The sequence below is a fragment of the Gottfriedia acidiceleris genome, assembly GCF_036421055.1.
GTDB lineage: Bacteria > Bacillota > Bacilli > Bacillales > Bacillaceae_G > Gottfriedia > Gottfriedia acidiceleris_C.
In genome coordinates, this window is record NZ_JAZGQS010000001.1 from 230,686 (window position 1) to 346,028 (window position 115,343).

The window sequence follows — 115,343 nt, forward strand, 5'->3', positions numbered from 1 at the left end:
TAAAACATTATTTCATTATCAACTTTCCACAACGATCTGGCGCATTACGTGAATTTCTTGATAAAGTATTAGGACCAAACGATGACATAACGAGGTTTGAATACACAAAGAAAAACAATAAGGACAATGGACCAGCACTAGTCGGAATAGAATTGGCCAATAAATCTGATTACAAAGCATTGATTGAGCGAATGAATTGTCATGAAATTCAATTCATGGAAATAAACAATAACCCAACATTGTTTAATTTATTGATTTAGAATTGATGGATTAATCACATTATGTATTCTAGTGAAAAAACCTACAAGGGTATTTATATCTTGTAGGTTTTTGATTTTATTATCAAAAGTGATTTAAAGTTCAAAAAAAATTCGTTTCTCTCCGAAGGATATAGTTTGGCCGGTTTTCTTTCAAAAGTAAATACTGGAAAAATTCAACACTCTAAAATTAACAAATATTTTTGAAAATAAGTCACTTGACAATATAAATGACATAAAATACAATATTTCTAGAAATACTGAAATAAGTGATGTCTTTGAGAGGAGGTTAAAGTGGTGAACGATGATATTGCAGTAAAGATATACAAGGCATTAGGAGAATCCACTCGTTTACAAATTGTTAAAGTACTTGCTAAGCAATCTGAATTAGCTTGTTCAGAAATGAAAAATCAAATAAAAGTTTCGGCCAATTCGACATTGACACATCATTTAAAACCATTACTTGATTGCGGTTTGTTAACAGTCCGCAAAGAAGGAACCTTCAGATACTATAGTTTACAACGAGAAGTTTTGGAAAAATATGCACCCGCTTTACTTTAAAAATAAAGCGGTATAATTTTACTTTTTATTTCAGTATTTATAGAAATACCGAATAATATAAGGGGGAAATGAATATGAGTTTAGTAAGCAAAGATGAAATTAGTTGGGGAAAATTAGAAAAGGGTAGAGAAAGTAAACTTTTTGAACCAGTAAAAATAGGTGCTTGGAATTTACGTAGTCGTACTGCAATGGCTCCTTTAACAAGAAGTTTTGCTAATGATCAAACAGGTGTAGTTGGAGAAGATATAGTTGAATATTATCGTAAACGAGCTGCAGATGGCGTAGGTTTGATTATTTCTGAAGGAACAGTTATTAGTCCGCGTGGAAAAGGTTACCCAGGTATTCCAGGAATTTATTCTGAGGATCAAATAAAAGCTTGGAAAAAGGTAACTGATGCTGTTCATAAAGAAGGTGGCACAATGATTTCGCAAATTTGGCATGTAGGACGCTTATCTCATCATGAGCTTGCTGGAAATATGCCACCACAAGCACCATCAGCGATTCCTGCAGAAGGATTAGTTTCTCGTTTCCGTAAGCCATATGATATACCTGAAGAAATGACTATCCAGGATATAAAAGAAGTAATCAATCAATATGCTCAAGCAGCGAAAAATGCTATTGAAGCTGGTTTTGATGGAGTCGAAATTCATGCTGCACATGGATACTTAATCGATCAATTTAATTCAGATGTTACAAATCATCGTACAGATCAATACGGTGGTGATCTTCCACAAAGATTAACTTTCATGAAAGAAGTAATAAAAGCGGTTATCGAAGCAATTGGTACTGAAAGAACGATGATTCGATTTTCTGCTCATAAAGCTGATATTCCGGGTTATATGTGGGAAGACCCAGAATACGCAATACGTACATTTATTGAAGCATTCAAAGAAGTTGGTGCAACCTTATTACACCCTTCGATTATGCAATTTGATCGCATACTTGCAGATGGTAAAACGATGCATCAGCTTGTTAGAAAATACTGGGATGGAATTATTGTTGGAGTTGGAACATTAAATCCTGAAATGGCAGAAAAAGCTATCATTGAAGGAACAATTGATGTTGCTGCGTTTGGTCGTCCTCTAATTTCTAATCCAGATCTATTACACCGTTTGAAAAATGGTGAACCAATTGAAGAATATGATGTTAAAAAGCATCTAAATGTTCTAATCTAAGCTTTAATATGAATAGATAGAAAGAAGGAAGCTATTAAAAGGCTTCCTTCTCTTAAGTTTTATATTTCAATATTTATAGAAATATATAATTATGCTGAAAGGAATTAGTTTATGACAATTAAAGGAAAAATTTATATTTTAGCAATGATTAGTTTTTTAATTGGAACTTCACAATATGTTATTTCCGGAATCTTAGATAAAATGGCCGATGAATACGGTATTTCGATTGAAGCTGCAGGGCAACTAATTACTGTATATTCATTGATCTATGCGATTGGTACACCAATTTTAATGGCTGTATTAGCGAAAGTGGAACGTCGAAAATTACTACTATTTTCTTTAAGTGTATTTATTTTTGGTAACTTAATAGCTGTAGTTGCTCCTAATTACGGTTTGTTTATGGTTGCGCGTATTATTATGGCGTTAAGTGCGGGAGTTACTGTTGTAACAGTACTTAGCTTAGCTGCAAAAATAGCTCCAGTCGATCAAAAGGCAAGTTCAATTGCCACTGTTGTCATGGGGTTTACAGCGTCACTGATTATAGGGGTCCCAATTGGCAGATTTATAGCGGCTGTCTATGATTGGAGATTAGTCTTTCTCGGAGTTGCCATATTCGTTTTATTCTCTTTAGCAATTATCGTTAAAACAATTCCACAAACACATGGTGATCAACCGATTCCATTATTGCAACAAATCGCATTGATTAAACAACCAAAAATTGCATTAGCTTTATCTATTACTTTTTTCTTAATGAGCGGATATGGGATTATATTTACGTATTTATCACCTTACCTTATTCAAACTACTAATATGAGCGATCACGTTTTAAGTTTTGCTCTTCTAATACTTGGTATAGCAAGTTTAGTTGGCTCTAAATTCGGTGGATTCAGTGCGGATAAGTGGGGAATTACGCTTACTTTAAAACGAGGATTAGTACTAAATATTTTATCGATTTTATTATTAACATTCATCTCTAGTTCAATCAATACAGTGATCATTATCCTTACAATATGGTCATTTTCTGGATGGTCATCTGGTGCAACACAACAATTTAACTTAGCAACAATTTCTCCTAAATCATCTGATGTTTTATTAGGTTTGAATCAGTCAATGATGCAATTAGGCTTTGCATTTGGGGCAGCAATTGGAGGTCTTGTAGTTAGTCAATTGTCCATTCGCTCAATTACATGGATGGGTTCAATTCCTGTTTTGGTTTCTTTAATCGTGACTGTTGGATTAGCCCGTTATTTAATGAATGAAAAGAAAGTTAGACAAGGCGCAGGCACACAAATAAGAGCCTAAAGGAGTAATTTATAATCGGAAAAAAATTTTATTACTTAGTTTTGTGAAAAATAATTTATATTATTAGGGGCTGTCTTATTTGTCTGATTAGATGACAAATAGGCGGTCCCTTTTTAAATGTTCGAGTGGTTTGGTCAATCTTTTTTAGAGAGACTAAGAAATTTTTTATTGGATTTAATAAGAAAGAGAGGAGATTTGCTTATTTTAAGATCTGAATATATTCGAACTCCACGGATCAAACACATATTTAAAGCTTAGAATTAAAATCGACATGCTCCTTTTTATAAAACTTTTTCAATCCTAGATGTTTTACTAAAAAAACAAATTGAATAATATTCGAATTTATATGAATCTTTATAATAATTTAATTTCAACCTTTTTCGAATAAATTTGAATAAAAGTATTCCTAATGCAATGTAACCGATTTATAATTGAATTCGGAAAGCCTCAAAGAAGTATATAGTTTGGTCATTACATAAAAAATTTTCTCTTACAAAAATGGAAAATAATAAAACGATAATTTTTTATATTTATTTAATAATAAATAATAGATATAAAATGGGGGCTTACTCCTTTTAGATAAATAAACATAATTAAGGAGCTGGTATTTATGTCAAGCAAGACATTAGAAGCATTTTTAACTCCACAATTAGCTGAGTTAAAAGAGAAAGGGCTCTATAATGAGATTAACTCTTTAGAAGGTTCTAACGAAGCTACTATTCAAATTAGTGGTAAACAATTTATAAATTTATCTTCAAATAACTATCTTGGTTTTGCGACTCATCCTCGTTTAAAACAAGCTGCTATTGAAGCGACTGAAAAATATGGAGTTGGTGCAGGAGCGGTACGTACGATTAATGGTACGATGGATATCCACGATCAACTTGAAAAAGCAATTGCTGAATTTAAACATACAGAGGCTGCTATTGCATTCCAATCTGGTTTTAATTGTAATATGGGTGCTATTTCAGCAGTAATGACAAAAAAAGATGCAATTCTATCTGATGAATTAAACCATGCTTCAATTATTGATGGTTGCAGACTTTCTGGAGCGAAAATTATTCGTGTAAAACACCAAGATATGGATGATTTACGTGAAAAAGCAAAAGAAGCTACAACTTGTGGTTTATATGAAAAAGTTATGTACATTGCAGATGGTGTATTCTCTATGGATGGAGACGTAGCAAATATTCCTGAAATCGTAAAAATTGCTGAAGAATTTGGCTTAATTACATATATCGATGATGCTCATGGTTCTGGCGTTATGGGTAAAGGAGCTGGAACAGTTAAACATTTCGGGTTATCAGATAAAATTGATTTCCAAATTGGTACACTTTCTAAAGCAGTTGGCGTTGTAGGTGGATATGTAGCTGGTTCACAACAATTAATCGATTGGTTAAAAGTTCGTGCACGTCCATTCTTATTCTCTACTTCTTTAACACCAGCAAATGCTGCTGCATGTATTGAAGCGATTCGTATTATGTCTGAAGAACCAGAAAAAATCGAAAAGCTTTGGGAAAATGGTGATTACTTAAAAGCTGGTTTATCAAAACTTGGATTTAATATTGGTGAGTCCGAAACACCAATTACACCATGTATTATCGGTGACGAAAATCTAACACAAGAATTTTCTAAACGTTTATACGAAGAAGGCGTTTATGCGAAGTCAATCGTATTCCCAACAGTACCACTAGGAACTGGTCGTATTCGTAATATGCCAACAGCTGCGCATACTAAAGAAATGCTAGATGAAGTTTTAGCTATTTATGAAAAAGTTGGTCGCGAATTAAACGTTATTAAATAATTTTAAAAATTAATTTGATATTTATTACTATAAGGTGGACTAAGGAATGAAGAAAATATTAATTACTGGTTGTTTTGGACAAATCGGTTCAGAATTAACTATGCGTCTTAGAAAAGAATACGGTATTGAAAATGTTGTTGCGACAGATATTCGCCGTCTTGAAGGAAGTCCAATTTTAGAAACTGGTCATTTTGAGATTTTGGATGTAATGGATAAAGAAAAAATGTTAGAGATTGCTAAAAAGTATGAAGTTGATACGTTCATTCACTTAGCTGCTCTATTATCAGCAGTTGCAGAAGCAAAACCTACATTAGCTTGGGACTTAAATATGGGTGGATTAGTAAATGCTCTTGAAGTAGCAAGAGAATTAAGCTTAAAATTCTTTACTCCAAGTTCAATCGGTGCATTTGGACCATCAACACCAAAGGATAACACACCACAAGATACAATCCAACGTCCTACTACAATGTATGGTGTTACAAAAGTAGCTGGTGAATTATTATGTGATTATTATTTTGAAAAATTTGGCGTAGATACTCGTGGCGTACGTTTCCCAGGCTTAATCTCTTATGATACAGTGCCAGGTGGAGGAACTACTGATTATGCTGTTGATATCTACTACGAAGCATTAAAAAATAAAAAATATACTTCATTTATTGGTGAAGGAACATACATGGATATGATGTATATGCCTGACGCAATTGATGCTATTATTAAGTTAATGGAAGCAGATCCATCAAAACTTAAACATCGTAATGCATTTAATATTTCAGCGATGTCATTTGAACCAACTCAAATAGCGGCATCAATTCGTAAATTCATCCCTGAATTTACATTAGATTTCGACATTGATCCTATTCGCCAAGGAATTGCAAATTCATGGCCAAATTCAATTGACAGTTCTGCTGCAAAAGAAGAGTGGGGCTTCGATCCAAAATTTGATTTAGATCGTATGTCTGAAGATATGTTAAATAAATTAGCTGCTAAGTTAAACGTAACTCAAGCTTAAGACAAAAGAAGGAGACAATGTCTCCTTCTTTTTTTCTCTTCCTTTCCTAATTCCTATCATTGGTATTTTGTTTAGTACTTTGACGCAAACTTATCATGTATCAAGAATGTAAATAAAAATGTTAATTAAAAAGGAAGTTAGAAGATGAATAATTTAGATCATAAGGGATTACCATTATCCATTAAAGAGATTAAAACTGCTTATGAACTTTTAGAAGGAAAAGTTCGAAAAACACCATTAGTAAAATCATTTTATTTAACTTCAAAGTCTGGCGGAGAAATTTATTTAAAGCTGGAAAATATGCAATTAACTGGCTCTTTTAAATTTCGAGGTGCATTTAATAAAATTTCACATTTAACTGAGGAAGAAAGAAGTAAAGGCATTATTGCCTGTTCAGCTGGGAATCATGCACAAGGTGTCGCTTTATCATCAAAGCTATTACATATTAAGAGTAAAATTATCATGCCCTCATCTGCTCCAAAAGCAAAGGTCGAAGCAACAGAAGGCTACGGATCAAATATCATTTTACACGGTGAAACATTTGATGATGCGAAAGACTATTGCGCTAAAGTACGTGACGAAACAGGTGAAACATTCATCCATCCTTACGATGATCTTTACATTATGGCTGGTCAAGGGACAATTGGTATTGAAATTTTAGATGATCTTTGGGATGTTGATACAATCATTGTTCCAATTGGTGGTGGTGGACTCATTTCAGGAATTGCAGTCGCTATGAAATCATTTAACCCTTCAATCGATATTATTGGTGTTCAAGCAGAGAATGTACACGGCATGAAAGCATCAATAGACGCAGGCGAAGTAGTGAGTAATTATACCGCTCCTACTATAGCCGATGGCTGTACTGTTAAAGTTCCAGGGAAATTAACATATGAAATTGTAAAAGAATTAGTAACTGAAATCATTCTTGTAAGTGAGGATGAAATTGAAGTGGCAATGAAGGATTTACTACAGCGGGGTAAAGCAGTAGTGGAAGGTTCAGGTGCTCTAGCGACAGCAGCAATTTTATCAGGTAAAGCTTCAAAATATATAGAAGATAAAAAAGTAGTAGCAATCATATCGGGTGGTAATGTTGACCTAGAGAGAATCTCAAGTGTTTGTGAACATTTCTTTGGAAATGAAGTAAAGTAATCTTTTTAAGAATGGGTGATTCGATTGTCGGAAAATAGACTAAAAAGAGAAATGGGGTTTATTGCAGCTTTAACTACTGTAATTGGAACTGTAATTGGTGGTGGAGTTTTCTTTAAAGCTACAGCTGTATACGGCGCAACTGGATCTGCAAGCTTGGGTTTATTAGCATGGATAATTGGAGGAATCATTACAATTTGTGCTGGTTTATCTGGAGCTGAACTTGCCGCAGCAATACCAAAAACAGGGGGGATGGTTGCTTATTTAAAGCACACATATGGAGATTTAACAGCTTATTTACTTGGATGGGCTCAAACGATCATCTATTTTCCAGCTAATATTGCGGCACTTTCGATTATATTTGGTACGCAAGTAGTTTCCATTTTTGGAGTGTCAGCTAATTCTAATCAATTCACTGTAACGCTTATTGCCGTAGTTACTGCAAGTTTTATCACATTAATGAATTTCCTAGGAGCAAAAACGGCTGGTAGTATTCAATCATTTTTTACATTTTGTAAACTTATACCTCTGGCAATTTTAATCATTTTTGGATTATTACATGAAGGAAATGTGACATTTCAACTTTTCCCAGTTGAGGTAGGTAGTGATCGAAGCTTTTTGCCAGCACTAGGTTCAGCTTTACTTGCTACGATGTTTGCATATGATGGATGGATACTCGTAGGAAATATAGCCGGAGAAATGAAAAATCCTAAAAATGATTTGCCAAAAGCTATCCTATTTGGTTTAGCAGCTGTAATGACAGTCTATCTTTTAATTAACCTATCCTTTTTATTTGTATTAACTGCAGTGCAATTAGCGAGTACATCAACACCAGCCACTGAAGTATCGAAAGTTTTATTCGGTAATTTTGGAGGGAAACTCGTCTCGATCGGAATTTTGATTTCAGTATTTGGTACAATTAATGGCTATACAATGACAGGAATGAGGGTCCCATATGTGATGGCTAGAGAACAAAAACTTCCTTTTAGTAGTTGGTTTGGTAAATTATCTAAAACTGGAGTTCCATATAATGCCGGTTTATTTATCCTAATAGTTGCCATATTTATGATGTTTATAGGTGGATTTGACTTATTAACCGACATGTTAGTATTTGTCATCTGGATTTTCTATACTTTAACATTTATTGCAGTTTATATTTTACGAAAACGGGAACCGGATTTAAAAAGACCATATAAAGTACCTTTTTTACCTTTCGTTCTCTCAATCGCAATAATTGGGGGAATCTTTATCGTGGTTAACACACTAATGACGCAAACAATTTTAGCATTTTGGGGAATTGGTTTAACGTTAATTGGACTTCCTGTTTATTACATGTTAGGGAAAAATCATGTTGTAGTAGATGATTAATGAAAGGTAGGATATTTCCTACCTTTTACACTAATTGAATTTATATCTATTTGTTTATTTTTAGAAAAATTGCTTTCGTTCAAGTGATTATCCTTAGGAAAGCCGAACCATTTTTCATAAGGAGGGAATATGCTAGTTCATTAAGTATCCTCCAAAGCCTTCAAGGTTTTATCCCTAATCTGGAGACGATTCATATAGTCTTTTGCCACAAGTTCGGTGTATATTAAATCAAAAAGTAGAAAAAACGGCAGGGTGGGTGAAATGTTCTGTCCCATATGCATATTGCTTTTACTCATGACTAGAAGGGGGACATCTGCTAACTGGTAGAGTTCAGAAGATTTATCACTTGTAATTGCGAGAATCGCTGCTCCCTGTTTTTTGGCAATTTTAATCGCATTGATGACTTCTTTCGTTTTCCCTGAAACAGAAATGCCAATGACTAGACTCTTGTCTGTACTTAATGCTGCATCCATCACTGCTTGATGTGGATCTGTAATTGACTCAACATGAATTCCAATCCGAAAAAACTTCCATTTAAACTCTTGAGCTGCAATTCCTGAGTTGCCAATCCCGTAAACATGAACCTTTTGAGCATTATTTAAAAGAATAACGGCTTGCTGAATATCAAAATAATTCATTTTCTGAAAGGTCGTTTCGATGATTTCTAAATGATTTTGATAGAGATTAGAAAAATAATCAATCTTCTTAATGTCACTAGCTTTTGATGGTTTGTCTTTTAAATCGATATAGCGTTTTAGTTCATGTTTAAATTGATTAAATCCTGTAAAAGAAATCTTTTGACAAAAACGGGTAATTGTAGCCGGTGAAATATGAATTTTTCTCGCAATTTGACTAATTGATAATTGACTGATTTCTTCAGGATTTTTGATAATATATTTTGCTAATTCGGCTTCAGATGTTGTGAATTTATCCATCGTGCAGGTTATACCATGAAGAAGGTTCTCACCTAGATACTCCATATGCTTTCTCCTCTTTATCATTCATCCGTTCATAAAAACAATTATAACCTTATTTTAAGTGAAATACTTAAAGAGGATGAAAAATTCTTAAAAACTAACCTCTAATAAAAACTAATGCTAAAAATAACCCAGGGAAAGCGGCTGAGTTATTTTTAGCTTATCTTATTTTTGCATAGCATTCACAAATCGTTGCGTGATAATTTGTGGTCTTGTAATTGCACCGCCTACAACGACCGAGTGAACATTTAGATCAAGCACAATGCGGGCAATTTCTGGTGTTGATACATTACCTTCTGCTATAACCTTTGCATTTTTCACTTCTTTGACGATTTGTTTAATGACAGCATATTCATGATCATCAATTTTCAAGTCATTTGTCTCTTCGGTATATCCGTATAATGTCGGAGCTACAATATCAAAGCCTAACTCATCGGCAAAAATAGCTTCTTCAACTGAAGAAACGTCAGCCATCAGGAGAATGTGAGGATACTTTGTTCTTATTTCTTGATAAAATGATTTTAAATCACTGCCATCAGGACGAAGTCGATTTGTTGCATCTGTCGCTATAATTTCGACACCCGTCTGAGCTAAGGCATCAATCTCATTCATCGTTGGCGTAATAAAGACAGGAAAATTACTGTATACTTGTTTTATGATGCCAATAACAGGAAGATCTACTTGTTTTTTTATTTCTATAATATCTGATACGGAGTTGGCCCGAATGCCAACGGCGCCACCCTCCTTTGCAGCTAAAGCCATACGCCCCATAATAAATGAACTATGCAGCGGTTCCCCATCTAAAGCTTGGCAGGAAACGATTAATCCGTTTTTGATTTGTTCTAACACTTTATGCATTCAAAACACGTCCTTATTATTTATTAATGACCTAGAAATTCTTCTACTTCATTTTTTACAATGGTGACTTGAGGTCCGTAAATAATTTGTACACCCGTTCCCTTTTTCACAATCCCTTTTGATCCAGTTTTTTTAATGATATCGTCATTTACCAAGGAATCATCCTTAATGGTTATGCGCAGTCGAGTCGCACAACAATCGACAACATCAATATTACTCGTACCTCCTAATCCTACTACAATCGTTTTAGCACGCTCTGTAGCTGAAACTTGCTCTGTAGCTTGTTCCTCGTCTTCTCGTCCAATAACTTTGAAGTTCTTTTTTCTAATTAAAAATTTAAAAGTATAGTAGTATAAGAAGAACCATGGTATCCCAATAATCGGAACCATTATCCAATTTGTTTTGTCGTTACCTTGTAAAATACCAAATAGAACAAAATCAATAAATCCGCCTGAAAAGGTTTGTCCTACTGTGATATTGAATAGATCTGCCATCATAAAAGCTAAACCATCGAAAATGGCATGTACTAAATAAAGAAGCGGTGCCACGAATAAGAAACTAAATTCAAGTGGCTCAGTGATTCCTGTTAAGAAAGACGTTAACGCTGCTGATAACAAAATACCCGCTACTACTTTTCTATTTTTCTTTTTAGAGCAATGATAGATAGCCAGTGCGGCACCTGGTAAACCAAACATCATTGTAATAAAACGGCCAGACATGAATCTTGATACCCCTTCGTAATAGTGTTTCGTAGAAGGATCACCTAACTGGGCGAAAAAGATATTTTGTGTACCGCTGACTATTTTTCCTCCAATCTCAAGCGTACCGCCAAGAGCAGTTTACCAGAATGGAAGATAGAAAATATGGTGCAAGCCAAGCGGTCCAAGCATACGTAAAATAAATCCATAGAAAAAAGTTCCGATAAACCCAGTGCTTGTAACAATCGACCCGAGCTGATTGATTAAATCTTGGAAGTAAGGCCAAATTACAAATAGAATGCCTCCAACAAACATCGAAACAAACGAAACTACGATCGGAATAAAGCGTGAGCCACCAAAGAATCCTAAAACTTGAGGCAACTGAATTTTATTGTATTTATTGTGCAGCGCGGCTGCCACAATCCCAATGATAATACCGCCAAATACACCGGTTTCTAATGTCTGAATTCCGACGGCCATCCCTTGCCCAGCTCCTGCCAAATTATCTTTCGCCAGGTCTCCGGTTATAGAAAGTAACGCATGGATAGTATTATTCATAACAAAGTATCCAATCATAGCAGCTAATCCCGCAGTTCCTTTATCTGAACGGGCTAAACCAACAGCTACCCCAACGGCAAATATAATGGGTAAGTTAGCAAACACAATAGTGCCGGCTGCACTCATGATAGTAAAGATATTCTGCAACCATGTGATATCTAAAAACGGATAGGCAAAAACCGTATTTGGGTTTGAAAGAGCCCCTCCGATTCCCAGTAACAAGCCAGCAGCAGGTAAAACGGCAATAGGAAGCATGAACGATTTACCGAATTGCTGAGCTTTTTCAAAAGCTTTTTTCATTTATGTAGACCCCCTTAAGTTGTAATGTATGAGTAAGTTAAACTTATATGGGTATCATATAGACATAATGAATGCTATTCAATAGATTTGAATACGTTTTCATAGATTTTCAATAATCAGCTCTCTTTTATGAAAATGTTTTCATTCGTGGTATTTCAAAAAGATTAATAGAATGCAGACTTTATCCCATCTTCAAAGTCTTTTATAAATTTAACCATTAATAGGCGAAATCACTAAGGCATCTTCTAAAACATTGTTAAATACGCTACCCATCATTTTTTAAGAAAATACAAAATCCTCAACTTCCTAATTCGATATGAAAATTAAACTTTAATTGGCATAGTAAAACTATGCTGTAGTTTCAACTATTCAGTCTTTAATCAACAAAATCAAAAAGCTACGATTCAATCAATTTAAATTTATCAAAACTCCCAATTATTCTAATTTATTTTGAAAGTTTATTAACTGTTTGTTCAAAGCTGAATGAAGTCTCTTGAAACTTTAGAAGGTAGCTTTGAGAGCATTGGTTAAAAATAGTATGATAAGACCAATCAGGCAAAGTATTACCTCATTTTTTTTTAGATTACGATAGTTTACTTCCACAAATATAAAATGAAAACACTTCCTTTTAAAATTGTGAAATGATTCACAAAATGTTGGAATTTTTGTATAAATATGGTATAAATAAAAAGAGATATCTACTTTCAAAATTAGTAAGACAAGTAAGGAAAAGGTTGTATAGAAAGGCGTATATGTGATTACAATGGTAAATATGCAAAAAGTGATAGTCATCGTAGGTCCTACAGCAGTAGGGAAAACAAAACTAAGTATTGAACTTGCAAAAGCTCTTAATGGTGAAATCATTAATGGCGATGCGACACAAGTTTATAAAGAATTAAATATTGGAGCAGCTAAAGTTACTGAAGAAGAAAAAGAAGGGATTCCTCATCATTTAATTGATTTCCTTGATCCAAAAGATTCTTTTACGGTTGCTGATTTTCAAGAATTAGCAAGAGAAAAAATTAAAGAAATTGCTAACCGAGGTAAAGTTCCAATAATTGTTGGTGGCACTGGATTATATATCCAAAGTGTATTAACTAAATATGAATTTGCTGAGCAAGAAGGTGATGAGCTTTTAAGAAACCAATTAGAGGGCTTTGCGATGGCCTTTGGGAATAAAGCATTACATGATCAATTAAAAGAAATTGATCCAGAAAGTGCAAAGCAAATACATATGAATAATGTCAGAAGAGTAATCCGTGCAATTGAAGTTTTCAAGCTAACTGGACAAAAATTTTCAGATACCGCATTTAAAAAAGAGCCAGAGTATTTATATGATGCAGAAATAATCGGGTTATCAATGGATCGAGAGCTACTATACAATCGAATTAATTTACGAGTTGATCTAATGTTGGAAGAAGGACTATTAGATGAAGCAAAAATGCTCTACGACAAAGGTATTCGAAATTGTCAATCTGTGCAAGCGATTGGCTATAAAGAGCTTTACGATTATTTTGATGGAATCTTAACGAAAGAAGAAGCAATCGATTTAATTAAACAAAGCTCAAGAAGATATGCAAAAAGGCAAATGACGTGGTTTAGAAATAAAATGAACATCCATTGGTTTGATATGGATGGACATAATTTTGATATAAAAAAACTGGAAATTTTAGCTACGCTTGAAGGAAAGGGCTATTTCATCTCGAATAAATATATGTAGAGGTAGAAGAGGAGGAAAAGGACATGAAAACATCAATCAACATTCAAGATCAGTTCTTAAACCAATTACGTAAAGACAATCTAGCGGTTACAGTATTTTTACTAAATGGATTTCAAATCAAAGGTAAAGTAAAAAGCTTTGATAACTTTACGGTATTGTTAGATGTTGAAGGTAAACAACAATTAATATATAAACATGCGATTTCAACGTTTGTACCATCTAAAAATGTACAAATTGAAATGTAAAATAAATTGAAAAAAGGACATTGATCTTATGGTCAATGTTCTTTTTAATTATTCTAAACAAATTAATGAAAATAATTATATTATGTAAACTAATGGGAGGGAATTAAATGTATGTCCCAAAAGAATTTAAAGAAACAGATTTAAATCAATTAATAGCTGAAATGAAGAAAAATAGCTTCGGTATATTATTATCGAATAATGAAGATGCAAAAATAGAAGCAACTCATTTACCGTTTATCATTCAAGCAGACAATGAGAATTTAATGCTCATTACACATTTAGCTAAGCCAAATCCTCAATGGAAAACAATGAATGGAAAAGAATGTTTGATTATCTTTCCAGGGCCACATACATATGTTTCTGCTTCATGGTATGAAGAAAAAAATACAGTTTCAACTTGGAACTATACAGCAATACATGCTTATGGAAAAGTAACAACAATTGAAAATAAAGATGAAATGAGACAAATCGTGTTAAAAACGACTGACTATTTTGAAAAAGGACAATCAAAACCTTGGAAATACGAAGATCACACAGATTATGTTGAAAAATTACTTTCAGGAATTGTGTGTTTAAAAATTGAAGTAACAGAGTTAATCGGTAAAAAGAAATTAAGTCAAAATCATTCAATTGAAAGAAGAGAAAAAGTGATTGCAGCTTTACAAAATGAAGAAAAATATTCTTCGCATGAAATCGCGGAACTTATGAAAGCAAAACTAAATACAAGTTCTTAAAAAGAAGTTTCTACATAAATAAGAAGGGAGTTATGAAAATCATAACTCCTTTTTATTTGCGCTTTCATTTTCCCTGAAAATATTGAAAGTATCGTTTTAAAGAAACGGAGGTTTTCAATCCAACTAAATGCTGAATATCTTCCACTAATAATCCCTCTTTTATTTTCCGTAGAATAAAAGTGTTTCTTAAATGTTGTGAGCAAAGTCCTTTTCTAAGCCCAGCCCTTTTAACTTCCAACCTAAGCATTTTTTGAAATGCTATTTCAGTTAGTGCTTTCGGTGAATCTGTATCGTAAACCCAATGGAATGTCATGCGGTTATAATCAAATGCAACAAAGAGTGGATGAGTTGAATGATAATGAGGTCTTACGGGCTCTGGTATCGTGACAAAATAATTATATAATAACACTCGATCTTCTTTTGTGAGAATAATTGTTCTTTTAGTACCTTCCTTGCTATGGACAACAAGTTCATTTAAAGCGAAGTTAATATCACGCATCTGTAAATCAATTAATTCCTTTAAAGTTAAACCATACAACAGCATAAAACGAATCATAATTTCGTTACGATCCATTAAAAAAGATCTTGCTTTTAATTGTTTTTCTGATAAATCTGTCGTGGATTGAACGATTGATAGTAATTTTTTTTCTTCTTCTTCAGAGATAAAATCGTCCGATGAAAGAGCTCGCGAAGGTCGAGCTAAATAGTTAGTAAATGGAATGATATTTTCGATTGAAGAATTATTAGAATGTAAAAATTTATAAAATTGATTTAGTACAACATAAATTCGATGCATTGTTTTCTCATTATAACCACGTTCAGACGTTAAAAAATAGAAATAATCATTAAAATTTTGTACTTGTAATGAACTAAAACTTTTATTAACTTTTTTAAAATAACGGAAACATTCTTCTAAATCATAACAATAACGCTTAATAGTAGACTCTTTTCTTCCTTTACTATTTAAGTGAGAGGCAAATTGCAAGATGACATCAGGTAAAGTAGCAGTCGTTAAGTTTGGGATCGTCAAATTTATCAACTCTTCTCTTTTTCTCTCATTATATCAAATAAGTTAATAGAATTTAGTAAAATTTAGCAATCTTATCCATTTAACAGTTAGTCTGGAGAATAAAAGTTTTGAAATTAATCGTTCATACATATATTAGTAAAAAACTTATTTCGTAAAATACGTTCAAAAGCGCATAAAACGAACTTACATGTGATTTCTAAGAGGAGTGCTTTCTATAGATACACAAAAAAATGTTCGATAGAATAAGAGAGGTGTCATGTTTGGAGCAGCCAATTCGTTTAAAAGATAACGGCCAAATAAATGTTGTACTTAATACAGTGAAAAGAGGAGAGGTTTCTCCTATTCCAAGTATCGAAACAGTGAAACAGCCTAAACATGAGTTATTAATAGAAATAGAGGATCAGTTAAGGCATTTAATCGGTATGGAAGAAATAAAAAAAATGATTCATGAAATTTATGCTTGGATATTTATTAATAAAAAACGAGAAGAATTAAACTTAAAAGCCGAAAAACAAGTATTACATATGTTGTTTAAAGGGAATCCAGGAACTGGAAAAACGACTGTTGCAAGGATTATTGGTCAATTATTTTTAAAAATGGGTGTATTGTCAAAAGGTCACCTAATTGAAGCAGAAAGAGCTGATTTAGTCGGGGAATACATTGGTCACACTGCTCAAAAAACTAGAGATTTAGTAAAAAAAGCAAATGGTGGGATTCTTTTTATTGATGAGGCTTACTCGCTTGGCCGAGGTGGGGAGAAAGATTTTGGAAAAGAAGCGATTGATACGCTTGTTAAACATATGGAAGATAAACATGGTGACTTTGTATTAATTTTAGCCGGCTATTCATCCGAAATGGATTATTTCTTAAGTTTAAATCCTGGACTTAAATCAAGGTTTCCATTCATTTTAGAATTCCAGGATTATTCTGTAAAGGAGCTTCTAGATATATCAAAAAAAATGTTTGTTGACCGGGAATATATTCTATCTCGTGAAGCGGAATTCCGTTTAAGAGATTTTATCCAAAAGGCTAAACTTGAAAATCGTGCTCATTTTAGTAATGGGCGATTTGTACGTAATATTGTTGAAAAATCGATTAGGACACAAGCAACAAGATTAGTATCTGAGACTGAATTTAATCGAGAAATATTAATGAGAATTGAAGAAAAAGATTTGTTTACTACTGACAAAATCGATTCAATTAATTGAATCGATTCCTATTTAATCTGGTGCTTTCTACCCCACCAGCCTTTAATGTAAAAATAAATTGAAATAATAACACCAATTAAAATATTGAGGAAGATACAATAAAAATAACCATATTTCCATTTTAACTCAGGCATATTTATAAAATTCATGCCATAAAATCCTGCGATAAAAGACATAGGTAGGAAAATGGCACTTATGAGTGTTAAAGTTTTCATGATATCATTTGTCCGGTCAGATTTTAAGGACATTTGAAGTTCGATAATGCCTCCCATACTTTCTTTGAAATTATCTAGGGCATTAATAATCCGTTCATAATTCTCTTTCAACTCGTTAAAATAAAAACCTGCATCCTGACTTAAGAAAGGAAAGTCTGCTTCAACAATTTGGTTAATGACATTTACTTGCGGTTCTACAAGTTGTCTTAAATCTTGAAGTTGAACTTTCCAATTGAAGATTTTCTTATCTAAATCTTTTCGAAATGGGTCATTAAATAAGTTTCGTTCAATTTCTTCAATCTCATTTGCAAACCGATCAATTGAGATAAGGAATTTCTCTATAACCTCATGGAAAATTTGATATAAAACATGACCAGCATGGTCTACTTTAATATAATTTTGGTTGAATTCCTGAGTTACATACTTGAACAAATCTATTTCATGATCTTCTATATATGAAATAATTAAATTACTACAAACAAGAATATTTATTTTTGTTGGTTTAAATAACTTAGTTAAAGCATATAAGGAAAGTATTGCCTCGTTTTTAAAAACATTTATTCTTGGTTTATAATCACTATGTAGAAGTTTCTTTTTTGCTAAAGGATGAATCGTTAAACTTTCAATAATAGTAGTTAACTCATCTAAGGATTTATTATTGAAGTGATACCAAAGAATTTCATCATTAGTTGGAAGTAAAAATTCATCAACAGTCTCGACTGAATGGTTTGTTAGATTATATCTCTTCAAATGAAATTCCACCTTTAAATAAATTTCTAAAATAGTGTTGGCAAGAATAGGTAAATTATGTGATAAAAACAAAGGTTGGTTGCAAAGAAGCAAGGAGCAAAAGGGGAAAAATAAAAAAAACAAACCTATCTTATTAAAGGGTTTGTTTTTATTGGACTTATTTAATTTAATTTAATTTTTGAGTGCTTGATTCGTTTAAACTAACTGTAGAGCTAGAGTCTTTAAATGATCTTTTAGGTAGACTCCAATTATAATGTACAGATAATAGTCTAAGAAGAACAATAACAATGAATAATAATAATAGTTCAAAATTTGTATCAACAAATTTATTTCCAATTAAAACGCCTACAAGTATTGCCCAAAAAGCATATACTTCTGAATGTAATACCATTGGTTTTCTTTTTGCAAGTAGATCTCGTACGATTCCTCCACCGATTCCAGTTAAGACAGATGCAACAATAACAGCGCTAACAGGTAATTTTAATTCCATGGCATAATTTGCACCAAGAATTGCAAAAGCGGATAAACCGATTGAATCGAATAAAATATCTAATTTTTTAAAAGGTTTATTTGATAATTGCGGAAAGAAAAAGATAATTGTCATCGCAGCTAAAGCAATTGTAAAATTTGTTGTTTGATTCCATAAATAGTTAATTGGATAACCTATTAATAGATTACGTAATGCACCGCCACCAAAGGCTGTAGCAAAGCCTAGAATATAGACCCCAAATAAATCATAGTCTTCTTCCATCGCGACTACTGCACCACTTAATGCAAAGGAAATAGTACCAATAATGCTAAATAACTCCCATGTTTCCAAAAAGCAATTCCCCTGCCCCTCCAATAAAAAGATGAAAAATAGTCCAGATATCATTATAATAAAGAGACAGTTAAGAGTAAAGAATATTTATTGCTTAGAATTGGTTAAAGAAAAGGTGGAATTTTGTGACGAATGAATTGAGAGAAAAAGCCATTTTAGTTGGATGTCAGCTTCAAAATGTAGATGATGATCGTTTTAATTATTCATTGGATGAATTAGCATCACTTACGAAGACGGCAAATGGGGAAGTAGTTTTAATCACTTCACAAAAAAGAACTAAATATCATCCAGCATTATACATAGGGACAGGTAAAGTAGAAGAGTTAGAGGCAGCAATTGCAGAGTTAGAACCTGATGTTATTATTTTTAATAATGAACTGACTCCATCTCAAATACGTAATTTATCTGCGAGATTAGAAAAAAGGGTAATTGACAGAACGCAATTAATTTTAGACATATTTGCACAGCGTGCGAAAACAAAAGAAGGTAAATTACAGGTTGAATTAGCTCAATTACAATATTTAATGCCAAGATTAGTTGGTCAAGGAACAGAGTTATCAAGACTTGGTGGAGGTATTGGTACAAGAGGACCTGGTGAAACAAAACTAGAATCTGATCGTCGACACATTCGAAAACGTATAGATGATATTAAACAGCAATTAAACATAATCGTTGAACATCGAAAACGTTATCGTGAGCGACGTAAGAAAAATGAAATGTTTCATATTTCGTTAGTAGGTTATACAAATGCAGGAAAATCAACATTATTTAACCGACTAACTAAATCAGATGTGTATGAACAAGATTTACTGTTTGCGACATTAGATCCTACAACTAGAAAATTTGTTTTATCAAATGGTATGACAACTTTACTAACAGATACAGTAGGTTTTATTCAAGATTTACCAACTTCACTTATTGCAGCATTCCGTTCAACACTTGAAGAAGCAACAGAAGCAGATTTCATTCTTCATGTTGTCGATGCATCTCATGAAAATTATAAAAGTCATGAAGTAACAGTTTCTAAATTATTGAATGATTTAGATGTTGAAAATATTCCAATTTTGACTGTTTATAATAAAATTGATCAAGTTCATGAGGACTTTATACCTTCACCATCTGAAGGTTTTATTGAGATGAGTGCTTTAAATGAAGATGACTTAAGTAAATTACGACAAAGAATTGAATATGAATGTAAGCAGTATATGGAATATTTTGAGGCATTTGTACCAGCATATGAGGGCAAATTAATTCATGAAATCAAAAAATTAACGATGATTGAATCAATCAACTTTAATGAAGAAGCAGAAATCTATCAAATTACTGGTTATGTTTTCAAGGAACATTCAATTTATGATACAGTTAAAAGATATAGAATACATAAGGAGCAATAATCAATGCTAGAATTTTTATCAAACGGGGAAAAAATTGCACCATTAGTTGCAGATGTTGAAAAATTAATTTCAGAAGCCCATAAAGAAATTGACGAAGTGATTGAATATAACCAATTCAAAGTTTTACAAAGCTTTCGAAAGCATAAAGTAAGTGATAGTCATTTTATCCCAACAACTGGTTATGGTTATGATGATATCGGAAGAGATACATTAGAGGATATTTTTGCAGATGTCTTTGGTGGAGAAGCTGGTCTAGTGAGACCGCAAATCATTTCAGGAACCCATGCAATTTCAACTGCTTTATTTGGCGTACTAAGACCAGGCGATGAGCTTTTATATATTACTGGGAAGCCATATGATACATTAGAGGAAATTGTAGGGATTCGTGGGGAAAGTGGAAATGGCTCATTAAAAGACTTTGGGATTGGATATGAATCAATCGAATTAGTAAATGATGAACGAATCAATTATGAAAAAGTCGCAAATAAAATGACAAGTAATACAAAAGTGATTGGTATTCAGCGTTCAAAAGGTTACGGAACAAGACCTTCATATACAATTGAACAAATTAAAGAGATGATTGATTTTGTAAAAGAAATTGATCCAAATGTCATAGTATTTGTAGATAATTGTTATGGTGAGTTTGTTGAAAAACAAGAGCCATGCCATGTGGGAGCAGATTTAATGGCAGGTTCATTAATTAAAAATCCTGGTGGAGGACTTGCAAAAACGGGTGGTTATATTGTAGGACGTAAAGATTTAGTTGAAAAATGCGGCTATCGTTTAACATCTCCAGGGATTGGACGTGAAGCAGGTGCTTCTCTTTATGCGTTACAAGATATGTATCATGGATTTTTTATGGCGCCACATATTACTGGTCAAGCATTAAAAGGAGCTTTATTTACTGCAGCGTTCTTAGAAAAGCTTGGAATGAACACAAATCCTTCATGGGATGCTGTAAGAACAGATTTAATTCAATCTGTTCAATTTGATGATAAAGAAAAAATGATTGCATTTTGTCAAGCAATTCAAGCAGCCTCACCGATCAATGCTCATTTTACGCCAACAGCAAACTATATGCCTGGATATGAAGACGATGTAATTATGGCAGCGGGGACATTTATCCAAGGTGCAAGTATTGAATTAACGGCAGATGGTCCAATAAGAGCTCCATATGTTGCATACGTTCAAGGTGGCTTAACTTATGCTCACGTGAAAATTGCAATTTGTTCGGCAGTTAATTCTTTAATTGAAAAAAATCTATTAGAAATTTAAAACAAAATAGCTCATGACCTGTAATCATGAGCTATTTTATCTATGAAAATAAATGGGGACTTACTTTCATAATGAAGAAGGTTCTATCTATATTTATATCTTACAGGTCAAACCTTAAATTAACCTTAACATTATCATTAAAATTCGATAATAATAATGTAATCTTATATTAAGGTTAGGGGTATGCGACTACATAGAAGTAGGGTGAAAAGTATAGATTAAGTAATGAGCGGAGGAAAAACAATGGAAAATCTACCTAATTGTCCTAAGTGTAATTCATCATATACATATGAAGATGGAATTCTTTTAATTTGTCCGGAATGTGGTTATGAATGGACAATGGAAACAGAACATACGAATAACGAAACAAAAGTAGTAAAAGATGCAAACGGAAATATTTTAAATGATGGGGATTCAGTTACAGTTATAAAAGATTTAAAAGTAAAGGGCACATCACTTGTCGTTAAAATTGGTACAAAAGTGAAAAGTATTCGATTAGTTGAAGGTGATCACGATATCGATTGTAAAATTGAAGGTTTTGGTGCCATGAAGTTAAAGTCTGAGTTTGTTAAAAAAGCGTAGTAACGTTATTTATAAATTTTATTAAAAGAACAAAAGCATCAAGTCAAATGGCTCGATGCTTTTGTTTTATATGTTAAATTTACGAAAGAAAATAAAAATAATAGTTTGATATAAATTGATATTTGTTAAAATAAAAGAGATGTAATTAACCGTTTACATTCATTGATATTATTGCAATTATTGTTTTAAAAATCGCACGACTAAAAGAAGGTGTATAAATGAAGAATCGAGCGCATAATTTTGCAATGGATTATGTGAATTCAGAGGAAAAACAAAAGATGCTATATAAACGGACACTATTGATGGTTAGCATTTCGCAAATTTTTGGCGGAGCAGGATTAGCTGCCGGAGTGACAGTTGGTGCGCTTTTAGCTCAACAAATGCTTGGGACAGATGCTTTTACTGGTTTGCCAGCATCTCTTTTTACACTAGGTTCAGCAGGAGCGGCATTAATTGTTGGTAGGCTTTCGCAAAGATTTGGTCGACGAATCGGGCTTGCTGCAGGATTTTTTACCGGTGGACTTGGGGCAATCGGTGTTGTAATTGCAGCAATGACAAACAGTATTATTCTTTTATTCGCATCACTCTTGATTTATGGTGCCGGAACAGCAACCAATTTGCAAGCTCGATATGCAGGAACTGATTTGGCAAATAATAAACAACGTGCAAAAGCAATTAGTATAGCAATGGTTTCCACTACGTTTGGTGCAGTCGCAGGTCCTAACTTAGTAGGCCCAATGGGAAAATTTGCAGTCTCCATTGGCGTGCCAGCACTTGCAGGTCCATTCATTTTATCCGCAACTGCTTTTATTTTGGCTGGCCTTTTTCTTTTCTTAATGCTTAATCCAGACCCATTGATTTTAGCGAAAATAATCGAGTCAAATAAAACACAAAAAGTAGATGTAGTTCCTTCCACACAAATTGAAAGTATGAAAGCAAATAGAGGGATTGCTGTAGGAGCTACGACAATGGTACTAACGCAAATTGTTATGGTTGCTATTATGACAATGACACCTATTCATATGAAACATCACGGGCATGGACTAAACGAAGTAGGTATAGTCATTGCGTTCCATATTGGCTCAATGTATCTTCCTTCACTCATTACAGGTATTCTTGTAGATAAAATGGGGCGAACAACTATGTCAATTGCGTCTGGAGCCACTTTATTACTAGCAGGAGTAATAGCCGCATCAGCACCAAGTGACTCAATGATTCTACTAGTAGTTGCTCTTTCTTTACTAGGATTAGGGTGGAATTTTGGACTAATCAGTGGGACTGCTCAAATCGTTGATTCAACAGATTCTACTACACGCGCCAAAACTCAAGGAACTGTGGATGTATTTATCGCACTAGCAGGAGCATCAGGTGGCGCATTGTCTGGAATGATTGTTGCCAATTCAAGTTATGCAGCATTATCATTAGCTGGGGGAATTTTATCCCTACTCCTTATTCCAGTCGTGATTTGGTCACGTGGAGGAAAAAAAGAACGCGAACAAGGTCTTCATCTGTAAAATAAATAAGATAAAATAGGAGCTGAATAATCAGCTCCTATTTCACAATTTGCGCTTGTTAAGAAGCTTAATCAAATTTCTAGTAAAATCGTAACTTTTTTCGAAAACGAATTGAATTTTTTTATTATTTTTAGCCGTTATGAAAGGGATTGATATTTTTGATAGGCTAATAGATTAAGAAATCGTAGTATACGGATATAAAGGGGTAAATGAATGTCTATTTTATCTAATCAATCTGAATTTAAGTTTCTAATTGAAAATGAATTAATTCCGAATGTAAGCCTCAAGAGTGTACGTCCAAATGACCCAATTGTAGTTAAGAATATTCCAGACGGTTGGACATGCATTGGATCAGGAAATTATGCTTCGGTTTTTATACATCATTCTGAACCAAATGTAGTGGTTAAAGTGTATGGAAAAGAGCTAGATGGTTTAAAAAAAGAAGTTCAAGTATATAAACAATTGGGAGATCATCCGGCTTATTCGAAATTAATACAATTTGGTGAAAAATATTTAGTATTAAAAAGATTACAAGGAATTACATTATACAACGCCCTTGCAAATGGTGATCGAATACATGAGAGCGTGATTAAAGATGTAAATATTGCGCTTAAGTATGCGATAAGTAGAGGGCTAAATCCATACGATGTTCACGGGAAAAATGTGATGATGAAAGATGGTAGGGGATACGTTGTAGATGTATCTGACTTTTATAAAAAAGGAAAGGATGAAAAGTGGGAAGATTTAGTCAAAGCTTATTATAAATTATATAAAAAAACTTTGTATAAAGTACCTATTAAAATTCCGTTAAAATTCTTGGATTTTACTAGGCATTCATACAGATTTTACAAAAAAATGAGAGACAGATTTAAATAGATTACGTTGGAAAAGGTTAAGACAAGTGTAATAGGTTAATAATTGAAAGTAGTAACTGCAATGAATAGTAAAAGAGATAGCGGTTTACAGTTCAAGAAGACTAGCATACGGGCTAGTCTTCTTGAGTTTGCTGTTATTCATTTAGTTTTTTTAGTTTATATACGTATATAATACCTATATAGAAATATCTTGGTCATCTTCAAAATTTAACAATTGTTTATGAGTATAAAACTTCTCAAAAACGATTCCCGCTAAATAGTAAAATACTAAGCCAAAACATAAATGAATAAGTGTAAATTTAATACCAAATGAAGAGATTTCATATATAACTATAGGTAGTTTCGCCGTTGTCCAAACTCCTAAAAAAAATACAACATAACGAATACTTGCTCCTTTTTTCAATAAAAGTACCGCGATTGGAAAAGCTAGATATAGAGGACCAGCTGCTATACCTCCTAGTAAGAGAGCAAACAGAACACCATAAATGCCAGATTGATCTCCCATATATTTTATAAGCGTTTCTTTTTCAACCCATTTGTCGAGTAAGCCAACAAAAACTAAAACAGGTGGGAGGAGAAACAACATATTTAATATACTACTTCCAGTTAACTGAAATGCTTTCATTCCAACTGAGTGATTTATTAATGTTAGAACGATGAACACTACTAATAAAATAAAAAAGAAACGATATTTTTTTAAATGAATCATACCATCACCAACCAAATAATATATGCAAATAAAAGAGACATTAAAAGTCCAGTAGCATTACGTGCATATGCAAAACTTCTTCCAAATAATTTTTGTTCCATAGGTAAAGTAATAATTCCGACTGACATTAACGTTGACATTAACACTGCTACTTGTGGGAGTCCAGCACCATTTTGGACTAATGTTTCCCCAAGAGGAAAAACGATAAAACTAGGAATTAAGCCAACAGAACCAATTATTGTAGATAGTATAATTCCTTTCACTCCAGAATGTGCACCAATTATTGATGAAACGAGTGTAGGCGTGAATAAAGATAAGGATAGTCCTACAAATAACATAATAGTTAAAATTTCAGGAAAAATATTACAAAACATTCTCCATGATTTTAATAATGCATCTTTTGTTTTCTGTCGATCCTTTATAAAAGAGATACAAGTAAGAATTATTGCTAAACTGTATAAGATCGATGCATTAATCATGATTCTTCTCATCCTTCCATTCATTGTATTTGTTGATGAAAAATGTTAAATTTTTAAGCTTTTCTTCAATGTTTTTTTGAAATTCTTCTAATTTTTCTTTCCCACTTTCAGTAATTTTGTACATCTTGATCGGTTTATCTTGCTCGGATTTACCTAAATAAGACTCAACAGCACCATCAGTCTCTAATTGCTTTAGAGTTCGATATAATATTGAACTGTCAATTGGATTAATTGGTAGTTCTTCCTCACATTTTTGCAATAGCTTCCCACCATAGCTATCCCCTGCAGTTAAAAACAACAAAAGAAATGCACCTGTATGTCTACCTGTATGTTTCATAAATAGTTAGCCTCCAAAAAATCATATATGTCTTCACAAAGAAAAATTTATACTGTTAATAACAATATACTGTTATTAACAGTAATATGTTACTAACAGTATATTTAATTTCTTAATTTAATTCAACTCAAAATTTTTTTCTTTGAGAGGTTTAATAATTACGTTTTAAAAAGAGCATTTCACTTTGGTTCGAAATGCTTTTTACTATTTCTAAAATAAACGGATAATTTTAGAACGATAATAATATAATAAAAAACAACAATAATTTATTGTAAAACAATAAATTATATGGTAAATTCAAATTGAAAATAATCTAGTGAGGTGCTTTTATGAAACGTGGGTCAACTCTCTTTTTAAAAATAGTAGTCATTTTTATTGGGCTCCCAGTGCTTGCATTGTGTATATTGGTGGTTCCGAAGATTGCAGAATTTGCTGCTGAGTTATATCCGAATATTACTTTAATGAAATACTTTATTTTTATAGATCTTTATTTAGCAGCAATTCCTTTCTATTTTGCTCTTTATCAAGCTTTTAAACTTTTAAGCTACATTGATAAAAATAAAGCTTTCTCGCAATTATCGGTTAACGCTTTAAAGAAAATAAAGTTTAGTGCAATCGCAATTAGTGTTTTGTATGTACTAGGGTTGCCACTTTTTTATTTAATTGCTGATATGGATGATGCTCCAGGAATTATCGTTATTGGCATGGTCTTGATTTTTGCTTCAATGGTAATTGCAGTTTTTGCAGCCGTTCTCGAAAGGCTTTTGAAAGAAGCAATTGATATAAAATCAGAAAATGATTTAACGGTCTGAGGTGAAGAATATGGCAATTATTATTAATATTGACGTGATGTTGGCAAAAAGGAAAATGAGTGTAACCGAACTTTCAGAAAAAGTTGGGATTACGATGGCGAATCTTTCTATATTGAAAAACGGTAAAGCAAAAGCGATACGTTTTTCAACTTTAGAAGCAATTTGTAAGGCCTTAGAGTGTCAACCTGGTGATATTTTAGAGTATCAAAATGATGATGACAACAAGTAGATCGTTATGATTGATATCAAGTTATGAAGGAGGGCTAATTGTGAATTTAACACTACAAAAGGCTGAGTCACATTTTCTAAGAGCGGCCAAACAACTTGTTCGATTTGGTTGGGAGCAAGCTCTATCATGTATATTTCCTGTTGTGATTTTTGCTTCTTTAGCTTTTACTAAAATTATGCCACTGCCACTACTACCACGATATGATTGGTTACTTTTAATTTGTATTTTGATGCAATGGTTAATGGTGCGTACTGGGCTTGAAACATTGGATGAATTAAAGGTCATCACACTATTTCACCTAATTGGACTTGCTCTTGAACTTTTTAAGGTACATATGGGCTCTTGGACTTATCCAGGGGAAGGATACTCCAAACTATTTGGAGTACCACTATATAGTGGTTTTATGTACGCAAGTGTTGCAAGTTATTTATGTCAAGCGTGGAGAAGGTTGAATGTTGAACTAGTTAATTGGCCACCATTTTTGGTAGTTGCTTCACTTGCAACAGCAATTTATTTGAATTTCTTTACTCACCATTTTTTGATTGACGTTCGTTGGTGGTTATCAGGTCTTGTCATAATTGTTTTTTGGAAATCTTGGGTCACTTATATGGTTCATGGGACCAAATACCGTATGCCAATTGCACTTTCTTTCGTGTTAATCGGATTTTTTATATGGATTGCTGAAAATATTGCAACGTTTTTTGGTGCATGGCAATATCCAAATCAGTCGGTTGCATGGAGTTTAGTTCATCTAGGTAAAGTAAGTTCATGGCTACTATTAGTAATTGTAAGCTTTCTGATCGTAGCTACGTTAAAGAGAGTTAAAGGAAAAAACACTAAAAAAGCAAAAATATAGAAGTTTTTCATTACATCATAAAAAATAACCTGTACCATAGATTAACTAGTAATCTGATACAGGTTTATTTAATATTTTGTATCGTTAGTATATTTTAATAAGATGCCTAAACATAATATACACTACTTACCGATAAGATTCATAAACCCTTTGTATATTAGGAAAAGCGAGAAAATTAAAATAGCTAAAATACCAATTAAATCTGTTAATGGCTCTACACTTGATAAGAATGTGCCTGCTAAAGGCATTTTAATTAAAGCAAAACCAGCAATAATACTAGCTAACATTAAGAAAATTCTTTCCATTCATTCATCCCTCCATTCTAATATATTTTATGTGTAATTAAAATGTAAGTGCTTTCAAAGTCAAGCTTTTATAAAAAATGTGCGTTTATCACGGAAAATCAAAGAGCGTTTCTATGTATTCACTTAGAGAAATTAAGAAGAGTGTGGCGATTAAGTTTCTATTTAATCTTTTAATAGATTTAGTTTTCTAGCACTTTTTAGTTAGTGTGTAGTTGGTCCTATTTCTTTCCTATCATTTAAACACTTTTTAATAAGTAATGACGCAAATTTCCACTACGCGGTCATAGCTGAAATTTAAGAAGGGCATTTCATTTAAGTGGTTGAATACTATGTAAAATAAACTATTTTTAAGGAGGTTTTAATGAAAAGAGTTAATTTGTTTAAGCTATCGTTTATCATATTGCCCTTATTACTAGTCGCTTGTCGTTTTATCCCTTCAGAAAGTCAATCAATTATAGATTGGGTAGACTTTGTTAGATGGAATGGGGTTGAGTACAATGGCATACAATCAGGAATTTTATCGAATGAAAAATTTATTGATGAAAAAGTAGGGGAAGTAAAATTCAGGGTAGCAGATCATGTTACTAATCCAAGTTATAAAATAAAAGATGGAGATGCAGCATTCCATGAGAAGGGAACAGACATTTATTCAATCAAGGGGAATCCTGAATTAATTGCCTTAAAAGACAAAACTGCAATTAATGGTTATAGAATTTATTATGCAAAAGGAACAATTGATTATAAGTGGTATTTTAAAGATGTACCAATTGAAAAAGTAGATCTGATTGAAATCTACCAATCTTATTCAACTAGCATGAAAAAGATATCTGAGATTAAAAACAAAGAAAAAATAGTTTACTTTCTAGCTATCTTAAAGAACAGTAAGGAAGATTCAAATTTTCAACCTAACAATGATCATACTGATTCTATTCACTATGAAATTGTATTGTATACAGAACAACCAATTGCTTATAAGTATACTATTGAATTTGACGGTGCTAACTACTACTGGTATCCGTGGGATACTTCTATTTTGTCCAATGAGATCAAAAAATTTTTATCACATTAATGTCTAATAAATATACACCTATATTTATATACAAAAATTAACTTGCTAAATAGTATAGCGAGTTTTTGCTTTACATAATAAACCCACAAAAAAGGAGAAAACTTAAATTAATTATGTGCAAGCCGGGAAAATCTAGTCACCAAAAAACAACTACTAAAATATGTAATAGATACATGAAACTTGAAATGTTTTTTTATATTAAACTACTTATAAAAATGGTAAAATATGGTTATATTGTATTGTTTTTTACGGAGGGGCCTTAATTGAGAAAGCCATATATATTTTTGATATGCGTAGTAATCCTAGCTTTATGCTTAGGTGGATTTTATTTTGAAAAAATGAAGTATACCAAAACAAAAAATGAATTATGGATTGGTTATAACTACACAAAGTTCGGGAAAAATGTAACCAAATTTATACCGGTAAATGTTGAAAAACGGGAGAAATTAAATCAATTAGAAAAAATCTATCTATTTAGTAAAAAAATTGAAAAACCAATTGTTGATTTAGCTAAATATGATGTTCAGTTATCATTCAGAAGTCCATTAGATAAAACAGTTGAAAATAGTTCATTTCTTTGGTTCACAAAAGTGGTGCCATCATAAAAATTAATGGATTTAATGGATATCGGAGCGTTGGGATTGAGAATGCCAAATCAATAAAAACTATAATAAATTACATAGATTTGTAATGATTAAATAAAGTTTTAGTAAATGAGTTGTCATGGCAACTTATTTTAATACTCATTACATCAATATGAAATATAAAATTGTAATATTTTATTAAAATAATATTAAAAGCCTAACTTTTCTTTAAAGAGAAAGTTAGGCTTTTAATTTATTGTTTTATTTATGCATTTTGTTTAGTGTGATTTCGCTGAGCTCCCATATAGCTTCCAATTATATTTTGATAACCTGGAAGATTACTAGCAAGCAAATTGCCAAACCCTTCTACATCGTTTCGCCAATCGCGTTGTAATTCGCACGCTACGCTAAACCAGTTCAAAAGTTGCACACCACTTTGTGCCATACGCGTATTAGCGGCATCTGCAACTTGTTTACTGAAAGTTCCTGAAGCATCAGTGACTGCAAATACTTCATAACCAGCATTTATAGCTGAAAGTGCAGGGAAAGCAACACAAACATCCGTAACTACGCCCGCGATAATAAGTTGTTTTTTTCCAGTTTCTTCGATTGCTTTTACAAAATCATCATTATCCCAAGCGTTAATTTGTCCAGGTCGAGCTATTTTTGGCGCGTTAGGAAAAAGATCAACTAATTCTTGCATAAGTGGTCCATTAGGTCCGTTTTCAAAGCTTGTTGTTAAAATAACTGGTAAATCAAAAAACTTAGCAGTGTGGGCAAGAGCCAATACATTGTTCTTGAATTCATCAACACCATAGTCACGCACTAGTCCAGCCATCAGACCAGTTTGATGATCCACTAAAAGAACGACAGCTTCATCTTTATTAATACGAGAATAGAGATCAGACATTATGTAATCCTCCTAAAAATTAAGTAATCGAAGAAAGTTTAAAACTGGAATATAATCTTCGTTTATAAAAAATATACTGATTTTTTGAATTTACTTAGTTTACTTCTATTAATCTAAACAAGGAGTTTTATCTATCCAATTTATAAATTGTTGTAAATAACGCTGAAGGTAACGTTTTGTATGTTCGTCCGTAAGCACTTTCTGATCAGCATCAATCTTTTCGTGTACTTGGGAAATCAGCATTTTTTGAAATGGTAATACATGAGCTTGCATAGCTTCTAGTATTTCTCTGATTTGTATTTGAGCATAAACAGTACCTAATCCTCCAGGTGTTGCACCGATTAAACCAACTGGTTTTTTACTAAGAACAGCGGATTCTCGTGGTCTTGAAGCCCAGTCTAATGCATTCTTTAATACACCTGGAATTCCAGAATTGTACTCAGGACTTACAATAATGATACCGTCAACGTCCTTGATAGCAGACCTAAATGATGTCACTGCTTCTGGAACACTTGTTTCAAGGTCCTCATTGAATAAAGGTAGTTCATTAATATCTATCCAACGAAATTGATGGGAATCATCCATCTCTATTAACGATTGAGCAATGATTCGATTATAAGAGTTTTTTCGTAAACTACCACAAATAAGACCTATTGAATTAGACATTTTTCCCCTCCTGTATTAAAATCAATTAAATATTACCATAATATTCCAAAAAATACATAGTGGCTTTATACCTTATTCTTTTTTTTATTTCATTAGTTATATTGGCTTAAGTGCTGTGAAAGCGATTCTAGAGATGTGATTCGTATGCAAGCAGCTCTTCTCTCGGAAAATATAAATTTCGGACAAAGGAAAAAGCACTCATAAAGTCGTATATACAATCATTGACAAAATGAAAATGCTTTTTCAGGTTAGTGTCTATCACGAAAGAAATATTATAAAAACTTTGAAGTAGAGAGTTTTGATAAAAGAACCAAGAATGTAGGTTTTATGAAGAAAATTCATGGGAGGAAATTTATATGGCAAAATTAACTGTAGGTAATGAAAATCATGCCCCAATTGAACTTTATTATGAGGATTATGGTTCAGGGAAACCTGTCGTCTTAATCCATGGTTGGCCTTTAAGTGGACGTTCTTGGGAATATCAAATTCCAGCTCTTATTGAAGCAGGTTACAGAGTTATAACATATGATCGTCGAGGTTTTGGAAAATCATCTCAGCCGTGGGAAGGATATGAATATAATACCTTTGCTTCTGACTTACATAAACTGTTAGAACATTTAGATCTTCAAAATGTCACACTTGTTGGTTTTTCTATGGGTGGAGGAGAGGTAGCTAGATACATTAGAAAGTATGGAACAGATCGTATAGAAAAGGCTGTTTTTGCTGGAGCAGTTCCTCCTTATTTATACAAATCAAAGGATCATCCTGAAGGAGCATTAGATGATGCAACAATTGAAGAATTCAAAAGTGGCGTAAAAAATGACCGCCTTGTATTTCTTGACAAATTTACAAAGGGATTTTTTGCTGCGGGTAATCAATCAGATTTAGTAAGCGAGCCATTCCGTTTATATAATCGGGATATTGCAGCTAGTGCCTCACCTAAGGGAACACTCGATTGTATAACGGCCTTTAGTAAGACAGATTTTAGAAAGGATTTGGAAAAGTTCAATATACCAACTCTAATTATTCACGGTGACTCTGATGTAATTGTACCATTTGAGTTAAGTGGAAAACGTACATATGATTCCATTCCTGGTAGTAAACTCGCTTTAATTAAAGGTGGCCCGCATGGATTAAACGTAACTCATAGAAAAGAATTTAATGAAGCGTTACTAACATTTTTAAAAGACTAATTAATATAGTTATAGATAAACGAAAACAAGCAGGTCCTCTATTATTAAAGGACCTGTTTATTCTTATTTATTCTTTGTAACGACAAATATAGAATAAACAATCCTCAGCTCTGGAAATACTTTTGGTTCAATTTATTCCTATTTAAAAGAAAAATGAATAAGCTTAAAAAAATTATATTGTATAATGTTAGGGTGAAAAATAAAATTAATAGAGGTAATTAAAAAATGGAGAATCAATTATGAAGATAGATGATATCATCGCAATTTGATAGATGATGAAGAAAGAAATTGTTTAAAAATACTAGATTTTGATAATTGAGTATAAATATAGACTATCGTTTAATTTTTGGATATCAAATGCTTTCTATTAAATAGATAATATTTAAAAAAGGGTAGGAGTATATGGAATAGGAATTCCACCTGATAGGCAGTTTGTAGTTTTATTTATAGGAAGTGAAAAAATGTTTACATATTAATATTCTAGTTGGATGTTTATTACTTGGCGTTTTACTTTTAGCGACTACTCTTCCAAGTCTTAAATATGTTGTATTTAAACAATATGATGTAGTAAGCGTAAGATGTGTTATAGAAATTGATCGTTCAAGCCGTACTACTGAAGCAGATTTTGATATGCAAGGTACAGATGAAATATTTACTTTTAGGGATATTCCTAAATTGGATGCTTATAGGAGATCAGTTCCATATTTTTGTAAGGTGACAGTTACAAAGGATCATAATTTTGAGGTAAGTTACAAAATATATGATAGTGATAGTAAAACAAGAAAATTAATTTTGGAAAGTGAATAGTTTATTTTATAACTACTAATCTTGTAAAAAACTCGATTTAATTAAAAACTTAATGGAAAACCCTATGAAACTAACTACATTGCTATAGCTTAACTGAATATTCTAAAGGGAATTGAATGATTTATTAACTAACTTCATAGATTATATACTACTTGGAGAAGAGAGTTCAAAAAAGTTAAAGGTAATTGGAAGTTCAATATTGAATTTTAATTAATAATAATAATGCAAAAGGAGATAATGATGAAACAATTGATTTCTGCTTTGTATATTTTGTTTGGCCTATTAATTGTAACATTAACCTACTTTACTAATTTCTCTGGTCCTATATATCTAACGAATATAGGTTGGTTTCTTGTTGTTATTGGGGTTATATATCCATATTACAGTCGCGTTGTTAATTATTTTAAGATTGAATTTGAGGATGAAAAAAATAGCGTTTGACTACAACAAAAGGCTGCTTTGTAGTCTTTTTTTTATGGAGAATGATCTAACTTAAGATCTTTAATTTAGGATGTATTATTCAAAAGATAAGGCGGGTCAGAGGACTTTGCTAAAATTAATTAAAGACGTTTATAATCAGGCAAATCTATAATATGTTGTAAAAAGATGCCTAAACAATAAAAAAAATAGAGGAATATCCTCTATTAATAGCCGAACTTATAAGCCACCAAGTGCTTTAATTGTAGCAGGTCCTACAATACCATCTACTTTTAAATGCCGGTCTTTTTGAAATTTGCGCACGGCTTTGTCTGTATTGTTTCCAAAGATACCATCGATACCTTTTGTGCTATATCCGAGAGACGTAAGCTTTTGTTGAAGTTTTTTAACTGTAGCACCATGATTTCCCTTTTTTAATACAGTCCCGCTTGGGATAACAGCATTCGAACCACCGTTAGAACTTGTTACCTTGTATCCATTTGCAGTTGCGATTGAGTTAAATGATTTACTTGAAGTTGTAATGACGACAGGTGTACTCAATTTTACTCTATCAAAAAGCCATTCTACTTCATTATCATACATTCTAACACAGCCATGACTGACGTATTTTCCAATCGAACTTGGGTTATTGTTACCATGTATGGCATAAGTTGTACCCCATGTACCGCGGGCATTTAATCCAAGCCAGCGGTTTCCAAGTGGATTTCGTGGATCGCCACCTGGAATGTGACCTGTATAGTAAGGTCTATTTACAATCTTATTTACAATTTTAAATTTACCTTCTGGTGTCAAGGATGGACTTTTACCCGTAGCTACCTTAAATACTTTGTAGAGTTTACCATTTTCATAGTAAGCTAGTTGATTTGATGCTTTGTTAATAATAATGAATTGACTTGTAGCTGCTTGGGTAGGTTTTATACCAACTCCAACAATCATAAGACAGGTTAAAATTAAAACGGCAAGCCATTTTCTAATCAATACCTTCCCTCCCGAATCATATTTTCAAAGTCTTAATCAATTAATCCTATGATTGTAGAAGTTGTCCATGTGTCATTTTTTTCAAATATGCTTAAAATAGTTTAAAAAATGAAAAGTTCTTTTGACCTATAAGATTAGTTGGAAAAACTATTTCAAAAAAATATAGTTAGATATATATAGGAATTAAATTTTAGAATACAAAAATGGTAAAATAAAGCTGTGGAGGCGAAATGATGAAAATCAATATTTATTTACTACAATTATCAATACTCATCATCTTTATTTTTGGCGGAACATTTATCATTCACTCAATTCGTACTGGTGAACTTCTAATAGACCAAATTATTGGGGTCTTTGTAGGGATGGTAATCTTATTGTTTTCTTTAATTTGGAGAAAAACTAGGAAACTGTCTTAATCCATTTAAATTTGTGAGATATTTAGGTTAAAAATATTGGGGCATTGAGTTTTACGTAAATAGTGAAAATGTAATCTATTACGATCGCTCATAGCAATGTAGACCAATATTAAACAAAACACAAATGTGTAGTAGAATAAATGAATATGAGTATAAGAAAATAATTGTGTGCAATGGTTGTTTAAGAAAATAGACTCATTTAAGAATAAAAGCTAAATAAAATGATTTTATAAGTAGATAGTTATGAGGAGGAACGATTTTGTTTAAACGGATTTCTTTCTTTATTTTTGTTAATATTTTAGTTTTAATCACAATTACGACGATTACAACATTATTAGGTGTACCTCGTTATATAGGTAATGGTGGCTACTGGGCACTGCTTGCTTTTAGTGTAATTGCAGGATTTAGTGGAGCGATATTTTCATTATTATTCTCTCGTATAATGGCCAAATGGGTTATGGGTGTAAAATTAATTGATCCTCGCTCTCCACAAATTGATCGCTTAAATTTTGTACTAGAAGAGACTTATCGTTTAGCAAAACTTGCTGGGTTAAAAAAGATGCCACAAGTTGGTATTTATGATTCAGTTGAAGTTAATGCATTTGCTACAGGACCTAGTAAAAGACGATCTTTAGTAGCTGTTTCAAGCGGAATGGTAGAGACAATGGATCGACCTGCAATTAGTGGTGTTTTAGCACATGAAATTGCTCATATAAAAAATGGTGACATGGTTACTACAACCTTATTACAAGGGATAATTAACACTTTTGTCATTTTCTTCTCCCGTTTAGTTGCAAAAATTGTTTCTAATTTTGTTAGAGAAGAGTTATCTTATTTAGTTTATTTTTTATGTTCAGTAGTGTTTGAGATCGTATTCAGTATTTTAAGTAGTCCAATTATTTTCTGGCATTCAAGAAATAGGGAGTTTAAGGCAGACCGATATGCCGCAGAACTTGGTGGAAAAGATAATATGATTTATGCTTTAGAATCATTAAGTAGAAATATTAGATTGATTGATGACCGTCAAAAATCGATTGCTGCTTTTAAAATTAGCGGTAAAGAGAAATTTGCAAGATTATTCTCAACACATCCGCCACTAGAAAAACGAATAGAACGTTTAAAATCATTATAAAAGCTAAAGGCTTTTTACATTTAACGATGTAAAAAGCCTTTTTTTGCATGTGTTTGAAAGAAGGATTTCATTTAGTTTTAGGGAATTTAGATACTAAAAAGGTGAGGTGTACTTTAATTTGGAAAAAGATAAAATTGAAAAATTGAAAACATCTGGAATTATTATAGCTACGTTTATCTTCACCCTTGGAATAATCATATCGATTGCTATTATTAATTTTAATCAGGCTAAAGCACACCCAATTGTTGTCAAAATTCCTAAATCAAAAAGAATCATTACACTCGTTAATAAACAAGAATTAATTAACGTAGATTCAAATTTAAAAACTCAAGTATGCGAAGTTGTCGACCTTGCAAATAAAGAGAATAAAGGCCATTATCAAATAATTTGTGATGATTCTGGGAAATACGGATTTACAGAGAAAGAATTAGTAGAAAGTAAATCTAATTCTCCATTGAAACTTGGCGACACTGTTTACTTAACTATTTATGCGGATGGTAAATTAATGGTAAGAATTGAAAATGAATAAGAATCTAGTAGTCTAACTATACTGTTACGAAATTGATAAATGGAACAGCTGCGATTTAGTTGACCGGACTGTTCATGAGTAAATCCATCAGGGGAATGTCAATGAAATCTAGGTAGAGATTTCGTTAATGAATTCTTGCGAATGGTCTTTTTTATCAACAAAATGTAATATATTTCTTTGGGGGTTTCACCATGAAAAAACTTCTTCTTTCTTGTTTCTTTCTTGTCTTTCTTAGTGCATGTAGTCACCATGAGGCTGAAAACAAAATGTATGGAAAATGGATTTATCAAACGACAACGAATCAATCGAACGAACAGGTTGACTATACGATCGAGTTTAAAAAAGACAAAAAAACGGATCTGGTTCTTTTTCGGTACACGACCAAAATGGGGTCATATGAGCAAACCTTCTATCGTCATTACAAGGTTGTCTCATCAACCGACAAAGTTGTGAAGTTGAGAATTAAAGGGTCTAATAACATCTTAACGGTCCATGTGACGGACTCAAGCATGTTTTTTTCGTCTGATAAGGGCATTATATACAAACGAATTACCAAGAACTAACACAATTCAATGAATAAAGGAACTTCAAATTAGATGAAGTTCCTTTTATTGATCTATTTATAGTTTTTCTCCATTTGAAGCAATTACGTCTTTGTACCAGAAGAAGGATTGTTTCTTCTTTCGCTCTAATGTTCCGCTACCGTCGTCGTGTTTATCGACATAAATGAATCCATAACGTTTTGAGAATTCACCTGATGATGCACTTACAAGATCGATACACCCCCAGCTAGTATAACCCATCAATTTAACGCCATCTTGAATCGCTTCACCCATAGCATGAATGTGCTCACGTAAATAATCAATTCGATAATAATCATTAATTGTTCCATCATCTTCAACTTTGTCGTATGCCCCTAAGCCGTTTTCAACAACAAATAACGGTACTTGGTAACGGTCATATAATTGATTTAAACTAATACGTAAACCTACCGGATCGATTTCCCAACCCCAGTCACTTGCCTTAAGGAAAGGATTTTTAACTCCACCAATCAGGTTGCCTTGTGAACTTTCTAAGTTAGATTTTTCCTTCTTCTCTGTTCTAGACATATAATAACTAAATCCAATATAGTCAACAGTGCCTTCTTTAATTAATTCTAAATCACCGTCTTTCATTTCAAGTTTTATATTATGTTCTTTAAAGAATCGATTAATAAATGCTGGATATTCGCCACGAACTTGAACATCTGCACAGAAATAATTAAAAAAGCGTTCTTCTTCAAGGGCATACATCACGTTGTTAGGATTTGAATCAAATGAATAAACCGGAGCATATAAAATCATACATCCAATTTGAGAATCAGGAATAATTTCATGACAAGCTTTGACAGCAATACTACTTGCTACAAATTGATGATGAAACGCTTGAAATGTTGGTTGGTATTTATCTTTTTCTTCTTTGATTGAAAAACCAAGTCCCATAATTGGCATAATTAATCCACTATTAATTTCATTAAAAGTCATCCAATATTTTACTTTGTTTTTATAACGATTGAAAATTGCATTAACATATCGCTCAAAGAAGGTTACAACTTCTCGATTTCTCCAACCGCCGTATTGTTTTACAAGATTTACTGGCATTTCATAGTGTGAAATTGTAACAACTGGTTCAATGCCATATTTGTGTAGTTCATCAAAAACACGGTCATAGAATGCCAACCCATCTTCATTTGCTTCTAGTTCATTTCCATTTGGAAAAATTCTTGTCCAAGCAATTGACATTCGGAAAACTTTAAAACCCATTTCAGCAAATAAAGCAATATCTTCTTTATATCGGTGATAGAAGTCTATTCCTTCGTGGTTTGGATAATTATACTTAGAACGATCAATCTCAAAATTAAAGCCAGGGGACTGTAAAATATTCAGTCTTTCTTTACCACCAGGAAGAACATCGGCTATATTTAAACCCTTATTTCCTTCATAAAAACCACCTTCCATTTGATTAGCAGCGGTAGCGCCACCCCATAGAAAATTTTTAGGAAACTTAAACTGATTCATTTTTTTACCTCCTAATTTCTTTTAGTTTTTTACATAAATCCATTTTTTTAATTAATGAGAATATAAACGAATCATAACGTTAACGGAGATGTTAGTAAATAAGTGAATGGAATCTAGTTTCTAATCACAAAAGTAAATAATTGTTTCATAAATGTAACGCTGTGTTTTTTATTTTGTATGTTAAGATAATAAAATAGTTGTATATATTTAGTACTTAGTTATTAAAGGAGAACTAGATAAAATGTTTTCAAATGATCAAATCGCATCTTTTAATGAGTTAGAGTTATCTTTATATAATTACATTTCAAAAAATATGGAAAAAGTTGCTTACATGCGTATTCGTGAAATTGCAGATGAAACCCACGTATCAACTTCAACAATTTTACGTTTTTGTAGGAAACTAAATTGTGACGGTTTTTCTGAATTTAAAGTAAAGCTAAAAATGTATTTGGAAGAGGAGAAACGGACTTTCGTAAAAAGCGCTCATCATACACTCTTGGAATTTTTTGAGAGGTCTTTAAAAGGAGATTTAGAAGATAAAGTTAAAGAGGCTGCAATTGAAATAAATAAGGCTGAAAATGTAATCTTTATTGGAATTGGTAGCTCTGGTATTCTTGCTGAGTATGGTTCGAGGTACTTTTCAAGTTTAGGTAAATTTTCACTTTATATAAAAGACCCACATTTTCCTATCCATTCTAAATTAACAAAAAATAGTATAGCAATCGCTTTGTCAGTCTCAGGAGAAACTATTTTCACAGTGAATCATCTAAATTTACTTAAACAAGAAGGCTGTAAAATTATAAGTATCACGAACAACAAATTATCAACAATAGCCAAAATTTCTGACTTAAATATTCCCTATTATGTGACAGAGGAGTATCTTGAAAAAGCTAATATTACTACTCAAGTTCCAGTGGTCTATATAATTGAATCAATAGCCCGCGAAATTTATAGAATAAATCAATAGGTCAAAAAGGAATTGATTATTTTTTCTTAAAATAAGAAGGGATTTCCCATGAAATGAGGAATGTTATTTATTCTGATTAAGAGTAAAGGAGCATTCATATTTATGAAATTAATCAATCCTACATTACATAACGATTGGGTAACACCTCATTCACCAAAGTGGTATGAACAAATGGGTAGATTACATGGAGAATACACTTATCCATGGAATTCAACAATTACAGAGCCGAATGGGGAATTATTATTTAATAATGAAGTATTTGAAATGATTAATAACGAAATTGTCTTAGATGTAGGTTGTGGACATGGTGAATTCACTATTCAATGTAGTGAAAAAGCAAAAGAAATTGTAGGTTTTGATCTTACAAATGATTTTATAAAAAGTGGAAATGAAACGAAAAAACGAAATGTGTCATTTATTGCTGGCAGTACAAAAAATGGATTGCCTTTTGAATCTGGACAATTTGACTGTGCTTATAATCGAAAAGGACCTACATCAGCTTATCCAGAACTAAAAAGAGTAGTAAAAAAAGGAGGGGAAATCCTTGGCCTTCATCCTGGTGATGATTTTGGAATTGAATTGCCTAGGTTATTTCCTAATCTTTTTGAATCAATTAATAATGAGAAACCGATTTTAAGAATGATAAAACAAAGACTTGATCAAAGTAGGTTTGAAGCTGTAGAAATACAAGTTGTTAATAGTATTGAATTTTTACATACACCCATTGATGTTTTAAAACTAAGATGCTTCGGCCAAAAGCAATCTCTTTTAATGGAACAAACAGAAGATAATTTATCAGAAGTAAAACGAATATTTGTACAAAATGCTACGAATGAAGGATTGCCGATTACTTTTTCACGTTACATCGTTAGAGCAAGGGTTTAATTTTTGATTAGAGGATGATAAAACATCCTCTTTTATTATTTGAGACTATAAGAATACTTATAAAAAGTATTATTTATTTTCTAATTAATTAATGTAAAAAATTTCCTTATAATTTTTTGGTCATATATAATAATCAAATTTTAATGTAGGTACATAGAATTATATTGTATGAAAAATGGACAAGATTTTTTGCTAAAATGGTTTTCTAGTTGGAAAAGGTGATAATTTGGGGAAAGAGAATAAAGAAAATAGAAAATCTTGTAAATGTAAGAACTGTAAGTGTAAAGATTGTAATAAATGCAAATGTAAGGATTGTAAATGCAAGGACTGTAAGTGTAAAGGATGTAATAAATGCAAATGTAAGAATTGTAAGGAATGTAAATGTTGTGATAAATGCTGTCGAGGTCCAAGAGGTAAAAGAGGTAAAACTGGTCCTCAAGGTCCGACTGGAGTAACGGGACCAACTGGCGAAAGTGGAGTAACAGGATCGACAGGAGAAATCGGAGTAACTGGTCCAACAGGAGAAACCGGAACGACAGGGATAACCGGAGTGACTGGTCCAACTGGAATAACCGGCCCGACAGGAGAAACTGGATCAACCGGAGCAACTGGAGCAATCGGCCCAACAGGTATAACAGGAACAAACGGAACGACAGGAGTAACAGGGGCAACGGGATCAACGGGATCAACCGGAGCAACCGGCCCAACAGGAACCACAGGAACGACAGGAGTAACTGGGCCAACCGGAGTAACAGGAACAACTGGTGTAACAGGGGCAACCGGAGTAACGGGAACGACAGGAGCAACCGGATCAACCGGAACGACAGGAGTAACGGGAACAACAGGAACGACAGGAGTAACAGGAACAACTGGCGTAACTGGAACGAAGGGTGAAACAGGATCAACCGGAGCAATCGGCCCAACAGGAACCACAGGAACGACAGGAGTAACCGGGGCAACCGGAGTAACGGGAACGACAGGATCAACCGGATCAACCGGAGTAACAGGAACAACTGGCGTAACTGGGGCAACAGGAGTAACGGGAACGAAGGGTGAAACAGGATCAACCGGAGCAATCGGCCCAACAGGAACAACAGGAACGACAGGAGTAACTGGAACAACAGGAGAAACAGGGGCAACGGGATCAACCGGCCCAACAGGAGTAACCGGGGCGACGGGATCAACCGGCTCAACAGGAATAACAGGAACGACAGGAGAAACAGGGGCAACAGGATCATTCGGCCCAACAGGAGTAACCGGAGCGACGGGATCAACCGGATCATCCGGATCAACAGGAGCAACTGGAACAACCGGAGTAACGGGAACGACAGGAGAAACAGGGGCAACGGGATCAACCGGCCCAACAGGAGTAACCGGGGCGACGGGATCAACTGGAACAACAGGAGAAACAGGGACAACGGGATCAACCGGCCCAACAGGAGTAACCGGGGCAACCGGAGTAACAGGAATAACAGGAGAAACAGGAGAAACAGGGGCAACCGGAGCCACCGGCCCAACGGGAGCAATCGGTCCAACAGGAGTAACCGGGGCGACGGGATCAACCGGCTCAACAGGAATAACAGGAACGACAGGAGAAACAGGGGCAACCGGAGTAACGGGAACGACAGGAGCAACCGGAGTAACAGGAACAACTGGCGTAACTGGGGCAACAGGAGTAACTGGAACGAAGGGTGAAACAGGGGCAACGGGATCAACCGGCCCAACAGGAGAAACCGGTGCGACGGGATCAACCGGATCAACTGGAACAACAGGAGAAACAGGGACAACGGGATCAACCGGCCCAACAGGAATAACAGGAACGACAGGAGTAACAGGGGCAACAGGATCATTCGGCCCAACAGGAGTAACCGGAGCGACTGGATCATTCGGCCCAACAGGAGTAACCGGAGCGACTGGAACAACAGGAGAAACAGGGACAACGGGATCAACCGGCCCAACAGGAGTAACCGGGGCGACGGGATCAACCGGCCCAACAGGAATAACAGGAACGACAGGAGAAACAGGGGCAACGGGATCATTCGGCCCAACAGGAGTAACCGGAGCGACGGGATTAACAGGAGCAACTGGAACAACCGGAGTAACAGGAACAACAGGAGAAACAGGGGCAACGGGATCAACCGGTCCAACAGGAGTAACCGGGGCGACGGGATCAACCGGCCCAACAGGAATAACAGGAACGACAGGAGTAACGGGAACGACAGGAGAAACAGGAGCAACTGGAACAACCGGAGTAACGGGAACGACAGGAGAAACAGGGGCGACGGGATCAACCGGCCCAACAGGAATAACAGGAACGACAGGAGAAACAGGGACAACGGGATCAACCGGCCCAACAGGAGTAACCGGGGCGACGGGATCAACCGGCCCAACAGGAATAACAGGAACGACAGGAGAAACAGGGGCAACCGGAGTAACAGGAACAACAGGAGAAACAGGAGCAACCGGATCAATCGGTCCAACCGGAGTAACGGGAACGACTGGAGTAACGGGAGCGACAGGCCCAACTGGAACAACCGGCCCGACTGGAGTAACAGGGACAACAGGCCCAACGGGAGCGACAGGCCCAACCGGAGTAACAGGCCCAACCGGATCAACCGGCCTGACTGGAGCGACAGGTCCAACTGGAACAACCGGCCCGACTGGAGTAACCGGGACAACAGGCCCAACCGGATCAACCGGCCTGACTGGAGTAACGGGGACAACCGGCCCAACGGGAGCAATCGGCCCAACAGGAGTAACCGGGGCGACGGGATCAACCGGCTCAACAGGAGTAACGGGAGCAATCGGCCCAACAGGAGAAACCGGGGCAACGGGAGCAACCGGTCCAACAGGAGTAACCGGGGCAACCGGAGTAACAGGAACAACCGGAGCAATTGGTCCAACCGGAGTAACGGGGACAACCGGTCCAACAGGAGTAACGGGAGCAATCGGCCCAACAGGAGTAACAGGAACAACAGGAGAAACAGGAGCAACCGGAGCAATCGGTCCAACAGGAGTAACCGGGGCGACGGGATCAACCGGCCCAACAGGAGTAACGGGAGCGACAGGCCCAACTGGAACAACCGGCCCGACAGGAGTAACAGGGACAACCGGCCCAACGGGAGCGACAGGCCCAACCGGAGTAACAGGCCCAACCGGATCAACGGGAGCGACAGGGACAACCGGAACAACCGGCTCAACAGGAGTAACGGGAGCAATCGGCCCAACAGGAGTAACCGGAGTAACAGGAACAACAGGAGCAACCGGATCAATCGGTCCAACAGGAGTAACCGGGGCGACGGGATCAACCGGCCCAACAGGAGTAACGGGAATGACGGGAGAAACAGGGGCAACGGGAGCAATCGGCCCAACAGGAGTAACCGGAGCGACGGGATTAAAAGGAGCAACTGGAACAACCGGAGTAACAGGAACAACAGGAGAAACCGGGGCAACGGGATCAACCGGTCCAACAGGAGTAACCGGGGCAACCGGAGTAACAGGAACAACAGGATCAACCGGATCAATCGGTCCAACAGGAGTAACCGGGGCGACGGGATCAACCGGCCCAACAGGAGTAACGGGAACGACGGGAGTAACGGGAGCGACAGGCCCAACTGGAACAACCGGCCCGACTGGAGTAACCGGGACAACAGGCCCAACGGGAGCGACAGGCCCAACCGGAGTAACAGGCCCAACCGGATCAACCGGATCAACTGGAGCAACCGGATCAACTGGAGCAACCGGCCCGACTGGAGTAACAGGGACAACAGGCCCAACCGGAACAACCGGCCTGACGGGAGTAACAGGATCAACGGGAGCGACAGGCCCAACCGGAACAACCGGCCCAACCGGAGTAACGGGAGCAATCGGCCCAACAGGAGTAACGGGAATGACGGGAGTAACGGGAGCGACAGGCCCAACTGGAACAACCGGCCTGACTGGAGTAACCGGGACAACCGGCCCAACGGGAGCGACAGGCCCAACTGGAACAACAGGCCCAACTGGAACAACAGGCCCAACTGGAGCGACAGCCCCAACTGGAGTAACAGGCCCAACCGGAACAACCGGCCTGACTGGAGTAACCGGGATAACAGGCCAAACGGGAGCGACAGGCCCAACCGGAGCAACAGGAACGACAGGAGTAACGGGAACGACCGGAGCGACAGGCCCAACCGGAACAACCGGCCCGACGGGAGTAACAGGATCAACAGGATCAACAGGGTCAACGGGAGCAACGGGAGCAACGGGAGCAACGGGAGCAACTGGGGCAACCGGTGTAACTGGTCCAACAGGTCAAAGACCAACTCTGACATTTGCAGAAAATGCAGGATCGATTGCGGTATTCCCTCCACTCGATACTGAAGTAACCATTGTAAGTATCACTCAAGCCGTACTTGCAAATCAGCAGCTTAAAATTGACTACGCAACAGCGATTGAGTTAGTGGTTTCTGCAAACTGGGCGGTAACATTTGAGTTGAGACTTTATAGGGATGCGACTTTAATAGATACTAGAATATTTAATACTAATCAACCTACAGCTGGAACCCATAGATTTCAATTTGCAAGTACTCAAGTTAATATAGCGCCTGCAAATGCAACATCGACCTATAGTATTAGAGTATTCTTTACCGTTGCATCGAATGTTACTTCAGCATCGGCAATTAATAGAGATATGAATATAATCACATTTACACCGTAGTGAGTGTGAATAGATTTTTAGACAAATACACCCATGTAATAGACAGTTAGAATAGTTTTATATTGTCTGTTATATGGGCTTTTTATATTTAAAGAAAATTTATAAATAGATAAAGAAATGGTGTACGAGTTTAATATTCAATCAAAAGCATTTTATTTATTTTCACATACTAATAAAAACAGAAAATTTAGGATGTGGAGAAGTTGAATCGCTTTAAAGGCCATGGAGTCGATCAATTAAAATTCGATATTGAATATAGAACCCAATTTACTTTTATAGTAAATGACGATACTTTGAGTTGCATTTTAAAAGATATTGCAAACGATTCAGTAAATATTGTTGGGATTTTACAAACAAAAAGTGGTGAAAACAATAATTTCGTTAGACTTGTAGCTGGTACAACGGAATCGGAGAATAAACGAGACCTAATAGTAGTTAGAAAAGCACTTGCAACTTTTAATGTAAAATATAAAGAAGATACAATTATCGGTATATTAAATATTCCACCTGGAATTCCTGGAGTATTTAGTAAATTTTACGGTAGCTTATGGTGTAAGGTTGGGGTGAAATCATTCTATATAGGAGAAAAAGATAGTATTTTTTTAAGCGTATCAAATATAAAGAAAGCAACAGAAATTTTAAAGAATTCTCTCTTAGTACAATGCGAAAATCATTGTGAATAATTTTGTTACTGTCTCTGTAATTTTAAACAACTGAGTTAAATAAAATAATCTTATTCATTATTTTAATAGTATATTTCTGCAATAATTTTTGAGCTAAAGCTATTCCGTTTTCCGTTAAGTAAACTGATTTTGCACGATTACTAAAAAATATGAGATTATTATCAGATTATTTATTCAGTGTATCGAAAGGATATCCCTTCTAACTTCTGAGTGTAGTTTCACCTAATACCGTATTTTCTTCAAATGATGTTAAATATAAAAGCAATAAAGTTAATTCATCAATTTGTTCTTGCATTTTAAATAATTCCTTTCGAATTTATATTCAAAAAGTAATGAAAATAAGAGGAAACTTTAATTAGTATAAGTTTTCCTCTTATTTCTTGTACATAAACTTACATTAATTCAAATAGTGGTATAAAAAGTAACTTAGTAATTTAGTCATTTAAGATAGTCATTCTATGCCCACAAACGGGACAAATTACAAACCGTTCTTTTACCTTAACAGTTTTAAATGCTAATGCAAAATTTAATTTTGATAATTTAAAACTACAATAGATGATAAGCCTTAATAGTAAATTTTAATATTATTTTTTTTGCTATTTATAGAATGATACCTTAGTAGTTTTTGATTTCAAGTTGTAACTATAAATTACAATCTAAAATAAAAAGTTAAAAAAGATAAATTAAATTGAAGGAAATTCCAAAAATAGGAAACAATAAAAACTAATTAATAAAATACATAAATAAATATTGAACTACAAACGAAAGGAGAATTTTATGAATATAAAATTCTTGTTTATATTAAATGATTATATACCTACAGAACCGGCTTATGTTGCCAATACTGGCAAATATATTGAGGGCTCATTAAATATCTACTTAAATGAAACTTTATTTTTTCATGATCCCAATTTAAATCTTACTGAGTTTGCGGTTCAATTAAATGAATGGGTTCAAAAAGTAGAAAATGGATCAAGAGATAACATGAATTATGAATCGATTAATCGAAATGAAGATCTTATGAATTTCCTTTTTAAAGGAGATGAAAGGTGGGGGATTTATTCGGTGTGGCAAATGTTTGAACCGACAGAATATATTACTACAGAGGTATTAGTTGAGTCTGTAAATAAATTTCTTACTACGTTAAATGATGGACTTATTGAATTCAATTATGATTATACACTTGATAAATTTAATCAGTAATTTTTATAAATAATCATTTGTTTCACTAAAAAAAGAGTTGCAAGACTAACTCTTTTTTTTTTGCATTTTGATAGTGAGATCTTAAAGAGAATGAAAGAAAACATGCTTGGTCAAGCAATGGTATATGTAAAAAAATAAGAGGAACTTTTAGACTAAGAAAGTAGGTATTAGTAATAAAAGTCAATAAATAAAGCCCAGGGTAAAAATTTACCTTGTGATAGTTATAAATTTTAATTAAAAAATCACTTTTACCATGAAGATAAAAGTGATCTGTACCTGTTTGCCAATGCCACCAAGAAAACAAGGTTAATACAGAGTATGTTAGGAAATGGGAATAGTTCGATTTTCTTATATGGTAATAATTTCCTTATTGGTTAAACAGAAAAGTTATTAGATTAAGGAAAATCATGAGGAGTAATTGAGACGTTTATTTTTATCAAGTAAGTAACTCATTTACTAAGTTGTCTGTTAAGATTAACCATAAAAGGAGAAATCAACTACTACTCATATTGAATTTGAAACTGGGGGAATAGATAATGAGTCAAAAAAGAATCAGAGATTATGGTGTTAATATTGGGTATCTAGAAACAGGAAAACTAAATTCAATTACGGATGTTGAAGGGGTTACAGTAGGTCATGTAACGATTAGCAATCAAGAAATCCAAACTGGTGTTACAGCAATACTTCCTCATCAAGGTAATTTATTTAAGGATAAGTTAATCGCGTCATCGCATGTTATTAATGGGTTTGGTAAGTCGATGGGAACCATCCAGATTAATGAGTTAGGAACGATCGAAACGCCAATTATTTTAACAAATACGCTAAGCATTGGGACAGCTGCAGACGCTTTAATTGAATATATGTTAGATCATAATCCAGAAATAGGTCGTACGACAGGCACTGTTAATCCAGTAATTTGCGAGTGTAATGATATGCTTTTAAATGATGTACGAGCTAGGTTTATAAAGAAAGACCATGTTTTTCAAGCGTTAAATAACGCTTCTTCAAATGTGAAAGAAGGAACTGTTGGAGCAGGAACTGGAATGCTTTGCTATTCATTAAAAGGTGGAATTGGAACTGCTTCGCGAGTTATGAAGATGGATCATGGTACATATATAATGGGTGTTTTAGTCTTATCTAACTTTGGGATTTTAAGCGATTTAAAAGTAAATGGAAAACATATTGGAGCAGAATTGCGGGATTATATCTTAAAAGAACGAGATGAACAAGATAAGGGTTCAATCATAATGATTGTTGCAACGGACCTGCCCGTTTCAGAAAGACAGCTAAATCGTATTATTAAAAGAACAGTTACCGGTTTATCAAGAACAGGTTCAATTATTACAACAGGAAGTGGTGAAGTCGTCATTGGCTTTTCAACAGCAACAAAATTACCTCATGAAAAAACAGCGCAATGCATAATGGTTCCCACTATACATGAAGAAGATATTGATCTCGCATTTAGAGCAGTAGGAGAAGCAACAGAAGAAGCGGTTTTAAACTCTTTAGTAACAGCAACACATATTGTTGGTAGAGATGGGAATGAAAGACCAGCTTTTAAAGATTTAATAGAAAAGTACAATGTTAACTTAATATAGATTATGGAATTAGTTCTATTAACGAAATAAACTTCATAAAATACTCTTAAACTTATAGTTGGACAAGCATTAAGTTAGGAGGCTGCTATGAAAAGAAATCTATTTTTTGTTTCTATTTTTGTTATTTGTTTAGTCGTTAGTTTTTTAGCTCTTGATCAAATTGGTTTAAAAAAGGCTGTAACACGAAGCGGAAACAGTGAGATTAAATCTCACAATGAAGTAACTGCCGATAAAAATATAAATATATTGAAGCTACCGTTGCCAAATTCAGATCAAAGAAAATATAGTGTAATAAAATTACCAATTAGTGGTAGTCCAATACATATTAAAGAATTAAATAATAAATCACTTAATTGACAAACAAATATTTATAAAAAATGATAGGCCAAAAAGTAATAGCATTGATAATTAGATCAATGCTATTTTTATATTTTTATCTATCAATTTTATTTTTACTTCTAGCATTAAATATAACAGTAATATTACTTATTTTTTATAAAAAAGGTAGGACTATAAAAAAACAAATAGAATAAGTACTTAAAAGGAATATAGAGTGTTATGGAGGGAAAATAATGAAAATTGGTTTTCTTATTATTGATATGCAAAAAATATTTTTAGAGGATAAAAAAGAGTCATTAAATGTTGAAGGTGCTTGTGAATATATAAACTTTGTTGCTGACCGTATCCGATTTAAAAATCATTTAGTTATACATGTTCAAGATATTGAAGGAGCAGATGAACTAAATTCAGAATTACTTTCTTTCATCCCGGAAATTAAAGTAGAAGAGCAAGATATTTGTGTTTCAAAAGAACATTCAAATGCATTTTGGAATACTGAATTAGAAGAGATTTTGAAAGGGAATGACGTCGAGTTAGTTATTATAGCTGGGTTTGCAGCAGAACATTGTGTGCTATTTACCTACAATGGAGCTAGCGAAAGGGGGTTTAAACCAGTCCTATTGCAAAATGGAATATTAAGCACAAAAAGTGATGTAATAACTCAAACGTATCGTGATCGAAATATTATTTCTTACAATGTTGTACCATACATTATTTAGTATAAAAATAGATTAATAACATAAAAGTGCTCTTATAAGTCACTTTACTTTGAGCATTTTTTTAGTTAAAGAATAAAACAAAGAAACCACAAGTTAAAATGAATATCTTGTGGTTCTAATTATATATTGGAGACAAACTTCCTATTATTTTTCTAATGGATACGGATTAATTCATAAATATCAGAGTCAAATCGAACTCTTGTATGCTTGGATTCAATTCGTTCTATTTCTTCTATTTCTTCTCGTAACTCTCCAAACCACCAAAATTTGATTTCAGTTAATAAATTAGTAAGCATTTTATTCCCCCTAGTTTGAATAATGCCTTAACACTATTAGATTATAAATCTATTTTTTTAAGCTAAGATTAATCTGTTGTAAAAGTTAACAAAGGTTTTATGGAGTGGTAGAAGATTTATTAAATTTTTTTAGTTAAATAAATCGTTCTATTTTCCTGCAGTTTTAGAATTAATTTTAAATAAAGTTGAATTTAATTAAAGGGAAATTATGGATGATTGTAGAATACTAATCTATACCTCAAAGATTTATCCTTTACGAATAAATCCCAAAAAGGAGCTGGTAGGCATGTCTAAATTTAGATTGATTCCTTACAAACTGGAAGAAGTTAAAGGTAGTATAAATGAAGTACCACCTGGAGTTCGTTTAATTGAAGCTAAATCTATTTGGGACAAAGGGTGTCAAGGGGAAGATGTGGTTGTAGCAGTTATTGATACGGGTTGTCAGACTGACCACCCTGAATTACAAGAGCGAATTATTGGTGGATATAATTTTACTGAAGACTACGGTGGGGATCCTAACGTATTCTTAGATAATAATGGTCACGGTACACATGTTTGTGGAACGATTGCAGCATCTGAAAATGGAGAAGGAGTTGTAGGTGTAGCTCCAAAAGCAAAACTTCTCGTTTTAAAAGTATTAACTGGTGCTGGTGAAGGAAGCATTGAATCAATTGTACAAGCGATTGATTATGCGACCAATTGGAAAGGCTCTAATGGGGAAACTGTTCGAGTGATTTCAATGTCATTAGGTGGTCCAGAGGATGATTCTTCGTTACATGCAGCGATTCAAAGAGCGGTTGAACAAAATATAGCCGTTGTATGCGCAGCTGGTAATGAAGGTGATGGGGATGGCTCAACTAATGAATATAGCTATCCAGGTGCCTACGACGAAGTTATAGAAGTAGGTTCCGTAAGTCTTCAAAAACGATTATCCAATTTTAGTAATACAAATAACGAAATTGATTTAGTTGCGCCGGGAGAAAAGATTCTTTCGACTTATCCGACAAATCAATATGCTGTTCTTTCTGGTACATCAATGGCAACACCACATGTTTCAGGGGCTATTGCATTATTAATTCAGCAATTTGAATCTGAGAATAATGAGAAAATCACTGAACCAGATTTGTTTGAACTGTTAATAAGTCATACAGTACCAATCGGATACAGTACGTTTGAGGAAGGCCATGGACTTTTAAATCTAGGCGTAAATATTCCCTCAACATCTACGAATGTAATAAAATAATAGGTAAGGTCCCGATAGTGTTGCAAGACTATTCGGGACTTTTTTTGGTGAGTAGAAAAAAGTTAAAATTATTAGGGGTGAAATAATGTTTAAAAATCAAATCACTGAACTTTTAAATATAGAATCTCCAATTATTCAAGCTCCGATGGCTGGGGGAGTCACTACTTCAGATTTTGTAGCTAAAGTATCAAATTGTGGAGCTTTAGGTACAATCGGAGCGGGCTATATGACTCCAACAGAAGTACGTGAACAAATTAGAGAAATAAAAACATTAACGAATAAACCTTTCGGAATTAATCTATTTGTTCCAAATGATTTTATTGTAAACGAAAATGAAATTTCAAAATCTAATGATTTATTACAACCTTTCAATGAGGAATTAAATATAAAACAAAATAAATGCATACAAGTTCAAAATTTTCATTCTTCAAATGATACATTTCACGAACAAATAAAAGTGATCATTAAAGAAGGGGTTCCGATTTGTTCATTTACATTCGGTATACCTTCAAAGGATATGATAAAAGAGCTAAAGCTACATAATATTATTTTGATTGGAACAGCAACTACTGTAAATGAAGCAATTGAAATTGAGAAGTCAGGAATGGATCTAATTGTCGTACAAGGTAGTGAAGCAGGTGGGCATCGAGGTAATTTTTTAAGTGATCATGAGGAAAGTTTAATTGGATTAATGTCGCTAATACCTCAAGTGGTTGATCAGGTTCGTATTCCAGTAATTGCAGCAGGTGGAATTATGGACGGAAGAGGCTTAATGGCATCTCTTTGTTTAGGGGCGCAAGCTGTTCAAATGGGTACCGCTTTTTTAACTTGTTTTGAAAGTGGGGCACATGAAGTACATAAAAATGCGATACTAAATTCTACTGAAGACCAGTTAGTTTTAACCCGTGCATTTTCAGGGAAATGGGCAAGAGGAATCGAAAATAAATTTATTACGGAAATGAAAAAACACGAAGCTGATTTACCACCGTTTCCCGTTCAAAATACGATGACCCAAACGATGAGAAAAGCATCTTCTGTACAAAATAAAAAAGAGTTTATGTCACTTTGGTCGGGACAAAGTCCTAGATTATCTAAAAAGGTATCGGTAGAAAACTTAATAAATGACATAATGGAAGGCGCTAAAAAACTTTTATAAAAAGAAAATTAAAAAAGTTACAATTTTAGGGTAGTAAAAAAGGTTCTAATATGGTTATTTCCAATACCTATAGTAAGAACCTTTTTTATAGAAGAAAAAATTATTCAGTTGTTACTTTAAGAGCATCTGATCAATATACGATTTAATCGCTTTAATATTACCAGATACTTGTTCTTCTCTTTGTTCATCTTTTTTTATTTTATCTAATGATTTTGCCAAAATTGTTTTTGCTTCTGATTGAGGGATTACAACAACTCCATCTGCATCACCAACAATGATATCTCCTGGGTTAACTGATGTACCTCCACATGATATTGGAATATTAATATCGCCTACTCCAATTTTACCGCTTGCAGCAACGGTAGTTCCTTTACAGAATACTGGGAAATTTAATTTTTTAATTCCGCTTATATCTCGGATTACCCCATCAGCAACTATTGCACTAACGCCCATTGTTTGTGCCATTCCGACAATAAAGTCTCCTGCAATTGCCCTGTATCGATCCCCTTTTGCATCGATTACAATGACATCTCCTTTATTTGCTTCCCGAATTGCCTTTAATACAGCCAAATTATCACCAACAGGGATTTTAACAGTCAGCGCTCTTCCAGCAAATCGATATTCATCTTTTAAAGGCTTTATGGACGGATCCATATTATTTAGACCATCCATTACGTCTGAAATACAAGTTGTTGGTATATTTTTAAATTGAGTAATAATAGAGTCCACTCCCTTATAAATCATTTATTTAATGAAATTATATAAATAATTTGTTCTCGTGAGAATTTCGAAAAAATTATTAAGCTTGATAAAAAAATATTATTGAATTAAGAAAGGTTGCAATAGATTAATATCGAATAAAATAAGTTGATAATAAAATTTAAACTTATGTATATAAGGTTCTACCTGAAGTGAAAATCTGGATATTATCGTACTCATTTTATAAAAATAAAACATTCCATTAAGGTTTCACTACATTATTAATATTTTACATTAGTCTACTTTTAGACCAGTCCTATTTCAATTAAGAGAATATGCTAAAAGAATGTAACATGATTGACTTCATTATTTAATATATCGATTTATGCTTGTATAGTAACATTTAATTAAGGAGTTGAGGTGCTTGAGGAACAAAACTAGATACGTCTATTTAACACATAAGGTTCAAATAGAAACCACTGAAAAACTGGAAAAGCTATCCCAACTTACAGGGAAAACTAGTGCAGAGTTAATCGAAAAAATGATTGAAGAAATGTATGATCTACAGATAGATTCAAAGGAAAATGAAGCAAATCTTAATGAAGTTCTTAACGAAGAAAATTTATTTGAAGAAATTACAGACCAAGAAATAAGAGATGCAGAGCTAAGATGGCGAAACTCAAAACAAGGTATTAAAGATTTTAGCCAAAGAATGGAAGATTGGAAGAAAGAAGAAAAAAGGAAAAATGCTGAGAAAGCAAAAGAATATAAAAAGAAAATAGTTGATTGGGCTAGAGTATGGGAAGAGTATTTACGAAATTACTCTACTTCAATCAAGAAAAATAAAAAACATAATTTCAAGTATTTCAATCCGAATGATAGTGCTGAAGTTTGGAAGAAACAAATGAGGGAATATACAAAGCTTTGGCACCCTGATTATGCTCCAGACCACGGGAATCCTCAAAAGTTTGGTGAAATGAAAGCTGAATATGATATTTTAAAAGGTAAAATTCCTACTGAAGAATATAGTTTATAAATTTATCGGTATACATATAAAGTTGAATGTACGGTTCGATTTGTAAAAAAAGTAAAAAGTAGTGGGACTAATATAAGTTCCACTACTCATTTACCCTACTGTATTTAATCTTCTTTTGCACTATCCTCAGCAATCACTCTTAGTTCTTGATAAAAAAGGTCATGATTACATTCTGGATTTTCAGCTTGTTTATATTTGTCTACAATTTCAAGTAATTCACCAGTATCACCTTTTGCATTGATAATTTCTAATAGTTGATTCATATCATCAGTGTATTCATCTTCTTTTTTCATAATTTACCCTCCATTCACAATTAGATGGAATTATTATTCGCAAGCTTTATGAAAAAAATAGATTAATTTTTGAAATATATTTAATTAAAAAGGATACTTTGAATGTTTATACCTAAATTTCAATTATTTGTTGTTTCTAAAATTCTTTTAATTGCTCTTAAATCTTTCATATTTGCTCTTTTCATCATCATGGACATAAATGGGGTAACAACTTTAGAGAATCCTTTTGGAATTCCTTTGTTTCTCAAAGTCATTCGAGTAGAATAATCGTTTACCTTTGACCATGTGTATGTGGTTTCCATTGGAAAAGGACCAGTAGCTGTTTTCATTACTAGTTTTTGCCCTGAAGTATATTCAATGATCTCATATATATATGCTAGTTCTTTACTTAAAAACTGTGCTTTAAATGCAATCTTTGAACCGACTCGTAAAGGTTTTTCCGTTTTCCATTCTACTAAATTAATATTTACATACCATTTTGGAGCGTTGTCTGGATTCGATGCATACTCGGATACTTTCTCTAAAGGGCAATTAATTGTAATTTCAGTTTGTACATCTACCATTCTTTATATTAACCTTGATGCCAAACTGCAGGATTTTTACCTTCAACATATTGTTTTAAAATATACATTAAAGTACCCCATGTTGTATTGATCATTGCATAAGGACCTTCCATTGATTCAAATCCAGAGTGATTGAAATTTAATACAGTTGCACCATTTTCGTTCGCATTTAATTCAAAACGTATTTTTGTACCTTTCCAAGCTGGCATATCATGTTTTGCACTCCACTCTAATAATTTCCCAGGTTCTAATTGGTCAACTTGTAATTGGAAAACAGCTTGACGGTTATAAAAAGCGACTTCGGTAATACTTCCTAATTGTGGCTCTGCCTTCGCATCCGTAGACCACCAAGATTTGATACCTTCAGTTGTTGTAATTGCTTCAAATACTTTGTCTGGAGTTTCATTAATTGTAATTTGATGTGGCATATTTACCATTTTATATTCCTCTTTTCATTTAGTTTATTATTGAAAAAATCTCGTAAGCTTCTCCTCTAAGAAACTTGTCCAACCATGTGTATGATTTTTTGCTTCTTCTTCAGTAGGAAGATTTGTATGAGTTACGATTACTTCAGTTTTTCCATCTTTCTCAAGAAAATCGACAGTTACATTTGTAACAGGAAAACCAGCTTGTTGTTCCCATTGCCATGTAAAAACTAATTTTTCATTTGATAAAATTTCTAAATATTGTCCATATACAATATGTTCAATACCATTTGGTGATTTCATAATGAATTTATAATTACCATGTACTTCAACATTCATTTCTACTATTTTCGTTGTATAGCCTTGTGGACCCCACCATTTTTCTAACAACTCTGGTTTAGTCCATGCTGCAAATACTTTTTCTTTCTTTACAGGATAAACATGATTAAGTTTTAAAGTGAAGTTTTGTGGATTATTCATCGTGATCATCATCATTACCTCCATTTTCTTCAGATAATAAAAATTGTTCCAAACTTGATAGCTGTTGCTCCCATAAGGACTTTAATTCATTTAGCCAATTAGATGCAGATGAAATTGCACTTGGATGAAGATAATAATACTTAAATCTCCCAACTTTCTTAAAAGAAACCAAACCAGCATTTTCTAAAACCTTCATATGCTTTGAAAAAGCAGGCAAAGACATATCAAATGGTTCAGCTAATTTTTTAACTGTATTCTCTCCTTTAGATAGCTCTTGGATGATTGCTCTCCGTGTTGGATCTGATAAAACTGAAAATACTTGATCAAGATTGTCATCATAATAGTTAACCATGTGGTTAACTATAAAATAAAAATTTATTAAAATCAAGCACTTGTATTATTCATTTTTTACCAGTTGATTATTAATGATTTAGTTGCTTCTTACACTAAAAGACTTATTTCTAATTGAATTTTCTTGCAAAATAGTATAATTTGGATATAAATTATGTTTACGAAAATACTATTAATTAACTATATACCATAATATAAATACCAAAATCTTAATCATAAATGATCGAAAAATGGTGGGGGATTAAAAATGAACTTTAACTTTAATGAAGAACATAATAGAAAAAATACAAATAGTACGAAGTGGGACTCAGTTGATCGAGTATTTGGATGTACGGATGTACTACCTTTATGGGTTGCCGATATGGACTTTGCTTGTGCGCCTGGGATTGTAGAGGCTATTACGAAACGAGCACAACATCCTATTTATGGATATGGACATATTCCTGAAGAATTTTTTACATCTGCAATGAATTGGGCAAGTAAACGTTATAATACATCGATAAAAAGAGAATGGTTAACAAATGTACCGGGTGTGGTTCCAGCCTTGAATTTAGCAATTGATGCATTCACAAAGCCTGGTGATGATATTATCATCCAGCCACCAGTATACTTTCCATTTTTCAGTACAATTAAAAATAATGGAAGGAATATAATTGAAAATTCTTTAATTGAAGAAGATGGTTATTATTATATGGATTTAGAAGATCTAGAAAATAAAATTACTTCTAAAACTAAAATGATGATTCTTTGTAGCCCTGCAAATCCTGTTGGAAGAGTGTGGACGAAAGAAGAATTATCAGGTTTGATGGACATATGTAAAAAGAATAAGATTGTTGTCATTGCAGATGAAATTCATGCTGATTTAGTCTACAAGAAAGGTAGTCACACACCTTTTTATTCTTTAAGTGAAGATGCGGCAAATATGAGTATTACATTCATGTCGCCAAGCAAAACATTCAATATCGCAGGTTTATTTTCATCACTTGCTGTTATTCCAAATCAAGATTTGTTTACAGAGTTTTCTCATTCGGTTGCACGTTCGAGTTTAGAAAACTTAAATATTTTTGGAATTGAGGCAGTAATTGCAGCTTATAACGAAGGTGAAAAATGGCTTGATGAATTATTGATTTATTTAAAAGGAAACGCGGAGTTTATACATAATTACTTAAAAACAAATATTCCTGAAGTAAAAATGAGAGTTACAGAAGCGACCTACTTAGGATGGCTTGATTTTAGAGGTTTAGGTCTAAGAGGTGACCAATTGAACGAATTTATGATTAATGATGCGAAATTAGGTTTAAATGAAGGTCGCGGTTTTGGAATCGATGGAGATGGTTTTATGAGATTGAATTACGCATGCACACGTAAAACAATAGAAGAAGCTTTGTCACGATTAGAGAAGGCTGTAAAATCCATTAAGAAATAGATAAGGGAGATGGCATTTATGACGTTAAAAATTACACCATGTATTGTTATGAGTGGGAATGCTAAAGAAGCAGTTCATTTTTATGAAAGAGAACTTGAAGCCGAGGTTCTTAATGTACAAACATACGGTGAAATGCCAATTCCTTGTCCAGAAGCATTAAAGAATAGTGTTGCAAATGCAATTTTAAAAATTGGTGAAAGTGAGCTTATATTATTTGATGCGCCAATTCAATCGAATCCGAACAAAGACTTTCAACAAAATACACCTAATTATGAAAATAAAAAAGTAGAAGTCACGATTAATCTTTCGATCGATAGCGTAGAAAAAACAAAGCGCATTTTTAACTCATTACAACAAGATGGACATATCATCGCACCATTAGAAGCGGTACCATTTAGTCCTGCTTTTGGAACTGTTACAGACAAGTTCGGAGTTACGTTTATATTGATTACCCAAAAGTAAAATACAAATAATTTATTAGTTTGATAGCAAAAATTAGGGAGATTAGATGGATAAAATAAATGTTGAATTAGTAAAACAATTAATTATTGAACAATTTCCAATTTGGTCTGACTTAGAAATAAAACCTGTAAAATTAAGTGGCAATGATAACAGAACGTTCCATTTAGGGGATAATATGAGTGTAAGATTACCAAGCGCACAATGCTATGTTCCTCAAGTTGAAAAAGAACATAAATGGTTACCCATTTTAGCCAATAAACTAAGGTTACCAATTTCTAAACCGCTAGCAAAAGGAAGTCCTAGTAAATACTATCCATGGCCGTGGACGATTAATGAATGGATCGATGGAGAGTCATCAAGTAAAGAAAATATAAGTGATTTAAGTCAATTTGCAGAAGATTTAGGGCAGTTTTTAAATGAGTTCCAGTCAATTGATGTTAACGGCGGGCCAATTGCAGGAAAGCATAATTTCTTTAGAGGTGGCCACTTAGCAGTCTACGACAAAGAAACAAGAGATTCAATAGATCAAACAAAAGAGCTTTTTAACAAAGATTTACTAACAGATATTTGGCAACTAGCTCTTAGTTCCAAATGGGAGCGAGAACCAGTATGGGTACATGGCGACATTGCGCCAGGAAACTTACTTGTTAAAAATGGAAAGCTATGTGCAGTCATTGATTTTGGAATACTTGGAGTAGGTGATCCATCATGTGATGCTGCAATGGCATGGACATTTTTCGATACCAATAGTAGAAACGTTTTTAAAAACGTTTTAAACTTTGATGAAAATACTTGGCACAGAGCAAGAGGCTGGGCTTTATGGAAGGCTTTAATTACATTTAATGCGAATAAAGAACATGATACAACGATAAGAGAAGAATCGTTTAATACGATTAATGTAATTATGAACGATTTCAAATCTTAAAATGGATTAAAAATTTACGAGTTGCTTACTTGCGGCTCGTATTTTTTTGTATTTTAGTACTTTAGTGAGACTGCAATTAAAAAAGTGAAATCGGCAAACAAGGCTATAGATTTTAAAATAGATCAAAACAATTAAATATACAATAAAAATAGCTTAGAGAAGCCTAGAAGTCCTTCTCTGTTTTTATGTTGTTCAAAAAAAGTATCAAAAAATGATTACTTGTGACTGATTTATGAAGGAAAAACATGAAAGTACTAAATCTTGTTCATACTAATGTTGGGAGGAATCCAACTATGTTTCAAAAATTACTAGCTAGTTTTTTATTATTAACACAATCGGTTGAACTAGCTGATAGCTTAACTGTTATTCAACAAGGTCATCCGATTGCTGTAATTAATCGTGAAGATTTTACAATGTCACTTCCGGGTACACCAATGATAAACGAAAAAAAGTTTAATCAATTTATTGAAAAACTTGATCAACAAATTTATCGTAATCCAATAAATGCGACAATTAATGAACAAGGTAGGATTGTACCAGGTCAAGTAGGTTACAGGCTTTATAAAAAAGAGTTCAAGGATAAATTTACTACATATTTTTATAGTAAAGGACCATCTAAAATTGAAGTACCAGAGCTAGATATTTATCCTAAAGTTGATAGTGAATTATTAGCTCACATTAGGATTCAACAGATTGGACAATATGTAACCTACTTTAATTCAAATAATAAAAGTCGAGTACATAATATTTCACTCGCAGCAAAAGCAATTGATAATTACGTAGTTTTCCCAAATGAAGTTTTTTCCTTTAATAAGGTAGTAGGAGAGAGAAGTGGGGCAAAGGGATATAAACGTGCACCGATCATTGTAAGGGGCGAATTGTCTGAAGGAGTTGGAGGAGGAATATGTCAAGTCTCTTCTACACTATTTAATGCAGTAGATCGTGCTGGTCTAAAAATTATTGAAAGATATTCCCATAGTAGACGAGTACCATATGTACCAGCAGGACGTGATGCTACAGTTAGTTGGTATGGACCAGACTTCCGTTTTCAGAATAAATATAATCAGCCAATTTTAATTCGCGCAAAACGATATGGTGGAAGTATGATTGTTACACTTCATTCTTCCGATGTGATCAATTATGAAGTAAGAAATGTCCCTATAGCTCCTACTCGTTTACCTGAAGAAATAAATACAGAAGATGACAAACACTCTTCAAATCCTTCAAGAAAAGGAAAAATAGTACCACCGAATAAATCGGTAGGGGATTAAAGTTTAATACATATGAATTAAACCCCACAAAGGAAATTAATAATCCTTGAGGGGTTTTTTTTCGTTTATCATGAATAAGGTCCATTTTGAAAAAATTATGAAAGTCTAATCCATTGCAGACTAGACTTATAGAAACGAAAGATTTAGAATTGTAAGAAAGATCGGAAAGCAAAGGAGAATTGCATGACAAAAATAAATGTATTATTTGATTCGAAGGATATGGAACGAAATACATTACCTTTTTACTACGATTACGGAAAGGTCATCTCAACTATTCAAAGTCAGCTATTTGATACATTTGGGGTTGATTTTCAAATGTATTCAGATGAGGATACAACAAATGAAATCTGGGAAATTCTAGAAGAAGATCTAAAAGAAGAATCGAATGAAGTTCAATTAATCAGCCATATTTATAATGAGCTTGAAACAAAAACTATTTCTTCGAATCATACTGATAAAAAATTGGAACTCATCATTAAGCCAAGAGTTGAAAATGGATTATATTATTATCCGAATTACGGAGTGGCTTTATCGAAAGCGATGATATTTGAAGCCGATAATCAATATAATAGAGACCTAATTTTTGCTAAAAATGATTCATGTCTTGCATCCTTTTTTCAATATGTACTAAAAAGAAAACGAGATTATATTAAAAATTATGTAACCGTCTATACAGATACAGATGACGGAGTCGAAACATCAATTGAAAATATTACTAAAATGGTTAGTAGAGAAGATGTATTTTTAGAAGAATCTTTAAAAAGAGAAATTTATCGATCGATAGACCATTTCTTTCATGAAGGTCGAGACTTCTTTAAAACATATGATATCCCATATAAACGAGGATTTTTATTATACGGAAATCCTGGAAATGGAAAAACAACATTAGTCAAATCCATTGCAAGTAGTATTAACGCACCAGTTGCATATTGGCAAATTACGGAATATACATCAAGTTACACAATCAAAGAGGTTTTTAGTTCGGTGTTAAAATTAACACCAATGGTACTAGTAATCGAGGATATTGACAGTATGCCTCCTTCAGTTCGCTCAGTATTTCTAAACACGATTGATGGTGCCACTTCTAAAGAAGGTTTATTTTTAATTGGAACGACTAATTATCCTGAAAAAATTGATCCTGCATTAATGAATCGCTCTGGTAGATTTGATCGAGCATATGAAATTAAACAACCAACAAAAGAAATGCGTTCCGACTACTTACAAAAGAAAAAATTAAATCGAATTTTAAACAATGAAGAATTACAGCTATTAATCGATTCAACGAATGACTTCTCTTATGCTCAATTAAATGAGTTATATATTTCAATCATTATTGAGTGGGAATGTGAAAAAAAAGTAGATATCATACGTTTATGCGACGAAATGAAATCAATTTTACGTAAACAAAAAAAGCAAAATTGGGAAAAAAATGAAACTGTTGGATTTTCTTTTGAGTAATTCGATCCTACATTAAAGTGTTGAAGAATATTACGAAAATTTCTCCCATTTTTCTAACTCTGCCTAAAAACGATAGAAGCCTGAAACGAGCTTCTATCGTTTTTTTTAGTGTTTTAAAATTTTACCTTCTTTTTCTCCCAATATTTTACTAGATTATGATGCATTTCTCTTGGTTTTTCAATTTCAATCCAATCAATACTCCCTATATGTCTCCAAAAAATATTTTTTAAAGGAAGTTTATGTCTTAATCGAACTTGCTCTTGTTTTGAAAAATGAGCCATTATAAAGGTTGATCTGAAAGATTTTGTTTTAAAAACATCAATATTTTCAATTTCATCCTATAATATTTTATTTCCATCAAAGTCTACAACTACGCTTTCCTCATCCCAATATATACCGACTCCTTTTTTACGATAAGTCCATAATTTAATTGAAGACCAAAAAAGTAAAAAACAAATAATAAAAAACCGATATGTATAAATAAATCTGAAATCGAGTAATGTTTACTACTTGTAATGGCCATCAATAGTATAAAAAGAAATAGACTACCACTTATAGTAAAAAGTAATATTGTTGAAATCTTTGGTTTGTATACTGTCACTTTTCAATACACGTCTCCTTAAATTCATCTATCTATATTTTACTATTATTTATTTTAAAGTTGAGTAGGCAATAAAGTATAATTTTGGATTAGTTTAGAACAATTATCTAAATCCTATTTTAGGGTGATGAAAGATTAAGGACTGAATTCATCTTGTTTGTTAGTAAACTAAAAACCAGGTTCGTTTTGTATTATTCAAAAGGAAAGAAAATTAGCAAGCTAAAATAATGATACTTTTAATTCCATTTTTGAATAAAGTTAAACAAGGAATATAGTTAATTTTCAGAAAAAATGATTGAAAAACGACATTAGTGTCGTTATAATGAAATAAAAACGACATCAGTGTCGGTTTTTAAGGGGGCTAAGCAAGATGAAGGGTCTAAGGAATAATAAAGGATACTTAACATTAATGGTTGCTCAAGCGATATCAAATATGGGTGATTGGTTAAGTATTGTCGCAATCATTACGCTTGTAGGGTTAAAATGGAATGCAACGCCAATTGAAGTTTCATTTATTATTTTATGTCTCGCTGTTCCGATGGCTTTATTAGGACCTATGGTGGGAACGATAGCAGATCGTTTTAGTAGAAAACAATTGATGGTTTTATCAGATATTGTCCGTGCTGGTTTATTTGTTTTACTTGCATTAGCAAATACGTTGTGGATGGTCTATATTTGTTTGTTTACGATAGGATTGTTTTCTGCTGTTTTTAATCCTGCGAAAAATGGTAAGTTAAAGGAACTAGTTCCGAATGAAGAAATAAAGAGCGCGATGTCCATTACAGCTATGATTGACTCAGCTACAAAAATTTTCGGACCGATTTTGAGTGGGATCCTAGTTTCGGCAGCTGGAACAACGCCAGTATTCTATATTAATTCAGTATCATTTATGATCTCTGCGATTTTAATTTTCTTGCTTCCAAAAGTTGCCCAGCAGATTAAAGAAGAAAAAGTGAAAGCTAAACCTTCCTATAAAACTGAATTTATGGAAGGCGTTTCATTTATTAAATCAAATACTCAAATTTTAGTCGGTATGTTATTTTTAGGTTTTAGTCTCTTAATCTTGCAGTTATCAGATTCGCAAATTATCGTTTTAATAAGGGAACTTAAACATGCATCTCCAGGTTTATTTGGCTATTTAGTAACTGGCTCTGGAGTAGGAATGTTTTTTTCTAGTCTAATATTAGCGAAAAAAACAAATTATCGTGCCTATAATTTAATGTTAATTGGAGTTTGTGGAATCGGAATTGGTTTTGGTATGATGGCTATATTCACACAGATTAATCTCAATTTTTCGATTGTTTGGGCACCGCTATTAGGGTTGTTTGCAGGATTTGCAGCTGGCCTAGTATTTGTTCCTTTCCAGGCATCTGTTCAGGTCGATACGCCAGTTGAGTTAACTGGAAGAGTTTTTGGCGTAATAGGAAGTGTTACAACAACAGCAACAATTATCGGACCTTTATTAGGAGGATGGCTATCAACTGTAATAGGTGTCATCCCAACATTTATTATTTCTGCATCACTTTTAGTATTTGTCTCACTAATCGGATTCTTAACGAAAAATAGAGTAGAGCGGGGGAAGAAAAATGTCTCCGAAAGTCAGCAAGGAGCACCAACAGCAACGTCGAATTAAAATATTAGAAGCAGCAAAACAAGTATTTATCGAAAATGGATATGAAAGAACGACTATGAAGCATGTGATGGACGCAGCAAATGTAAGTAGAGGTGGATTATATCAATACTTTGCAAATAAAGAAGAATTGTTTGAATCCCTTTTATATGAGTCTCTATTGAGAGTGTCTGAAGAAACAAGTCAATTATTAAATCAAACTGTTGATTCTTATTGGGAATTACTTTTATTAAGAATGTTCGGTAAAAGCAGAGTGCCAAATGATCGAATGGATCCTTTGGCACCAATTACTTTAGAGTTTTTTATAACTGGTAGAAATGATGATAGACGAAAAAAATATGGGAAAGAACGTTATTTTTATGGTATTAAGATCTTTTCTGATGTCATAAAAGAAGGTCAAAAAAACAATGAATTTAGTAAAAAGTATGATAGTGAAATTTTAGCAAGAATGATTGTTTCATTTATTGATGGACTTGCTCTAGACTATGCGATACTATCAGCGGAAGAAATAATGATGAAAGAACAATCGATTTTGTTTGTACAATTTTTAAAATTTGCTCTCGAAGTGGAATGAACATTTGAGATTGTTATGAAATTAAAATTCAAAATAAAATTATTTATTTAACTTGTTCCATGTCTTTTCTCCAACAATCCCATCCGGTGTTAGACCGTTATGTTGTTGAAATCGTTTTACGGCATTTGCAGTCTGTGTACCGAAATGACCGTCTGGCGTAATACTTAAAAGCTGTTGAATGGTAATGACATAAATATTTGAATCTCCTATTTTAATCACATGACCAGGGTATTTTAATGAGCGATTCAATAAATGCCCTACATTTATTTTGAAATGATTAAAAACCTCGCTATATTTTACAAATGGGTATGGGCACGGTTTTCTAGTAACATCAAAATGACGAACAATATCTTTTTGAGTTAAATTAAACATTGAACATAAATCATTTACAACCATAACTGTTCGATTGATTGTCGTATTTGAAATGCGATTATCTTTTTCAACACACATTTCAACTGATATTGATAATAAATTAGCATTTGGCTTTAATGCTTCTACACCTCGGAAGGGTACACCATTCACATAAGTATATTTTTCATTTGCATGGAATGTCACCTCATTTAAAGGGATGATACATATTGCCTCTTTAGGATCCACAAAAATATGTGCCGAAGCATAAGATGGTTTTCGCCCTTGACTAATTGCCTCTGCATTTAGTTGGGGTAAAACCTCACCAAAATATTTATAATGACCATTAGCAGTTGCTCCAGGATTAGCAGTCCAATGAATAACGATTTTTTTAACTCCATTTAATTTTTGACCTGACCTTGTATATTGATTAATTGGGATATATTTATTTTTCCAACTTGGCATGAAACAACCTCCTCATTTATAGATTTTTGTAATGAATCTTTTGAATTCTAATTGTCACTAATAATAGAATATGAATACTAAATTTTTATCATGTTGAAAATGGCCTCATTAAAGTTTTAAAAGAAGGTATACATTTAAATAGATTGAATTCATATAAGTGAAGTAAATGTTTATTAAAAAGGGTGATTGAGTTTAAGAGGTACCATATGAGAGAGGTGAAAAAAGCTAAAATAGAAAGTTCATTGACCGTATTATTAGTTTCTGATTTTGAAAAATTCAAAAAAATATTAAGAAGAATGTTTAGGATGTGAAGTAAACGATTATGGGGCAATAAGGGATGATCTTTGATTATGATTTAAGTTAATTCAAGAGAATAATAAGGAAGATGTTAGACCAAACAAAGGTACATGGAATACGTATGCTTATGTTATTGATTTTGATGAATTAAAAATAAATGGAGCTATAATCGTTACCGAGCCTAAATAAAGCGAATTTGAATGGGGAGTTTGGAAGGAGTTTTAGGTGGGGATTTGGATGGTTATGTAATTAGATTCGGAACAGGGCATAAAATTGAAAACTAAGAAAATGGCTATACTAATCGTGACTAAAGGAGTGATTAGATGAATTTTCGATCAAAGGAACAAATCATAACGGAACAACCTTCAATTGAAAGAAAAATAGAATTTAGAGGCAATAAATACAAATTAGTTAATACAGTTCATGATGTTTCGCACGGTGGGTTTGATGATCTTACATGCTACACTTACAGAAATGAAACGGAAAACGCAGAAATATTGCTATACGTACAAAAAGGTAAAATCGTAATTGTTGAACCGTAAGAATTCGATTTATGACTGTCCTGTAGATACAGGCAGTTTTTTATTTGTTTTAGGACTATTATAATGACATTTAGAGATATTAAGTGAAACGGTAGAGTTGAAAAAATAGGGGGCATATAGATTGAAAAAAATGATACTTTTATTCTCGATTCTTTTGTTAACTGCTTGTTCGCATGGTAATGGAGCAGTTGAATCATTAAAAAAAGAATATCCTAAAACGATAAAACAAGTAGTAGATCAATTACCTAAAGATGTACAAAAAGAACTGGTTGTACCAGAAAAGATACCGTTTAGAGCAAAGGATGTCACAATGGATGTACAAAAAAATCAAAAAAATGGAGCTATTAATGCTACCTCTTTTAATTATTCAAATGAGGAAGAAGAGGTCACAATGTTTGTCATCACTTATCATAATAAAAAACCTTCCTTTCCAAAAGAACAACAACCATTAAAAACAACCAAATTAAAAGATGGTACAAAAGTTTTGATTGTTGCTGATGATGATAATACAAAAACAATTCGTTGGAAGAAAGACGGGCTAAATCATTCAATTTCACTTTTTTTTCAGAAGAAACCGGTAAACAATACTCTATTCGAGATTTAATTAAAACTGCCAATTCGATGAGTAAATAACTAAAAGAGACCGCCAAAAAATGACGGTCATTTTTTTATGAATTTTTAACTTCATTAAGTGCTTCAGTATTTGATTTACTTGGAGCAAAATAACCTTCTGAATTAACTGCAGCTGGTGTAGGTTGCCCTTTATTTTTGTTTTTCTTTTTTACATGTGGATTTTGATTGTGACCCATGAATATCACCTCCAATTTTAGTATGTGCTATATTTCCAACTTACTTTCGAAATTGCTATTAACAATAAGTGGGAAGTTTGCTAAGCAATTTTCTTATCTTTTTTTAGTATGTTTTCTTGACTGATTAAGTATTAGTAAAGCTAAAATAGAAAAGAAGATTGGACCAGCAATCATCCAGATTGTTGAGTTATAATCACCTTCAATAGCCGGTTGAATGATTGTAAAAAAGTTTGCAAAGCCAACTACCAATATAACGAGAATACTTGCAAATAAAGCAGATGATTTTGATTTTAAAATTTGGAAAGGTTTATCGATTTGGTCATTCCGTTTAAACATTGGATAGGCAATACCTAAAAATATATAAGGTAATGTCATTGAAACATTCGTCATTAAAGTTATTTTATTAAAAAATGAAGATGCTCCTTGACCGCCAAAAGATGTTAGGACAATAATGATTGAAACAATTGCGAATTGTACCCACATTGCATTGACAGGCATACCTTTTTCATTTGTGTCTGAGAATTTTGTCGGCCATAAGTATTTTGGTGTACCTTTGATGATTGTTTTTAATGGTGCATAAATTAATGTGAAAAATGCCCCAGTATATGCAAGAAACATTGATAAACCAGTAATTCTTGCAAACCAAATACCAATTTGATCGGCTGTATTTAATGATAAAGAAAAAGCTTTTCCAAGTTCTAATCCTAAATTGTACATTAGAACATATGTGATATTCCCTAAATTCGTTGTACTAGCACTTAAATCATTTGACCAGTTAATAAAAATTCCTACTAAAAAAATACCTAATGAATAACCTACTGAAATAATAATTGCTGAAATTGTAATACCCTTTGGAAAATTTCGTTCGGCGTTTTCCGTTTGATCAACTAATCCACCAATTGCTTCTAAACCGCCATAGGCAAAGATTGCAAAGACAACAAATGATAAGATTGCAAGGCTTGTTAGATAATTTGGATTAGGTGAGTGAGCAAATGCTGATGAAAAGCTTTTAATTGGTTGAGCAAATTTTCCTCCATTAAATAGAAAAATAATGATACTTGTGATTAGCAATACTATATTTAATGAGAAAACTGTAACCCCACCGATCGTTGTAACTTTGCTAATACTTTCAATCCCTTTTGAAGCAAAATATGTCACAACTAACATCCAAATTAATGCTAATAAGCCAATAGATTGAGTAGAAGAGAGTCCAAATAATGAAAGGGATTGCGTTTTATCTCTACCGAAAATAAAGGTCGATAAGGGAATCCAAACCTTTGAAGAGACACTAACCATATAAATTACATAGGAAGAGAACCACATAAAGGTTCCAATAAAAGCGAATCTAGGTCCAACTGAATCTGCCATCCATGTATAAATTCCACCTTCTGAATGCTTATAGGCAGCTCCAAATTCAGCCATCATAAAAGCAAATGGAATAAAAAACGTAATAGCTGAGAGTATATACCATGGAATTGCGCTATACCCCATTAAATAAAAGGCTGTTGGTATATTTCCAAAACCATATACAGTTGTAAAAACCATTAAAATTAAGCCAACAAGTGAAAGTTTTTTATTCAAGATCTCACCTCAGGTAATTAGTCGATTATTAATGAATAGTAATATTTTCTTCAATAATCGGTAATTTATGAGGACATAACAAAGAGTGTGGTTTTACTATTTATTTAGTAACAAAAAGGAATAGTTTCATACTATTTTTCAAAGGCTAAGTTGATTGATAAATACTAAAAAATAGTTTGTTTGAAAGAGAAAGGATGAACTAAATGAGCTTTAATGAAGTAGTATTAAGAGTCATATGCTCATTTTTTGTTTTATTTATTTTAACAAGATTAATGGGGAAAAAGGAGATTAGTCAATTAGATGTTTTTACATTTATAACAGCCATTACAATAGGGAATATAGCAGCATCAATTACGACGTCTAAAACATTAGATATTGAGGATGGGATCATTGGATTGGTTGGCTGGGCAGTTTTGACGATCATCATGGGGTATTTAAGCTTAAAATCTAAAACTGTACGGCGAGTGATTCTTGGGGAACCAATTATTTTAATTAGACAAGGAAAAATAATGGAAAATGCATTAAAAAAAGCTAGATTAGATACAGAGCAATTTCAAGGAATGCTTCGTAATGAGAATATTTATTCGTTGAAAGATGTAGAGTACGCTATATTTGAAATCGATGGCAGCCTATCAATTATGAAAACAAAAGATGTTAAAACGAAAAAAAATAAAACATGGAAAAAAACTTTATTATTTCCGACTTCAACAGCGGTGGTATCTGACGGGGAAGTGAATGAAGATGCTTTATCAAATTTAAACTTGGATAAAAAATGGTTAATGGCTCAACTCAAAAGGGTAGGTATAAACTCGGTTTCAGAAGTGTTTTTTGTTGAAGTACAAACCGATGGGTCTTTATATATCGACTACCGAGATGATCATTTAAATGAGGACGAAATTAATTGACTCACATCCTAAAATGGATATGAGTCAATTTAGTTTTAATTTAATTATTCGTAAATTGGCACCCAGCCTTCAGTAGTAACAAACAATCGAACTGCAACTACTTTACGATCCTCTGCTAACGTGAAGTAGTGGCGTACATTTGGCGGTACTGAAATTAAATCTCCAGGATTCAGATGAACATGGAAAAAGCCTTCATTCCCTTCGATAATAAACGTTCCGTGACCACTAACAATGAAACGAACTTCGTCATCCGTATGATGATGCTTACGATTGAAGTTTTTAAGTAATTCATCAAGATTTGGAGTTGCTTCTGAAAGTGTAATAATATCACTCGCTAAATAGCCACGTCTTGATGAAATACTGTCAATTTCAGCTTTAAAAGTTTCAAGAATTGCTGCTTTTTCTTCATCTGATAAAATAAATTTTTCTTGTAAAGAACTATGTAATTGTTCGATATTCCAATTTTCATAAATTACACCTTGTTCTTCTAAATATGCTTTTACTTCAACATCACTTGTAATATGATAATCTTTTTTTTCTACCCAAATTGTTGCCATTCTTCAGTCCTCCAAATTAGTTTTTTATCAATGTATTTTTTTGCATACCTTGCAATGCGTATTGGAATAGAAACTCATAAGCTTCTAAATGTTTCTTAGCATCAAATGCTGATTCGGCCCATACTGTTATACCATGATTATGAATTAATACAGCACCATGATCGTTTTTAACATGAGGAAGAAATTCATTTGCTAGAGTAGGGATGTGTGCATGATTTCTTATAATTGGAATTGTAATTTCCGCATCTTCTTCCCATAGTCCTAATGCTTTAATTATTTCGATACCAGAAAAAGATAACTCATCTTGATATGGAAAATCCTTTGTAATAAAGTTATTTGCTATGGTGTGTACATGAAGAACGCATTTTGCATTTGTGTGCTGATAAATTAGACGATGTAAAATGACTTCAGCTGATGGTTTTTTTGATTCATCCCAAACAGATTTGTCAAATTCATTAACAAGTAAAAAATCGTCATACGTATGTTTCGTTTTATCTTTACCACTAGTTGTAACTAAAAAGTTTAAAGGCTCCTCATTTACTTTAATTGATAAATTTCCACTAGTTCCTAAAAACCAATCTCGTTTAGCAAGTACTTTTTTTATTTCACGGATTTCATCATAATGTTTGAAAAAGTCCTTCATACAAACACCTCCTTCTCTAATGAAACTCGAATATCATAGAAATTTTCAAAAGGAATGAAAGGTAAAGATAGTTCTTCACATTTATCTTTTAAAAAATCTCGAGCAAAAATTAAATTGGCTTCTTTTGCAATTTGTAAGTCAGTAATTGAATCACCAATGACAATGATAAAATCATTTGATTCACTAAACTTTCTTTTAACAGATGGTTTACACATTCCACAATCATTCGTACAGTTTTCATCACAAGAATGATCCCAGTGTATTTTTACCGTTTGACCTGTAAAGTCAGTACGGTTACATAAGATATCCGAAGATGGAAGATAAGCAGCTAAAATTGGATGAACGAAAAAATCTAGTCCGCCACTTACAACTTTTAACTTATATTGTTGAGCGCTTACAAATTGAATAAAATCGCTAAACCCATCTCGAATGACAGTACGATCAATTACAAAATCGGTCATTTCTTGTTTTTTCGTTGAAGGAATCGTAGCAAACATTTTCTCTACGCCTTCTCGAATGGATATATTGCCGTTTAATACTTCATTTGTTAATTCACTTACTGAAGGTGGAGCAAATTCTTTAATTAAATTAACGATATTGTCTCCCTCAGTAATTGTTCCATCAAAATCACAAAAAATCTTTATTGCCATTGTTGTTTACCCCCAAAGTTGTAATGCTTTTTGTAGTGATGAATTTGGAAGTGCGTAGTCTTGTAGCTCTACCCCAGATAAAGTTGCTGAAATTGCTTCTCTAAATGCATTACCTCCACCGATTGGTCCATCCGGATGTCCATGAACACCTCCGCCAGCGTTGATGACTTGCTCAATTCCAAAATCTTGAATTAATTGAGGCACTAGTCCAGGGTGAATGCCAGCAGAAGGAACTGGGAATGTCTCTTTTAAGCCATTTGATACCGTTAAATTTTCAGCTATTTTTAACGCTGTTTCTTTTTGTAATGCAACTGATCCATATGGTGAAGGGAAAAGACTAAAATCTGCACCAGCTATTCGTAAAAGTTTTCCTAGTAATAATCCTGCGTCGATTCCATAAATTGGTGATGATGTAAAGGCACCCGATACAGCAGGATGAGCCATAATTGGAATATTAATTGATGGATCTTCTGCCAATCCTTGAAGGGCATCAATTCCATACGAGAACACATTTAATAAAAATACATCAGCACCAGCTTCAGCAGCTCGTAATGCTTTTTCTTTTAACTCATATGTACGGCCAGTTAAATTTACCGCATATAAAGTTTTATGTCCTGTTTTCTCATAAACCTGGTTCAACATATTTTTTCCGTAAGTAACGCGATCCGTAATAGATGTATTTGTGTCAAAAAGAATCTCGTCATCTTTTATTAAATCTACGCCACCTAGAGCTTGCTTTTTTAATTCCTCTGAAATGTATTGAATATCTCTGCCGATAATTGATTTAAAAATACTCATTAATAAAGGTCGATCATATACATCCAATTTCTCTCGTATCCCTTTAATGCCAAATTTTGGACCTGGAAAAAGATTTAAAATATCATCGGTGAAATTTAAATCAATTAGTTTAATTTCACCATCAAGGGATAGCTTACCGAAAACCGTTGTTAAAATAGCTGGAAGATCTGCTGAAAAATTTAAGCTTGGATAATAGATTTCAATAATCCCTTTTGTCGCTTTATAGCTTAAAGTATTAACGATATTTTCTTCGCATTCTATTTCACGAACTGAAAGGACTTTGCCTTTATGCTTTTGTAATTGAATTTGATCATTTTGAGGTAAATTTGTCCATGAACCAACCGTTAAACCTAGCGCGATTGATTCTGCTTTTTTTTCTAAATGATGATTTTTATCATAAACTTGGTAAGTTGCTATTACTCCACTCATTTCAAAACCTCCATAAAGTTTTAATCAAACAAAAAACCTCTCCACTAAGGAGAGGTTTACCTACACCTTATCTGCCAGCAAATGCTGCGAGAATTAGCACCGTACTAGATAACTAGCCGGTTGCCGGGTTTCGTCGGGCTCGGTCCCTCCACCTACTCTGAATAAAGTTATATTTAATTTTGAATTTTTAATCTAATCGCATTATTTCATGAACAATCACAATTGTCAAACATTAAATTTTGAAAATATTTCAATCTCTTTTAATCTAGAAACTGCTTCATTCAATCTATCAGTATCTGATAATAGACCTACTCTTACATAACCTTCACCATATTCTCCAAATCCATTTCCTGGAGCGACTGCAATATGAGCCTTTTCAAGTAATAGATCAGCGAATTCCTGTGATGTATAACCTGATGGAATTTTTAACCAAGCAAAAAACGATCCTGCTGGTGCAGTTACTTCCCAGCCAATTTCGTGACAGCCGCTAATAAATACATTTCTACGTTCTTCATAAAGTGCCAATAGTTGTTTGACACTTTCTTGAGATTCAGTAAGCGCTACAGCGGCAGCTTCTTGAACAGCAGGGAAGATGCTAACGTAAAGATGATCCTGTAATAGATTAATTGCTGAAATAACCTCTTTATTTCCAACTGCAAAACCGATTCGCCAACCAGCCATATTATAAGTTTTAGAAAGCGTATAAATTTCAATCCCGCATTCTTTAGCTCCTGGTGTTTGAAGATAACTTAAAGGTTTTTTGCCGTCAAAACCAAATGCGCCGTAAGCAAAATCATGACAAACGGTAATCTGATTATTTTTTGCAAGCTCAACTGTTTCGTTAAAAAATTCTTCAGTTGCTATAGCACCAGTGGGATTATTTGGATAATTGATAAACAAGATTTTACTAGCATCTAAAACATCCTGAGGAATTAATTTATAATCTGGTAAAAATTGATTTTCTTCAAGTAATGGAAGCATATATGGTACTGTTTTCGAAAGAGATATTCCTGATAAATAGTCTGGATAGCCTGGGTCAGGAACTAAAATTGTATCCCCTGCGTCACATAAACAAAGTGGTAGCTCAACTAATCCAGCTTTTCCACCGAATAAGATCGCTACTTCTTCCTCTGGGTGTAAATCAACATCATACTCACGTTTATAAAATTCTACAACAGCATTTTTAAGAGAGCTAATTCCTCTAAACGGAGAATAACGATGAGTTAAAGGGTTTTCAACAGATTGCTGTAATGCTTTTATAATATGGTCGGGTGTAGGTTGATCTGGATTTCCTTGACCAAGATTAATGACATCATGACCATTACCTATTGACTGATTCACTTTTTGGACTAGTGAAGCAAAAAATTGTTTTGGTAAATTGTTTAATAGTTTACTATGATTCAAGTTAATCACTCCAAAAATATAATAAAATTAATTTGAATAGATCGTTTCTTAATCGAATGATTTTCATGAACGACTGTTGCAATAACTTTCACCATCATATATGCTCGATTTAAAAATGTCTATAAAATTTAGAATAGGGTGAATAAATTGTGATTAAAATTGCGTGTATTCAATCTGACGTTATTTTAGGTGATTCAAAGTCTAATTTAGAGAAAATGAAAACGCAAATAAACGAAGCTGTTAAAGAAAATGTCCGTATAATCGTATTACCAGAATTATGGACCACAGGGTATTGTCTGGAAGAAATTGGCTTGCACACAGGTGAACAAGAAGCAGTTATTTCTGAACTTCAGTCAATCGCAAAATCTAAAAACGTAATCTTGATTGCTGGTTCGTTCCCAATTGCAAGAGAAAATGGGGTTACGAATACGTTAATTGTTATTAACGGTAGTGGTAAATTAGTAAAAACTTATGATAAAGTTCATTTATTCCAGTTAATGAACGAGCATCACTATCTACAATCAGGGGAAACAGATGGTTTCTTTGAAATCGATGGATTAACGGCTGCAGGTTTCGTTTGCTATGATTTACGTTTTCCTGAATGGATTGGAGCACATTCTCAAAAAGGTGCAAAAGTTTTATTTTTTGTGGCCCAGTGGCCAATTCAAAGAATGAATCATTGGGAAATCTTATTAAAGGCAAGAGCAATCGAAAATCAGTGTTATGTCGTTGCTTGTAATCGAGTAGGAAAAGATTTAGCAAATACATTTGGTGGAGGATCAATGATCATTGATCCTTGGGGAGAAGTAGTTACAAAAGGTGGTACGAATGAAGAAGTCGTTTTTGGCGAAATTGATCCAAAAAAAGTCGATGAAATACGCGGTACAATACCTATTTTTGAAGACAGAAAAGAAGAAATTTACAAAAAAATCTAAAAAGTGATTGACAAATTAAAAATCTTTAAACTAAAATACGATTATAAAATCAAATATGCGAACTCTTATTTCGAGTAGGCGGAGGGATTTGGCCCGACGATGCCCAGCAACCGACCGTAATACCATTGTGAAATGGGGCGTATTGTATACGCCTGAGCTAAAAATGCTCAGTAAGGCACGGTGCTAATTCCAACAGAAAAGAAATTTTCTGGTAGATAAGAGACGAAAGCCAATTAGTATTGCCTCTTTTCGTCTCGGAAAAGAGGCTTTTTATTTTGCAAAATTTAAGGGGGATGAAATTAGTGACTGTCATTGAACGAAAAGAATATAGACCATTAACAGAAGCAACTGCAATTACTTATTTACAAAAACTTGGCTATTTTAAAAATGAACTATGTGAAAGTATAGAAATCGGGGATGGAAATTTAAATTTAGTGTTTAAAGTTAATCCGGTTGGAAGCGAGAAAGGGTTAATTATAAAACAGGCTTTACCATATGCAAAAGTTGTTGGTGAAAGTTGGCCTCTAACATTAAAGCGAGCTACGATTGAGAGTAATGCGACAAAAATATACAATGAGTTAATCCCATTACATGCACCAAAAATTTTAGAACATGACGAAGATCAAGCGGTAACTGTCATGGAGGATCTTTCACACTTACAAATTTTACGAAAAGGTTTCATCGAGAAAAAAAGCTATCCGTTTTTAGCTGAACATATCGGTGAATTTTTAGCAAAGTCATTATTTTTCACTTCAGACTTCGGAACTTCACCGGCTAAGAAAAAAGAGCTAGAGTATCATTTTAATAATCCTGACCTATGTGATATAACCGAAAATCTTGTTTATACTGATCCATTTTTTAATAGTGAAACAAATAATTTTGAAGAAGAATTAACAGATGTAATTCAAGAACTATGGGATGATGTAGATCTACAAATTGAGGTTGCGAAACTAAAATTAGATTTCTTATCAAAAAAAGAAGCTTTATTACATGGTGATTTACATACGGGAAGCATTTTCGTTTCTGAAACAGAAACAAAAATTATTGACCCAGAATTTGCATTTGTAGGACCAATTGGATTTGATTTAGGGCAAATTCAAGCAAATTTACTCTTTCAACTTTTCAGCCGCACTGAGCTAAAAGACGAAATTGTCGAACACATTTTAAACATTGAAAAAGTTTTTAATGAAACATTTATTCGACTATGGGAAGAGCATAGTGTTCGACCATTTAACCAAAAAGCTCTAATTAAAGAAAAATTAGAAGGATATTGGGTGGATGCAATTGGAGTTATTGGATGTGAATTAATCCGAAGAAGTATCGGTCTTGCACACGTTGAAGATATTGATTCACTGGAACATAATCAAAAAATTGAAGCAAAGAAAAAAGTCTTAAAATTCGGAGTTTATTGTATAAAAAATAGATTTACTATTAGGAATATTCAAAACTTAATTAATGGATTGGAGTAATAATTGATGACTACATTACAGCAAATACCAGAATCATTAAAATGGAACGGTGAAAGTTTAAAAATTTTAGACCAAACAAAATTACCAACTGAAATAGATTATGTTGATGCTACGACATTATTAGATGTACGTGAAGCAATCGTAAAATTACAAGTAAGAGGCGCACCAGCGATTGGTTTAGCAGCTGCATATGGACTTTATTTAGGTGTTCGAGAACTTGAAACTGAACAAATTGATGAATTTCATCATCAAGCAAGATTATTAGCGGATGAGCTGATTAGTGCGAGACCAACTGCAGTAAATTTAGCATGGGCTGTTGAAAAACTAATAGGATTTAGTAAAGAAGCAGTGACTGTATCAGAAGCTAAATTAATCATCATGGAAGAAGCGATTAAATTACATCTAGCAGATGAGGCAACTTGCAAAGAAATCGGTGAGAACGCTTTAACATTATTACATGATGGCGCAGCAGTATTAACTCATTGCAACGCAGGAAGTATTGCGACAAGTCGATACGGAACAGCTCTAGCTCCACTTCACTTAGCAAAAGAAAAAGGCTGGGAAATATCAGCTTATGCAACAGAAACTAGACCAGTATTTCAAGGGGCAAGACTGACATCTTGGGAATTGAACCAAAGTGGTATCCCAGTTACATTATTAACTGATAATATGGTCGGGTATTTATTACAAAATAAAAAAGTCGATGCAGTTATTGTTGGAGCTGATCGCATTACTGCTAATGGAGACACTGCAAATAAAATAGGGACATTACAATTAGCAATATTAGCAAACTTTTACCAAATTCCATTTTATGTAGCTGCTCCTTTATCAACAATCGATTTATCAATCGAATCTGGGAATGAAATTGTCATTGAACAACGTGATCGTACTGAAGTAACGCATATCGGAAATGTTCAAATTGCCCCTGAAGGAATCAATGTACTAAACCCAGCATTTGACGTGACGCCGAATGAATTAATAACGGCGATTATTACGGAAAAAGGAATTGTTTCTAGTGATTATAAAGAAACGTTTAAAAGTTGGGAGGAAGAGTAATGAAAAAAATGATTGCAACACTGTCAATTGCATCAGTATTATTAACAGCTTGTGCAAATGAACAAAATGTAGTTTCAACGAAAAAATCTGAAAATGCTAGTACTGAAGTAAAAAAAGTATCTACAAGTAGCAATGCTGAAATTCCTGAAGCAGTAAAAAAGAAAACAAAAATTGCTTTAATTATGGAGTTTTCAATTGGAACTTTTTCTTCACAATATATCGATGGCGTGAAAAAACAAGTTGGGAAATTTGGTGGAGAAGTACAAGTATATAATGCAGATAATGATTTAGCAAAGATGGCCTCCAATTTAGATACAGCCGTCAATTCTAAGGTTGATGGGATTTTAATCGATCATGGGAGAAAAGAAACATTAGAAAAAGGTGTGAAAAAAGCGTTAGCTGCAGGCATTCCAGTTGTTTCTTTTGATAGTGACTTAAATATTCCTGGTGTTACAGTAATTGACCAAGATGATTACAGTTTAGCATGGAAAAGTTTAAAGAGTTTAGCAGAAGGATTAAACGGAAAAGGGAATATCGCAACAATTTGGGTAGGTGGTTTTACACCGATGGAGCGAAGAAAAGTTATTCTTGATGCATTTTATAAACGTTATCCGAATATAAGAGAGGTTGCCAGATTCGGAAAAGCAAGTAGTAATACGATGCTTGATACACAAGCTCAGGTAGAAGCTTTATTAAAGAAATACCCTAAAGGTCAGCTTGATGCTATTTTTGCAACTTGGGATGAGTTTGCAAAAGGGGCTACAAAAGCAATTCAACAAGCTGGACGTAATGAAGTAAAAGTTTACGGAATTGATTTAAGTGATGAAGATCTTCAATTAATTCAAGAAAAAAATTCACCGTGGGTTACTTCAGCTGCAAGTGATCCGGGAGAAATTGGAGAAGTTCAATCTAGATTCCTATATCAAAAAATAGCTGGTGAAGAAACCCCGGATATTTATTCTTTGGAACCTAAATTAATAGAGAAAGAGGAACTTCCAAATAATCCAATTAAAGTTAGTGATCTAAGAAAATATAGTGAAAACTGGAAACCTTCACAAGCAGCAACTTCACCATGGATGGAGAAATTAGATAAGGGGAACTAAAGATGACTATTAAACTAGAATCTGTATATTTTAGTTATGGCGAATCAGAGGTACTAAAAGATATTAATTTTTCAGTGAAATCTGGAAAAATAGACGGTCTGGCTGGTTTAAATGGTGCAGGTAAAAGTACTTTAATGAAGATTCTAGCTAATAGAATTCAGCCAACAAATGGTAAGTGTAAAGTAAGTGAAAATTCAACAATAGCATATGTCCCTCAAGAAGTTGATGAGGGACTTGTGCAAGGATTAACTGTAATTGAAAATTTAATAATTGCATTGAATAGAGAAATTAAGAAATTCTTCTTCTCAAAAAAGAAAAGTGTTGAATTTGTTCAAAATCGACTTTCAAAATGGAATTTGAATCTACCATACTATAAACAAGTAAGTGATTGTACAATATATGAAAAACAATTTATTTTAATTGCAAAAGCACTACTAAATGATGCATCCTATTTCCTGTTTGATGAGCCCACTTCTTCCCTAGGAAATACTGAAAAAGAGCAATTTTTCTCATTCTTACACAACTTGAAAAAAATGGGTAAAGGTATTGTCGTCATTTTACACTCAATTGACGAACTTATAAAATTTACTGATGAATTAACGATATTAAGAAGTGGAGAAATTGTGTATCAAGGTAGCTCATCGACATTATCTGTGGAAGAAATAATAGGTCAAATGTCTTCTGGTAAATTTTCATTTAAAAAAACAATAAAAGAGCGCAATGAAACAGCTTTTCAGTTTCGTAATATCCGATTAAGTGAAACGAAAGCTTCTATTAATATAGAAATAAATAAAAATGAAGTAATTGCCATTTATGGAGCAAATGGAAATAAGAAAACAAGTTTAGCAAAAACAATATGGGGCAATCGAAACCAATATGATTTAATAGTTGGAAGAAACTCATTTTTGATCAAGTCTCCACAGCATGCATATAAACAAGGAATTGCATTTGTACCAGAGGATCGAAGAAAAGAAGGGTTATTTTTAAATCATTCGGTTAGAGAGAATATCTCATTCAACAAAAGAGGTTGGATAAACAAAAATCTCGAAGTTGAGACTTCTCAATCCTTAATTAATACTTTAAGTATTTATCCAAAGGACACTGAAAAAGAAATTTTACATCTTAGTGGAGGAAATCAACAAAAAGTAAGTATAGCAAAATGGATCTCACCGAATTTAAAGTGTCTTATATTAGATGAACCACTTAAGGGTGTTGATATTTATGCTAAACAACATATTTTCCAATACATTGATGAATTTTGTGCTAACGGTGGTTGTGTTATTTATTTCACGAATGATATTGAAGAAGCTAATGTGATAGGAGACAAAATATATACAATTATACAAGGTGAGTTATTGGAGGGTATACAATGACGCAATGGGCACAAACACAAGGTAGAAGATTATTTTTGGATTTTGGAGCGGTATTCCTACTTCTAGTCGTTATAGCATTTTTTTCAATGACATCGAATTCCTTCTTATCTTATAGTAATATTACTGATATTTTAAGATCGATTTCAATTGTAACATTACTGGCGATTGGAGTTACCTTTAGTTTAATCATTGAAGGTTTAGATTTATCAGTTGGATCGACCGCGAGTTTAAGTACAGTTACAGCCGCTTATTGTTTAATTGTTTTTAGACAAGAGCTATTGATTACACTATTAATTCCTATTGTTTTTGGTTTAATAGTTGGATTATTAAACGGTCTGTTTATAACGAAAGGGAAATTACCGGACTTATTAGTTACTCTTGCTATGATGTTTGTTGTAAATGGTTTACATTTAACCTTAACAAAAGGTTCATCCATCTATGAAGGAATGACAATTAATAATAAAGCAACTACAGGTCATTTTATTCCTTCGTTTTTATATCTTGGGCAAGGGTCATTTTTTAATATCCCAGTTGCAGTCATAATCATGATAATTTGTATTTTGATTACACACTTATTTTTAGAAAAGACAACTTGGGGAAGAGTATTCTTCTTTATTGGAGGAAATAAAACTGCTGCACACTTATCAGCAATACCCGTAAACAAGTATCGAGTTTATGCGTATATTATTAGTGGGCTTTTTGCATCACTTGGTGGGATTTTACTTGCTAGTCGAGTTGGTACAGGGCAAGTTTCAGCAGGTACACCATTATTAATGGATAGTATTACAGCTGCATATATAGGAATCGCTATGTATGGTAAAGGGAAACCAAATATAATCGGAACATTTTTAGGTGCGTGTTTAATGGGGGTCCTTTTAAACGGATTCACGATGTTAAACGTACCATACTATGCGCAAGATATTATTAAAGGTATTTTATTATTAATTGCAATTTTGTTAGCCAAAAAAAATTAAGAATTAGCTTTCAGACTGACCGAATTCAAAAAATTGTCAAACCGCTGGATTAGTCTAATTATAATATTTGAATACAAACCCTTATAATCTCCAAACTAATGGAGATTATTTTTTTTATAAAATAGTAGAATTTTACCTAATATTGCATAGAATAAAAAACAAATATTTTCATGTTAGATTTTCTAACATCGTATTGACAGATTATCTAACATGAAATAAAATACTTATAGATGAACGAAAGGAGCATTGCTATGAATGATCAAGTAAGACGCTCAACGCCACTCTTCCCAATCGGAATAGTCATTTCGTTAACTGAATTATCTGCAAGACAAATTCGATATTATGAAGAGCATGGATTAATTCGTCCAGCTCGTACTGAAGGTAATCGTAGATTATTTTCATTCAATGATGTCGATCGATTATTAGAAATAAAAACATTTATAGAACAAGGCTTGAATTTAGCAGGAATTAAAGAAGTACTCAATTTAAAATCGTCAGAAAAATCCAAAGAAACAGTGGTTCAACAAGTCATTGTTGAAAAATCAATATCAGATGAACAGCTTCGAAAAATGCTTCGTCAAGAGTTATATCAAAATGGTAAATTAGGTAGAACTTCTTTACGACAAGGAGATATGTCTCGATTCTTTCATTAAGTTATTGATAAAGTCCGGATTATTCTAGCTTTTATATTTATATGGGGGGAAATATAAATGAAAAAGGAAACGATTTTAAATAGTGTTGAAGAACACAGTCTTGAATTTGTGCAGTTATTTTTTACGGATGTAGAAGGGGTATTCAAACAGTTAGAACTACCAATCACACAAATTGAAAAAATACTTAATAATGAAACTATGTTTGATGGCTCTAGTATTAACGGGTTCACAAAAATTGAAGCAAGTGATATGATGCTTTTCCCAGATTTGAATACTTGGAAAGTCGATACTAACGAAAAAGTTGGACTCTTCATTTGCGATGTTTATTACCCGAATGGTACACCGTTTGAAGGTGACCCAAGAAATGTGCTTAAACGAGCAATTGAAAAAGCGACTGACAAGGGATTTACTTCTTTTAATGTAGGACCTGAACCTGAATTCTTCCTATTCACTAAGGAAGGAAATCAATTAGTTCCAAATGACAAAGGTGGATATTTTGATGTAGCCCCCCTAGATAAAACAGTTACAATACGACGTGAAATTACGAAAGCACTTCAGGCTTTAGGGTTAGAAGTTGAGGCCTTGCATCACGAAGTTGCAATCGGTCAACATGAGATTGATTGGAAATACGCACCAGGATTACAAACAGCTGATAATATTCAATTATTTAAATATACAGTTAAAACAATTGCTGAAAAAAATGGTTTAGTTGCTACATTCATGCCAAAACCAATATTTGGAGAAAATGGCTCTGGTATGCATTGTCATATGAGTCTAGGAAATGATAATGGTAATGCCTTTTATGATCAGCATGATTCAATTGGATTATCTGAAACAGCGCGACAATTTATTGCAGGTGTATTAACACATGCCCGTGCAAATGCTTCAGTTACAAATCCAACAGTTAATTCATATAAACGTTTAGTTCCAGGCTATGAAGCACCAGTTTATGTAGCTTGGTCACAAAGTAATCGCACGTGTACAATTCGTATACCTGCTGCAAGAGGTGCAGGTACTAGAATCGAAGTGCGAAATCCAGATCCATCTGCAAATCCTTATTTAGCTTTAGCTGTTTTATTATCTGCAGGCTTGGATGGTATTGAAAGAAAATTAACACCTCCGGTCGAACGAAGTGAAAACCTGTATTTGATGGATGACGTAACTAGAAAAGCAGAAGGTATTGAAACATTGCCTGGAAGCTTACTTGAAGCAGTTACAGAACTTGAAAACAGTGAATTCCTACAGCAAGTTTTAGGAAAGCACGTATATTATTCATTCCTTCAAAACAAAAAAGATGAATGGGATGCATACCGATTACGTGTATCAGAATGGGAAAAAGAAACATATTTAAACTGCTAATCACTAAACTAAAAATAAAAAAATAGAAAAGTGGAAGTAGATCTTTCTACTTTTCTATTTTAAAGTGTGTTAGACTAATTTTGTTTGTTGCATACGAAAGGGGAACTTTTATAATGGCTAAGTTTACAAAAGAAGATATTTTCCGTATTTCAAAAGAACAAAACGTAAAGTACATACGTCTACAATTTACGGATTTACTAGGGATTATCAAAAACGTTGAAATTCCAGTAAGTCAGCTTGAAAAAGCTTTAGACAATAAAATGATGTTTGACGGTTCTTCAATTGAAGGATTCGTTCGTATCGAAGAATCTGATATGTATTTATTCCCTGATTTAGACACTTGGGTAGTTTTCCCATGGACTGCTGAAAAAGGAAAAGTAGCTCGTTTAATCTGTGATATTTACAATGCAGATGGTACTCCATTTGAAGGGGATCCTCGTAATAACTTAAAACGTATGTTAAAAGAAATGGAAGCTCTAGGCTTCACTGATTTCAACCTAGGGCCTGAGCCAGAATTCTTCTTATTTAAATTAGATGAAAAAGGCGAACCAACTCTTGAGTTAAATGATAAAGGTGGTTACTTCGATTTAGCACCAACTGACTTAGGTGAAAACTGCCGTCGTGATATCGTTCTTGAACTTGAAGAAATGGGCTTTGAAATCGAAGCATCTCACCACGAAGTAGCTCCAGGACAACATGAAATTGATTTCAAATATGCTGGTGCAATTAAAGCTTGTGATGATATTCAAACATTTAAATTAGTTGTAAAAACAATCGCTCGTAAGCACGGTTTACACGCTACATTCATGCCAAAACCACTATTTGGTGTAAACGGTTCTGGTATGCACTGTAACTTATCATTATTTACAAATGGTAAAAACGCATTCTACGATGAGACTGGTGAATTAGGTTTAAGTGAAACAGCACGCCACTTCATCGCAGGGATCTTAAAACATGCTCCAAGCTTTACAGCTGTTACAAACCCAACTGTAAACTCATATAAACGTTTAGTACCTGGATATGAAGCTCCATGTTACGTTGCTTGGTCTGCAAGAAACCGTAGTCCACTAATTCGTATTCCTGCATCTCGTGGCTTAAGCACACGTGTAGAAGTACGTTCAGTTGACCCAGCTGCAAACCCATACTTAGCATTATCAGTATTATTAGCAGCAGGTTTAGACGGAATCAAAAATAAATTAGAAGCTCCAGCTCCAGTAGACCGTAACATCTACGTTATGTCGAAAGAAGAGCGTGAAGAAGTTGGAATCATTGATTTACCAGCAACTTTAGCAGCTGCACTTGAACTATTAAAAACTGACGAAGTAATCGTTGGTGCTCTAGGATCACACTTATTCGAACACTTTGTAGAAGCAAAAGAAATCGAATGGGATATCTTCCGTACTCAAGTTCACCCTTGGGAAAGAGATCAATACATGTCAGTATATTAATCAAATCAACCCTTGACGCTTATGGCGTTGAGGGTTTTTTTTATTTATGAGCAGGTAGCTCGTTTTATATTAATTCATTATATTACTCATGAATTCGACCACAGAAGAATATAGACAAAATCAACTACGAGATGATGAAATGGGAGAGCAGTTAGGCGTGATGAGATAAATAAATCCATATGCCGATGCTAAAGATACAGAAAAAGAAAAGAAAGTAAGTAAGTAGAAGGCCTATGAGGTCTGGCCAGTAAAAGTAATGCTTAAGGCGAATTGTTCGGTAGCCGTATAGGGTTTACTCAGTATCAAAGGCTTACAACCGCAGAGCAAATCATTTTTTTTATCACGGGAGGTTTTGTATGAATACGTTGAACGATACATGGAATGTTCACATTTCTTTCTAAAACAATTAACTCTTAAGTATATATAAATCTGATAAACTATTAGAAAATAGTATGAATGAGGTGTATTTGGAAGATATAACAAAGTGCAAACTGATAAACAAAAAATATTGGTGAACACTATAAGACTTGGAATTTGGAATGATTTAAGGATCCTAAGTGATATGTAAGGCGAATGATAGATCAAACTAAAATTAGAATATGATATTTGGACCTGTACGAATAAAGTGATGTAATTTAACTAAATTTTAGATGTGATGATGGGTATAATAATCATCGAAGTCTATCGATCGTTAAAAATGTTATTAGAATCTTAGAGAAGTAGCAACAAAAGTTGTTCAAGTAAATATAAATCTGGTTGTACTATTGAAAGGACTATTGTAGCAACTGATTTATAAAATTAAGAAAGTAATAGAAAGAAGTGATAATTTGATTCTAGTCACAGGTGCAAAAGGTACTGTAGGTAAAGAAGTTGTGAGAGAACTACTAAAGCTAAATGCTAATTTTAAAATATCCACAAGTAAAAAAAATACTAGTAATGTATATTTAAACTTTGAAGATTCCAAATCAATTAGACCTGCATTTCAAGGAATTACTAAACTTTTTTTAATACGTCCTCCACATCTTGCGGATAAGAAATATTTTGAACCAGTTATAGAAATTGCAAAAGAAGTAGGGATTGAACAGATAGTATTCTTGTCTTTATTAGGTGCTGATAAAAATAAGGTGGTTCCGCATGCCAAGATAGAGGAATTAATTCTCAACTCAGGGATCCCCTATACATTTTTAAGACCGAGTTTTTTTATGCAGAATTTATTAAATCAACATGTTGAAGAACTGATAAAGGAAAATATTATTTTTGTACCAGCGGGTAAAGGGAAAACGAGTTTTATCGATACAAGAGATATCGGTGTAGTAGCCGCAAAAGCACTAACAGAAAAAGGGCATAGATTCAAATCTTATTCGTTAACTGGAAATGAAGCTATTAGTTATTACGAAGTGGCTGAGATTTTATCAAAGTACCTAAAAAAAGACATTATCTATACAAATCCAAGTATTTTAACCTTTTGGAGAAAGATGAGAAAAAAAGGGTTAGCTCGCGATTTTATTATAGTTATGATAGGTATATATACAACTGCAAAATTAGGACTTGCAAAAAAAATAACAACAGATTTAGAGGATTTATTAGGGAGGAAACCAATTAAGTTTGAACAATTTGTTATTGATTATTTAGATTGGCTTAAATGATTGAAATGTGATCAAGCTAGTTTATGAATATTTATTTTTTAATTTGGCAATATCAAAGTATTTATAATGCCGATTCTATTTATAATTAATATAGTAATTGCGTTATGTTTCATTAAAATTGGTAACTCTCAAATTTTCCATATCTAAGTTAAAAAAGTATAGTGCAATTCGTCATATAGATGAAAACGCGCAATTAGAAGAGCTTATTCTTATAACAGAAGAATAAGCTCTTTTTGTTCGAAACAAAACAACTTAACTGAAGTATTCGTTATGGAAAAAGAAATGAATGAATAAATAAATTCTAACGGTAAGGTAAGGGATATAAAGTTACTGATAAAGCATGGGAGAAAAAAGAGATCAACTTGTGGATAGTCAGTAAATGGAGGATTTCCATATGGATATTTATTTTTAATAAAGAAAATAATAAAATTATCATTCCTGGAATGTTTGTTTGTATGACAAACGAATACATAGACTGCTTTCTTGTACTTAATTGAAAAATATAACCATTATACGATTAAATCTATCAAAAGAGTGAAATAAATCTTTACTTTCGCAGACAATAATTAGCCTAAGGAGAATTTAATGAACACTATATCTAGAATGAAATATTCAAATTGGAGGTATGTAAGATTATTTCTGCAATTGATTGTAAGTATTATTCCGATTATTATCTTAGTAAGTTCTTTAGAAACTTTACTTTATGAATTTAGAATGGTCGGTATTTTTTTATCATTTGTCATTGTGTTATTTGCGGTAATAGCATTTTTCAACAAGAGTGAAGAATTTCTAAAGTTAACTCGAATTCTAGTTTTTTATAACTTTGCTGTCGTAATTTTTATTTTTGTAATTTATTACGTATCTAATATTATGGTTATAACTGATTACTATGGTTTTGAAGGACTATTTAGAAAAAATATAAAAATTGCTAAGTGGATCTATTTTTTAATCTGTTTTTTCCACCCAATTGCTTTGCCAATTCCAGAAGCAGTCACTGTCTTAGCTGCCAGTACAGTGTTTGGTTCTTTTTATGGTTTTATTATTGATTTTGTTGGTATCGTCTTAGGGAATATTACAATGTTTTTTTTAGCAAGATATGGAGGATTAAAGGTAGTTAATCGATTTATTAAAACAAAGCACCTTTCAAAATATAATGAAATTGTTAAAAAAAATGAAACTTTATTTATCACAATTTTATTGATTGTGCCTATTTTACCAGATGAAATTGTCAGTGTTGGGGCAGGGATTACTAATGTCTCCACTAAAAAATATATAGTAATCGTTTGTATATCAAAATTGATAACATCTTCCCTACTTGCCTACTCGATAAAATTAACTAAGATATTTTCTTTATCTACAAACCAAATAATCATATTAATCTCACTCATATTTCTAGTTTTCTTTTTTCTTACTAAATTTATAAACAAAAGAAAGCTTAAATAAATTGAAACTTAAAAAGGAGCTTAAAGCTCCTTATAATTAATTACATATTAAATTAAGTGCTGTTCTTGTAAAAAAAATAGATAATGCACTTTTCTTGAGTTGAATTACAATAAAGGTGATAATAAGCGAGTTAGAGATTCAATTAACTTTTTAAATAAACTACGTTCAATAAATTCCTTAACATCTAACTGAGTAGATACTGAAAAATCGTTTAAAAAAGATTGTTTCACTTGATCAACTGTATCTGATTCATATAAAAATGATGTTAATTCATAATTTAAATGCAGACTTCTTACATCTAAATTAGCAGTACCAACGGAAGCGATTTCATTATCAATTAACAAAACCTTTGAGTGAAGGAAATTGTTTTTATATGTATAAATTTTCACACCACTTTCTAATAGGGGTACGAAATATGACTTAGATGCTGAATCACTTAAAATACTATCACTTTTTCCCGGATAAATGATCCGTACGTCTAATCCAGACAATGCTTTAAGTTTTAAAATCGTGAAAATCTCTTGGTCTGGAACGAAATAAGGAGTGGCAAGCCAGATGCTGTTTTCAGCGATTGTAAGAAGGGTATGAAAAGCATTCCTCATGGTTGGTTCCTTCGTGTCTGGTCCACTTCCGAAAATTTGAATTGCACCATTAACCTTATTTTTTTCAACTTGAAGATTTTGGCCACTTTTTTCATGAAAACTTAATCTGTTAACTTGAATTTTTTCACTTGAATTATCAGATGTAGAATAATGCCAATCTTGCAAAAATAAGTTTTGAAGCTCTTCAACGGCACTTCCTTCTATATATAAATGGGTATCTCTCCAAAAACCAATTTTTGATCTACCTAGATATTCATCACCTACATTTAGACCTCCAGTGAATCCTTTAATTCCATCTACCACAACAATTTTCCTGTGGTTTCGATAATTTATTGTACCGACTGACCATGTAGTAATAGGATCAAATATGGATACTTTAACTCCAGCAGCACTTAAATTCTTTAGTAATTTCTTCTTTAACCTTTTACTTCCTAAACCATCAACTAATAAGCGAACTACAACACCTTCATTCACTTTCATTCTTAAAATGTCAAGTAACTCACTACCGATTGTATCTGCTCGAAAGATGTAATACTGAATATAAATATAGTTTTTTGCATCCAGAAGAGCTTCTTTAAGTTTTGAAAACATTTCGTCACCATTAATTAATAATGAAGCACTTGAATTTTGATTAATAGGTACCCCTGTAAACTTTTCGATGATGGTACTTAATTTTTGAGATTTTTTTGAGAGAGTATTCCATTTATTATCATTTTTTTCACTCGATATTTGAGGTATTTTATACTTTGAATGATTGATTAATTTTTTTCGTCTTCTCTTTAACCTTCCAAATAGAACGTATAATATAACGCCGAAAGTAGGAGCTAGGGAGAGTAATAATAACCAGGAAATAGTGCTTTGAGGATTCCGGTTTTCTAAAAATAATATACATGAAATTCCAATTACACTTATGATGATAACCCAATGCATTGTTTCATATAGTCCTTGTGACTGACTCATTAGGAGTTCCCATAAAATCAGAAAGACTAAAGCAACTAAGGTCTTAGGGATATTTGTGCTAATAATAAACACCTACAATCTACTTATAACTTAAAACTACCTCTATTAATTTTTCCAATCTAAAAATTGATATACATAATCATAACAGGCAAAAAAATTTTTAAAAATTCTTTATGATTTCTTAAGAATTATTCATAAAAAAGTATTGGAAAAGTTAATAAGTTTAGACGAAAATAGGAATGCTTAATTATAAACCATGAAATGAGGAAAGAAAGTGAAATATCGTGTCATCACTTTATTGACCAGTTGGAGTATTCTTTTAGTTTGTCTATATGAATTAGGAATCATACCATTTTCTAAGAATGAATTAATTCAATTTATAACAAATAGACAAGACTATGCTCTTTTAATATACTTTGTTATTTTTTCTTTAAGGTTTGTATTAATGATACCAAGTTCTTTATTTTTACTGACTGGTATTTTTCTTTTTAATCCGTGGATTGTCTTATTATTTTCACTAGGATCGATGTTCATCACAGAAAGTATCATTTTCATCATTGGTAAAAGAATAAATAAGTCAAAATGGTATGAAAACTTCTTAAACAAACATCCAAAAATAGGACAAAGAATAAAGAAAAACCAATATTGGATGCTTTTTATTTTAGGTGCAGTTCCTACATGCCCTACTGATGCTGCTTGTTTAATTTCATCTGCATCGGGAATGAGGTATAGACCGTACATTATGATTGTTTTGTTAAGTAACACTTTTTATGCACTATGGTATGTATTATTGGGAACATATATCCATTTCTAATCATTAAGTTTGAATTTAGCCGTCTTTAAAATTCTTAAGAAATTTAGTGACTTTTTCTTCAGAAATTTATTTTAATATGATTTCATCATAAAAAGTTAATTATTTGGAGGGTAAGTTTATGAAAAAATTATTATTTCTATGTCAATATATATTACGACCAAGAACTGTTGGGGCATTAATGCCAAGTTCATCGTTTTTGGCTGAAAAAATGTTAGATGATATTAATTTTAAGACAGCCAATACAATTATTGAATACGGTCCAGGTACAGGAGTTTTTACTGAAAAATTACTTAAGCTAAAATTGCCAACTACCAAAATTATTTTAGTAGAAAAAAATGATAAGTTTTATAATGATTTAATTAGAAAGTTTGGTGATAATCATAGCGTAACGATTATTAATGATAGTGCGGAAAGTATTATGAAGTATTTAGAAGAGTTTGGTATAGACAATGTCGATTATGTCATCTCTGGACTGCCATTTACTAGTCTACCTTTAAACGTATCGAAAACTATTTTATTAAACACTAAAAAGATACTCGCAGATCAAGGGAAATTTGTGACATTCCAATATACTCAAAGAAAAATGAAATTTATTAATACCTACTTTAAAAATATTGCTATTAAAAGGGAATATAGAAATTTGCCACCGGCATATGTATTAAGTTGCAATAATTAAAATAAAGTGCATTTATTTGAAAGGTGTAGTAAAACTTGATAAGTAAAATATTAGTTGTAGATGATGATGAAAAAATCAAAAAATTAATTTCAATATATCTTGAAAATGAAGGGTTTTCTACTACTTTAGCAAACGATGCAGAGGAAGCTCTTGAACTTTTAAAAGATGAAGATTTTGATTTGATTATATTAGATATTATGCTCCCGAAAATTGATGGAATAGAAGCTTGCATAAAGATACGAGAGGAAAGGACATTACCGATCATTATGCTTTCGGCAAAATCTGAAGATCTAGACAAAATACAAGGTTTAAGCTCGGGTGCAGATGATTATCTAACAAAACCATTTAATCCACTTGAATTGATCGCTAGAGTAAAATCTCAGCTTAGAAGATATAAAAAATATAATAATGTACAAAAGAATGATGAAATAGTATTAGCTTTTGGAGACTTGCAAGTGAATACAGAGACAAGGCAAGTTTGGATAAGAAATAAAGAAAAGAGACTAACACCAAAAGAGTTTGATATATTAGAATTACTAGTTCGAAATAAAGGAATCGTACTAAGTGTTAGTAAGATTTATGAAGCAATATGGAAAGAAGACTTTTTAAAATCTGATAATACTGTAATGGTTCATATAACAAATATTAGAGAAAAAATTGAAGATGATCCTAAGCATCCAATCTATATTAAAACAGTTTGGGGAATTGGATACAAAGTATGAAGAATTTAATTCATATCTGGCAAAGAATTAGTATTAAGTTATTAGTAGCTATCACAATTAGTTTCGGTGTTTCTTTAATTGTAACAATTCTTATCTCACAAATTTTTATAGGGCCTTATATTGTTTCTCATCAGAATATGCTAAATTCATTACAGTATAATCTCGTTATTATTCCAACTTTTATCATTATCATATTAAGTTTCATTATTAGTTTTCTATTACTAATTAGAAAAAAGATTCTTTATTTAAAAGAAATTTCACGTACTGTTCAATTAATTTCTCAAGGTAAACTTGGAGCGGTGATTGAGTTAAAAGGGCGAGACGAATTGACTCAGTTGAGTTTAAATATTAATACAATGTCTAAGGAGTTAGAACGAAAATTTAAAAATGAACGTCATATTGAAAATGTCAAAAATGAATTGATAACTAGTGTTTCACATGATTTAAGAACGCCACTAACTTCAATAATAGGATATAGTAATTTGTTGAAGAATAGAGAATACAAGAATGAAAATGAATTAGACGAGTACTTGAATACAATCTATACAAAATCGCATGATTTAAAGAATTTAATCAATGAACTTTTTGAATTTACGAGGTTATCTAGTCCAGATATTATTCTATCAAAACAAAAAGTTGATTTAAGTCAGTTGATTGAACAAATAATAGGTGAGAATATACCTATTTTTCAAAAAGAAGGATTAAACATCAAAAAGGAGTCCATTGCAGAAGATATTGAAATTAATATTGATGTTGAAAAAATGGTTAGAGTTTTTGATAACCTATTTATGAATGCTATGAAATATAGTGTTAAACCTTCAACTATAAAAGTAAGTCTAACCCAAAAAGCTAATGAAGTACTACTTTCGATATCGAATCAAGGAATAAATGTAAATCCAGATAGTCTTGAACGATTTTTTGAAAAATTTTATCGTGAAGATTCCTCAAGAAAAAGTGAAGGTAGTGCTGGCTTAGGACTTGCTATATCCAAACGAATTGTTGAACTTCATAAAGGAAGGATCTGGGTTGAACTAAAAGAAGATTGGATAACTTTTTTTGTGAAGTTAACTATAAAAGTATGATAACTTTATTAATGAAGTTGTTTCCAGATCACATCCAATTACATTATTACATAAAAAAAATGAGTCGTTTTTAATAAAAGCGACTCATTTCTCCTTACAAATTCTAATTTACATTAACGCATCCATTTTATTCCTGTATTTGGATTCATCCCTTGTACTCTAACCATTTCAATCCAAATCATTGCAAAAGGCTCTAAATACCTTGAGAAATAAAGTTTACCAACTATTAACGGATCAAAACCAAATTCTGCAATTAGGTTGGACACTTTTAAATTAGCATCATCATGATCGCCTGCAATAAGCATAGTTATTTTTTCTCCATTAACCGTTGGATCAATCATTTTTTCTAGTCCAACTGTATTTAATGTTTTAACGACCTTTGCTTTTGGTATTAATTTTTGTATCTCTTCAGCATTTGAAGTAGTAGTACCTCTTGTTAACTTTAAACCCTCACCGATAGGGTTAGTCAAATCAATTACTATTTTCCCATCTATTTCTATGATATTTTTAACTGCACTTTCTACAGCATTACCTGGTACAGCAAGAATAATTAGCTCGTTGTTCATTGCAATATTTTTTGTTTCCACATAATTAAAAATAGGATTAACCTTTTGATTACTTTCTAAATTCCTAACTCCAAATGTAATTTCATGTTTGTACGTTACCAATCTATTTGCAATAACATTCCCGATTTGACCATTCCCAATAATCCCTATTTTCATTATCGATTCTCCTTATAACCAGACCTAAACAAAGATAGATTAACCTATTTTGATTTATCTATTCGTATAGAATGAATTATATTGAGGTGTAGATTAAAATAAGGTTTATCTTCAAATGAGGAGAAGACCGAACAATTCATTTGAAATGCTTAGAGGGAAAGAAAAAGAAGATTTACTGTGCGTAAATCTTCTTTTTCTTTCTTTAAAGTTAGTAACTTACATTCAGTACAACATTACTAACAGTATATTTACTACTGCTATAGTATCCTTTTGTGTTTGCGTCTTTTAAAAACTTTAATGTAAATTTAGGACCTGATTCATAACTATCACCATACAAATAAGAAACATTTGTATCTACCAATCTTGTAATTGTTGTAGTAGTTTCATATGCTGAAAATATATCCGAAGAATCTCGAATCGTTGAATAGTATGGTGTTGTAATCAATGATTTAGATGATGTAATTGATTTCGTGCTCGTATTATAAGTATCACCAGTTGTTAAATAACTTACTTTTACATTATTTGCAGTAAAAGATGAAGCAGTTCCGTAAGTTGCATTTGTTGAGTCTACTATGAAAACGCCATGTTCACCATAAACTTTACCAGTAGAACCGTTTAAATAAAGTGCTGTGTTTTCATCAATTCCATAGCCTACTTTTTGACCTAAGTCTCTTTCAGCTAAAAGAATACGACCGATTCGACCTCTTGCATCGAAATGAGTATCAATGGCAGCGTTTACAAAACCAAAACCTGTTGTATAGCCACCGTTATCGGGATAAGAAGTATCAGCTAGTGAGACGTCACTGATTTTTTTAGATAATAAACGATTGTAGTATAGGTATCCATAACTGACACCTTCACCGTATGTTTTCGGACTTTGAACAGCAGTTCCAGCACTTGTACCAGAAATAATAGCTCCAGCTGTTGCTCTTTGTTGGATAGCTGCAAAAAGTGGGGTAGGAGTTCCATCGTCTTTTAGTAAACTTCTTACATGACGGGACTGATCACCACCGTTAAAGAATATAACATCTGCTGTGTTAATTAGATCAATATTACTTTGTTTATAAGCTTCGGTTGTATAGTTATCAACTGCTACAGGAATAAATACTGGTGTAAAGCCATACTTAGTAAATAAATTTTTATACGATAAGTGACCAGTTATATCATTAGTGTATGCGTCTAATGCAGTTGCGTAGTCAGCAGCTGCACTACATACAATTGCAACTACTGGGTTGGTTTTGCCAGTTGCAGCTTTTAGTGCATTGTAAATTTCGGCATTATTATCATCAATTGCACCACCCATTAAAAATACTTTTGGTGCAGCTGCAGCTTCAACGCTTCTTTCAGATCGTAAGAAAGAAGTTCCAAAAACTAACGAAAATACTAAAACTAATGATAATACGATTGAAATCTTAAACTTGTACTTCATCTTCATCATTAATTCCTCCTGAAATGTGTTATTCAAAAGTGCCTTTTACAACTGGAATACCTTCTTCAACCATCTTTTTCCCAAGTGCAATTACTGTTTCAATTTCTAAAGTATCTTGATTTAATATGACGATATCAGCATCGTTACCAGGTTTTATATTACCTTTGTGTGGTAGTTTTAGCACTTGTGCAGGGTTAGAAGTAATTACTTGTAATGCTACTTCTAATGGGATTCCTTCATCAATTACGCCATCTCTTACTTCTTGATATAGGGATGAAATTTTTCCTATTTGAAGTCCCAGATAGTCTCCATTTGTATCAAAAAAGGGAAGACTTGCCTGGCCATCGGATGAAAAAGTTATGTTCTCAATCGGAACCCCTTCTTCTAGCATAACACGGAGTCCCTTGCTACACTTTACTTCGCCTTCTTCTAAAAACTGAGGGATCGTGCTTGTAGTAAAATCTACAAAACCACCTTTAAGTGCGTAATCAATACCAGCTTTAAACAATTCTTCATTCCGATTTATATGAGTAGGGTGGAACTGACGGATTGGAATATTCGTCTGTTCAACTAGTTGATGGAGAAGTGAAAGCTTATCTTTGCCATCTCCAACATGAATTTCTAAGATGCCAGCCTTTCCAGATAAAATTCCTCCATTTCGTGCTGCAGATGCGATCTTTGCAAGTTCTTCAATAGTTGGTTCTGAGGAACGGTGGTCTGCAATAGCAATTTCACCAACTCCAATAATCTTATCAATTAAAATAATATCGCTTTGAATCGATTCTGTTAGTGTCTTTACAGGAATTTGATAAGAACCCGTGTGAATATAACAAGTAATCCCTTCTTCTTCTAAACCACGTGCTTTTGCAAGTAAATTCTCCATCGTTCTTGTTGTACCGTCTGTACCTAATACACCAACTACTGTAGTAACACCGGCAGTAGTAACATTAGTAAGCATTAGTTCTGGAGTACGAGTTTTATATCCGCCTTCACCACCACCTCCAATGATATGTACGTGTGAATCAATAAAACCTGGTACAACAAAAGAGTTGGAGGCATCTATCACATCACAGGAAAGAAAGTCTGGTGGAATGGAGATATGATCTGCTATCATTTCAATTTTTCCACCTGCTAAAAGTATATCTTTTCTGCCAATAGAGTGTGGTGTGTATACTTGACCGTTTTTAATTAAGGTTAACAACTTTTTTCTCCTCCTAAATCCTTTGTTAATTCATTAAAAAGGACCGTAGTTCATTAAATGTGCGATAACAACAGCAATTAAACCAATTAAATATTGAACGAATACTAATGGGAAAATCCATTTCGCCCATTTCGTCCAAGGGATACCTGCAATTGCTAAACCTGCCATTAAAGTTCCTGCTGTTGGGAAAATAATATTACCAATACCATCAGCAAAAGAAAATGATAGTACAGCAGTTTGTCGCGTAATTCCAATTAGATCAGCAAGTGGGGCCATTATTGGCATTGTTAACGCGGCATGACCGCTACCTGAAGCTAAAATAAAGTGAATAGCTGCTTGGAAATTATACATCCCAATTACACTTAATGAGGCAGGGATATGTTTAATGACCTCCGATATTCCGTGAAGCATTGGATCAACAATATGACCTTGATTTAAAACAACTAGAATTGCACGGGAAACACCTATAATAAGAGCACCATTAATTAAAGAAGCAGATCCCCCAGTAAATGATTTAACAACGTCATCGATTGATAATTTTCCAATTATTCCAATTGCAATCGTTAAAATAATAAATAAAGAAGCAATTTCAGTAATGTACCATTGATATTTAATAACGCCAAAAGCTAAAATAATATAGTTTACAAGAAAAGCAGTTAAAATCCATTTATGTCTAGAAGATAATTTAGCTTTAGAAGTTAATAGATCGTTAGTTTGTTCAATTGAATATTTTCCATAGAATCCCATGTTAGGATTTTTCTTTACTTTCATAGCATATCGATAAATAAAAATAACAGATACTAAATATACAACTACAAATAGGACAAGTCTAAAGCCCATACCAGAAAATGTAGGAAGTTCTGCGATTCCTTGAGCAATACCAACTGTAAACGGATTCATAATTGCTGTTGTAAATCCTGCTGATGCACCAACTAATACGATTGCAGTACCTGTCATAGTGTCAAATCCTAAAGCAAGTGCTAACGGAACTAGAAGAGGAATATAAGCTAAAGTTTCTTCAGCCATTCCCATTAATGAGCCTCCAACTGCAAAGAACAGCATCATAATAGGGATTAATAACTTTTCTCTAGTAGCAAGGTTTCTAGCCATTGTTGAGATTAAGACTTCAATTGTGCCAGTAGCACTTAATACACCAAAAAAACCTCCAATTATTAAAACGAAGAAAATAATATTACCCGCTTCTACCATACCAGAATGAATGGCTTTTACCATATCGAAGAGCCCAACTGGTGTAGCAGCGATTGATTTAAATGAATTCGGATCGACTGATGAATGTCCGTCAACGTCGATATGGGCGTATTCCCCAGTAGGTAATACGTAAGTAAGGGCTGTCGCAATTAATAGAATTACTAAAAGTAATGCAAAAACATTAATTTTACGTTCTTTCATCACTTTTGTCTTAGGTGCCATTTTATTTGCTTGAATTTGTGACATAAGTTCATCTCCTTTTGATAATTAAGTAGCTAATTAATTAGAATAGAATTTGATAAATAAAACGCTTCCAACTATTCCCTCCCAAATTTGAATTCTCAAAATCTATTAAAATTGCTATAACATTCTATAAGCAAGTTTTGTGCCAACTTTAAATGTCTTATTTTTAAGAAAATTTGATAGATTCTTCTGATTAATTGGTTCTTTTTGGTTTATTTAGTGTTATAATAAAACCAATTTTATCATATATGGAGAGAAATTATAGATGAAAAATTCACTAACATTGATAACAGGTAGTTCAAAAACAAGACAAGCTTTGTCTAATCAACTTACGCAATTACTAGAAGAATACATAACGATTAACTCATATGCAATTGACGAGGGAGAACATAAAGCATTTAAAGATGATCTTATACTTTTTTCTTCTGAAGCAGTAAAAGCTGAAACTGAAAAATTTGCACAATTAAGTGCTAATCAATTCATAGTTGGGAAAAGAACACTTAATCATGAAAATGTTGACAAATTATTGAGAATTGAGGAGGGGACAAAAGTTCTTGTAGTAAATGATGATTTTCATTCAACAGTCGAACTTATTCAGTCCTTGTACCAATTGGGGATTAATCATTTGGAGTATTTTCCATTTAAAAGTGATCAACAATATTATCCAGATATTAATCTTTCGGTTTCACCTGGTGAAACTCATTTAAGTCCGTCATATATAAAACATGTATTGGATATAGGCGTAAGACTTTTTGATATCTCTACAATTTTACACATTGTAGAATATTTTCATTTTAACGATAATATAGCAACATTAATTTCAGAAAAATATTTACGCAATATTATTGAATTACATAGAGAACTTTTCAATGCAAAGCAAAGTGTAAAGAAAGTAAATAGACATATCCAAAGTGTTGTAAATACGGTTGATGATGGAATTTTAGCGATTGATGGATATAAAAGAATAACGGTGCTAAATGATCGGATAAACAAGTTGTTTAAATTAACTAAAAGTAGCTATGAAGGTAAATATATAGACGAGATTATTAAGGAGGGAAAAATAAGAGACTTTATTTTAAATGGTTCAGATGAGTCTAAATTCTTTTCAATAGACAATATTGATATTGTTATCTACCGGACGTATAGTCATGAAGATGATCGGATCGTTGCTACTTTTAAGAGCGTTAATCAAGCATTTGAAATCGAAAAAACAGCGCAGAGAGAATTTAGAAAGCAAGGGTTTTATGCAAGATATGACTTTGCGGATATTATTGGTGAGGATGACACAATTTTAGAATGTAAACGGATCGCAACAAAACTTGCAAAAGCTGAGCATCCAATTTTAATTCAAGGTGAAACAGGTACAGGTAAAGAGCTTTTTGCACACGCAATCCATAAACAATCAAACAGAAAAAACGGCCCTTTTTTAGCTATTAATTGTAGTGCATTTACTGAAAGTTTACTAGAAAGTGAACTATTTGGTTATGAAGATGGGACTTTTACTGGAGCAAAAAAAGGTGGGAAACAAGGCCTTTTTGAAATTGCTGATGGAGGAACGATATTCTTAGATGAAATAGGTGACATAAGTTTAAATGTTCAATCCCATTTACTTCGTGTTCTCCAAGAACAAGAAATTCGTAGAATAGGTGGCAGAAAAATAATTCCGATTAATGTTCGGATCATTGCTGCAACTAACAAAGATATCCATCATAAAATCTCAGACGGCTCATTCCGTTCCGATTTGTATTACAGATTAAATGTCTTGAATCTCATCATTCCACCTCTACGCTCAAGAAGAACAGACATACCGCATCTCGTACATCACTTTATCGCTAAAAGTGGAAAAGGGGTTGAGATCGAGGAAGAAGCTTTAAATGAATTAATGGGTTTTGATTGGTTAGGTAATATACGAGAATTGAAATCAGTTATTGATTATATGCTTACTGTTTGCGAGGGAAATACGATTTCTCGAAATGACTTTCCTCATTATAACTATACTGAGAACAAAGAACACCCAAAAATAGATTCAAATCAATTTAATCTTCCTTCAAGTGTTCTTGAAATTGAAGAATCTATTACAATACTTGAAACGATAAAGAACTGTAATGATTTAGGTAAAGCAGCAAGTAGAGATCTTATATCCAGCTCGAGTGAGGAAAAAGGAAGATACTTATCTCCACAGCAAATAAGACTACGATTAGAAATTATGGGGAATAAGGGCTTAATAACAAAAGGAAGAGGAAGGGCAGGTACGAAGATTACTACTAATGGAATTGACTACTTGCATTTTCTAAAAGCTAACATAAAAAATAAATTACTTTAAGTTTTCTAAATAGTTACAATTTGGTTAAAATTGGTTGTAATTATTCACCCAAAAATAGTTTTTAAATTGAATAAATCGTATTGAAACCTTGTCTAGTCAATCTACTTATTTTTGGTATAAAACTTGCTTGTATTTAGAAGTAAGCTAAAAAATAAGTAAAGGGGTTAAGAAATGAGAAAAAAATTTATTACATTTTTGGTTAGTTTTATTTTAACGTTTTCAGTATCAGGGTTATCTTATGTAAGAGCTCAAAGTTCACAAGAAGATATTCAAGGAAACCTTGTTATTGTTGGCGGTGGGTTAGGTTCTTCGAATAAAGTAGTGTATGAAAAATTTATTGAATTAGCCGGATCTAAAAAGGCGAAAATTGGTATTATTCCTGCTGCTAGCGGTAAATTAAAATCTTCTTTAGATTTTAAACATGATTTAATAAATTATGGTGTAAGTCCAGAATCAGTAGAGATTTTACCTTTATCAAATCATGATTTTTCTGATACAGATGAAAATGAGTCTAATTGGAAGGATCATGCTAATAGTTCAGAAATTGCAAAGCAAATAAGTGGGCTGACAGCTATTTGGTTCGTAGGTGGAGACCAACAACGTATAGTTGATACACTACGATCAGAAGATAAAAATTCAGTCGTCTTACAAGAAATCTGGGATATCTATCGAAATGGTGCAGTTATTGGTGGGACAAGCGCTGGAGCTGCAATAATGAGCAATACGATGATTACAGGTGGAGATAGCCTTGGTGCATTAAAGGGATACTATGAAAAAAATCAAAACCAAGGAGTAGGTAAAGAGTATGAACCTCTGTCAGTTGAAAAAGGACTAGGTTTCTTTCAAAATGGTTTAGTTGATCAACATATGGATGAAAGAGCTCGTTTTGCTAGATTAGCAATTACAGCAATCAAGTATGAAAATACTGGGAATCTTGCTTATGGAATTGACGAAGATACTGCAATGGTTGTAAGCAACAAAGAAAAAACAATAGAAGTTATAGGTCGTAGTGGTGTATCAGTTATCGATGTAAATGAAGCAAAAAGAAATGGAAATTTAGAAAATATTAAAATTAGCTATTTAGCTCAAGGTGACAAAATCCATTTTAATTCGAATACGATTGACTTTTCTAAAGATAAATATGAAACAAAAGGATATGAGTATTACTCTTTTAAAGCATTACCAAACACAGGGCTACTAACTCCTTATGGAAAGTTAAAAGATTATCTAGCATATTCGCTTGTTGATAACGAATCATCGCAGGCAATAAAATCATATTTATATGATAAAGAAGGCAGAGGATACGAAATCGTTTTTCGAAAATCAAATGATACAAATGGTTACTGGAATTATACTGATGGACAAAAAGATGATTATTCTATTCAAAATGTAACGATGGATATTCATCCTAAAAAATTAGTATTTAGTGAACAAGATTCCGAATTTGACTTTAAGAAGTCAGATTTTAATGTATCTAATCATACTAGCGAAGAATCTATAAAAGGAAATTTAGTCATTGTCGGTGGAGCGTTGGGAAGCAGTAATAGTGCAGTTTATAATAAACTAATTGAACTTGCAGGAGGACCTGAAAATGCAAAAGTTGGAATCATCCCTGCGGCGAGTACAAAACTGACTTCATCGAATGATTTTACAAAAGATTTAATTAAATATGGAGTTAAAAAAGATTCTATTGAGATTCTACCAATTTCTAATCATGATTTTAAAGGTACTCCAATAGACGAAAAGCAATGGATTAACAATATGAACGATGATCAGTTAGTTAAAAAGATAAGTAAATTAAATTGTATCTGGTTTGTAGGTGGGGACCAGACATTAATTACTTCATCTTTATTAAACGAAAATGGTTCAAACTCAAAAGTTTTAGATGCCATCTGGAAGATTTATGAAAATGGTGCGGTTATAGGTGGAACAAGTGCAGGTGCAGCTATTATGAGCAATACGATGATAGCTGGAGGAGACAGTTATGGGGCTTTGAGATATGGATTTACAAAGTCTTATAATGATATGGAACAACAGGAAGGTGGACCAGTTTACTTAGAAAAAGGATTGAATTTCTTTCAAGATGGAATTGTCGATCAGCATTTTGATAAGAAAGCTAGGTTAGGACGTTTAATTGTTACAGCAAATGAAAAAGGAAAGAAAAATCAATTAGCTTATGGGGTAGATGAAGACACGGCTATGATTGTTAATAACAAAAAGCATCAAGTCGATGTAGTTGGACGTGGTGGATTAACTGTCATTGATTTATCGAAAGTAAAGACAAGTAAAAATCTCCCAAATAAGTATAACAATGTTATTGTGTCAGTTATTTCACCTGGAGATCATGTAAATTTATTAACGAATGAGGTAAGCGTGAGCAACTTAAAGTCAACGACAAAAGGATTCGAATATTATGACTCAAAAGTAGCACCGTACACAGGAGTATTTTCTCCACATGGGTTGTTAAAAAATTTCTTAGCATATAATTTAGTTGATAATGCTCAAACAAAAGAAGTACATAGCTATAGTTTTAATGATGATAAAGGATTTGAACTATCATTTAGAAAAACAGCTGAAACGAATGGGTACTGGACGTATAAGGATGGTCAAAAAGATGATTATAGTGTTGTAAACGTTTCGTTAGATATAAAGCCTATAAATGTAACAATACGATAGGAGTTTGTAATCGGTTAAGTTGAAAATAATGTTTTAATACCTAAAAAAGAGTATTTAATAAAGTACTCTTTTTTTTTAATACTAAATAATAAAATAAAACATATAAATTGGTAGAGTACAAGTATAGGGAGGTACGAAAGTGAGCGCAATTTTTACATTTATTTTCGCGTTAATGTTATTTTCATTGTCTGGGATCTTATTTCCAATCGATCTTAAATGGTATAGCAAGTTGAAAAAACCTGTATTGACTCCACCTAGTAAATTATTTGGAATCGTATGGGGAGTGCTCTATCTATTAATTGCACTGTCACTCGCTATAGTAGAGTACAAAGTTGGTCTAAAAAATACTTCAGTTATTTATATGCTTGTCTGGATCTTAAATTATATAAGTAACCAGGCATTTAGTTTTTTTCAATTTAAATTAAAGAGACTTGATTTAGCAGCATTAGATTGTTTAATTGTGGCAATTACAGCAGTATTATTAATCATATTGACTTTACCCTATTCGTTGTTAGCCTCTGTATTATTAATTCCTTATGCTATATGGACTATCTTTGCTACTTATTTATCATTTAGACTGTATTATTTAAATAAATAACCATTTTATTAAAAGGCTTTCTTCAAAAAAGCAAGAAAATTGAAGATAAAGAACGGATTAATCAAATGCTCCTCAGTGCTTGTCAAAACTCAAATAGCATCACAGTAAAATATTTGCGTGAGATATAAAAAATAGCCATTTCATTAAAGAAACGGCTAAATTCTTATCCTATTAAAGCTACATTTCGTTAATAAGATGCGATGTTTTCAATCTTTGGTAATGTGGTTTTTAGCTCAATTAAGTCATCTATTACAAAATCAGCCTGAGCTAGTTCATCTTCTTGTGCAAAATTAAAGTTACATCCAATTGCAATTAACCCATTATCTTTAGCTGCATTTATATCAGATAGACGGTCGCCAACCACTGCTGCATGTGTGATTTCGTATTTTTTTATGATTTTTTTGACTAAATCACCTTTATTGAGTGTTTGGATTTGTTGAATACTAAAGGTTTCAGTAACCCAACTATTCAAACGATAATAACTCACAATTTCTTGTAAATATTCCACTAATCCATTGCTCGCTATGTAAATTGAATAATTATTTTCTTTTAAGTAACTGAAAATTTCCTTTACATTTGGATATAAAGCCCCTTTTCCGCTTCTTATGTTTTCAATTAACCTTTTTAGAAAATAGACATCAGTTTGTTTTCTTACCTCATTGGAGTGGTTAGGTAACAAAGCTTCCCAAACTTTAGGTAAAGGTACACCCATTATTTCACGGTATTTATCAATAGGCGTGATTGTATCCCATAAATTTAGTGACCGTAAATGGTTAAAAGTATCATCAAGTGACAACTCTAATATTTTATCTGTTTGAAATAGAGTCCCATCCATATCAAAAATAAGTGATTGTAACATTGCATTCTCTCCCTCTTTGCTACTGCTTAAAAACTTATGTATCAATTATACAAAAAAAACGAAAGTTATCCTTGATTATTCAAAAGCAACAATGTTTACGAAAAGAGCCTGTTAAAAAAATAAAAATTTTTTGAGAGAAATTATATATTAAGAGAAGTAATCATTTTGTTAACAGAAAATCTAAAACTATATGAAATAACTGGTGGGAACAATCGGCTACCATACTCTTTTATACCTTTGCTGAAGGAAAATATATATCCCAATCAAAAAGTCGTTCAAATCACACAACAAAATGATTGGGTAATAAGTTATACAAAAGATTTTAAGAGAAAAGAAGAAAGCTCTTTTAATAGAAATTAAGTGTAAAGTGATATTTTAATGCTCTTCTTTGCTAAATACCTGATCTCTTTATAATGAAAAGAACTAAAAAATTGGAGTAGAGTAGATGGGAAAACTAGTCGGTTCTTCGGAAAATCGGATTAACATATTAGATGCACTTCGTGGTTTTGCTTTATATGGAATTTTTACGATAAACATAGCTTCATTTACAATTGGTGGTCCGCCTGGATTTGTTAAAAGTAACAATGAAATTGACAATTGGGTGACCACAATTTTGCTATTATTAGTTGAATCAAAATTTTTCACTCTTTTTTCTTTCTTATTTGGAGTAGGGTTTTCAATCCAACTAATTAATGCGAGTAAAAAAAATAAATTATTCATTCCACAATTTACTCGTAGGTTACTTGGATTATTTTTATTTGGACTAGCGCATATTTATTTTTTATGGGATGGTGATATTTTATTACTTTATGCACTTGTAGGGTCAATCTTACTTTTATTTAGGAATTATAGTGAAAAAAAACTTATCAAATGGGTAGGTGGACTACTAATTATACCTATTTTATTACTTATATTAGTATTGATTATCATAACAGTGTTGAGAAATATACCAGAGTATTGAGTTCAAATACATCATGTTGATGTTTCTTTATTCAATGAATTTAAGAAAGGACAAATTGAATCCAATTATCTTTTAACAAATAGTGCTTTTTTTCAAGCAGCTAAAGAAAGAATAGTAGGTTATATTGGAATTTTCCCTTTACTATTTTCAAGAATTCCCTCAGTATTATCTATGTTTTTACTAGGTTATTTTGTAGGGAAAAAAGGATACTTAAATGATATTGAAAATAATAAACAACTATTCTCCAAAATTGCAAAATGGGGTTTGGTCATTGGTTTATTATTCAATTCAATTATCATTTTAATGTTTGAAACGCTTCCTCCGTTATCAAGTGTAATTGTTTTGTTTTTCAACCAGTTTTTAACAGGTCCAATATTATCATTAAGTTTTGCATCATGTTTTATCCTATTATTTAAAAATAATCATTTTAATAAATTATTAAAAAACTTTGAGTATACAGGACGATTAGCTTTATCAAATTATATTTTCCAATCAATTATCTATTCTATTTTATTCTATGGTTACGGGTTAGGATTATATGGGAAAATAAGTACTTGGCAAGCAGTCGCTATTACTTTTTTCATTTATTCGACACAGATTTACTTAAGTAAACTCTGGTTAAAATATTTTAGAATAGGACTGTTAGAATGGTTTTGGAGAATGATAACGAAACTAGAAATTCATCCCATAAAAAAATAGTTTAAAGAAAAGACTCCCTTAAATTAACAGAACAATTAGTTAAATAAGGGAGCTATCTGTCTTTTTGTAATTTGCAAGGGAACGAATCAGCTTACACTATTATAAAAATCTTATTCTAAAGGCTTCTGAGATAGCCCCTTATATACTCCTATGTAAAGTTCAAGAATATAACTCTCACGTGAAATATTCCAATTTTGCATTCGGGAAAAATTTTTCCATGTAGCGATAAAGGGTAGATTTTAAAGCTTCTTCTTCTTCTTTTTGATAGATGTATTTTCCAATGCCATACTTACCCCACTTATACCGTCTTTTTTCTTCATCTAATTCTAATTTTGTCATAGGGTAGTTTTTTTCAATTACTCTTTTTGCTGGTTTTGTAAAACGATGTTGAATAAACTCAAAAGTTAAATCTTTTTTTGCTTCGGGTGGGAGTTCCGCTTCCAACCTTTCAAACATATGAAGATAACCTTCTTCCCATCCTTCGTGCAGATAAATTGGTGCTACGATAAAACCAAGAGGATAACCAGCTCTTGCTACTTTTCCTGCTGCCTCAATTCTTTTTTCCAATGGTGAAGTCCCAGGTTCAAAGTTCTTGATCACATAATCAGCGTTAACACTAAATCGAAATCGAGTTTTTCCATTATGTTTTGCATCGAGTAAGTGATCCACATGATGAAATTTTGTAACAAATCTCAATTTTCCATACTCAGATTCACCAAAATGTTCTATCGCTCTTTTTAATGTATGTGTTAAATGATCAATTCCAACAATATCGGACGTACAAGATGCTTCAAACCTTGTTATTGAAGGTGCTCGCTCCATCATGTATTTGTCAGCAGTTTCTAATATTTCATCGACGTTTACATATGTACGGATATACGGCTTGCTACCCATAGTAGTTTGTAAATAGCAATAATGACAATGCCCCATGCAGCCGGTTGCGAAAGGAATTGCATATTCTGCTGATGGCTTTGAAGTGTCAAATTTAAGTGTTTTTCTAACCCCGACAACAAGTGTTGACTTTGCCACTCTGTATCTTTGAAGATCGTTTTCGCCTGGGAGATTTCTTACTTGATTATGCGAAGTTGTATGGCGAATTTCGAGCCCCATTTTTTCAAACTTTGCCTGAAGCTCTCTTCCTAATGGATAATCTAATGCACTTGGTTCGAAATATACTAGCTTTGGTGTAAAAGGCTTATTCATTCAAATTTCTCCTCAGTAGCATCTCCATAATAATAATTATATGCTTGGTTAGCTTCTTCTTCAGTAGAATAAACAGCCATCTCACTTGATAGAGGGTAATAAGTTTCATATAAAAATAAGGCTAACTCATTGGGGTTTTCTGGATTGTTTACAACTGCTGCAGCTTGAATATTTGCTACATTTTGTGTATGGGGATTTCGGTAAAAAACATAGACAATATCTCCAGGATGATAAGTCCGATTATCGTTGTAGAGTTCCATTTCATCACCTTTCTTCTTACAATTAAATTTTTACTATTTACTAGGTTTTATGTTTTCCTTAGTTAGGAAAATTTATGTTTATATGATAGTGAAAGTTTTTCCGACAAAATCAATGAGCGTTTCTTTAAAAATTGCAAAATAAATTTAATGCATAATTGTTGGGAAAGTTATACAGTATGTAACCGTTCTTAGTAAAAAGGTCTCATCCTTTTTTGACATGAAACCTCTGGGTGACAGATGCATTATGTGAGATTAAAAAAGAAACGAAATTGAAATTGAATCATCTGAAATTTAAAACAACATTAAATTTTGATTTTGTACTTGTTTTATGTGTGACTAGGGTGTATATTAATTGACGTATCAATGTTTGACCCGTCAATGATTGATGTATCAATAATTATTAACTGTTAATAAAATTTCATCATATTTTTTTGGAGGTAGCGCGTGCCTAATACAAAAGAAACAAAAGTACTATCACTGTTAAAAGAATTAAAAGTTCAAATTGAAACAACATTTGAAAAATGTATGGGGATTAGTCAATCACGATTAGAAATTTTAAATCAATTGTTTGAATACGGTGAAACTAGTCAATCTCAACTTCAAAAAAATTTAAAGATTGATAGTGCTGCAATCACTAGACATTTAAAACAACTTGAGTTAAATGGAAAGATCACTAGAAGAAAGTGTGAGACTGATAACAGATTAACGTTAGTTAGATTAACACAAATTGGACAAGATCAAATGTCTAGTTTATGGAAGGAAAAAGTAGAGTTTGTAGAGAAAATGCTTATTGGCTTTACTGAAGAAGAAATTGACCTAACGCTTGAATATTTAAACCGAATACAAAAAAATATGTACCAAATTAATTCTGATCGAGATAACTAAATAAAACTTATAAATTTGTAAAGAGGAGAATACAACTATGACTACGACAACATTAACTAATAATTTTAACGAAATTTTAAAAGGAAGACGCTCAATCCGCAAATATGATTCAAATGTTAAAATCCCAGTGGAGGAAATGCATGAAATTATTGAAACGGCTACTTTAGCCCCTTCTTCAGTAAACATGCAACCTTGGAGGTTCTTAGTAATTGAAAGTGATGAAGCAAAAGCTACATTAGCGCCATTAGCTCGCTTTAATCAATCACAAGTTGAAACTTCTTCTGCGATGATTGCACTATTTGGGGACTTAAATAATTTTGACTATGCTGAAGAAATATATGGCCGTGCAGTTGAATTAGGTTATATGCCAGCAGACGTTAAAGAGAAGCAACTAGAAACACTAAGTGGTTTCTTTGCAAACAGTTCGAAAGAGCAAATGAAAGATACAGTTTTAATAGATGGTGGTTTGGTAGCAATGCAATTTATGCTAACTGCTCGTGCTTATGGTTATGACACTTGTCCAATCGGTGGCTTCGAAAAGGACAAAATTGCAGAAGCATTCGGTATGGATAAAGACAGATATGTTCCAGTTATGTTAATCTCAATCGGTAAAGCTGTTGATGCAGGATATCAATCTGTGCGATTACCAGTGGAACGTGTCGCAGAGTGGAAATAAAAAATAAAAAATACTATATAACAAAACACAATGAAAGAAGGTAAATACCATGATTATTATTCATGCGAAAATGACAATTGATTCATCAAAAGAAACGAAATTTTTAGAGGAAATGACTTCTTTATTAGATTTATCAAGAGCAGAAGAAGGTAATATTTCTTACGATTTGACAAAACAAACAGATAGGGAAAATGAATATATCATGGTCGAAATTTGGAAAGATTTAAATGCTGTTGCCGCACATAATACAAGTGCTCATTTTACAGCGTTTGCTGAAAAAGCAAAAGAATTCCTTACAGCGCCTATTCAAATAAATCTTTATGAAGCAAATAAAATAAAGTAATTTATCAAAAATTGGTTAGTAAAAAATACAAGTGATAATAAATAGCTTTGAAACGAATAAAAGAGCCATTAATGATTTTGGTTCATAATATACACTAAACCTATCTTAAGACTTTTATAAGATAGGTTTTTTTTCAAAATTAAAAATATGTAAGAGTAAAAAGCTAACTTTAAATTATAAGGGTAAAGGAGGAAATCTGATTCTTTAGTGACTTCAATTTCATGAAATTACATAGCTGGATTTTAGATTCATGTTGCTTTTTAATTTTTTACATAGATAGAATTATAATAGCTGATACTAAATATATGGTGTAATTTACATCATAAACTTCGATGTGGAGGTTAACTTATATGACTATTCGTGAAGGTTTAATCCCAACAGTTTTAGGTTCTGCGGTAACAGCTACTGGTTATGCATTGAAGCAAAAACGTGGAACGAATAAAATGATCGCAAATACAATTTTTGGTTTTGGTTTAGCCCATATTGTATTAGGGGCGATTGACTTAGTTGAGCATCGAAGATAGATTAAAAAAAGAGAGTGTTTAGTAATTAACACTCTCTTTTTTCAATCTTTCTATTTAACAGCATTTTCACTTATCCAATTTTAGTATAATAAGGAAAAATCTTCTAATTTGGAAACCCATATCTTTTTTAGTAATTTGTAGTTTTCGCTACTTCTGTATTATTCGGTTCAGATACACGAGTTAAAAAGAAGATACCAATAACAAATAGAATAATAAGACTAAATACACCCATATTGGAATGACCTGTAATTTGAGCCGTCAAGCCGACTATTAATGGTCCCATGATCGATGCAAATTTACCGAAAATATTATAGAATCCAAAAAACTCATTTGATTTTTCTTTAGGTACAAGTTTTGCGAAATATGAACGACTTAAAGCTTGGATTCCACCTTGTGATGTGGCAACGAGCATAGCTAATATCCAAAAGTCTAGAGTAGAATTCAAAAAGTAAGCATAGATGCAAACAATCATATAAATAATGATACCAACATAAAGCATAGATTTACCCGAAAAATGATCTGCAAGTTTTCCATAAATAATTGCAAAAAAAGCAGCAACGACCTGTGTGACAAACAAAATAATTAATAGATTTGTTGAACTGATTCCAAGGTCAGTTCCATAAGCTGTTGACATCGTAATAATTGTCCCAACGCCATCGATATAAAAGAAATATGCAAGTAAAAATATAAATAAAGCACGGTATTGTCGGATATTATTAAAGGTTTTTCCTAGCCTCTTAAAGCTACTTAATACAGGATTTTGTTCAGGTTCAATAAAATAATTTTGGTGAACGTTTCGTAACAAAGGAATTGTAAAAATACCCCACCAGACAGCAGTTATGAGAAAGGCAATTTGACTTGCGAGAGTTGTTGAAATTGGAAGTATCTCCTTTTGAGCTAATACGATCATTGCAATGCTAATGATAAATGGGATTGTGCTACCTATATATCCTAAACTAAAACCTCGAGCGGATACTTTATTCATACGTTCCTCTGATGTAACATCTACTAAAAAAGCGTCATAAAATACATTCGCACCAGCAAAGCCAATAGCTGTGATTGTATAACAAATCAATAGTAAAAGCCAATTATCATTCGGAATAAAAGTAAGTAGTGCAGTAAAAGAAACACCGAGAGTAAAAAAGAAAGTAAAGAGCTTCTTTTTAAATCCCTTATAGTCAGCAATTGTTCCAAGAATTGGACTTAACATAGCTAATAGGAAAGTAGATATTGCGATCGTATAACCTAGATAAGCAGTAGAATCAGACGCACTTATTCCGGCTTTTGAAGCAGAAGCTTTATAAAAAAGAGGGAATACGGCAGTACTAATAATAATAGAATAAGCTGAATTGGCCCAATCGTAGAAAATCCAACTATTTTCTTGCTTCGTAAAACTCTTCATGAGTTTTTTCCTCCCAATGATTAGTAACTGCTTATTTTTAAAATAGGTTATAGATTAGATACTACTAATATTTTATTTATCCTCTTCAGTTTTTAAGTATATTCTCTAAAAATTCCCTGTATTAGAAGTAGACAAAAGGAGAATACGTTAGATTTTGGGACATCTGGCTAAAGAAAAGTATAAAAAAAGGTAAAAAAGTCGTAGATGGTAATACATTATTTCCCACTTCTATGTTATCTTAGTTATATAAACAATTCTTGGAGGTTACGAGTAATGAAATCTACTTTAAACGATACTACAAATGAGAAACTCCCATATTCAAGAACCAATCCATTTCCAGCGACGGTTCTTAAAAATATTAATTTAAATGGAACTGACTCAAACAAGGAAACAAGGCATATTGAATTATCATTGAAAGGGTCAGGATTTACTTATGTCCCAGGTGCTGCACTTGGTGTGATTCCTTCGAATGATCCAGAGTTAGTTGCTGCTCTTATAAATGAAATGAAATGGGATGCAGAAGCCATTGTTACTGTTGGTAAGCAAGGTGAAACACTATCTTTAAAAGAAGCGCTTACATCCTACTTTGAAATTACACTGTTGACTAAAAAGATATTACAACAGGCAGCTGTATTTACAGAAAACGAAGATCTGAAAAACCTTGTGTTGGTTGAAAATGCAACGCAACTAAAGGAATATTGCTATGGACGAGATTTACTTGATATGTTACGTGATTTTGGACCATGGAGTGCATCTGCTCAAGAAATCGTTTCATTACTAAGAAAAATGACACCGCGACTATATTCAATTGCAAGCAGTCTTGCTGCAAATCCGGATGAAGTTCATCTAACAATTGGTGCAGTACGCTACACTGCACATGGACGTGAACGAAAAGGTGTTTGTTCTGTTTTATGTTCAGAACGTATTAAAGAAGGAGATACTCTTCCAGTTTATGTTCAAGCAAATAAACATTTCTATTTGCCAGAGTCTGGGGACAAAGATATTATTATGGTTGGACCTGGAACGGGTATTGCACCATTCCGCTCGTTTATCCAAGAAAGAGCAGTCAATAAAGTCACTGGCCGTTCATGGTTATTTTTTGGAGACCAGCATGAAGCGTCAGATTTCCTTTATAAAAGCGAGTTAGAAAAATATCAACAAGATGGTGTATTAACGAAAATTGATACTGCATTCTCTCGTGATACGGATCAAAAAGTCTATGTGCAACATAAAATGCTTGAAAATAGCAAAGAATTGTATGAATGGATTGAAAAAGGAGCTTATTTCTACGTTTGTGGTGATAAGGAATATATGGCTAAAGACGTTAACGAAGCGCTTATTACGATTCTTGAAAAAGAAGGTTCAATGGATCGCGATGCAGCTGAAGCACATCTTAAAGATATGCAGAAGCAAGGGCGTTATCAACGTGATGTGTATTAAGATTAAAAGGTATAATATTTTATAACAAAAGAAACCCTTCGTTCCAGCTCGAACAAAGGGTTTCTTTTTGTGTTGTTTTTAAGGTCAATTTTTTGCTCTGATGCCTAATATAGAATCACATCTTTTGAATCATTCTTACTCCTATGTTTAGCCAACTAGTCTATTCGAATACTTGACGTAACTCAATCTGTCCTTCTCCAAGACCATGCGGATCTGGTGCCCGCATTGCCCACTCGATGGCTTCCTCGCGAGACTTTACATCTATGAACCAATATCCTGCAATCAACTCATTGACTTCAGCAAAAGGTCCCTCTGTAATAATCGGCGGTTCTCCGGGAACAGGGTAAGAAATACGAATACCGTTGGAGCTTGGATGGAGTCCACCGACTGCCACCAAAACACCAGCTTTCTTCAGTTCTTCATTATAGTTCTTCATCGCAGCAAACATTTGATCCATTTGCTCTTCAGGCATTGTCCCTGCTTCAGAATCCTTTGATGCCTTCACAACCATCATAAATTTCATTTGTAACGCCTCCTCTGGATTTTTAATATTTAATCCTTATACAACGGTAACATTCATACCAGCTAACATCATAATATCTTGGTTCAAACTTCTTAAAGAATGAGGGATTCTATCATTCAAATTTACATCATTTTCAACATAAACATAAAGTTCTTTATTTAATTTTAATTATTTGACATCTGAGTTGCTAAAGTAAATCTTGTTGTTCAACTAAAGCATTCGTTAATAATAAGAGTTATTTATGTAGTTGTGATATGTAAAAGCTTTGTGCTGCAACTAAAATTATAACGATCGATAAGAAAAAGAAGGTAAATGACCAGCTTTTCTTGTTTAAAATATATTGCTCTATCCCCGATAATAACATATATACCGCAAGTGTTATTCCTATAAGTCCAGAATAGAAAAAATTAGTGGGATATGATTTTAAAGAAAGAATAAATAATACTGTGATTGGAATTCCCAATAGCATTTGAATAATTACGATATGCTTTACCCTGTTCTTAAAAAAACGGTCGCTAAATGTCATAAGATGTAAGCCTCCTTTCTATAATAAAAAAATGTGTTTATCTCTGGATCATCGAACATGTTGTTCAACTAGTGAATGCGTTAGTTGCTTAAGTTTTAATAACTTAATATTATAATAATTCTTTAAGCCTTATCTTTAAATAATTTGGCAGGGGTTCTTTTAACATACGATCTATTATATTTGCATTAGCTCCGTGAACTTTTAAATAGAAGAAAAGTTTATTTGCTTTTTCAACTCTATTCATAAGACTGTAAGCGACGTACCAAACTTCTGGGCTACCAATTTGAATATCTTTCCACTCTTTTACCGATATAGTTGGCAAATTACAAACTCCATTTGATGTTATAATAGAAAAATAACCGATTATTTCAACTTTAGGATTATCATTATGTATTAGAAATTTATATTTACTTGCAAACGGATAATCTCCACTACCTATTACTTTTATATCAAAGGATTTAAGTACATTTAATAAATCATTCTTTGGATATTCAATTGTGAGATCCCAATCATTTACTTCATTAGTCAATCCTAAACTTAAAAGTAAACCACTGCCTCCTAGTGCATATTTAATATTATTTTGTTCTAATACGTTAACGACACTTATTAAATTTTTATAATCCATTTTGTAACTACACAACTCCCGGCTAATAAGTTTATATAAATAATATAATTATATACAAATAACCCTTATAGAACTATACTGCCATTACGTTCCGTAAATAGTATTATAGATTTTAATCAACTAGTAAACATCGATTATGTATGCTTAGTTGTACATGATTTTATGATTGATTATAGGAATATAAATCTATGCACCCGTTATATGTATTTCTAAATTTTTTAGTAAAATCATCAACTTTACTAAGTAATAATATCAATGAAGAGTCCCAAAATACCAATTCAACGACTGCATTAGGATGTTGTATTTTAGGATTATCAACCCAAAAATTAGGATTTCCGTCTGCATATGGCTCTTTTTTAATATCATCTAAATTAATTTTTTCTTTTTTATCGAAAGCTGAAAATACACCCCATATTAAATAAAAATCCTCTTTTTCAGCAAGTTTTTTTAGATTTTCACCAGTTATCAAGAACGTATTAAGACGATAATCTTCAAAGTAATCAAGATATTCATCAGAATTAAACCATTCTAAATCGGTTAGAAGCCAATAAAAATCTTTTTCGAGTCCATCGAATGAGTTTAATATATCTTTTAATGTTAAAAACTCCTCTAATATCGTGTTCAATTCTTCACACCTCACAACAATTACATTTATTGTAGCATTTCTTTATAAACTACCAATAAATTAAATATAGAAAATCAACAATATACAGCCAAAAAAATAAAGTAAAATCGAGAAAGTGATTCCTTACCAATGTAAGAAATAAATGTTATTACACATATTCAATCTGATAGAGACATTTTTTAAATGCATATCTTAATTAATAAAAGAATAAAAGTAAAATTGTAGGAATAAATAAATGTAGATTTAGGTAGAACATTATTTACTTTTTAATAAGAAGACAATATAAATATTTAAATTTATAAAGGGGGGAGAAAAGTTGGGCTATCTAGATTCATTATTAGATCGACAAGTATTTGTACTTTTATCTGGAGATATAGCTTTTGAAGGTATTTTAACTGATGCAGGACAAGACATTCTTGTATTATATAATGGTCAAAAATATTATTATATCCCTTGGATTCATGTACATCGAGTACATTTATGTCAACTTATTAAAGACAAGATCGATGCTCCTAACGAACCTTCAATTGCAAATGAAATTGAATTAATTTCCTACAGAAAAGTTTTAACGAATGCAAGAGGGATTTTCTCGGAAATATATGTTACGGGTAATTTGACGTTTCATGGCTATATAACAAGTGTTTTAAGTGACTACATCGTTTTTTATTCACCCGTCTTTAAAATGATGTATATCTCTTTATCCCATCTAAAGTGGCTCTCACCTTATCATCAAAATATAACACCTTATTCAATTGATAATGCAAACTTTCCTATTAATCCAT

Annotated in this window: 116 protein-coding genes, 1 pseudogene and 2 riboswitches (2 of these 119 only partly in view); of the genes and pseudogenes, 74 read left to right on the forward strand and 43 right to left on the reverse strand. The window is 32.9% G+C overall.

From position 1 onward, the window contains the following. The 8 genes from ilvA to RAH41_RS01075 all read left to right on the forward strand — a co-directional run. Positions 1-260 carry the 3' portion of a threonine ammonia-lyase IlvA gene (gene ilvA / locus RAH41_RS01040; protein WP_331219970.1) on the forward strand. It extends 1,000 nt beyond the left edge of the window, so 260 of the gene's 1,260 nt are visible here — the last part of the coding sequence; its start codon lies beyond the left edge, outside the window; it ends in the stop codon at positions 258-260. Between the two features lie 294 nt (positions 261-554). Beyond that, positions 555-818, forward strand: coding sequence for a metalloregulator ArsR/SmtB family transcription factor (locus RAH41_RS01045; RefSeq protein ID WP_331220419.1), 264 nt, complete (start codon positions 555-557; stop codon positions 816-818). Between the two features lie 74 nt (positions 819-892). Continuing rightward, positions 893-1,993, forward strand: coding sequence for an alkene reductase (locus tag RAH41_RS01050; protein WP_331219972.1), 1,101 nt, complete (start codon positions 893-895; stop codon positions 1,991-1,993). 111 nt (positions 1,994-2,104) lie between these two features. Beyond that, positions 2,105-3,295 (forward strand): MFS transporter, encoded by a 1,191-nt coding sequence (locus RAH41_RS01055; RefSeq protein WP_331219973.1) that lies wholly within the window; start codon positions 2,105-2,107, stop codon positions 3,293-3,295. A gap of 610 nt (positions 3,296-3,905) precedes the next feature. Further along, positions 3,906-5,099: a glycine C-acetyltransferase gene (locus tag RAH41_RS01060; RefSeq protein WP_331219975.1), complete on the forward strand. Its 1,194-nt coding sequence runs from the start codon at positions 3,906-3,908 to the stop codon at positions 5,097-5,099. 46 nt (positions 5,100-5,145) lie between these two features. Further along, the gene (locus RAH41_RS01065) at positions 5,146-6,108 is read left to right on the forward strand and encodes an L-threonine 3-dehydrogenase (RefSeq protein WP_331219977.1); all 963 of its coding nucleotides are present in this window, start codon (positions 5,146-5,148) and stop codon (positions 6,106-6,108) included. A 144-nt stretch (positions 6,109-6,252) separates the two neighbouring features. Continuing rightward, on the forward strand, positions 6,253-7,260 hold the full coding sequence (gene tdcB, locus RAH41_RS01070; RefSeq protein ID WP_331219978.1) for a bifunctional threonine ammonia-lyase/L-serine ammonia-lyase TdcB: 1,008 nt from the start codon (positions 6,253-6,255) through the stop codon (positions 7,258-7,260). A gap of 24 nt (positions 7,261-7,284) precedes the next feature. Continuing rightward, the gene (locus RAH41_RS01075) at positions 7,285-8,625 is read left to right on the forward strand and encodes an APC family permease (protein WP_331219979.1); all 1,341 of its coding nucleotides are present in this window, start codon (positions 7,285-7,287) and stop codon (positions 8,623-8,625) included. Positions 8,626-8,765: 140 nt separating this feature from the next. Here RAH41_RS01075 and RAH41_RS01080 read toward each other — a convergent pair whose 3' ends face one another. The 3 genes and pseudogenes from RAH41_RS01080 to RAH41_RS01090 all read right to left on the reverse strand — a co-directional run bounded on the left by RAH41_RS01080 (position 8,766) and on the right by RAH41_RS01090 (position 12,016). Beyond that, the gene (locus RAH41_RS01080) at positions 8,766-9,605 is read right to left on the reverse strand and encodes a MurR/RpiR family transcriptional regulator (protein ID WP_331219981.1); all 840 of its coding nucleotides are present in this window, start codon (positions 9,603-9,605) and stop codon (positions 8,766-8,768) included. A 162-nt stretch (positions 9,606-9,767) separates the two neighbouring features. Continuing rightward, a complete protein-coding gene (locus RAH41_RS01085) occupies positions 9,768-10,460 on the reverse strand; it encodes an N-acetylmannosamine-6-phosphate 2-epimerase (protein WP_331219982.1) in 693 nt (230 codons plus the stop codon). Between the two features lie 23 nt (positions 10,461-10,483). Then, positions 10,484-12,016 (reverse strand): annotated as a pseudogene (locus tag RAH41_RS01090) (maltose/glucose-specific PTS transporter subunit IIC). A gap of 757 nt (positions 12,017-12,773) precedes the next feature. Here RAH41_RS01090 and miaA point away from each other — a divergent pair. From miaA to RAH41_RS01105, 3 genes are all read left to right on the forward strand, one after another. Further along, a complete protein-coding gene (miaA, locus tag RAH41_RS01095; protein WP_419471552.1) occupies positions 12,774-13,736 on the forward strand; it encodes a tRNA (adenosine(37)-N6)-dimethylallyltransferase MiaA in 963 nt (320 codons plus the stop codon). 23 nt (positions 13,737-13,759) lie between these two features. Beyond that, a complete protein-coding gene (gene hfq / locus RAH41_RS01100; protein WP_056470298.1) occupies positions 13,760-13,981 on the forward strand; it encodes an RNA chaperone Hfq in 222 nt (73 codons plus the stop codon). 107 nt (positions 13,982-14,088) lie between these two features. Then, positions 14,089-14,715 carry an FMN-binding negative transcriptional regulator gene (locus tag RAH41_RS01105; RefSeq protein ID WP_331219985.1) on the forward strand — a complete coding sequence of 209 codons (627 nt, stop codon included), beginning with the start codon at positions 14,089-14,091 and terminating at the stop codon, positions 14,713-14,715. Positions 14,716-14,779: 64 nt separating this feature from the next. On the opposite strand, the gene RAH41_RS01110 is transcribed toward RAH41_RS01105, so the two are convergent. Further along, the gene (locus tag RAH41_RS01110) at positions 14,780-15,745 is read right to left on the reverse strand and encodes a tyrosine-type recombinase/integrase (protein WP_331219986.1); all 966 of its coding nucleotides are present in this window, start codon (positions 15,743-15,745) and stop codon (positions 14,780-14,782) included. A gap of 260 nt (positions 15,746-16,005) precedes the next feature. Between RAH41_RS01110 and spoVK the strand changes: the two genes are divergently transcribed. Beyond that, complete coding sequence (gene spoVK, locus RAH41_RS01115) at positions 16,006-16,953, forward strand: stage V sporulation protein K (protein ID WP_331219988.1); 948 nt, start codon at positions 16,006-16,008, stop codon at positions 16,951-16,953. A gap of 8 nt (positions 16,954-16,961) precedes the next feature. On the opposite strand, the gene RAH41_RS01120 is transcribed toward spoVK, so the two are convergent. Both RAH41_RS01120 and RAH41_RS01125 read right to left on the reverse strand, forming a co-directional pair. Next, complete coding sequence (locus tag RAH41_RS01120) at positions 16,962-17,918, reverse strand: magnesium transporter CorA family protein (protein WP_331219989.1); 957 nt, start codon at positions 17,916-17,918, stop codon at positions 16,962-16,964. A 166-nt stretch (positions 17,919-18,084) separates the two neighbouring features. Continuing rightward, complete coding sequence (locus tag RAH41_RS01125; protein WP_331219991.1) at positions 18,085-18,738, reverse strand: trimeric intracellular cation channel family protein; 654 nt, start codon at positions 18,736-18,738, stop codon at positions 18,085-18,087. Between the two features lie 125 nt (positions 18,739-18,863). Between RAH41_RS01125 and hflX the strand changes: the two genes are divergently transcribed. From hflX to RAH41_RS01150, 5 genes are all read left to right on the forward strand, one after another. Then, positions 18,864-20,132: a GTPase HflX gene (hflX, locus tag RAH41_RS01130; RefSeq protein WP_331219993.1), complete on the forward strand. Its 1,269-nt coding sequence runs from the start codon at positions 18,864-18,866 to the stop codon at positions 20,130-20,132. Positions 20,133-20,135: 3 nt separating this feature from the next. Next, positions 20,136-21,407 carry a methionine gamma-lyase family protein gene (locus RAH41_RS01135; protein ID WP_331219995.1) on the forward strand — a complete coding sequence of 424 codons (1,272 nt, stop codon included), beginning with the start codon at positions 20,136-20,138 and terminating at the stop codon, positions 21,405-21,407. A gap of 243 nt (positions 21,408-21,650) precedes the next feature. After that, positions 21,651-21,989: a zinc ribbon domain-containing protein YjdM gene (locus RAH41_RS01140; RefSeq protein ID WP_331219997.1), complete on the forward strand. Its 339-nt coding sequence runs from the start codon at positions 21,651-21,653 to the stop codon at positions 21,987-21,989. A gap of 218 nt (positions 21,990-22,207) precedes the next feature. Further along, positions 22,208-23,503, forward strand: a complete 1,296-nt coding sequence (locus RAH41_RS01145; RefSeq protein ID WP_331219999.1) for an MFS transporter — start codon at positions 22,208-22,210, stop codon at positions 23,501-23,503. Positions 23,504-23,716: 213 nt separating this feature from the next. Continuing rightward, complete coding sequence (locus RAH41_RS01150; RefSeq protein ID WP_331220001.1) at positions 23,717-24,379, forward strand: serine/threonine protein kinase; 663 nt, start codon at positions 23,717-23,719, stop codon at positions 24,377-24,379. A gap of 174 nt (positions 24,380-24,553) precedes the next feature. Here the strand turns inward: RAH41_RS01150 and RAH41_RS01155 are convergent, their stop codons facing one another. The 3 genes from RAH41_RS01155 to RAH41_RS01165 are packed head-to-tail and all read right to left on the reverse strand — an operon-like array spanning position 24,554 to position 25,903. Continuing rightward, complete coding sequence (locus RAH41_RS01155) at positions 24,554-25,087, reverse strand: permease (RefSeq protein WP_331220002.1); 534 nt, start codon at positions 25,085-25,087, stop codon at positions 24,554-24,556. Further along, the gene (locus tag RAH41_RS01160; RefSeq protein WP_331220003.1) at positions 25,084-25,566 is read right to left on the reverse strand and encodes a hypothetical protein; all 483 of its coding nucleotides are present in this window, start codon (positions 25,564-25,566) and stop codon (positions 25,084-25,086) included. Before RAH41_RS01160 ends, RAH41_RS01155 begins: the two co-directional genes overlap by 4 nt. Continuing rightward, positions 25,559-25,903: a PadR family transcriptional regulator gene (locus RAH41_RS01165; RefSeq protein ID WP_331220005.1), complete on the reverse strand. Its 345-nt coding sequence runs from the start codon at positions 25,901-25,903 to the stop codon at positions 25,559-25,561. Before RAH41_RS01165 ends, RAH41_RS01160 begins: the two co-directional genes overlap by 8 nt. Before the next feature lie 329 nt (positions 25,904-26,232). Here RAH41_RS01165 and RAH41_RS01170 point away from each other — a divergent pair, with 329 nt between their 5' ends. From RAH41_RS01170 to RAH41_RS01180, 3 genes are read left to right on the forward strand one after another with little or no spacing between them, the layout of a single operon-like run. Next, complete coding sequence (locus RAH41_RS01170; protein ID WP_331220006.1) at positions 26,233-26,715, forward strand: DUF2975 domain-containing protein; 483 nt, start codon at positions 26,233-26,235, stop codon at positions 26,713-26,715. A gap of 10 nt (positions 26,716-26,725) precedes the next feature. Then, entirely contained in the window at positions 26,726-26,944 is a 219-nt protein-coding gene (locus RAH41_RS01175; protein WP_331220007.1) for a helix-turn-helix transcriptional regulator, read from the forward strand. A gap of 40 nt (positions 26,945-26,984) precedes the next feature. Continuing rightward, positions 26,985-27,800: a DUF817 domain-containing protein gene (locus RAH41_RS01180; protein ID WP_331220008.1), complete on the forward strand. Its 816-nt coding sequence runs from the start codon at positions 26,985-26,987 to the stop codon at positions 27,798-27,800. Between the two features lie 122 nt (positions 27,801-27,922). Here RAH41_RS01180 and RAH41_RS01185 read toward each other — a convergent pair whose 3' ends face one another. After that, complete coding sequence (locus tag RAH41_RS01185; RefSeq protein ID WP_069034392.1) at positions 27,923-28,105, reverse strand: hypothetical protein; 183 nt, start codon at positions 28,103-28,105, stop codon at positions 27,923-27,925. A 361-nt stretch (positions 28,106-28,466) separates the two neighbouring features. On the opposite strand from RAH41_RS01185, the gene RAH41_RS01190 reads away from it, so the two are divergent. Together RAH41_RS01190 and RAH41_RS01195 are read left to right on the forward strand one after the other, a co-directional pair. After that, complete coding sequence (locus tag RAH41_RS01190) at positions 28,467-29,174, forward strand: hypothetical protein (protein ID WP_331220009.1); 708 nt, start codon at positions 28,467-28,469, stop codon at positions 29,172-29,174. 263 nt (positions 29,175-29,437) lie between these two features. After that, positions 29,438-29,779 carry a hypothetical protein gene (locus RAH41_RS01195; RefSeq protein WP_331220011.1) on the forward strand — a complete coding sequence of 114 codons (342 nt, stop codon included), beginning with the start codon at positions 29,438-29,440 and terminating at the stop codon, positions 29,777-29,779. Between the two features lie 244 nt (positions 29,780-30,023). Here RAH41_RS01195 and ycaC read toward each other — a convergent pair whose 3' ends face one another. Both ycaC and RAH41_RS01205 read right to left on the reverse strand, forming a co-directional pair. Further along, complete coding sequence (ycaC, locus tag RAH41_RS01200) at positions 30,024-30,668, reverse strand: isochorismate family cysteine hydrolase YcaC (RefSeq protein ID WP_331220012.1); 645 nt, start codon at positions 30,666-30,668, stop codon at positions 30,024-30,026. Positions 30,669-30,776: 108 nt separating this feature from the next. Next, entirely contained in the window at positions 30,777-31,334 is a 558-nt protein-coding gene (locus RAH41_RS01205; protein ID WP_331220014.1) for an NADPH-dependent FMN reductase, read from the reverse strand. A gap of 356 nt (positions 31,335-31,690) precedes the next feature. On the opposite strand from RAH41_RS01205, the gene RAH41_RS01210 reads away from it, so the two are divergent. Both RAH41_RS01210 and RAH41_RS01215 read left to right on the forward strand, forming a co-directional pair. Further along, positions 31,691-32,527 carry an alpha/beta hydrolase gene (locus tag RAH41_RS01210; protein ID WP_331220015.1) on the forward strand — a complete coding sequence of 279 codons (837 nt, stop codon included), beginning with the start codon at positions 31,691-31,693 and terminating at the stop codon, positions 32,525-32,527. A 453-nt stretch (positions 32,528-32,980) separates the two neighbouring features. Further along, positions 32,981-33,334 (forward strand): hypothetical protein, encoded by a 354-nt coding sequence (locus tag RAH41_RS01215; protein WP_331220017.1) that lies wholly within the window; start codon positions 32,981-32,983, stop codon positions 33,332-33,334. A gap of 657 nt (positions 33,335-33,991) precedes the next feature. Here the strand turns inward: RAH41_RS01215 and RAH41_RS01220 are convergent. Beyond that, positions 33,992-34,750: a L,D-transpeptidase family protein gene (locus RAH41_RS01220; protein ID WP_331220018.1), complete on the reverse strand. Its 759-nt coding sequence runs from the start codon at positions 34,748-34,750 to the stop codon at positions 33,992-33,994. A 233-nt stretch (positions 34,751-34,983) separates the two neighbouring features. Here RAH41_RS01220 and RAH41_RS01225 point away from each other — a divergent pair, with 233 nt between their 5' ends. The 3 genes from RAH41_RS01225 to RAH41_RS01235 all read left to right on the forward strand — a co-directional run bounded on the left by RAH41_RS01225 (position 34,984) and on the right by RAH41_RS01235 (position 36,827). Continuing rightward, positions 34,984-35,166 (forward strand): hypothetical protein, encoded by a 183-nt coding sequence (locus RAH41_RS01225; RefSeq protein ID WP_331220020.1) that lies wholly within the window; start codon positions 34,984-34,986, stop codon positions 35,164-35,166. Positions 35,167-35,425: 259 nt separating this feature from the next. Beyond that, positions 35,426-36,298 carry a protease HtpX gene (gene htpX / locus RAH41_RS01230; protein WP_331220021.1) on the forward strand — a complete coding sequence of 291 codons (873 nt, stop codon included), beginning with the start codon at positions 35,426-35,428 and terminating at the stop codon, positions 36,296-36,298. Positions 36,299-36,416: 118 nt separating this feature from the next. After that, entirely contained in the window at positions 36,417-36,827 is a 411-nt protein-coding gene (locus RAH41_RS01235; protein ID WP_331220023.1) for a hypothetical protein, read from the forward strand. 620 nt (positions 36,828-37,447) lie between these two features. On the opposite strand, the gene RAH41_RS01240 is transcribed toward RAH41_RS01235, so the two are convergent. After that, positions 37,448-38,884, reverse strand: a complete 1,437-nt coding sequence (locus RAH41_RS01240; RefSeq protein WP_331220025.1) for a glycoside hydrolase family 1 protein — start codon at positions 38,882-38,884, stop codon at positions 37,448-37,450. A 241-nt stretch (positions 38,885-39,125) separates the two neighbouring features. Between RAH41_RS01240 and RAH41_RS01245 the strand changes: the two genes are divergently transcribed. The 4 genes from RAH41_RS01245 to RAH41_RS01260 all read left to right on the forward strand — a co-directional run bounded on the left by RAH41_RS01245 (position 39,126) and on the right by RAH41_RS01260 (position 46,118). Next, positions 39,126-39,851, forward strand: a complete 726-nt coding sequence (locus RAH41_RS01245) for a MurR/RpiR family transcriptional regulator (RefSeq protein ID WP_331220028.1) — start codon at positions 39,126-39,128, stop codon at positions 39,849-39,851. Between the two features lie 102 nt (positions 39,852-39,953). Continuing rightward, on the forward strand, positions 39,954-40,736 hold the full coding sequence (locus RAH41_RS01250; RefSeq protein ID WP_331220030.1) for a class I SAM-dependent methyltransferase: 783 nt from the start codon (positions 39,954-39,956) through the stop codon (positions 40,734-40,736). Between the two features lie 226 nt (positions 40,737-40,962). Next, positions 40,963-45,435: a collagen-like protein gene (locus tag RAH41_RS01255; RefSeq protein ID WP_331220032.1), complete on the forward strand. Its 4,473-nt coding sequence runs from the start codon at positions 40,963-40,965 to the stop codon at positions 45,433-45,435. A 203-nt stretch (positions 45,436-45,638) separates the two neighbouring features. After that, entirely contained in the window at positions 45,639-46,118 is a 480-nt protein-coding gene (locus RAH41_RS01260; protein WP_331220034.1) for a hypothetical protein, read from the forward strand. Positions 46,119-46,140: 22 nt separating this feature from the next. Here the strand turns inward: RAH41_RS01260 and RAH41_RS01265 are convergent, their stop codons facing one another. Then, positions 46,141-46,269, reverse strand: a complete 129-nt coding sequence (locus RAH41_RS01265) for a DUF6429 family protein (protein WP_331220421.1) — start codon at positions 46,267-46,269, stop codon at positions 46,141-46,143. A 626-nt stretch (positions 46,270-46,895) separates the two neighbouring features. Between RAH41_RS01265 and RAH41_RS01270 the strand changes: the two genes are divergently transcribed. The 4 genes from RAH41_RS01270 (at position 46,896) to RAH41_RS01285 (ending at position 49,977) form a co-directional block, all read left to right on the forward strand. Beyond that, positions 46,896-47,321 (forward strand): hypothetical protein, encoded by a 426-nt coding sequence (locus RAH41_RS01270; protein ID WP_331220036.1) that lies wholly within the window; start codon positions 46,896-46,898, stop codon positions 47,319-47,321. 536 nt (positions 47,322-47,857) lie between these two features. Beyond that, the gene (locus RAH41_RS01275; protein WP_331220038.1) at positions 47,858-48,919 is read left to right on the forward strand and encodes a P1 family peptidase; all 1,062 of its coding nucleotides are present in this window, start codon (positions 47,858-47,860) and stop codon (positions 48,917-48,919) included. An 87-nt stretch (positions 48,920-49,006) separates the two neighbouring features. Next, positions 49,007-49,276 (forward strand): hypothetical protein, encoded by a 270-nt coding sequence (locus RAH41_RS01280; protein WP_331220040.1) that lies wholly within the window; start codon positions 49,007-49,009, stop codon positions 49,274-49,276. Between the two features lie 215 nt (positions 49,277-49,491). After that, positions 49,492-49,977: an isochorismatase family cysteine hydrolase gene (locus RAH41_RS01285; RefSeq protein ID WP_331220042.1), complete on the forward strand. Its 486-nt coding sequence runs from the start codon at positions 49,492-49,494 to the stop codon at positions 49,975-49,977. A gap of 152 nt (positions 49,978-50,129) precedes the next feature. Here RAH41_RS01285 and RAH41_RS01290 read toward each other — a convergent pair whose 3' ends face one another. Continuing rightward, the gene (locus tag RAH41_RS01290; RefSeq protein WP_165346879.1) at positions 50,130-50,273 is read right to left on the reverse strand and encodes a hypothetical protein; all 144 of its coding nucleotides are present in this window, start codon (positions 50,271-50,273) and stop codon (positions 50,130-50,132) included. 286 nt (positions 50,274-50,559) lie between these two features. Between RAH41_RS01290 and RAH41_RS01295 the strand changes: the two genes are divergently transcribed. Together RAH41_RS01295 and RAH41_RS01300 are read left to right on the forward strand one after the other, a co-directional pair. Continuing rightward, a complete protein-coding gene (locus RAH41_RS01295) occupies positions 50,560-51,516 on the forward strand; it encodes a S8 family peptidase (RefSeq protein WP_331220044.1) in 957 nt (318 codons plus the stop codon). Positions 51,517-51,601: 85 nt separating this feature from the next. After that, positions 51,602-52,672 (forward strand): nitronate monooxygenase, encoded by a 1,071-nt coding sequence (locus RAH41_RS01300; protein WP_331220046.1) that lies wholly within the window; start codon positions 51,602-51,604, stop codon positions 52,670-52,672. Positions 52,673-52,783: 111 nt separating this feature from the next. Here RAH41_RS01300 and RAH41_RS01305 read toward each other — a convergent pair whose 3' ends face one another. Next, positions 52,784-53,401 (reverse strand): RraA family protein, encoded by a 618-nt coding sequence (locus RAH41_RS01305; RefSeq protein WP_331220048.1) that lies wholly within the window; start codon positions 53,399-53,401, stop codon positions 52,784-52,786. Between the two features lie 394 nt (positions 53,402-53,795). On the opposite strand from RAH41_RS01305, the gene RAH41_RS01310 reads away from it, so the two are divergent. Then, positions 53,796-54,407, forward strand: coding sequence for a hypothetical protein (locus tag RAH41_RS01310; protein ID WP_331220050.1), 612 nt, complete (start codon positions 53,796-53,798; stop codon positions 54,405-54,407). Positions 54,408-54,511: 104 nt separating this feature from the next. On the opposite strand, the gene RAH41_RS01315 is transcribed toward RAH41_RS01310, so the two are convergent. The 5 genes from RAH41_RS01315 to RAH41_RS01335 form a co-directional block, all read right to left on the reverse strand. Further along, positions 54,512-54,700: a hypothetical protein gene (locus tag RAH41_RS01315; RefSeq protein ID WP_098172804.1), complete on the reverse strand. Its 189-nt coding sequence runs from the start codon at positions 54,698-54,700 to the stop codon at positions 54,512-54,514. 119 nt (positions 54,701-54,819) lie between these two features. Next, positions 54,820-55,263, reverse strand: coding sequence for an SRPBCC family protein (locus tag RAH41_RS01320; protein WP_331220055.1), 444 nt, complete (start codon positions 55,261-55,263; stop codon positions 54,820-54,822). An 8-nt stretch (positions 55,264-55,271) separates the two neighbouring features. Next, complete coding sequence (locus RAH41_RS01325; protein ID WP_331220057.1) at positions 55,272-55,700, reverse strand: SRPBCC domain-containing protein; 429 nt, start codon at positions 55,698-55,700, stop codon at positions 55,272-55,274. A 27-nt stretch (positions 55,701-55,727) separates the two neighbouring features. Next, entirely contained in the window at positions 55,728-56,177 is a 450-nt protein-coding gene (locus RAH41_RS01330; protein WP_331220059.1) for an SRPBCC domain-containing protein, read from the reverse strand. Continuing rightward, the gene (locus RAH41_RS01335; protein ID WP_331220060.1) at positions 56,161-56,520 is read right to left on the reverse strand and encodes a metalloregulator ArsR/SmtB family transcription factor; all 360 of its coding nucleotides are present in this window, start codon (positions 56,518-56,520) and stop codon (positions 56,161-56,163) included. The genes RAH41_RS01330 and RAH41_RS01335 overlap by 17 nt, the downstream gene beginning before the upstream one ends. A gap of 246 nt (positions 56,521-56,766) precedes the next feature. Between RAH41_RS01335 and RAH41_RS01340 the strand changes: the two genes are divergently transcribed. The 7 genes from RAH41_RS01340 (at position 56,767) to RAH41_RS01370 (ending at position 64,866) form a co-directional block, all read left to right on the forward strand. Further along, the gene (locus tag RAH41_RS01340; protein WP_331220062.1) at positions 56,767-57,945 is read left to right on the forward strand and encodes a MalY/PatB family protein; all 1,179 of its coding nucleotides are present in this window, start codon (positions 56,767-56,769) and stop codon (positions 57,943-57,945) included. Between the two features lie 18 nt (positions 57,946-57,963). Then, positions 57,964-58,407, forward strand: a complete 444-nt coding sequence (locus tag RAH41_RS01345) for a VOC family protein (protein WP_331220064.1) — start codon at positions 57,964-57,966, stop codon at positions 58,405-58,407. Positions 58,408-58,453: 46 nt separating this feature from the next. After that, positions 58,454-59,332, forward strand: coding sequence for an aminoglycoside phosphotransferase family protein (locus tag RAH41_RS01350; RefSeq protein ID WP_331220065.1), 879 nt, complete (start codon positions 58,454-58,456; stop codon positions 59,330-59,332). A gap of 293 nt (positions 59,333-59,625) precedes the next feature. Beyond that, positions 59,626-60,603 (forward strand): VanW family protein, encoded by a 978-nt coding sequence (locus RAH41_RS01355; protein WP_331220067.1) that lies wholly within the window; start codon positions 59,626-59,628, stop codon positions 60,601-60,603. A gap of 183 nt (positions 60,604-60,786) precedes the next feature. After that, entirely contained in the window at positions 60,787-62,061 is a 1,275-nt protein-coding gene (locus RAH41_RS01360; RefSeq protein ID WP_331220069.1) for an ATP-binding protein, read from the forward strand. Positions 62,062-63,032: 971 nt separating this feature from the next. Further along, on the forward strand, positions 63,033-64,295 hold the full coding sequence (locus RAH41_RS01365; RefSeq protein WP_331220071.1) for an MFS transporter: 1,263 nt from the start codon (positions 63,033-63,035) through the stop codon (positions 64,293-64,295). Next, positions 64,249-64,866, forward strand: coding sequence for a TetR/AcrR family transcriptional regulator (locus RAH41_RS01370; protein WP_331220073.1), 618 nt, complete (start codon positions 64,249-64,251; stop codon positions 64,864-64,866). Before RAH41_RS01365 ends, RAH41_RS01370 begins: the two co-directional genes overlap by 47 nt. Positions 64,867-64,905: 39 nt before the next feature. On the opposite strand, the gene RAH41_RS01375 is transcribed toward RAH41_RS01370, so the two are convergent. Next, positions 64,906-65,679, reverse strand: coding sequence for an N-acetylmuramoyl-L-alanine amidase (locus RAH41_RS01375; RefSeq protein WP_331220074.1), 774 nt, complete (start codon positions 65,677-65,679; stop codon positions 64,906-64,908). A gap of 620 nt (positions 65,680-66,299) precedes the next feature. On the opposite strand from RAH41_RS01375, the gene RAH41_RS01380 reads away from it, so the two are divergent. Both RAH41_RS01380 and RAH41_RS01385 read left to right on the forward strand, forming a co-directional pair. Next, positions 66,300-66,518: a hypothetical protein gene (locus RAH41_RS01380; RefSeq protein WP_331220075.1), complete on the forward strand. Its 219-nt coding sequence runs from the start codon at positions 66,300-66,302 to the stop codon at positions 66,516-66,518. A gap of 121 nt (positions 66,519-66,639) precedes the next feature. Next, positions 66,640-67,122, forward strand: a complete 483-nt coding sequence (locus RAH41_RS01385; RefSeq protein ID WP_331220076.1) for a hypothetical protein — start codon at positions 66,640-66,642, stop codon at positions 67,120-67,122. Positions 67,123-67,186: 64 nt separating this feature from the next. On the opposite strand, the gene RAH41_RS01390 is transcribed toward RAH41_RS01385, so the two are convergent. Further along, on the reverse strand, positions 67,187-67,327 hold the full coding sequence (locus RAH41_RS01390) for a hypothetical protein (RefSeq protein WP_175403438.1): 141 nt from the start codon (positions 67,325-67,327) through the stop codon (positions 67,187-67,189). Positions 67,328-67,420: 93 nt separating this feature from the next. Further along, entirely contained in the window at positions 67,421-68,908 is a 1,488-nt protein-coding gene (gene yjeM, locus RAH41_RS01395; protein WP_331220079.1) for a glutamate/gamma-aminobutyrate family transporter YjeM, read from the reverse strand. A gap of 203 nt (positions 68,909-69,111) precedes the next feature. Here yjeM and RAH41_RS01400 point away from each other — a divergent pair, with 203 nt between their 5' ends. Continuing rightward, the gene (locus RAH41_RS01400) at positions 69,112-69,813 is read left to right on the forward strand and encodes a DUF421 domain-containing protein (RefSeq protein WP_331220080.1); all 702 of its coding nucleotides are present in this window, start codon (positions 69,112-69,114) and stop codon (positions 69,811-69,813) included. 44 nt (positions 69,814-69,857) lie between these two features. Here RAH41_RS01400 and RAH41_RS01405 read toward each other — a convergent pair whose 3' ends face one another. From RAH41_RS01405 to RAH41_RS01425, 5 genes are all read right to left on the reverse strand, one after another. Continuing rightward, positions 69,858-70,370: a cupin domain-containing protein gene (locus RAH41_RS01405; RefSeq protein WP_331220082.1), complete on the reverse strand. Its 513-nt coding sequence runs from the start codon at positions 70,368-70,370 to the stop codon at positions 69,858-69,860. A 16-nt stretch (positions 70,371-70,386) separates the two neighbouring features. Continuing rightward, complete coding sequence (locus tag RAH41_RS01410) at positions 70,387-71,013, reverse strand: methylthioribulose 1-phosphate dehydratase (protein ID WP_331220083.1); 627 nt, start codon at positions 71,011-71,013, stop codon at positions 70,387-70,389. Further along, a complete protein-coding gene (locus RAH41_RS01415; protein ID WP_331220085.1) occupies positions 71,010-71,663 on the reverse strand; it encodes a 2-hydroxy-3-keto-5-methylthiopentenyl-1-phosphate phosphatase in 654 nt (217 codons plus the stop codon). The genes RAH41_RS01410 and RAH41_RS01415 overlap by 4 nt, the downstream gene beginning before the upstream one ends. 6 nt (positions 71,664-71,669) lie before the next feature. After that, positions 71,670-72,890 (reverse strand): 2,3-diketo-5-methylthiopentyl-1-phosphate enolase, encoded by a 1,221-nt coding sequence (locus RAH41_RS01420; RefSeq protein ID WP_331220087.1) that lies wholly within the window; start codon positions 72,888-72,890, stop codon positions 71,670-71,672. Between the two features lie 64 nt (positions 72,891-72,954). After that, positions 72,955-73,058: riboswitch (SAM riboswitch) on the reverse strand. Positions 73,059-73,115: 57 nt separating this feature from the next. Then, entirely contained in the window at positions 73,116-74,300 is a 1,185-nt protein-coding gene (locus RAH41_RS01425; protein WP_419471553.1) for a pyridoxal phosphate-dependent aminotransferase, read from the reverse strand. A 143-nt stretch (positions 74,301-74,443) separates the two neighbouring features. Between RAH41_RS01425 and RAH41_RS01430 the strand changes: the two genes are divergently transcribed. The 11 genes from RAH41_RS01430 (at position 74,444) to RAH41_RS01480 (ending at position 87,753) form a co-directional block, all read left to right on the forward strand. Then, positions 74,444-75,229 (forward strand): carbon-nitrogen family hydrolase, encoded by a 786-nt coding sequence (locus tag RAH41_RS01430; RefSeq protein WP_331220091.1) that lies wholly within the window; start codon positions 74,444-74,446, stop codon positions 75,227-75,229. Positions 75,230-75,291: 62 nt separating this feature from the next. Next, positions 75,292-75,451, forward strand: a riboswitch (SAM riboswitch). A gap of 80 nt (positions 75,452-75,531) precedes the next feature. Beyond that, a complete protein-coding gene (mtnK, locus tag RAH41_RS01435) occupies positions 75,532-76,698 on the forward strand; it encodes an S-methyl-5-thioribose kinase (RefSeq protein ID WP_331220093.1) in 1,167 nt (388 codons plus the stop codon). Positions 76,699-76,704: 6 nt separating this feature from the next. Continuing rightward, complete coding sequence (gene mtnA, locus RAH41_RS01440; RefSeq protein WP_331220095.1) at positions 76,705-77,754, forward strand: S-methyl-5-thioribose-1-phosphate isomerase; 1,050 nt, start codon at positions 76,705-76,707, stop codon at positions 77,752-77,754. Continuing rightward, on the forward strand, positions 77,754-78,857 hold the full coding sequence (locus RAH41_RS01445; RefSeq protein ID WP_331220097.1) for a sugar ABC transporter substrate-binding protein: 1,104 nt from the start codon (positions 77,754-77,756) through the stop codon (positions 78,855-78,857). Before mtnA ends, RAH41_RS01445 begins: the two co-directional genes overlap by 1 nt. Before the next feature lie 2 nt (positions 78,858-78,859). Beyond that, the gene (locus RAH41_RS01450) at positions 78,860-80,230 is read left to right on the forward strand and encodes an ATP-binding cassette domain-containing protein (protein WP_331220099.1); all 1,371 of its coding nucleotides are present in this window, start codon (positions 78,860-78,862) and stop codon (positions 80,228-80,230) included. Next, positions 80,227-81,204 carry an ABC transporter permease gene (locus RAH41_RS01455; protein ID WP_419471544.1) on the forward strand — a complete coding sequence of 326 codons (978 nt, stop codon included), beginning with the start codon at positions 80,227-80,229 and terminating at the stop codon, positions 81,202-81,204. The genes RAH41_RS01450 and RAH41_RS01455 overlap by 4 nt, the downstream gene beginning before the upstream one ends. 251 nt (positions 81,205-81,455) lie before the next feature. Beyond that, the gene (locus tag RAH41_RS01460) at positions 81,456-81,857 is read left to right on the forward strand and encodes a MerR family transcriptional regulator (RefSeq protein ID WP_331220101.1); all 402 of its coding nucleotides are present in this window, start codon (positions 81,456-81,458) and stop codon (positions 81,855-81,857) included. Between the two features lie 57 nt (positions 81,858-81,914). Further along, complete coding sequence (locus tag RAH41_RS01465; protein ID WP_331220103.1) at positions 81,915-83,216, forward strand: glutamine synthetase family protein; 1,302 nt, start codon at positions 81,915-81,917, stop codon at positions 83,214-83,216. Positions 83,217-83,329: 113 nt separating this feature from the next. Then, the gene (gene glnA / locus RAH41_RS01470; RefSeq protein ID WP_331220105.1) at positions 83,330-84,664 is read left to right on the forward strand and encodes a type I glutamate--ammonia ligase; all 1,335 of its coding nucleotides are present in this window, start codon (positions 83,330-83,332) and stop codon (positions 84,662-84,664) included. A gap of 827 nt (positions 84,665-85,491) precedes the next feature. Continuing rightward, positions 85,492-86,310 (forward strand): SDR family oxidoreductase, encoded by an 819-nt coding sequence (locus tag RAH41_RS01475; protein WP_331220107.1) that lies wholly within the window; start codon positions 85,492-85,494, stop codon positions 86,308-86,310. A gap of 585 nt (positions 86,311-86,895) precedes the next feature. Then, positions 86,896-87,753: a TVP38/TMEM64 family protein gene (locus tag RAH41_RS01480; RefSeq protein ID WP_331220108.1), complete on the forward strand. Its 858-nt coding sequence runs from the start codon at positions 86,896-86,898 to the stop codon at positions 87,751-87,753. Between the two features lie 104 nt (positions 87,754-87,857). On the opposite strand, the gene cls is transcribed toward RAH41_RS01480, so the two are convergent. Next, positions 87,858-89,315, reverse strand: a complete 1,458-nt coding sequence (cls, locus tag RAH41_RS01485; RefSeq protein ID WP_331220109.1) for a cardiolipin synthase — start codon at positions 89,313-89,315, stop codon at positions 87,858-87,860. Positions 89,316-89,589: 274 nt separating this feature from the next. On the opposite strand from cls, the gene RAH41_RS01490 reads away from it, so the two are divergent. The 4 genes from RAH41_RS01490 (at position 89,590) to RAH41_RS01505 (ending at position 92,609) form a co-directional block, all read left to right on the forward strand. Next, the gene (locus tag RAH41_RS01490; protein WP_331220111.1) at positions 89,590-90,129 is read left to right on the forward strand and encodes a TVP38/TMEM64 family protein; all 540 of its coding nucleotides are present in this window, start codon (positions 89,590-89,592) and stop codon (positions 90,127-90,129) included. 118 nt (positions 90,130-90,247) lie between these two features. Then, the gene (locus RAH41_RS01495) at positions 90,248-90,805 is read left to right on the forward strand and encodes a class I SAM-dependent methyltransferase (RefSeq protein ID WP_331220112.1); all 558 of its coding nucleotides are present in this window, start codon (positions 90,248-90,250) and stop codon (positions 90,803-90,805) included. Positions 90,806-90,840: 35 nt separating this feature from the next. Beyond that, positions 90,841-91,527 carry a response regulator transcription factor gene (locus RAH41_RS01500; RefSeq protein ID WP_331220113.1) on the forward strand — a complete coding sequence of 229 codons (687 nt, stop codon included), beginning with the start codon at positions 90,841-90,843 and terminating at the stop codon, positions 91,525-91,527. Further along, entirely contained in the window at positions 91,524-92,609 is a 1,086-nt protein-coding gene (locus RAH41_RS01505; RefSeq protein WP_331220114.1) for a HAMP domain-containing sensor histidine kinase, read from the forward strand. The genes RAH41_RS01500 and RAH41_RS01505 overlap by 4 nt, the downstream gene beginning before the upstream one ends. Positions 92,610-92,722: 113 nt before the next feature. Here the strand turns inward: RAH41_RS01505 and RAH41_RS01510 are convergent, their stop codons facing one another. The 4 genes from RAH41_RS01510 to RAH41_RS01525 all read right to left on the reverse strand — a co-directional run bounded on the left by RAH41_RS01510 (position 92,723) and on the right by RAH41_RS01525 (position 97,416). Next, on the reverse strand, positions 92,723-93,331 hold the full coding sequence (locus RAH41_RS01510; protein WP_331220116.1) for an NADPH-dependent F420 reductase: 609 nt from the start codon (positions 93,329-93,331) through the stop codon (positions 92,723-92,725). Between the two features lie 208 nt (positions 93,332-93,539). Beyond that, a complete protein-coding gene (locus RAH41_RS01515; RefSeq protein WP_331220118.1) occupies positions 93,540-94,766 on the reverse strand; it encodes a cyanophycinase in 1,227 nt (408 codons plus the stop codon). Between the two features lie 22 nt (positions 94,767-94,788). Beyond that, entirely contained in the window at positions 94,789-95,961 is a 1,173-nt protein-coding gene (gene iadA, locus RAH41_RS01520; RefSeq protein ID WP_331220119.1) for a beta-aspartyl-peptidase, read from the reverse strand. Positions 95,962-95,994: 33 nt separating this feature from the next. Next, positions 95,995-97,416, reverse strand: a complete 1,422-nt coding sequence (locus tag RAH41_RS01525) for a C4-dicarboxylate ABC transporter permease (protein ID WP_331220120.1) — start codon at positions 97,414-97,416, stop codon at positions 95,995-95,997. A gap of 262 nt (positions 97,417-97,678) precedes the next feature. Between RAH41_RS01525 and RAH41_RS01530 the strand changes: the two genes are divergently transcribed. The 3 genes from RAH41_RS01530 (at position 97,679) to RAH41_RS01540 (ending at position 103,010) form a co-directional block, all read left to right on the forward strand. Then, positions 97,679-99,736 (forward strand): sigma-54 interaction domain-containing protein, encoded by a 2,058-nt coding sequence (locus RAH41_RS01530; RefSeq protein ID WP_331220121.1) that lies wholly within the window; start codon positions 97,679-97,681, stop codon positions 99,734-99,736. Between the two features lie 171 nt (positions 99,737-99,907). Then, positions 99,908-102,412, forward strand: a complete 2,505-nt coding sequence (locus RAH41_RS01535) for a cyanophycinase (RefSeq protein ID WP_331220122.1) — start codon at positions 99,908-99,910, stop codon at positions 102,410-102,412. Between the two features lie 139 nt (positions 102,413-102,551). Further along, the gene (locus RAH41_RS01540) at positions 102,552-103,010 is read left to right on the forward strand and encodes a TspO/MBR family protein (protein WP_419471545.1); all 459 of its coding nucleotides are present in this window, start codon (positions 102,552-102,554) and stop codon (positions 103,008-103,010) included. A 187-nt stretch (positions 103,011-103,197) separates the two neighbouring features. Here the strand turns inward: RAH41_RS01540 and RAH41_RS01550 are convergent, their stop codons facing one another. Further along, positions 103,198-103,869, reverse strand: a complete 672-nt coding sequence (locus RAH41_RS01550) for an HAD hydrolase-like protein (RefSeq protein WP_331220123.1) — start codon at positions 103,867-103,869, stop codon at positions 103,198-103,200. 445 nt (positions 103,870-104,314) lie between these two features. On the opposite strand from RAH41_RS01550, the gene RAH41_RS01555 reads away from it, so the two are divergent. Both RAH41_RS01555 and RAH41_RS01560 read left to right on the forward strand, forming a co-directional pair. After that, a complete protein-coding gene (locus tag RAH41_RS01555) occupies positions 104,315-104,830 on the forward strand; it encodes a hypothetical protein (protein ID WP_331220124.1) in 516 nt (171 codons plus the stop codon). A 171-nt stretch (positions 104,831-105,001) separates the two neighbouring features. Then, complete coding sequence (locus RAH41_RS01560) at positions 105,002-105,529, forward strand: DUF418 domain-containing protein (protein ID WP_331220125.1); 528 nt, start codon at positions 105,002-105,004, stop codon at positions 105,527-105,529. 174 nt (positions 105,530-105,703) lie between these two features. Here the strand turns inward: RAH41_RS01560 and splB are convergent, their stop codons facing one another. Together splB and RAH41_RS01570 are read right to left on the reverse strand one after the other, a co-directional pair. Then, positions 105,704-106,732 carry a spore photoproduct lyase gene (gene splB / locus RAH41_RS01565; RefSeq protein WP_331220126.1) on the reverse strand — a complete coding sequence of 343 codons (1,029 nt, stop codon included), beginning with the start codon at positions 106,730-106,732 and terminating at the stop codon, positions 105,704-105,706. Beyond that, entirely contained in the window at positions 106,729-106,992 is a 264-nt protein-coding gene (locus RAH41_RS01570; protein WP_331220127.1) for a transcriptional regulator SplA domain-containing protein, read from the reverse strand. The genes splB and RAH41_RS01570 overlap by 4 nt, the downstream gene beginning before the upstream one ends. 444 nt (positions 106,993-107,436) lie before the next feature. Here RAH41_RS01570 and RAH41_RS01575 point away from each other — a divergent pair, with 444 nt between their 5' ends. The 4 genes from RAH41_RS01575 to RAH41_RS01590 all read left to right on the forward strand — a co-directional run bounded on the left by RAH41_RS01575 (position 107,437) and on the right by RAH41_RS01590 (position 109,420). Continuing rightward, positions 107,437-107,877 (forward strand): MarR family winged helix-turn-helix transcriptional regulator, encoded by a 441-nt coding sequence (locus RAH41_RS01575; protein ID WP_331220128.1) that lies wholly within the window; start codon positions 107,437-107,439, stop codon positions 107,875-107,877. Positions 107,878-107,914: 37 nt separating this feature from the next. After that, positions 107,915-108,553, forward strand: a complete 639-nt coding sequence (locus RAH41_RS01580; RefSeq protein WP_331220130.1) for a nitroreductase family protein — start codon at positions 107,915-107,917, stop codon at positions 108,551-108,553. 49 nt (positions 108,554-108,602) lie between these two features. After that, positions 108,603-108,896: a putative quinol monooxygenase gene (locus tag RAH41_RS01585; RefSeq protein WP_331220131.1), complete on the forward strand. Its 294-nt coding sequence runs from the start codon at positions 108,603-108,605 to the stop codon at positions 108,894-108,896. Positions 108,897-109,246: 350 nt separating this feature from the next. Further along, complete coding sequence (locus RAH41_RS01590) at positions 109,247-109,420, forward strand: asparagine synthase (RefSeq protein WP_331220132.1); 174 nt, start codon at positions 109,247-109,249, stop codon at positions 109,418-109,420. Positions 109,421-109,547: 127 nt separating this feature from the next. Here RAH41_RS01590 and RAH41_RS01595 read toward each other — a convergent pair whose 3' ends face one another. After that, on the reverse strand, positions 109,548-110,822 hold the full coding sequence (locus tag RAH41_RS01595) for an MFS transporter (protein ID WP_331220134.1): 1,275 nt from the start codon (positions 110,820-110,822) through the stop codon (positions 109,548-109,550). Between the two features lie 204 nt (positions 110,823-111,026). On the opposite strand from RAH41_RS01595, the gene RAH41_RS01600 reads away from it, so the two are divergent. Continuing rightward, the gene (locus RAH41_RS01600) at positions 111,027-112,262 is read left to right on the forward strand and encodes a sulfite reductase subunit alpha (protein ID WP_419471546.1); all 1,236 of its coding nucleotides are present in this window, start codon (positions 111,027-111,029) and stop codon (positions 112,260-112,262) included. Positions 112,263-112,422: 160 nt separating this feature from the next. Here the strand turns inward: RAH41_RS01600 and RAH41_RS01605 are convergent, their stop codons facing one another. The 4 genes from RAH41_RS01605 to RAH41_RS01620 form a co-directional block, all read right to left on the reverse strand. Then, positions 112,423-112,785 (reverse strand): YciI family protein, encoded by a 363-nt coding sequence (locus tag RAH41_RS01605; RefSeq protein ID WP_331220138.1) that lies wholly within the window; start codon positions 112,783-112,785, stop codon positions 112,423-112,425. A gap of 235 nt (positions 112,786-113,020) precedes the next feature. Further along, entirely contained in the window at positions 113,021-113,311 is a 291-nt protein-coding gene (locus RAH41_RS01610; protein WP_331220140.1) for a hypothetical protein, read from the reverse strand. Between the two features lie 109 nt (positions 113,312-113,420). After that, the gene (locus RAH41_RS01615) at positions 113,421-113,936 is read right to left on the reverse strand and encodes a hypothetical protein (RefSeq protein WP_331220142.1); all 516 of its coding nucleotides are present in this window, start codon (positions 113,934-113,936) and stop codon (positions 113,421-113,423) included. Positions 113,937-114,096: 160 nt separating this feature from the next. Then, the gene (locus tag RAH41_RS01620) at positions 114,097-114,561 is read right to left on the reverse strand and encodes a hypothetical protein (RefSeq protein WP_331220143.1); all 465 of its coding nucleotides are present in this window, start codon (positions 114,559-114,561) and stop codon (positions 114,097-114,099) included. A gap of 316 nt (positions 114,562-114,877) precedes the next feature. Here RAH41_RS01620 and RAH41_RS01625 point away from each other — a divergent pair, with 316 nt between their 5' ends. Further along, positions 114,878-115,343, forward strand: partial view of a DUF2642 domain-containing protein gene (locus RAH41_RS01625; RefSeq protein ID WP_331220144.1) — the 5' portion only. Its footprint extends 200 nt past the window's final position; the window shows 466 of its 666 coding nt (coding positions 1-466); the start codon lies at positions 114,878-114,880; its stop codon lies beyond the right edge, outside the window.

Coding starts and splice junctions, on each gene's coding strand:
- RAH41_RS01270 (WP_331220036.1), top strand. CDS start 46,896: ATGAATATAAAATTCTTGTTTATATTAAATGATTATATACCTACAGAA.
- tdcB (WP_331219978.1), top strand. CDS start 6,253: ATGAATAATTTAGATCATAAGGGATTACCATTATCCATTAAAGAGATT.
- RAH41_RS01480 (WP_331220108.1), top strand. CDS start 86,896: ATGAACACTATATCTAGAATGAAATATTCAAATTGGAGGTATGTAAGA.
- RAH41_RS01050 (WP_331219972.1), top strand. CDS start 893: ATGAGTTTAGTAAGCAAAGATGAAATTAGTTGGGGAAAATTAGAAAAG.
- RAH41_RS01605 (WP_331220138.1), bottom strand. CDS start 112,785: ATGAAATTTATGATGGTTGTGAAGGCATCAAAGGATTCTGAAGCAGGG.
- RAH41_RS01515 (WP_331220118.1), bottom strand. CDS start 94,766: ATGAAGATGAAGTACAAGTTTAAGATTTCAATCGTATTATCATTAGTT.
- RAH41_RS01295 (WP_331220044.1), top strand. CDS start 50,560: ATGTCTAAATTTAGATTGATTCCTTACAAACTGGAAGAAGTTAAAGGT.
- RAH41_RS01505 (WP_331220114.1), top strand. CDS start 91,524: ATGAAGAATTTAATTCATATCTGGCAAAGAATTAGTATTAAGTTATTA.
- RAH41_RS01535 (WP_331220122.1), top strand. CDS start 99,908: ATGAGAAAAAAATTTATTACATTTTTGGTTAGTTTTATTTTAACGTTT.
- RAH41_RS01105 (WP_331219985.1), top strand. CDS start 14,089: ATGTATGTCCCAAAAGAATTTAAAGAAACAGATTTAAATCAATTAATA.
- RAH41_RS01600 (WP_419471546.1), top strand. CDS start 111,027: ATGGTAATACATTATTTCCCACTTCTATGTTATCTTAGTTATATAAAC.
- RAH41_RS01410 (WP_331220083.1), bottom strand. CDS start 71,013: ATGAAGGACTTTTTCAAACATTATGATGAAATCCGTGAAATAAAAAAA.
- RAH41_RS01365 (WP_331220071.1), top strand. CDS start 63,033: ATGAAGGGTCTAAGGAATAATAAAGGATACTTAACATTAATGGTTGCT.
- RAH41_RS01185 (WP_069034392.1), bottom strand. CDS start 28,105: ATGGAAAGAATTTTCTTAATGTTAGCTAGTATTATTGCTGGTTTTGCT.
- RAH41_RS01145 (WP_331219999.1), top strand. CDS start 22,208: ATGAAGAATCGAGCGCATAATTTTGCAATGGATTATGTGAATTCAGAG.
- RAH41_RS01510 (WP_331220116.1), bottom strand. CDS start 93,331: ATGAAAATAGGGATTATTGGGAATGGTCAAATCGGGAATGTTATTGCA.
- RAH41_RS01380 (WP_331220075.1), top strand. CDS start 66,300: ATGAATTTTCGATCAAAGGAACAAATCATAACGGAACAACCTTCAATT.
- RAH41_RS01280 (WP_331220040.1), top strand. CDS start 49,007: ATGAAAAGAAATCTATTTTTTGTTTCTATTTTTGTTATTTGTTTAGTC.
- RAH41_RS01525 (WP_331220120.1), bottom strand. CDS start 97,416: ATGTCACAAATTCAAGCAAATAAAATGGCACCTAAGACAAAAGTGATG.
- RAH41_RS01080 (WP_331219981.1), bottom strand. CDS start 9,605: ATGGAGTATCTAGGTGAGAACCTTCTTCATGGTATAACCTGCACGATG.
- RAH41_RS01285 (WP_331220042.1), top strand. CDS start 49,492: ATGAAAATTGGTTTTCTTATTATTGATATGCAAAAAATATTTTTAGAG.
- RAH41_RS01465 (WP_331220103.1), top strand. CDS start 81,915: ATGAAAAAGGAAACGATTTTAAATAGTGTTGAAGAACACAGTCTTGAA.
- RAH41_RS01405 (WP_331220082.1), bottom strand. CDS start 70,370: ATGGCAACAATTTGGGTAGAAAAAAAAGATTATCATATTACAAGTGAT.
- RAH41_RS01055 (WP_331219973.1), top strand. CDS start 2,105: ATGACAATTAAAGGAAAAATTTATATTTTAGCAATGATTAGTTTTTTA.
- RAH41_RS01595 (WP_331220134.1), bottom strand. CDS start 110,822: ATGAAGAGTTTTACGAAGCAAGAAAATAGTTGGATTTTCTACGATTGG.
- RAH41_RS01390 (WP_175403438.1), bottom strand. CDS start 67,327: ATGGGTCACAATCAAAATCCACATGTAAAAAAGAAAAACAAAAATAAA.
- RAH41_RS01140 (WP_331219997.1), top strand. CDS start 21,651: ATGGAAAATCTACCTAATTGTCCTAAGTGTAATTCATCATATACATAT.
- mtnA (WP_331220095.1), top strand. CDS start 76,705: ATGACTACATTACAGCAAATACCAGAATCATTAAAATGGAACGGTGAA.
- RAH41_RS01320 (WP_331220055.1), bottom strand. CDS start 55,263: ATGGTAGATGTACAAACTGAAATTACAATTAATTGCCCTTTAGAGAAA.
- hfq (WP_056470298.1), top strand. CDS start 13,760: ATGAAAACATCAATCAACATTCAAGATCAGTTCTTAAACCAATTACGT.
- RAH41_RS01615 (WP_331220142.1), bottom strand. CDS start 113,936: ATGGATTATAAAAATTTAATAAGTGTCGTTAACGTATTAGAACAAAAT.
- RAH41_RS01160 (WP_331220003.1), bottom strand. CDS start 25,566: ATGATTAATGCATCGATCTTATACAGTTTAGCAATAATTCTTACTTGT.
- RAH41_RS01240 (WP_331220025.1), bottom strand. CDS start 38,884: ATGAATCAGTTTAAGTTTCCTAAAAATTTTCTATGGGGTGGCGCTACC.
- RAH41_RS01560 (WP_331220125.1), top strand. CDS start 105,002: ATGTTTTTACTAGGTTATTTTGTAGGGAAAAAAGGATACTTAAATGAT.
- RAH41_RS01290 (WP_165346879.1), bottom strand. CDS start 50,273: ATGCTTACTAATTTATTAACTGAAATCAAATTTTGGTGGTTTGGAGAG.
- RAH41_RS01315 (WP_098172804.1), bottom strand. CDS start 54,700: ATGAAAAAAGAAGATGAATACACTGATGATATGAATCAACTATTAGAA.
- RAH41_RS01225 (WP_331220020.1), top strand. CDS start 34,984: ATGAAAATCAATATTTATTTACTACAATTATCAATACTCATCATCTTT.
- glnA (WP_331220105.1), top strand. CDS start 83,330: ATGGCTAAGTTTACAAAAGAAGATATTTTCCGTATTTCAAAAGAACAA.
- RAH41_RS01335 (WP_331220060.1), bottom strand. CDS start 56,520: ATGGTTAACTATTATGATGACAATCTTGATCAAGTATTTTCAGTTTTA.
- ycaC (WP_331220012.1), bottom strand. CDS start 30,668: ATGTCTGATCTCTATTCTCGTATTAATAAAGATGAAGCTGTCGTTCTT.
- RAH41_RS01250 (WP_331220030.1), top strand. CDS start 39,954: ATGAAATTAATCAATCCTACATTACATAACGATTGGGTAACACCTCAT.
- RAH41_RS01455 (WP_419471544.1), top strand. CDS start 80,227: ATGACGCAATGGGCACAAACACAAGGTAGAAGATTATTTTTGGATTTT.
- RAH41_RS01170 (WP_331220006.1), top strand. CDS start 26,233: ATGAAACGTGGGTCAACTCTCTTTTTAAAAATAGTAGTCATTTTTATT.
- RAH41_RS01155 (WP_331220002.1), bottom strand. CDS start 25,087: ATGATTCATTTAAAAAAATATCGTTTCTTTTTTATTTTATTAGTAGTG.
- RAH41_RS01460 (WP_331220101.1), top strand. CDS start 81,456: ATGAATGATCAAGTAAGACGCTCAACGCCACTCTTCCCAATCGGAATA.
- RAH41_RS01445 (WP_331220097.1), top strand. CDS start 77,754: ATGAAAAAAATGATTGCAACACTGTCAATTGCATCAGTATTATTAACA.
- cls (WP_331220109.1), bottom strand. CDS start 89,315: ATGAGTCAGTCACAAGGACTATATGAAACAATGCATTGGGTTATCATC.
- RAH41_RS01450 (WP_331220099.1), top strand. CDS start 78,860: ATGACTATTAAACTAGAATCTGTATATTTTAGTTATGGCGAATCAGAG.
- RAH41_RS01245 (WP_331220028.1), top strand. CDS start 39,126: ATGTTTTCAAATGATCAAATCGCATCTTTTAATGAGTTAGAGTTATCT.
- RAH41_RS01370 (WP_331220073.1), top strand. CDS start 64,249: ATGTCTCCGAAAGTCAGCAAGGAGCACCAACAGCAACGTCGAATTAAA.
- RAH41_RS01300 (WP_331220046.1), top strand. CDS start 51,602: ATGTTTAAAAATCAAATCACTGAACTTTTAAATATAGAATCTCCAATT.
- RAH41_RS01085 (WP_331219982.1), bottom strand. CDS start 10,460: ATGCATAAAGTGTTAGAACAAATCAAAAACGGATTAATCGTTTCCTGC.
- RAH41_RS01325 (WP_331220057.1), bottom strand. CDS start 55,700: ATGGTAAATATGCCACATCAAATTACAATTAATGAAACTCCAGACAAA.
- RAH41_RS01415 (WP_331220085.1), bottom strand. CDS start 71,663: ATGGCAATAAAGATTTTTTGTGATTTTGATGGAACAATTACTGAGGGA.
- RAH41_RS01340 (WP_331220062.1), top strand. CDS start 56,767: ATGAACTTTAACTTTAATGAAGAACATAATAGAAAAAATACAAATAGT.
- RAH41_RS01550 (WP_331220123.1), bottom strand. CDS start 103,869: ATGTTACAATCACTTATTTTTGATATGGATGGGACTCTATTTCAAACA.
- RAH41_RS01610 (WP_331220140.1), bottom strand. CDS start 113,311: ATGACATTTAGCGACCGTTTTTTTAAGAACAGGGTAAAGCATATCGTA.
- RAH41_RS01585 (WP_331220131.1), top strand. CDS start 108,603: ATGATTATTATTCATGCGAAAATGACAATTGATTCATCAAAAGAAACG.
- RAH41_RS01350 (WP_331220065.1), top strand. CDS start 58,454: ATGGATAAAATAAATGTTGAATTAGTAAAACAATTAATTATTGAACAA.
- RAH41_RS01360 (WP_331220069.1), top strand. CDS start 60,787: ATGACAAAAATAAATGTATTATTTGATTCGAAGGATATGGAACGAAAT.
- RAH41_RS01205 (WP_331220014.1), bottom strand. CDS start 31,334: ATGTCTAATTCAATAGGTCTTATTTGTGGTAGTTTACGAAAAAACTCT.
- RAH41_RS01345 (WP_331220064.1), top strand. CDS start 57,964: ATGACGTTAAAAATTACACCATGTATTGTTATGAGTGGGAATGCTAAA.
- RAH41_RS01135 (WP_331219995.1), top strand. CDS start 20,136: ATGCTAGAATTTTTATCAAACGGGGAAAAAATTGCACCATTAGTTGCA.
- RAH41_RS01400 (WP_331220080.1), top strand. CDS start 69,112: ATGAGCTTTAATGAAGTAGTATTAAGAGTCATATGCTCATTTTTTGTT.
- RAH41_RS01375 (WP_331220074.1), bottom strand. CDS start 65,679: ATGCCAAGTTGGAAAAATAAATATATCCCAATTAATCAATATACAAGG.
- RAH41_RS01580 (WP_331220130.1), top strand. CDS start 107,915: ATGACTACGACAACATTAACTAATAATTTTAACGAAATTTTAAAAGGA.
- RAH41_RS01190 (WP_331220009.1), top strand. CDS start 28,467: ATGAAAAGAGTTAATTTGTTTAAGCTATCGTTTATCATATTGCCCTTA.
- RAH41_RS01060 (WP_331219975.1), top strand. CDS start 3,906: ATGTCAAGCAAGACATTAGAAGCATTTTTAACTCCACAATTAGCTGAG.
- splB (WP_331220126.1), bottom strand. CDS start 106,732: ATGAATAAGCCTTTTACACCAAAGCTAGTATATTTCGAACCAAGTGCA.
- RAH41_RS01570 (WP_331220127.1), bottom strand. CDS start 106,992: ATGGAACTCTACAACGATAATCGGACTTATCATCCTGGAGATATTGTC.
- RAH41_RS01165 (WP_331220005.1), bottom strand. CDS start 25,903: ATGAAACATACAGGTAGACATACAGGTGCATTTCTTTTGTTGTTTTTA.
- RAH41_RS01420 (WP_331220087.1), bottom strand. CDS start 72,890: ATGAGTGGAGTAATAGCAACTTACCAAGTTTATGATAAAAATCATCAT.
- RAH41_RS01330 (WP_331220059.1), bottom strand. CDS start 56,177: ATGATCACGATGAATAATCCACAAAACTTCACTTTAAAACTTAATCAT.
- RAH41_RS01210 (WP_331220015.1), top strand. CDS start 31,691: ATGGCAAAATTAACTGTAGGTAATGAAAATCATGCCCCAATTGAACTT.
- RAH41_RS01555 (WP_331220124.1), top strand. CDS start 104,315: ATGGGAAAACTAGTCGGTTCTTCGGAAAATCGGATTAACATATTAGAT.
- RAH41_RS01275 (WP_331220038.1), top strand. CDS start 47,858: ATGAGTCAAAAAAGAATCAGAGATTATGGTGTTAATATTGGGTATCTA.
- RAH41_RS01175 (WP_331220007.1), top strand. CDS start 26,726: ATGGCAATTATTATTAATATTGACGTGATGTTGGCAAAAAGGAAAATG.
- RAH41_RS01065 (WP_331219977.1), top strand. CDS start 5,146: ATGAAGAAAATATTAATTACTGGTTGTTTTGGACAAATCGGTTCAGAA.
- RAH41_RS01590 (WP_331220132.1), top strand. CDS start 109,247: ATGACTATTCGTGAAGGTTTAATCCCAACAGTTTTAGGTTCTGCGGTA.
- RAH41_RS01355 (WP_331220067.1), top strand. CDS start 59,626: ATGTTTCAAAAATTACTAGCTAGTTTTTTATTATTAACACAATCGGTT.
- RAH41_RS01495 (WP_331220112.1), top strand. CDS start 90,248: ATGAAAAAATTATTATTTCTATGTCAATATATATTACGACCAAGAACT.
- RAH41_RS01530 (WP_331220121.1), top strand. CDS start 97,679: ATGAAAAATTCACTAACATTGATAACAGGTAGTTCAAAAACAAGACAA.
- RAH41_RS01150 (WP_331220001.1), top strand. CDS start 23,717: ATGTCTATTTTATCTAATCAATCTGAATTTAAGTTTCTAATTGAAAAT.